This is a genomic window from Streptomyces lydicus, from assembly GCF_000717345.1.
Classification (GTDB): Bacteria; Actinomycetota; Actinomycetes; order Streptomycetales; family Streptomycetaceae; genus Streptomyces; species Streptomyces lydicus.
This window is the reverse complement of the sequence record NZ_JNZA01000012.1, coordinates 224,388-337,699: the sequence shown is the minus strand read 5'-3', so window position 1 is coordinate 337,699 and position 113,312 is coordinate 224,388. Positions and strand designations below refer to the sequence as shown.

The following is a 113,312-nucleotide window of genomic DNA, read 5'->3' as shown; positions in this document are numbered from 1 at the left end:
CTGCCGTGATCGCGGCGAGGACGAGGCCGGCCACGGTCAGGCGACGGACGGCAGCAGGGCGGTGGCGCATCAGGCTGCTCCCAAGGATCGTGGCGACATCGCCGGGAAACGGTGAACCGTCGATAACTCTGCCTGGCCTGACATCTGGAGCCATCAGGGATCACCCTGAGCAGTCTCCCAGACACCCCCGATACGCCTTGCCGCCCGCAGGACACGCCGAGCTGCTTGTTGTCCGCGCGCGCCGCGGGGCGGGAACCGGCAAAGGAGTTCCCGCCCCACGGCGCTGGTTCACATCCAAGCGGCCTTGGCCGCAAGTGCGTTGGCGATCACACCGTGTCCAACTGATCGAGGAACTGCCCCGTCAGACGCAGGCCGGTGCGCAGGGTTTGGGTGTCGTCGGCGAATCCGATGCGCAGGGTGTGCTCGATGTCGAACGCGGCGCCTGGGGTGAACAGAACGCCGGTCTGCCGCAGCACGCGGGTGCAGAACTCGTAGGAGCCGATCGGGGCGTCGTAGCGCAACAGGGCGGTGGTGCCCGAGGCCGGCTTCACGTAGCTGATGTCGTCGCGGCTGTTGACCCACGCGTCGAGGACGGCCAGGTTGGTGCGGGTGATCTGGTGGGAGCGGGCCAGGATGGCGTCTTTGTTCTCCAGTGCGACGCAGGCCAGGAGGTCGTCGACGCGCCCGACGCTGATCGTGGTGTAGTCGCGGTGTGTCGCGACGGCCTGCAGCAGTGCGGTGGGACCGACGATCCAGCCCAGGCGCAGCCCGGCCAGGGAGAACGGCTTGGACATGCTGCCGGTGGAGATGCCGCGCGCATACAGGTCGGCGATCGAGGTGGTGAACCCGTCACCGGCCTGGTCCACACCCCGGTAGACCTCGTCGCACAGCACCCAGGCCCCGACCCGGTCGGCGATCTTGGCTATGCGGGCCAAGCCGGCCTCATCGATGAGTGCGCCGGTGGGGTTGTTCGGGTTGTTGACGGCGACGAGCTTGGTGTCTGAGGTGACCAGGCGGTCGAGCTCGTCCAGATCTGGCAGCCACCCGTTCTCCTCACGCAGCTGCAGGTGGTCGACGCGGGCGCCGAAGCTGGCCGGGATGGAGTAGTGCTGCTGGTAGGTGGGGACCACGGCCACGACGTGGTCCCCCGGATCGACGAGGGTGCAGTGCACGAGTGCGTTCGCACCGATCGCCCCGTGGGTGATCAGGACGTTGTCCGGGCCCTGGGTCGAGTACAGGTCCGCGACCAGAGCGCGCAGGCGGGAGCTGCCCGGGATCGGCCCGTAGGTGAGCGGGGTGGCGTCCAGCTCGGCCAGCACTTCCGCACGCCGGCCGGACAGGTCCAGCAGCTCACCGGTGGTGAGGGACCGGACGCAGGTCTCGGCCAGGTTGAACCGACAGGTCTCCTCGTGTTCGTTCATCCATTGCTCGACTGCGAATTCGTGGATCTTCACCAGGGCAGTCCCTTCGTCTTCTCGTCGTCTCGTGGTCTGGTCTGGTGGTCTGGTGGTCGGGATGGCGGGCGGCCAAGGCGACCCACGTACGCGGCCGTGCCCGGCGCCGCCGCGGGCGGGAACGCGCGGGTGCGGGGACGTCGGTCGGGATGGAGGTGACGAGCACGCCTGCGGCCAGGTGCCGGAGGTCCAGCACGTGGCGAGATCTTGACCGCACAGAGCCCCGCGCCGGGCAGCACCAGCGGGCAGAGGATGACGTCCGACACCCACGCGTTGAGCAATATATTGCCCACTCGGCGACCTGGCAACTCTTTTGTGCACTATATTGCTCACCATGAGCAGTGAGGTCGCCGCAGGCAGCAGTGCCACCCAGCAGTTCGTCACCCGCATCGGCGGGCGTATCCGCGCCCTGCGCAAGCAGCGCGGTTGGAGCGTGCAACAGCTGGCCGAAGCCAGCGAGGTCAGCCGCCGGATGCTCACCCAGATCGAACTGGGTCAGGCCAACCCGAGCCTCGCCACCGTCGACCGTGTCGCACGGGCCCTGAACACCGACTTCGCCGCCCTGGCCCTGCCCGAGGGCGACGCGACGGGCGCGGAGGTGGAGGGGACGGTCGCGTGGCAGGCCCCGGACGGCAGCCAGGCGCTCCTGCTGGGCGCGACACACGAACCGCGGGCCGAGTTGTGGCGCTGGACCCTGGCACCCGGCGGGCGCTACGACGCAGAGCCCGACCGGCCCGGCGCACAGGAGATCCACCACGTCCTCTCCGGGCGCCTCACGTTGGCACTGCAGGCCGGGCCCCAGGTGTTGGTACCGGGCCAGAGTGCTGTCATCGCCAGCGACCAGGAGTACGCCTACCTCAACGAGGATGCCGAACCGGTCGTCTTCGTACGGGTCGTCACCGGCGCCTGACCTGAGGCTCCGCCAACTCATGGAGCGGACGGGCATGCCTGACGCCGACGGATGGCAGTGGGGCAGCACCCGGGGCCACAACTCCCCCGGCAGGTACGACGCCAGGGCTCGATGAGGGCCACGAGCGTCTCGCGGAGCCAGTACCTTTTGAAGGTTCGTCAGGGGCGGGCAGCCAGGGCGCGGCAGGCGACGCGCCGGGCGGCCACGCGGACATGACGAGACTTGGGGGAAGAACCTGACCAGCGTGATCGACCAGATCCACCGGGCGACGTCCGGCGCGTCGGAGGTGCCGCCGACCTGGGCGCGGAGGTGACCGGCCAACTGCCGGACGACAGCCGCCTCGTCAATCTGCTCGGCTTCTGGAACAGCGGCACCCCCCTGACCTCGTTCCTGGACCTTGACATCGGCCGATCCGGCACCAACCGCAAGCTCCATCCCGACCACGACTGACAGGAACGCGAGGAACGAACGAGCGGGGGCAGGCGAAGGACTTGGAGGGGACCGCCACGGCGGATGTCGGTCTCCCGTCCCCGATCACCTGGCCTGAGTGCGGATCACGCCGCGTCGACGGGCCGGGGGCTGTCGTGGTCCGGGAAGAGGGTGGCCGCGACGTGGTGGGTGTCGGCGTATTCGATGACGGAGGTGATCTTGCCGTCGTGGACGGTGAAGATGCCGAGGCAGCGGTTGTCGTAGCGGCTGCCCTGCGTGGTCGTGGCCTTGGAGGTCCATTCCGCGACGACGCGGTCGCCCTCGGCGAGGGTGCTGACCAGAGCTATTTCCAGGCTGCCGGGGACGAAGGCGGGCCCCATGCCGCCGAGGAAGTCGTTGATGATCGCGTCGCGGCCGTGCCACACCTTGGAGACCGGCAGGCTGCCCGGGTAGTGCCAGGCCGCGTCCGTGGCGAAGCTGTCGTGGATGACATCGGCGTCGCCGTCGCGCACGGCCTCCACGTAACGGATGACGACGGACCGGGGGTCGGTGATGCTGCTCATGGTCATGCTCCTTGGGTTGCTCTGCGAAGTTCGCGGTTGGGGAACGGGGTTCAGGACAGGGTGAGGACGGCCTTGCCGCGGATGCGGCGGTCGCGCAGGTCGGTGAGGGTGGTCGCGGTGTCGGCCCAGTCCGTGACGCGGCCGATCTCCGGGTGCAGACGGCCCTCGTCGGTGAGCCGGACCAACGCCGCCAGGTCGTCATCGAGACGGGAATCCGCGTCGAGGTAGTGGAAGTGGCGGATGACGGCCGACTCGGGGCCGCTGAAGAAATCGAAGAAGTCGAGCGTGACCGGCGTGCGGCTGGCCTGGCCGAACCAGATGAGCGTCCCGCGCCGGGCGAGCCGCGCCAGGGCGAGTGGGAGGGCCCGCCCGCCGGTCGACTCCAGTACGACGTCGTAGGGCCCGCGGGCGTCGGCGACGTCGTGGACGATTTCGGCAGCGCCGAGTCCGGCCAGCCGGGCGCCGCGTTCGGCGTCCCGGGTCACGGCGGTGACCTGCGCGCCCGCCGCGGCGGCGAGCTCGGTCACGTAGTGGCCCACCCCGCCGGACGCACCGGTCAGCAGAACCCGCCGGCCCGGCACGGGCCCCGCGGCGCGCAGCAGCCGCAAGGCGGTGAGCCCGGCCAGCGGCAGCGCCGCCCCCTGGACCACCGAGACGGCGTCCGGCAGTGCCGCGAGCGCGTCGGTCGGCACCGCTACGTACTCAGCCCAGCCGCCCGCCATGGGGTGGCCCACGACCCGGGTGATCCCGGACGGTCCGCTTCCGTCGGCGGCCGGCTGCACCACCAGCCCCGCGACATCCTTGCCGGGGCGCTCGCCGGGGCCGGGCTTCTCCAGCTTGAAGGTCTCGCCCCGGTTGACCGAGAACGCCTCGACCTTCACCAGCGCCTCATGGGGGCGCGGGGTCGGCTCCGGGACGTCGGCGAACACCACTGGTTCGGCGGGATCTCCGGTCGGTATCAGAGCCTTCATCGTGGTCTTCCTCCTCGGCGGCCTCCGGGCCGTCCCCTCGGGGCGTGACGCCTGGTGCGGCGTCGATGACCATCTGACCGCGGGGCGGTACGGCTCGGCCAACAACCAAGCCGTCCGGCCGACAACGTGCGGTTGTCGCATAAGGTCAGCGGCATGGATCTTGACCTCGCCCTGGTCCGCGCCTTCCTCACGACCGCCGGGACGCTGCATTTCGGGCGGGCGGCCGAAGAGCTGAACACCAGTCAGCAGGCGCTGTCCAAGCGCATCGCGCGACTGGAGACCCTGCTGGCCGTCCGGCTGTTCGAGCGCGAGGGCGGCATCCGGCTGTCCGAGGCGGGCGAACGGTTCCTGCCGGCCGCGCGTGAGGCGCTGGCGGCGGGTGAGCGCGCGGTCGCGGCGGTGAGCGGTGCCGGTTCGGCCGTACGGATCGACACCTGGGGACACCTCTACGCGCCGATGCGCACCGTCGCCCAGGCCGCGCAGGCGCTCGGGCCGGTGCGGCTGGAGCCCGGCCCGGGACGCGACTGGCCCTCGGTCGCGCAGGCGCTGCTGCGCGGTGACACGGACCTGGGCCTCGGCCGGGTGCACCCCCTGCCCGACGGCCGCGACGCGGGCCTCACCCAGCGGCTGGTGCGGCTGGAGCCCGTCGACGCGCTGGTCGGCCCGTCCCATCCGCTGGCGGGCGCGGACGCGTTGCGCCCGGCCGAGCTGCGCGACAGCACCCTGTGGTGTCCGGCCGAACTGACCCGCCTGGACTTCCTCCGCCGCTTCGCCGACCACTTCGCGCTCACCCGGCGGCAGGACGGCCCCAACCTGGGCCTGGACCACCTCGTGCAACACCTCCGCGACGACGCCGGGTGCTTCACTCTCTTCCCCGCCGACGCCCCGCTCCCCGACCATGCGGGCCTGCGCGCGATCCCGCTCGTCGAGCCGACCCCGCTGTACGCCTGGTCGCTGGCCTGGCGCGAGTCCGCCCGCCACCCGCAACTCGACACGCTGCTGCGCGGCTTCACCGAAACCGGCCGCTCCCGGCGCTGGCTGGACTACGCCCCTCAGCGAGACTGGCTCCCGGACACCGACCACGCCAAGCTCGCTAGTCGCATGCCCTAGGTCCTGGGGTGGGAGACGCGGGTCACATTCGTCCATGTCACAGGGTGATGGGCTACTTCGTCCAAGGGGTGTAGCCAGTGACAACCGCAGAGGAGCACACCATGGACGCGCGACTGAACTACTTCGCCAGTCCCACCGCCGGCAAGGCCTTCAAGTACTTCATGTCTGCGGGCAAGACGCTCAAGGACTCGTCCCTGCCCGCCGCGACGCAGGAGCTGGTGGCGCTTCGCGTGAGTCAGATCAACGGCTGCGCCTCCTGCATCGACATGCACACCAAGGATGCCGCCGCGGCCGGCGAGACCGCAGTGCGGCTGAACCTGGTTGCGGCGTGGCGGGAGGCCACGGTCTTCACCGAGGCCGAGCGTGCCGCGCTGGAGCTGGCTGAGGAGGGGACCAGGGTCGCGGATGCGGCCGGCGGGGTCAGCGACAAGGTGTGGGAGGGCGCCGCCAAGCACTACGACGAGGAGCAGCTCACCGCCCTGGTGATCCTGGTTTCCTTCATGAACACGGTGAACCGGCTGAACATCATCGCCCAGCAGCCGGCCGGCGACTACACGCCCGGGCAGTTCCACTGAACGTCCACTGAACGGCATCAGCCACTGGCTCGGGGTCCGGCTGCGGGCTCCGGGCCCCGGCCTCGGCGGCGCTGATCCGGCCTGCCGGTGGTCCGGATGATCACCAGCAGATGCCCGCGCGGCGCGTACGGCCGGGTGGGAATGCAGACTCCAAGGGGAGGGAATCCGGCGTGAGCAAGGTCGAGGACTTCGAGGAGCTGCGGCCGCTGCTGTTTTCGATCGCCTACCGCATTCTGGGCAGCGTGAGCGAGGCCGAGGACGCGGTGCAGGAGACGTGGCTGCGCTTCGACGGCTCGGCGACCCGGCCCACGTCGACCAGGGCCTTTCTGTCGGCCGCGGTGACACGAATCTCGATCGACGTGCTGCGCTCCGCGCGGGCGCGGCGGGAGGAGTACGTGGGCCCGTGGTTCCCCGAGCCGCTGCTGAGCGATCCGTATCAGGATCCGGCGCGGTCGGTGGAACTGGCCGACTCGGTGTCGATGGCGGCGCTGCTGCTGCTGGAGCGGCTCAGCCCCCTGGAGCGGGCGGTCTTCCTGCTGCGGGAGGTGTTCGGCTTCGGGTTCGACGAGGTCGCCGCGGCGGTGGGGCGTTCGGAGGCGGCATGCCGGCAGCTCCTGGTGCGGGCGCGGCGGCACATGGAGGCCGGGCGGCCGCGGTTCACGGCGGACGGTCAGGAGCGGCAGGTGCTGGCGACGCGGTTCTTCGACGCGCTGAAGGACGGCGATGTGGGCGGGCTGCAGCAGCTGCTGGCCGCCAACGTGGAGTTGGTCGGGGACGGCGGCGGCAAGGCCCCGCAGCTGGCCAAGGCCGTCATGGGTGCGGAGAACGTGGCCCGGCTGCTGGGCACGGTCTTCCCCTGGCTGCTCCGGATCGACGTGACGTTCGAACAGCACGAGGTCAACGGCCAGCCCGGGGCAATCTTCCGCGACCGGGACGGCAAGGTCCTGCACACCCTGGCCCTTGAGGTGCTCGACGGGCAGATCCGGTCCATCCGCACGGTGCTCAATCCCGACAAGCTCGGCCACCTCGGGCCGGTCGCCGACGCCTGGGCCGTCGACCGCGAGGTGAAGCTGGCCCGCCGGCAGAGGAACTGACCCCGGGGGCGCCCCGCCGAGTTGGCCTGCGCCACGTGAACATCGTCACAACTGCCGTGCCACAGGGGTGGGTTGGCCGCTCCGGGCTAGGACTTGCTGCATGACAGGGCCTGGAGTTGACGTGGTCGCCCGCGGGGCGAGTGTGCATGGTCCGAGAGGGCCGGTGTTCGAAGGGGTGGACCTGGACGTGCCGGCCGGCGGGCTGCTGGCCGCCCACGGGCCGGCAGGTTCCGGGCGTACTTCCCTGCTGCTCGCGCTCGCCGGACGGATGCGGCTGTCCGGCGGGGCCGTCCGCGTCGGCGGGCACGTCCTGCCCGCCGAAGGCCGACGGGTGCGCGCGGCGGTCGCCGTCGCCCGGGCGGCGCCCGCGGTCGCTCTCGAAGGGCGACTGCGGGTGAAGGAAGTGATGGCCGAACGCCGTCTCACCGCGGCAGGAGTGACCGAGCGTCGTATCCGCGAGGCATGCGAGGCCGTGGGCACCGCCCCCCGCGGGACGGACCTGGTCGAGGACCTCGATCCGGTCGAGGCACTGCTGCTGGCGACCGCACTGGCACTCGCCGAGCACCCCGGCGCCCTCGTCATCGACGACGTGGACGACGGCCTGCCGCCCGACGCGCTCGACAGCGTGTGGCAGGCACTGGACCGGGTCCGCGACAGCGGCCCCACCGTGCTGGCCGGCTGCGTCCGCACGCCGCCGCCCACCCCCGGCCTCGTCGCGCTGTCACTTCCGCAGCGCAGCCGGGACCGCCTCCCGGCCCGGACGGCCGTTGCCCGAGAGGACGCCGACGCATGAAGGCCGTCAAGCTGGCACTGCTGGAACTCCGGCGCTTCCGCGGCCCGATGCGCCGCCTGGTCCCCTTATTGCTCTGCCTGGTGCCGTTGCTGTACGGCGCCATGTACCTCTGGGCGAACTGGGACCCGTACGGGAAGACCGACCGCATGCCGGTTGCCGTCGTCAACCAGGACCACCTGGCGCATGCGAAGCAGGGCCGCCGGGTGGACGCCGGTGATCAGCTGGTGAAGCAGCTCAAGGCGTCCGGGACCTTCGACTGGCACTTCGTCGGCCAGGACGAGGCGCGCGACGGGCTGGAGCACGGCCGCTACTTCTTCACCATCGACATCCCGTCCGACTTCAGCCGCAAGCTCGCCACCGGCGCCGACACCCGCCCGAAGCAGGCCGGCATCCGGATCCAACTCAACGATGCCAACAACTACATCGCCGGCATCATGACCGAGGTCGTACAGACCAAGCTGCAGGACCAGATCAACTCGGCCACCCACGCCGCCTACGTGCGCAGCGTCTACGGCGAGCTGTCGGACGTACGCGACAAGCTGACCACCGCCTCCGAGGGCGCACACCGGCTGGTGGGGGCCACCCGAGTGGCCCAGCAGGGCACTTCCACGATCGCCTCCGCGACCTCGACCCTGCGCGACGGGGCCACCGGCGTCGCCGCCGGGGCACAGCAGATCGCCCGGGCGACCGGACAGATCGACGACCTCACGGGCCGTCTGGACCAGGCCGCCGCGGATCGGCTGCCCGGGGCCGCCGCCGCCTTGGTGAGCACCGCCCGGCTGACCACCGACGGCCTGGACGCCGTGCACACCGCTACCAGCGCCACCCGCAAGGGCACCTCGCGGGCGGTGGCCGACCTCACCGATCTCGCCGACTCCCACCCCGAACTGCGCAACGACCCGGTCTACCGAAGGACCCTGAGCCACGCCCGCAGCCTGGACTCGACCGCCACCGCCCTCGACGGACGGGCCGCCGCCGCGGAGAACAACGCCCGCCGATCCCTCCACGAAGCCGAACGCCTCCAGGAAGACGTCGGCTCACTCGGACGCGACGTGCTGGCTCTGCACACCCCGCTCCGTCTCGTCGACACCGGATCCCACAGTGCGGCCGACGGCGCGCACGGCCTCGTCGAGGGGCTCGGCACCCTGGAGAGCGGCTCCGGCGCCCTGCATGCCGCCGCCGAGCAGGCCCACAGCGGCGCCGCGGAGGTCTCCCGCACCGTGGACGACGGACTGCACAAGATCCCCCGCACCAGCCCCGACCAGGTCGCGCACGCCGCCGAGGTGCTGGGCACGCCCGTACACATCGACCGGGCCAACCTGCACCCGGCCGGGGTGTACGGACGAGGGCTCGCACCGTTCTTCTTCGGCATCGCCCTGTGGGTGTTCGGCCTCTTCGCCTACCTGCTGCTGCGCCCCCTCAACACCCGTGCCCTGGCCGGCCGGGTCGGCGCCTTCACCACCGCCGTCGCGGGATGGCTGCCGGCCGCACTGCTCGGGGCGGTGGGGGCACTGGTGCTCTACGGCGTCGTCGACCTGGCCCTCGGGCTCGACCCTGTCCACGGCGTCTGGATGCTCGCGCTCCTGGTCACCGGGGCGGCGGCGTTCGTGGCCGTCGACCACTGTCTGCGCACCGTGTTCGGGGTTCCCGGCGACGTCCTGTCGCTGGTCCTGCTCATCCTGCAGCTCACCGCCTCGGGCGGCCTCTATCCGCTGCCCACCGAGCCGGCCTTCTTCCAGGTGCTGAACCCGATGCTCCCGATGACGTACCTCGTCGACGGGCTACGCGTCACCGTCTCGGGCGGGCTCACCGGAAACCTCCTGCGAGATTTCGCCGTCCTTCTCGCCTTCACCGCCGGCTTCCTCGCCGTGACCGCCCTCGCCGTCCGGCGCCAGCGGATGTGGACGGTCGGACGCCTCCATCCCGACGTCTCCCTGTAAGGGCGTAGGTTCTGACAGAGCGGGAGGAGAAGAACAGCGTCGCCATCGCCTCCAACGAGTCGTTCGGCGGGTGGACGAAGACGTTCACCGATCCCCGTCTCTGCGCGGCCATTGTCGACCGCCTGACCTTCAACGGCACGATCATCGAGACCGGCACCGAGTCCTACCGCCTCGCCAGCACCCGGGCTCGGACCGAAGCGTCGGCCATCACGGGCTGACGACTACAGGGGGTCTCTGCCTGAGCCCAGCGGACAGGGGGCTCTCACAGCTTCTGCTCAAGCTGCTGCGTCATCGGCACCAGCCCGGATGCCTCATAGAAAGACCGGGCTGGTGTGTTGAAGCACCATACGTTTGTGATCAGTCGTCGGCAGCCGGCCTCACGGCCGATCTCGCGCACTGCCTCAAGGAGTGCAGTTCCGACCCCACCACGTGAGGCGTCGGGATCCACGGCCAGTTGCTGCAGCATCACGGCCGAATGACTTTGGACCTGCGGACTTCCCTCGCGCTCCACCACTCGGGCCATGGCATACCCGGCGAGCGAACTTCCGGACGAAAGCTCCGCGACCAGGACGTGCGCAGAGGCGTCGTCGAAGGCGTCGTCGAAGAACGCTTCGAGCCGCGTCTGCTGCGGCTCAGCGACGAAGACGTCAGGTCGTTGCTGGGCGTGCAGGCCATGAACGAGGCCGTGGAGTTCTACGAGCCGCGGACCGTCGTCCTTGGCCGCGGCTCTGATCCGGATCATGCTGCACATGGTGCCCGGCAGACCACACGCCACGCTACGCAATTAGACGACGCGCCGATGCCGCCAACGCCGTTATTTCGCATGACCAAAACGTGAGCCAGTTGATCAGCATCGCTGCCCAAACTCATCAACAAACGCTGTCGCTGCAAGTGAGCAGAGCCAGGCGGCGGCCTTGAGATCGCGCAGCCATGCTTCGAGACCCTGACGGAGGATCTTGGTCGCGGCCTGCGAGCGCACTGCGCCATGTCACGCCGTGTCGCCGAGGGCCTCGGTCCACGCCGCGAGAACGTCCAAGTCGTCGGCGGTCAGGCCGACGCGCGGGTTGATCTGGTGCAGCAGCGCCGGCCCCTGATGATGGGCGGCAACCCACGCGCGATCCGCGCGCGTGATCTCGTCATCGACCCAAGCGAACGCCCGCCCGGCCGCCCACGCAACGATCGGCCGCGTCTTCCAATGTCGCCCGGCCAGGACATCGCGCTCCTCCACCTCCGACGGCTCCGGCCAAGGGATCACACGGAGCGGTGGCAGCCCGATCCGGGGCGCGATGCACTCGTTCGCCTCCTCCCCCCCACGTCGTCGCCCAGACCAACTCGTAGCCGAGCGCGGCCAGCCGCCGTCCCACGGCGGGATCGACCCGTGCCAGCAGTGGGTTCGCCTCCACGGGCGCGCCCTCCGGTCCGACGGAGTAACTCGGCCCCGGACCTCCGAAGGGAATCAGCGGCCCGTCGACATCGAGGAAGAGCAATGGCCGAACGGATCGGCCCCCTGCTGAAGCGTCCGTCAGGAGTTCCTCTTCTTCTTCCGCAGAGCACTCGGTTTGTGGACGGCGGTACGGCCGGTCTTGTCGCTCTCCACCTCGTACTGCGGTTCATCCTGCGAGGCGTCGACGGTCCGTCCGGCCGCTCGAACACGATCGGTGATCTCCTTCTTGACCTTCCCCGTCACCTTGTGGCCGTGGCTTTCCCACGACACCTCGTCGCCCTTTCCGAGATTGCGCTTCTTCGACATGGCACTCTCCTTTTCCTGTATGCGGATGCACGCGGGGATCAGATCGGGTCATGTCTTCAGGTTCGTGCGATTCACCGGGGCCCGCAAAAAGGGACCTGCGGACCTCATCGACTCGATGGGATCACGGACTACCCGGGTCGTCGAGCTCGACCACTCGGAAGCGTTCGGCAACGACCAGGGTGCCATCGTCAACTTCGGCGGTGCGACCCAGGAATTCGCTCACGCCCTCGCTCTGGAAGAACTCTTTGTGGGCGGCCCGCCACTGTGCCGCGTCGGAGTAGCCGCGTCCCTCGGCTCGCGCGAAGTCGTCGTCGATCTCCTTCATGGGGACGACCCGTACGTCGACGAGCTCGATCGTGACGGCCGGACGGCCCTCGGAATCAAGCACCGAGAATCGCTGACCGGTCTGCGGTACGGCCTCTCCGGCGTGCTCGAAGATCTCCAGGAGGCCCGTGAGTGCGGTCTTCTCACCAGTCAGGATCGCCGCCACACCACGGTCACGTTCCGGGCCGGGGAAGGCGAGTTCAAGAGCCGGAAGGTCGTCATGTCCCATCGAGCGAGAGTACGAAGCCCAATCGCGTTGATCAAGGGATACCGCCCGGCTGCCCTCCCCCTCCCCGCACCCGCACTCTCACCACACGCCGCACGAACTAGCTCTGCGGGACGTCCTTGACGAACACGAGCCCGTCGAATCCGGCCAGGTGGGCCGGGTCAAGCGGGGCGTAGCCGAACCAGGGGGATACGCGGGGCGCGGGCCGCGTATCGCCGAGGGCGGTGGCCAGTCGGGCGGCGTCGACGACGTAGCGGTCTTCCGGGAGCGCGTACAGGAGTCCTTCGACACTGTCCGGTGCCGGGGTGTCCACTCCCTGGTGCCGGATCGTGCCGAGGGCCGTGGCCAGGAAGGCATACTCCTCGCCCAGGTGGGCGCTCACGAGTGCGCCGGCGCTCCACCACTCCAGCGGCCGGCCGCCCATCCGCATCGTGCTCTTCTCCCGCTGGAGGTGGCCGTTGTGGGCATGGACCAGGGCCGGGCCCCGTTCGGCGACGGCCAGGAGGTTGTCGGCCATCATCCGGTCCCGTACGCCCACCAGCCGCGTCATGCGGCTCGGTGCGGTGTCGGCCATCCACGAGTGGTAACGCAGCAGGCCGGTGGCGGTGCGCCCGTACAGGCGCGCGCGGTTCCAGTCCTCTCGCGAGGTCTCCTTGATGAGGTGCGGCGTCTGCTCGTCGAGCAACGACACCAGGTCGTCGGCGAGCAGCCGCAGCTCGTTGGCCTCGGCCGACTTTCCGACGGACCGGGTCGGATCCATCATCGCGGCGGTGTTGGTCCACCGGTCGTCGTCGCCGAGCAGGCGGTCGAGCGTTTCCGCGGTGCAGGGGAACAGGTCCGCGTCCACCCGGGCCGAGAGGTAGCCATGGAGGGCGGTGAGGGCCTGCCGGGGGCTCGCGGCGCCGGTGATCTCCAGCGGGCTGCCGTCGAAGCCGGCGAAGCGGAGCTGTTCGGGGGCGGGCCGGCCGTCGTTGTAGGCGCGCATCCAGCGTACGAGCTCGCGGTTGGCCGCGGAGCTGCCCCAACCGTGGCTGAATCCGTGCTCCATGACCTCGTCGAGGGTGCCCGTGCCCGAGGTGACGTAGTCGTCGACGACCAGGCCCCTCATGCAGTCGCTCTCGATCGCGATCGTCCGGTAGCCCTCCTGCTCGACGAGCCGCCGGAAGAGGTCGTTACGCAGGTCGAGCAGCGTGTCCTCGCCGTGGGTGGGCTCGCCCAGGGCGAGCAGCCGCGGCCGGGCCGATAGCAGCTTCATGACGGAGGCGGCTTCGACGGCATGGGTGGTTTCCTTGATGTCCGTAGCCATGCCTTCAACGGTATCGTTGAACCCTCGGTTGAAAGTTCTGCGCGATATTGGTGGGCTCATGGGACGAAACCCTCAAAGCGGTGGGCGGCTCAGGCCGGTTGATCTGGCGCGCGAGCACGGTCTGTCCACGCAGGCGATCAGGAATTACGAGGAGGCCGGCATCCTTCCGGCCGCCGGTCGCACCCCCCACGGCTACCGCACCTATACCTCGCTGCATGCGGGGGCCCTGCGCGCGTTCCTCGCCCTGGTGCCCGGCCACGGCCACCGGACGGCGACGTCGATCATGCGGGCGGTGAACGAGGGCGCAGCCGAGGAAGCGTTCCGCCTCATCGACGAGAGCCACGCCCAGCTCCTCGACGACCGCCGGACCCTCCAGGCCGTGGAGAGCGCCCTCCGTGACCTGGAGCCCCGCACGGCGTCCGAGCCCGGTGTGGGGTCCGGGCCGGCGGCGGTGTCCGGGCCCGGCGACATGTTCATCGGGCCGTTGGCCGGGAAGCTCGGACTCCGGCCCGCGACGCTGCGCAAATGGGAGCGCGCCGGTCTGGTCCGGCCGCGTCGCGACCCGCTGACCGGCTATCGCGTCTACGACGAGGCGGACGTACGGGACGCCCGGCTGGCCCACCAACTCAGGCGGGGCGGTTACCTGTTGGAGCAGATCGCCCCGCTGATCGCCCAGGTGCGGGCAGCCGGCGGGCTGGAGCCACTGGAGGCCGCACTGTGCGACTGGCACGGCCGGCTGTCCACCCGGGGCCGGGCGATGCTCACCGGGGCCGCCCAACTGGAGGCGTACCTCCGCGACCGCGGATGAGACGGGCGGTTGCGCGGAGTACAGCGGCATGCCGGAGCCGAAGCCCGGTGCGTGAACTACGAGAAAGCTCATTCCCTCAGGTCGGCCAAGAGGCCGTCGAGGGACTTACCGAGGGCCCCGGAGTTGGCTGCGTCGAACCATGTGGAGCGGACGCGTTCGTTGATCCCGCCGGGGGTTTCGTGGTGGGCCGCCAGCTGAGGCAGGGAGCGAGACTCGTCGCCAAGGGTGCGGCCGACGGCCTGGAAGAGGCTCCGGACATAGCGGTCCGCGTCGTCGGGGGCGATGCCGTGGCCGGTGGCCCACGAGGTGAGCGTGGCGAGGTACGCGTAGTGGGTGGTCAGTGTTGCGGTCAGCGCGGAGAACACGTCGAACTCCGCTTCGTCCGCGACCGGGAGCGCCCCACCCAGGCGGTTGAAGAGGGAGTCCACCACCGGGTGCCGGGGGCACGTCACGGTGACCGAGCGTCGCTCCCGCACAGCCGGCAGCGGGATGGCCCGCACCAACGGGGCGTCGGTGGCGAGCAGCCGGCGCAGGTCGTCGTTGCCGACGCCGGCCATGACGTTGACCACCACCTTGTCGGCGTCGATCCGCAGGCCCGCCAGGGCCTCGGACCGGTCCTGAGCCCGTACGGCAATGATCACCACGTCGGAGCGGTCGACCACCTCTTGGTTGTCGGCGCACACCTGTACGCGGTCGTAGCGCTCGGACAGCTCTGCCGCTGCCCTGGCCCCTCGGGGAGAGAGGAACACCTCTGGTGTCTCCTCGGCCTCCTCGTTCAGCCCCGTCACGATGGCCCGGCCGATCTCGCCCACCCCGATGATCCCAATACGCTGCATTGCGCCCCCTCAATCTGCTGCTGTCGTGAACGGTACGGGCCGAGGCCCCTGTTGGTCTGTGGCCCTGGCTCGCTCCCGCCGGGCAGCCGGGCCATTGGGCTGTCGGATCGGTGACGTCCCTGGTGGACGCGGGGTGCGTGGTACGGGCCCGGGTGAGCCGCTTGATCACTCGGCCCGCGAGCCGGGTCCCGCCGAGGGTGTTTCCTGACCGCCTTCGGGCGCCGCGGGCGGTGGCGTGAGCGGGGCGGTGGTGGCTCGGGGGATCAGATGGGTGGGCAGGACGATGTGGCGTTCCCGGTCGGTGTCCGGGGTCTCGATGAGCGCACGCGCCAGCTCGCCGGCGGCGCGGCCGATCTCCGTGGGTGACTGCGCGATCGTGGACAACCCGACCCAGCGGGCGATGTCATGGTCGTCGAAGCCGAGAACGGAGAGCCGCTCGGGCACGTCGAAGCCGCTCTTGCGCAGCGTCCACAGCACCGCGACGGCGAGCTCGTCCTGCTCGACGAAGATCGCGGTCGGCGGATGCCGCAGGCTGAGCAGCTGGCCGACCGCCTGCACGACGGTGCGGTCCTCGCCCAGGACGGCGCCGACCACCAGCTCGTCGTCCAGCGGGATGCCCGCGTCGGTGAGCGCCTGGCGGTAGCCGGTCAGCCGTTCGTTGGAGCTGAAGGTGAACCCGCTGACGCCGATCGCCCGCAGGAAGGCGATCCGACGGTGTCCGAGGTTGAGGAGATGCCGGGTGCCGCCGCGGCCCCCGGCCACATCGTCGACGTACACGCTCGGCCTGCCCTCGGCGTGCTGGCTGACGTATATGACCGGCATCTGCAGGTCGTCCAGGCGGGCGCTCTCCTCCTCGGTGAGGTCGAAGGAGAACACCAGCAGCGCATCGGCGTTCCGCCGGGCGGGCAGGCGCTCGAAGAAGTCGGCGCGCTCGGCCATGTCGGGCACGTAGTAGACCACCAGCTCCAGGCCCGCCGCGCGCAGCACCAGCCCGAGCCCTTCCAGCGCCGAACCCACGAACCATGACTTGAGTATCGGCACGAGCACGGCCACCACCCCGGTCTTGCCGGTCACCAGGCTGGCCGCCTGCCGGGAGATGGCGAAGTTCAGCTCGCGGGCCGCGCGTTCGACCCGGTCCCGGACCTCGGCCGAGACGGAGGCGTAGCCGCGCAGGGTGCGCGAGACGGTGGAGGCGGAGACGCCGGCGCGTTCGGCGACGTCGGCCATCGTGGGATGCCGTTGAGCTGGTGACATGCACGGAAGGTAGCACGGCGAGCACACGCCTTCGGGGCATTGATGACAGCGCTGTCATGGGCGCGACCGCCCGTCGATACGGCGCCTCATTCCCGCAGGAAAGCTGCACGGTACAGGCGTATGTCCAGTGCATTACCTGGCCGTAACGCATTGACTTCGCTTGGGGCTGCTCTTAGCTTGAAAGCGCTGTCTCAGCAGCGTCACCACTAGCCGCTCGGAGTGATCCTCCAGACTGTTGACCTGCTACTTCATCTACCTGATGCGAAGACAGCGCAATCAGAAGCGCTCTGCACCCCTGCCCATGCCATCCGGCGGCCGCTGCCGGGAAGGGACGAAACTCCCGCATGACGACAGTCAGTTTCGCAAAGGTCACCCGGTGCTATCCGGGAGCCGACCGGCCTGCGGTCGACGCACTGCATCTGGACATCGCCATGGTGTTCCAGAACTACGCGCTCCACCCGCACATGAGCGTCGCCGACAACACGGGGTTCGCCCTCAAGGTCGCCGGAACGCCGAAGGGCGAGATCGGGCGCCGGGTGCAGGAAGCGGCCAGGATCCTCGACCTGGAGCCGTACCTCCAGCGCAGGCCGAAGGCGCTCTCCGGCGGGCTCGAAGAGGTCCGGATGGCCGAAGACGGCGTCCAACTCGGCGGCAGCCACCTCCCGTTGCCCCGCCGTGTGCGCGCCGCCGTTGCGGCCGAGGGCGGCGACCGCGTCGTGCTGGGCTTCCGGCCGGAGGCGCTGGAGACCGTCGCGCCGGACGAGCGGGGCCTCGGCATGACGGTGACGATGGTGGAGGTGCTCGGCTCGGAGGCGTATGCCCACGGAACTCTTCAGGACGACGACGGCCGCGGAGGGGGCGACAGCGTTCTCGCCGGCCCCGGGACCGGGGCCGATGTCGTCGCCCGGGTCGACCCGCGGACTCCGCCCCGGAAGGGCGAACGGATCACCCTGCGCCTCCGGCCGGACAGCGCGTACTTCTTCTCGGCCGCCACCGGCGAGCGGCTCCCCCACGCGTGACCGACCACCGCCCCGGTTCGCACCACCAGGAGAGACAGTGAAGAGCAGAACGATCAGAGCGCTGCAGAGTGGCGGCGCGGCCTTCGTGGGGCTCGCCGCCCTCGCCGCCTGCGGCCCGGCCGGGGCCGCCAAGGCCGGCGGCCGGCCCACGTTCGAGGGGCGCGGGCCGATCACCTACGTCGCCGGCAAGGACGCCTCCGGATCCGTCCAGGAAATGCTCGACCGCTGGAACGAGCGGCACCCCTCGGAGAAGGTCACCTTCGTCCAGTTGCCCACGGACCCCGACGCCCAGCGCCAGCAGATGATCCAGAACGCGCAGACGAAGTCCGATGCCTATACGGTGCTGGCGCTCGACGCCGTGTGGACCTCGGAGTTCGCCGCGCACCGATGGATCGACCGGCTTCCCGAAGACCGGTATCCGTTGTCGCAGATGCTCAAGCCGATCGTCGAGACCGGCAAGTACCGCGGCGGCCTGTACGCCCTGCCGTTCAGTTCCGACGGCGGCATGCTCTACTACCGCACCGACCTGCTCAAGAAGGCCCGTATCGGACAACCGCCGGCCACCTGGGCGGAGATGAAGGCGGACTGCGCCAAGGTGAAGAAGCTGCCCGAGGCGCGGGGGATGTCCTGTTACGCCGGCCAGTTCCAGAAGTACGAGGGCCTGACCGTCAACTTCGCCGAGGCCGTGAACTCCGCGGGCGGAGTCGTCACCGACGCCAAGGGCACACCGCACGTGGAGACCCCGCAGGCGAAGCGGGGCCTGGACTTCCTGGTCAACTCCTTCAAGGACGGCACCATCCCCAAGGACGCCGTCACCTATCAGGAGGAGGACGGCCGCCGCGCCTTCCAGACCGGGAAGCTGATTTTCCTGCGGAACTGGCCCTACGCCTATCCCCTGATGGCCAAGAAGGACGGCTCCAGCAAGGTCGCGGACCGGTTCCGCACCGCGCCGCTGCCCGGTCTGGACGGGCCCGGCGCCTCCAGCCTGGGCGGCCACAACCTGGCGCTGTCGGCCTCGGCGGAGAACAAAGCGACTGCGATCGACTTCATGAAGTTCCTCTCCAGCCAGGAGATCCAGCGCTTCACGCTGTCCCGCGCACCGGGCGCACCGACCTATGAGGCGCTCTACAAGGACCCGAAGCTGATCAAGCAGTATCCGTACCTCCCCACCCTCAAGCAGTCGATCCTGCACGCCGTGCCGCGGCCCCGGGTCTTCCAGTACGGCGATGTCACGGCCGCGATCCAACAGCAGGTCTACGCGGCCATCACCGGCAGCACGAGCAGCGCGCAGGCCCTGAAGGACCTTCAGCAGACCCTTCGGCAGCAGTCTGCGGGAGAGTGAGGAGCACCCCATGGTGACAACGCAGAACCAGGCCGCGCCCCGCGCGCTGGCCCTCCCGGCGAAGCCCCCGCGGCGCCGCCCGCGGGCCACCTCCGGGACCGGCCGACTCGCGGCCCTGCTGGTCTCCCCGACGCTGCTGGTGCTGGTGGTCGTGGTCCTCTACCCGACGCTCGTGGCGCTGAAGGACTCGCTCTACGGCACCCCCGGACTCAACCCGAAGACCGGATTCGTCAACGACACCGACCCGTTCGTCGGGCTGCAGAACTACGGCGCGATCTTCGGTGCGGCCGGTGCCCGCTTCTGGAACGCCTTCTGGAACACCACGTTCCTGACCGTCACCACAGTCGCGCTGGAGACGGTCATCGGCATCGCGATGGCGCTGATCATGCACCGCGCCTTCCAGGGCCGGGCCCTGGTACGGGCCAGCATCCTGGTGCCGTGGGCCATCCCCACGGCGGTGAGCGGCCTGCTCTGGCGCTGGATCTTCAACAGCAACGGCGTGGCCAACGCCCTGACCGGTCAGCACATCCTGTGGACCACCGAGGGATTCCACGCCAAGCTCGCGGTGATCATCGCCGACGTGTGGAAGACCGCCCCCTTCATCGGCCTGCTCGTCCTGGCGGGACTGCAGGTGATCAGCAAAGAGGTCTACGAGGCGGCCAGGATCGACGGAGCGGGCGCGCTGCGCCAGTTCTGGAACATCACCCTGCCGCTGGTGAAGCCCGCGCTGCTGGTGGCTGTCCTGTTCCGCACGCTGGACGCGCTGCGGATGTTCGACCTGCCGTACATCCTCATCGGCGCCAAGAAGACCTCGGTGGAGACGCTGTCCATGCTCGCCCAGGACCAGGCCGCGAACGTGCGGTTCGGGCCCGCCGCGGCCTACGCGGTGATCCTCTTCGTCTATGTCTTCCTGATCGCGCTGGCCTTCGTCCGGCTGCTGGGCGCCGACGTCCTCGGGGACGACGGTCCGGCCCGCACCCGCCGCTGGTGGCTGCCGCGCCGTCGTACGGAGGTGGCGGCATGACGCTCTCCCCGAAGCTGCGCAAGTGGCTGCTGTACGCGGGAGTCGCCGCGGTCGTGGCCTACTGCCTGGCACCGTTCTACTGGATGCTGGTCTCCAGCCTACGGCGGACCTCGGACATCTTCGCCAACTCACCCTTCCCCACTAGGCTTTCGTTCGAGAACTACCTCGCGGTCCTCGACCCGTCCGAGTCCTTCACCCGGGCCCTGCTCAACAGCCTCGTGGTGGCCGGCACCACCACCGTCGTGGCGCTGGTCCTGGCCACCTTCACCGCCTATGCCATGGCACGGCTGGAATTCCGGCTCAAGCGGCTGGTGCTCACCCTGATCATCGCGACCTCCATGTTCCCGGTGGTGTCGCTCGTGGTCCCGCTGCTGAAGATGTTCGTCGACTTCGGCTGGATCAACAGCTACCAGGCCATGATCGTGCCCAGCATGTCCTTCACGCTGCCGCTCGCGGTCTGGAACCTCACCGCGTTCTTCCGGCAGATGCCCGACGAACTGGAGCATGCCGCCATGGTCGACGGCTGCACCCGCGGCCAGGCGTTCCGCAAGATCATCATCCCGCTCGCCGCGCCGGGCATGTTCACCACCGCGATCATCACCTTCATCGCGGCCTGGAACGAATTCCTCATCGCGCTGTCGATGACGAACAAGCCGGAGATGCAGACCGCACCCGTGGCCATCTCCACCTTCTCCGGGGCGAGCCAGTTCGAGACCCCGTTCGGCAGCCAGATGGCGGCGGGCGTACTCGTCACCGTCCCCCTCGTGATCATGGTGCTGCTCTTCCAGCGCCGGATCGTCGCCGGCCTCACCGCCGGCGCCGCGAAGTAGCCCCCACCGCACACCGAAAAGCCGCAGAGCACCGAGGAGCACGCAGCAGCATGCCCAGCAACAGCCCCGCACCGTGGTGGCGCAGCGCCGTCATCTACCAGGTCTACGTCCGCAGCTTCGCCGACGCCAACGGTGACGGAGTCGGTGACATCGCCGGCATCCGCTCCCGGCTCCCCTATCTGAAGTCCCTCGGCATCGACGCCATCTGGATCAATCCCTGGTACAAGTCGCCGATGGCGGACCACGGTTACGACGTGGCGGACTACCGCGAGATCGACCCGCTCTTCGGCACCGTGGCCGACGCCGAGGCGCTGATCGAGGAGGCGCACGAGCACGGCATCCGCGTCATCCCCGACATCGTGCCCAACCACACCTCCGACCAGCACGCCTGGTTCAAGGCGGCGCGGGCTGCCGGGGCCGGCAGCCCGGAGCGGGCGCGCTACCACTTCCGCGACGGGCGCGGGCCCGACGGGGCCGAGCCACCCAACAACTGGCAGTCCGTCTTCGGTGGCCCGGCCTGGACCAGGCTGCCCGACGGCCAGTGGTACCTCCATCTGTTCGCCCCCGAACAGCCGGACCTCAACTGGCAACACCCCGAGGTGCAGGCGGAGTTCGAGGACATCCTGCGGTTCTGGTTCAGCCGTGGCGTCGACGGCTTCCGTATCGATGTGGCGCACGGCCTGGTCAAGGACCCCGCACTGCCCGATCTGCCACCCCGCGGCGGAACGGACGCCCCGGGGGCCGAGGAGCAGGCGGACCACCCGTACTGGAACCGCGACGACGTGCACGCCATATACCGCGCATGGCGCCGGGTGGCCGATGAATTCCCCGGCGACCGCTCGTTCGTCGCCGAAGCCTGGGCCGACACCCCCGACCGGCTCGCCGCCTACGTACGGCCGGAGGGGCTGCACACCGCCTTCAACTTCGACTTCCTGATGACCAGTTGGGACCCGGCCGCGTTGCGCGAGGTCATCGACCGCTCGCTCGGCACGCTCGGCTCCGTCGGCGCCCCCGCGACCTGGGTGCTCTCCAACCACGACGTGGTACGGCACCCCAGCCGCTTCGGCCGCACGGTGGCCAAGAAGTGGGTCGCCAACGAGCCCTACCGGCCCGAGGGCCCGCTTGACCTCGAACTCGGTGTCCGGCGGGCCCGCGCGGCCGCCCTGCTGATGCTCTCCCTCCCCGGCGGCGCCTACGTCTACCAGGGTGAGGAGCTGGGGCTGGCGGAGGTGGAAGACCTGCCCGAGGACGTACTCCAGGACCCCATCTGGGAACGGTCCGGTCACACCGACCCCGGACGCGACGGCTGCCGTGTCCCGATCCCCTGGTCCGGGCACAGCGCGCCGTACGGGTTCAGCCCCGAGGACGCCATCGGCGCGCCCTGGCTGCCGCAGCCCGCGCAGTGGAAGGACCTCAGCGTCGCGGCGCAGACCGGCGACCCGGCCTCCATGCTGGAGCTCTACCGGCGCGCCCTCCACCTGCGCCGGGACCACCCCGCACTCGGCGAGGGCGACCTGACCTGGCTTGACGCCCCCGCCGGTGTGCTCGCCTACCGCCGCGAGCCGGGCTTCGGCTGCGTCGTCAACCTCTCACCGGAGCCGTACGCGCTGCCGGCACACGAGGCGGTGCTGCTGGCGAGCGGCCCGGTCGAGGACGGCCGACTGGCCCCGGACCACGCGGTGTGGCTCGCCATGTAGCGGCCCGACGCACCGCTGCTTGCGCCCGCCCCGCCCCGCTGCGGGGCGGGCGCAAGCAGCGCGCAAGAACGCCGGTCACCGGATTCCCCCGTCCCCGCCAGGGCGGAAGCGGTTCAGGAGAGCCAGTCGGTGTAGCGGGTGGGGGCGAGGCGGGCGTCCGTGTCGGTTAGGACGTCACCCTTGACGGCGGCGAACATGCCCGCGGTGGGGTCGGTGACGACGGTGCGGCCGTCGGACCTGTGGGCCAGGGTGATCCGACCCAGCTCGTCGAGGGTGAAGACCTCGGGGCCGGCGATGTTGCGAATGCCCCCCAGCGGGGCTCCCGCCGCGACTTCCGCCACCGCGGCGGCCACGTCCTTGGACGCGATCGGCTGGATCGGCGTGGCGGGCAACCGGACGGTGTCACTGTCCGCGGTCCACGACAGGACCGCGTCCATGAATTCCATGAACTGCGTCGCCCGGACGATCGAGTAGGGAATCGGGCCTGCCGCGAGGATGTTTTCCTGGAGCGCCTTGGCCCGGTAGTAGTCCAGCTCAGGTACCCGGTCCACGCCGACGATCGACAGAATGACGAAGTGACGGAGACCGCTCTTCTGGCCCGCGGCCAGAAGGTTGTCCATCGACGCCTGGAAGAAGGCCGCTGAGGCTTCGTCGAAGGTCGGGGAGTTCGTCAGGTTGACGAGGACGTCGGCCCCCGCCACCGCCTCGTCCAGCCCTTCACCGCTGATGACGTCGATTCCGGTGGACTTCGAGTGCGGTACCGCCTCGTGCCCGGCGGCATTCAGATCCTTGACGACCTGCGATCCGATCAGACCGGTACCGCCGATGACTGCGATCTTCATGACATGCCTTTCGTCAGGGGATGCGTCGCATATGGCACATGATCCCCATAAGGGCGTTCAGTGGAGGCCAGGGGCGTACATCTGGCTGACGTGTTGCGCAGTTGGCCCGCTCCCCCACGGGCTCGACTGACCTGCCGAAAGGACGGGAATGCAGCCGCTGGCGAATGGGTGAGCCGCGTTGCGGACTGCGCCGGGTGGCGAATCGTCAGCCCACCTCGTTTCGGGTCGCGTTGCAAGGCCAGATCAACGCTGGATATCCCTTCAGAAATCCCGCCATCCAGGGCCTCCTGGAATACGCCATGAGGTTGCGGGCATTCGGTTGGCACATGCGGCCCGGTCAGCACGGGCCGGGTTTTCCCGCCGATACAGTCGGCCGTGATACCGGTCACCCAGGTGCCCGCGGTTTCGATTTCGGCTTTTGAGAGGCGTTCCATCCATGAGCATGTCCATTCGTAACCAGTTCCCCGGTACCGTCACCGCTGTCGCCGTCGGTGAGGCCATGGCTTCGGTGAAGGTGCGCCTGGCCGGTGGGCAGGACATCACCGCCGCGATCACCACCGATGCCGTCAAGGACCTGGGGCTGGCGGCGGGCTCTGCGGTCAAGGCGCTGGTGAAGTCCACCGAGGTCGCGCTCGCTACCGGCCCGGTCGAGGGCATCTCCATCCGCAACCAGATCGCGGGCACCGTCGCCGACGTCACGACGGGTGGCGCCATGGGCTCCGTCAAGGTCACCGTCGAGGGCGGCGAACTGACCGCTGCCATCACCAAGGACGCCGTCGAGGCCCTCGGGCTGGCCTCGGGCACCTCCGTCGTCGCGCTGATCAAGTCGACGGAGGTCTCCCTCGCCGCCGCCTGATCATCCCCACCTCCCGGATGGACAGCCGGCAGCCCGGCGCCGCTGGTCCTGCCGGCCGGATGACCTGAGCCGCGTCGCACCGGCCCCCGCAGCTGTGTCCTACGCCTCGGCGCCGGCAGCTCCCATGCCTCGCAGCGTCCGTTCACCGGGCCGCGTATTGTCATGGCACGCTGCTGCGCCGCTCACGGGATCGCGCGGACGAGGACCAGAGCCCCCTCGTACGTCGGCTGGCTGCGCAGGTGACCGAACTCTTCGTCCCAGGCGCCGGAGTCCAGGTCGTGGCGCAAGGTCGCGTCGAAGTGTTCGCGGACACGGTCGTCGACGAAACTCCAGGCCGAACACGCCTGACGGGCCGCCGGGTCGAGCAGCAACTCGGGGCGGCCGTAGTACGCCTCGTTGAAGCCGTCGGTGCAGTCCAGGGGTATGGGTACGGTCTGGAGGGTGCTGGTGCCGCCCAGGGCGGCGGTCAGCTGCTCGATCGGCGGGTAGCGGCGGGCCTCGGTGTCGAGGACTTCGGGCGCGTAGCGGTGCAGCCAAAAGCCCCGTACCAGGTCGGGATCGCAGGTGAGGACGACGACCGGGCCACGGGTCACGCGCCGCATCTCCCGCAGCCCGGCCTCGACGTCGGACCACTGGTGCACGCTGAACAGCGTCATCGCCCCGTCGAACTCCCCGTCGGCGAAGGGCAGATCCTCGGCGACGGCGTCGATCGCCGGGGCGAGCTGCGTCGGCCGCTGGGCACGCATCGACTCCGAGGGCTCGACCGCCGTCACGGCACGAAGCACACCCTCGTACGATCCGGCGCCGGCACCGACATTGAGTACCGTCCGGGAGTCGCCCAAGGTCTCGGCGATGAACCGCGCGATCCGCGCGTCCGGCCGACGGAAGGAGGAGTACCCGCCGCCGAACGCGCCGTAGTCGACGTCGCCGGCGCTGCCGTCCTGGGTGCGTGTGGTCATGGCCTTACCTCGCCTCGTGAGCAGGATGGGGGAAGAGGAGCCTTATGCGCTGTCGCCGGTGTGCCGGTTGGCGCACATGGATTCCTTGAAATTGCTGGGACCAGAGGCTGGGAACGCATCCTGGCCGTCGCCGGATCGTTCGCAGCCGGTGTCGAGACGGCTTTTCGCCGCCGGTCAGAACTCGCCGCTGCCCGCGCGAGGGTGCAGGTCCGGAAAATGGCTGCGCGAACACGCCGATCCCCCATGGCTGCCCGTGGACTTCACCCTGTTCCCGCTGTCCGGCATCCGACCTGCCTCCCTCGCCCCGGTACGTCTGCCTGCCATCCTGCATCTACCGCTCGAATTGAACAATCACCTGGCAATTGCTTGGTGAATACCCCAAATCAGCTGGCACACGGGCCGTCAGATATTGGAGGTAGTGACAGGCCGGCGCCGGACCTCGGCCGGCGCCCTCTTGTGTGTACGCCTGGGCAAGAACCTCCTTGCACCTGCGGAGGTGGCATTGCGATGATCGACAATCGACCGGGAGCTGCACACGCCGAGGCGCGCGCATCGGCACCCCGCTGAGCCGATCCGAGCAGTGCGCGTCCTCACGGGAGGGAAGAGCTCGTGACAGAACAGACACCGGATGTGCCGGAAACGCGGCGAGTCGAGGGGCTGGTTGCGGCTCAGGAAAAGGCCATCGCACTTTTCGCCGAAGTGGAGACGCGCGGGCTGGTGGCGCCCGGCCGGGGCGAGCGCGAGGTCAGCGACCAGATTCGCGACCTCGCCAACGAGATGTTCGGCACCACCAAGCACTGGCACAAGCGGATCATCCGCTCCGGACCCAACACCCTCCGCCCCTACCAGGACAATCCACCGGACCGGGTCATCGGGTCCGACGATGTCGCCTTCGCCGACTTCGGCCCGATCTTCGAGGAGTACGAGGCGGACTTCGGCCGCACGTACGTCTTCGGCGACGACCCGCACAAGCAGCGCCTGCTCCAGGACCTGCCGCGCCTCTTCGACGCCGGACGCGCCTTCTTCGCCGCGCGTCCGGACATCACCGGCCGGCAGCTGTACGCCGAGGTCGAGCGGCTGGCGACGGCAGCCGGCTGGACCATCGGGACCTGGCACACCGGCCACCTCGTCGGCGAGTTCCCGCACGAGAGGAACGACGGAGCCAAGGCCGAGTCGTACATCACCCCGGAGAACGACACCGTCCTGCGCCGCACGAACCGCGCGGGCCGGACCTGCCACTGGATCCTTGAACTCCATCTGGTCGACCGGGAACGGGGCTTCGGCGGCTTCTACGAACAGCTGCTCGACCTCGCCTGACCCGCTCACCCGTCACCGGCACCCCTCTGGCCTCGCGCTGACACCTACGGTGATCGTTCCTCCGGCAGGCGGGTGCGCCAGGGAGTGGCCGGCCTGCCTCAACGGCCTACCGGGTCACGGGACCGGGCCCGATGCCGGGCCGGGGAGCAGGCTGGGGAGGTCACTCCCACGACTGCTACCAGGGCACGGGCTGGTCCTGGTAGTTGAGGAACTTCAGGCCCGGTTCGCCGCCATGGCGGTCGATCGTGTCCGCCACGCCCGGGATGGACTGGTCGATGGTCAACGGTGCGTCCGGCCCCCCGAGTTCGGTGCGGACATGGCCGGGGCACATGAGCAGCAGCGTGTGCGAGGCGTCGGCGTACCGGGCGGCGTAGCTGCGCATCAGCTGGTTCAGGGCGGACTTGCTGGCGCGGTAGACGTCCTGACCGCCGCGGGTGTTCAAGGCCAGACTGCCTTGGCGCGAGGACATGACGCCGATGGTCCCGGTCGGCGCGACCAGCGAGCGGAAGGACTCGATCACGCGCATCGGGCTGAGCGCATTGGTGACCATGACCTCGACGAACATCTCCGTCGGGACCTCGCCGACGGGAATGTTTCCCCTTGTGACGGCGGCATTGACGAACAGCAGGTCGAGGGTGCGCTCCGCCAGCCGTTCGCGCAGTGCATCGATCTCCTCCGGCTTCGTCATGTCCAGCGACTCGACGGTGACCCGACCGCCGGATGCCTCGGCCAGGTCGTGGAGACCGGTGCGCCGATCGCCCCGGACGGTCCCGATGACGTCCCAGCCCCGGCCTGCGTACTCGGTGGCCAGGCCGAGCCCGAGGGCCCGGGACGCCCCGACGATGAGAGCGGTCCCGGTGCTCATGCCTGGACCGCCGGCTTGAGGACCTGCTCACACCACTCGCGGAAGGTCGTCGGGCTCGCGGTCTGCGGGGTGCGCCGCACCCGCTCGTCGAGCCCTTCGTCCTTGGCGCGCATCATGTCGAGGTAGCCCTGCACGAGCGCGTCCCCGACGCCGCGTCCGGCGAGTGCGGTGCCGAATGCGTCGAGCGTCTGCCGCTCGTAGCGGATCGGGCGGCCGAGCACTTCGGACATGATGCGCGCCAGGTCGTTCGGCGAAAGGTCCTCGGGGCCCAGCACCGGGACCTCGCCCGTCCCCGTCCACGAGCGGTCGAGCAGCAGGCCGGCGGCGGCCGCGGCGATGTCCCGGGTGGCGGCCGTCGGCGCCTTGCGGTCGGCGGCCTCGGTACCGGTGAACACACCGTTGTCGCGGAGCGAAGCCACCTGCCACAGCAGATTGTCGAAGAACGTCGGGTTGGCGAGCGCCCGGTAAGCCACCCCCGTACTCGCGATGAGGTCGTCCATGGCCAGCGACGCCGTCACATGCCCGGCGCGGCCGGCGACGGGGGTGCCGCGGCCGAGTGCGGAGACGCCGACGACGTGTCCGACTCGATGGGTCGTGAACGCCTTCGCGGCGGCGCGGGTGAAGCCGGAGTACATGGCGTCCAGACTCGCTTCGCGGGGGTTTGACGGAACCAGCCAGAAGACGGCGTCCGCGCCGTCGAAGGCCCGGTCGACGACTTCGGCGTCGCCGTGCGAGCCGGTGACGACATCGACGCGGGCGCGGATCCCGTCGGGGAGTCTGCCGGGGTCGCGCACGATGACGCGCAGCTCTTCGTCGCGCGTGCGGGTCCCGTCGAGGAGGATCTGCAGGAGCCGGCCGCCGATCTGGCCGGTGGGAGTGGTAATGACGATCATGCGTCGAGTCTCGGGCCGGCCGTTCGCGGCGTCCAATACCCTTCTCGACCATTGATACCTTCAGGGTATGGATCTCGATCTGCGCAAGCTCCGCTACTTCGCCGCGGTGGCCGAGCACCGGCACTTCGGCCGGGCGGCGGAACAGCTCTACATCGCCCAGCCGGTGCTCAGCCGCCAAGTCAAGTCTCTGGAGCAGGAGTTGGGCTGCACATTGCTCGTGCGGACCACCCGCAGTGTGGAGCTGACCCCCGCCGGTAAACAGCTCTACGTGGAGGCGCAGCAGATCCTCCCGTCGATCGGCGCCGCGGTCCGGCGCGTCCACGACGTCGATCAGGGCGTCCAACGGCTCGCGGTCGCCTTCTCCCCGGGGCTGCCTGTGGCGGAAGCAATCCGGGCGTTCACGTCGCGCCACGCGGACGTCGAGATCGACGTCGTCCCGGCGCGCTGGTGGGAGCAGGACCAGCCGCTACGCGACGGTCGCGCCCAAGTCGGGTACCTGCGCAGGCCGTTCGATGAGTCCGGCTTACGCGTCATTCCCATCGGTCACGACCCCAGGGTTGCCTGCATGCCCGTGGCACACCCCCTGGCGGGTCGACAGGAGCTCACCACCGCAGACCTTGACGCCGAGCGGATGCTCGACGTGCCGAATCGACGGACGTCGTCGCTTGAGGAGAAGTTCGAGCTCGTCGCCTCAGGCCACGGCATCGCGCTCATCCCGCTGAGCGTCGCGCGGTCCTACTCCCGCCCCGACCTCGTCAACATCCCCGTCACAGACGTCCCGGAGCTCGAGACCTGCCTGGCCGTTGCCGCTGACCGTCGCGAGAAGCTACTGCGCGACTTCCTGGAGATCGCCACCGCGACACTGTGGCACGCCTGAGCGGTCAGCGCGCGAGGCGAGGCCCGAACAGCTGAGCGCTTCCGTCGGCGCATCCCGCCAACCGAAGCGCTCAGCCCCAGTTGGTGGAAACTCAGCCTTCAGATATCTCGTCGATGAACGGCATCGGCTTCCCACCGGGATGCCACCGGTCGAGAAAGCCCGCTTGCAGACTCACATCGACCAGTTCGACGCGGGCGCCGATGCTGTCCATGCGGTGATAGGCAAACGGTCGGCCATGGGGGCAGCCGGAGAAGTCCACGGGCAGGCCATCGTTCTCCAGGCGCCGGGAGCCCTGCTCGACATCGCCGGACCAGAAGCCCAAGTGATCGAACCTGGCTCCCGCTGACGCATCCCACGGACTGCCGGCAGGCCCCTCGATCAACTCGATGAACGGCGGGCCACCTCGGGTGAAGGCGATCCGGTAGTCCCACTCGCCGAGCTTGCCTGCCGCAGGCTCACTCCACTCGACCCCGGCCGTCCGCTGGAAGTCCTGCATCGCCCGCTCGATGTCCGGAACCGCGAAGCACACATGGTAGAAGGCAGTCATCCGCTCATGGTCCAACGCGTTGGCCCCGGGCCGCAGCGTCAAAGGACCACCCGTGCGCAGCGGACCGTGTTCCCGTGTTCCCCGCCCTCGGCAGCAGAAGTCCCCGGCTGAACGGGGGAGATCAGCCGGGGACCAACAGTCGTCTGCCCCCACACGCGGCACACAAACAACTTCGCTGGCACTCGGCCCGCCCGGTGAGTTCCGGTGGCACCCCGCGGGATACGCATAGAGGGGTCATGTCGCTCGCTACGGTGAACAGGGCCCCGGCCGAGCCCGGCGGGCCGTGTCCGGGACCGCTGGCGTCATAGGCTCGGCGCGTGGCCCAGACCGAGGAGCGCGCCGAGGGCGCCGGACCGTTCACCACGCGACTCACCCACCGCCTCACCGCGGACGTCACCTCGGTTTGGGAGTCGCGGACCGCACGCAAGCGCGGTGCCCTGACCATCCGGCGGGACGCGACCGAGACCACACGGCACGCCGACGCGCAGGGGCTGCGGCGGCTGCGCATCCTGAACACCGTGGTCGCGACGGCGTTCACGATCGGCGGGGCGCTCTTCGTCCTCGGCGCCGCGGTCTCCCAGTTCGGGTCCGGCAATCCGCTGGAAAGCGCCACGATCTACTTCGTGGGCGGACTGTTCTTCAACACCGGTGCCTACGCCTCGCTGCTGCAGACCGTGAACGCGCCCCGCCGGGGTGGCGACGCCGGCACGCTGGAGACCCGTCGCTGGCGATGGTGGAGCTACGAGCCCCTGCAGATCGACTGGCTGACGACGTTCGTCCTGTTCGTGGGAACCCTGGAGTTCGGCATCAATCTGCTCGACTCGTTCCTCCAGGGCCTGACCGTCCAGCAGACCAACCGGCTCATCTGGGCGCCGGACGTCATCGGCTGCCTGCTGTTCCTGGTCTCCGGGCACCTCGCGCTCGTCGAGGTGAGCCATGGCCCGCTCCGACTGCGGCCGCGTGAGCTGGGCTGGTGGATCGCAGCCGTCAACCAGCTCGGCTCGGCGCTGTTCATGGTCTCGGCCATCGCCGACTTCGCCAATCCCCGCACCGGCACCCAGGTCAACGTCGCCGTCACCAACTGGGGCACTCTCACCGGCGCCGCGTGCTTCGTGGCCGGCGGAGTACTCCAGTACGTCGAGCACCCCGGCCCCTCGGACGGCCCCTAGGCTCCACGTCCGCTCGCCGCCGTGCGGTACTCCCCGTACGGATGCCTTTCTCCCCTTCGTCCGACTTCAAGGGCTTGAGTCCGCTATGTTCGCGACGCCCGGCTGGCGCCCCCGGCATCAGCCAGCCTTCCCAACGACAGGGAGAGAACATGACGTTTCGCGGATCAACCGGCAGGCAGCATGCACGCCTTCGCCTCGGTCTGGCGGCTGCGGCACTGGCCGGCGTCCTGGCCTGTTCCGTGGCCGCCCCGGCGACGGCTGCCGCTCCGGAGAAGATCAACGCCTGCGGCTGGAACAAGGGCTCCAGCGGTGAGCACGCCTTCTACGAGCACTGCGCCACCAACACCAACGTCTGGATCCAGGTGACGCGCTGGGCGCGAGGCAAGTACCACCGCTGCGTCGGGCCGGGCCGTACCGTCCTGGACTACGACGCAACGGGAGCCTGGTACGACAGCAACTATCACGGCGGTCTCTGCTCCCACCCGGGTGACACGGGCCCCTGACCGGACCGCCGGCGTACCCGGGCGTCCGGCGCGCGGGCTTCGGGAGGCACCGATCAACAGGCCCTCGAAGGTGCGCGTACGCACGACCGCCTGAGCCGATGGGCCCCGCTGCTCGTTACCACGGGCAGCGGTGGCCCGACAGCTGTCGTCAGCTGTCGACGATCGATGACCGTGAGGCCGAGGAGCCGGGGACACGGTCACGAGGTGGGCAGGAAGTCTTCGAGTGCCTTGTTGAAGATGTCCGGGCGTTCCATGTTGGGGTAGTGCGCGGTGCCGTCGATCGAGAGGGCTCGGCCGTTGGCGACGGTGCGGGCGAGCCGTTCGGCCATGCCGAGGTGGTCGGGCGAATCGATGGCGCCGTTGAGGGCCAGCACAGGCACGTCGATCCGGGCGATGCGACTCCAGGTGTCGCGGACCGGCAGGAGCAGGTTGGGCTCGTCGGCGGTGTGCTTGGACAGGGTGCCCCGCGTCATCCGGCGGAGGTGGCCGACGACTTGGGGGTCGAGGTCGTCGAGGTGGCGGTGCGGGCCCGCAGCGAAGAGGGTGAACGCCTCGACCGAGGCGTCCAGGTCCCCGGCGGCCATCGCGGAGTGCCACGCGGCCCAGGTTTGAGTGGTCCAGGGGTCGGTGAAGTACGGCTCGCTGGTTCCAGCTCCGCTGACGACCAGGGCGCTGACCAGGTCCGGGTGTTCCAGCGCGGTGTCGACCGCGATGCCGGCCCCCATGGAGACGCCCACCAGGATCGCCGGGCCGGTGCCCAGGTGACGCAGGAGCGCGGCGAGGTCGTCGGTGTGCCGGAAGGGTGCGATGGCGTTGACGGACTGCCCGTGGCCGCGGGCGTCCGGCGCGATGACGCGATATCGCGTCGCTAAGGCAGGGATTTGGTCGTCCCACATCCTGTGGTCCAGGAAGCCGCCGTGCAGCAGGACAAGTGGTTGGCCGGTGCCGGTGTCGAGCCGGAACAGATCGCTCATGACAACCAGGTTGTCATTGGTGGGCGCGAATGACAACCAAGGTGCCATCATGGTCGAGTGAGTAAGACAGAGCGTGCCCTGGCGTCCGACGAGTTGACCGACCGGCTCACCGAGGTGTTCGACCTCGTGGGGCCGCTGTACCGACGCACCCAACGCAAGGTGGAGCACGACGTGGCCGTGGCAGGGCTGTCCGTGGGAGTGCGGGCCGCACTGAGCATGCTCCGCGAACACGGGCCCATGACCGTCCCGCAGATGGCACGGGCTCAGGCCCTCAGCCGTCAGTTCGTACAGCGCATGGTCAACGACGCCATGACGCGGGGGCTGGCCGAGGCCGCACCCAATCCGGCCCACAAGAAGTCTTCCCTCATCCGGCTGACTGCACAGGGACAGACCGCCATCACCACCGTGCTCGACCGCGAACGCGCAGTACTGCGCCAAGTCGGCGATGACCTCACGGACACCGAGGTCGACGGCTGCCTTCGGGTCCTCTCCCGTCTCCTCGACCTCATGGGCGACGTCGACGTCGAATGAGCCAGGCCACCGGAAGGGTCAGGACGCATGCTCCGGTGAGCTGCCTCCTCCCGGCCTCGTCTACGCGTGATAGAGATACCACTCGCTCCAGCCGGAGGAGCCGTAGTACGAGTAATAGACGTGCTGCGTTGCCGTCACGGCGTAGATACGCCGCTGCCCACTGGGCCGGATCTCATATTTCTGCATGCTGACGGCCCGTCCGTTGCTCACCCTGACCGGCCCGTTGCTGGTGGCAGAGATGCGGTAGACGTAGTGGTTCGGCAGGGTCGCGGCGAATACCTCGTCGGTCTTGTGATCGCCGTTCCAATCGGCAGCCAGGGTATTGCTTCCACAGGCGATGGGAAGCGTGTAGCCGAAAGCCGCGACCCGGCAGGCCGAGGGCGACGCGGGTGCGGCGTGGGCGGGCAGGGCCGTCGGGGCGGCCATGCCGATGACGCCTACGGCGACGACCGCCGCTTTACGGAGATTCATCGAATTTCTCCAGCCGATCAACGGGCGGTCGAATTCAGGGGGCCGCGAACGGGTTCCGCACCCACCTTGTCGCCGACATCCTCGACGGCTCCTCGGAGCCGTAGAAAGCGACGCGCGCGTAATCCAGCCGCTCACCGTCCTGGAAGTAGGTGAGGAAGACATCGCGCCAGGCCCAGCACTTCCTGTCGCCGATCGGCACCTGGAAGACCGCCGGGGCGGTCTTGACCTTCGCGGTGCCGTTCGAGAACACATACCCCTGAAGCCGGGCCGTCGCCTTGTTCTTGTCACCCGGGCTCGCGTCGCACAACTGCAGCGTGATCTCATCGAGTCGCTGCACGTTGACCCACTGGCCACTCCAGTCCACGCTGAAGCCGTACGCGTCTCCGGAAGGGAACTGCGTGGCGGCCGTGGCCGGGCCGGTAAGCAATGTGGCGGAAGTGATGAGAGTGGCAGCGGCGACCGCGACGCCTTTGTTCACATACCCTTTGAGTTTCACGGTTCCGGTTCCCCCTTGCCGGATGACAGTGCGTGACAACACTGTCGGTCGGCACGCACGATAGCAGCGGCGATTTCTTCCAGGAAGCCTTTCCGACAACCGGATTCAAGGTTTCCGCTCACCACCGGTTCGGACACGAAAACCCTGCCGAATTGACGGCTGAAGCAGCGAAGCCCCTGGCCCACCCCGTAAGAAATGTGAGTACGCGTACTCATGCGCACGGCTTTCAGCTCGCCGGAGGGTGAAGTCGGGAGGTGTGCGGATGACGGGAACTGTGGCGCGCTGGTGGCACCGGGTTGGCAGGCGGTGTTCCCAGGTGGGCGGACTGCTGCTGGCGTTCGTTCTGATCGGGCTGACGAAGGCGTGCTCGCGCGAGCCCTCGGAGAGGAAGCTGCGGGCGCAAGCCACATCGCCCGGAGCGGAGTCCCGCCGGGCGGCGGAGGAACGGCAGATGCAGGCCCTGATCCAGCGCCTGGCCGCCGTCGAGGGTCTGGAGCACACCCTCACCCGCTTCAACGACTCCTGCGCCAGGCCCTACAACGGCTCGATCTTCGAGCACATGCGGTCCCCGTACGTCCTCACCTGCAGCATGCGGGCCGTTGCCTACTTCGGCGTCCGCGGAGACATGAGCGAGGTGCTGCCCAGGATCCGCGCCGCCGGCATCGCCACTTGGGGGCCGCACGACAACGAGGGCCGCGAGTTGCCGCACGCGGCCGGCACGGTGACCCACGCACTCAGCTACCACCGTGCACGCGGCCGGCACCCGGACGGCAGCCTGATGTCCGCGCCGACGCTCACAGCCCCGGGACTCCGGATCGACTGGGACCGGGCGGACCTGCCGCTCCCACACCGATGAGCGTGACGGCCGCGCGGGCCCGGTACGGCACCGTCCTGAGCTTCAGTCTCAGCAGCTCGCCGGCCTCCTCCGCGAACCGCTACTTCACCGTGGCCCGTAGGAAGTGACCGTCGGCGGCCGCGAGTTGGCGGCACGGGATGGAGGACGTCACGAAGAGGGCGGCCTCCCCATGAGGCGGCGAAGCCGGGCCCCGGCAAAATCAATGGCGCCACTCACCGGGCGTCGGTTACCGTGGCCGCATGTCTACGCCCCGAGTTTCCTAGCTGAGGACCCGCTTCCACGCCAGAAGTGTGTCCTTTTGCTTTCTCGGAGCGTCATCCCATGATTACCGTTAGCGGTGTCGAGCTGCGCGCGGGCGCCCGCCTGCTGCTCTCCGGCATCTCCTTCACCGTCTCCCCCGGCGACCGCATCGGCCTGGTGGGCCGCAACGGCGCGGGCAAGACCACCCTCATGACCGCCCTCGCCGGCCACGCGAAGCCCGCCGTCGGCACCATTACGCACACCGGCGACGTCGGGTTCCTGGCGCAGGACTCCCGCGCCGCCGATCCACATGTCACCGTCACCGACCGGATCCTCTCCGCCCGCGGCCTGGACCGCGCACTGCAGCGGCTGCGGACGGCCGAGGCGGCGATGGCCGACGCCGACGGGCCCGCCGCGCTGGAGCGTGCGCTGAACGCCTACGCCCGCGCCGACGCCGCCTTCCAGGCGGGCGGGGGATACGGCGCCGAGGCCGAAGCGGCCCGGGTGGCCGCCGGGCTGGGGCTGCCCGAGCGCGTACTGGGCGAGCCGGTGGGCGCCCTGTCCGGCGGGCAGCGGCGCCGCGTCGAACTGGCGCGGATCCTGTTCGCCGGCCGGGAGGGCACACTGCTGCTGGACGAGCCGACCAACCACCTGGACGCCGACTCCGTCATCTGGCTGCGCACCTTCCTCCAGAGCCACCGGGGCGGCCTGGTGGTGATCAGCCACGACACGTCACTGCTGGCCGCCGCCGTCAACCGCGTGTTCCACCTGGACGCCGGCCGGGCCACGATCGACGTCCACAACACCGGCTGGAACGCGTACCTGGCGCAGCGGGCGGCGGATGAACGGCGCCGCGCCCGCGAGCGGGCGAGCGCCGAGCGGAAGGCCGCCTCCCTGCACGCTCAGGCGGACAAGATGAAGGCCCGGTCGGCGACGGCCGTGATGGCCAAGAGCATGGCGCGGCGCGCCGACCGGATGCTGGCGGAGCTGGAACCGGCCCGGCGGGCGGAGAAGGTCGCCAAGATCCGGCTGCCCGAGCCCGCTCCGTGCGGGCGGATGCCGCTCGGAGCGATCAGCCTGACCAAGTCCTACGGCGAGCACCAGGTGCTGTCCGGTGTGGATCTGGCCGTGGACCGGGGCACCCGGCTGGTGATCCTCGGCCTCAATGGAGCCGGCAAGACCACGTTGCTGCGCATCCTGGCCGGCGAGGAACAGCCGGATTCCGGCCGCGTGGTGCACGGGCACGGCCTGCGCCTGGGGTACTTCGCCCAGGAGCACGACACCCTGGCCCGGGACCGCTCGGTCCGGCAGAACCTGGCCGGCGCCGCTCCGCAGCTGACCGACGGTGAAGTCCGGCGTGTGCTGGGGGCGTTCCTGTTCTCCGGGGATGACGCCGACAAGCCGGCCGGGGTGCTGTCCGGCGGGGAGAAGACCCGCCTGGCGCTGGCCGGACTGGTCCATTCCGGCGCGAACGTGCTGCTGCTCGACGAGCCGACCAACAACCTCGACCCCGCCTCCCGCGACGAGGTCCTGGCCGCGGTCGGCTCCTACCCGGGAGCCCTCGTGATGGTCACGCACGACGAGGGCGCCATCGACGCCCTGCGCCCCGACCGCGTTCTGCTCCTGCCGGACGCGGACGAGGACCTGTGGAGTGAGGACTACCGCGACCTCGTCGCTCTCGCCTGATCAGTCCCCTCCCCCAGCCGGCGTGGCTTCGCACACCGGCCGGGTGGCGCGGCCTCGCACGAGGCTGCGCCACCCCGGCCACGGCTGTCAGCTGCTCGCCCCCGGCCGAAGGTCCCGCTCCCTCCCGGTCACGAGGCCCCGACCGCAGGGCTGTGGTCGGCTGTGCCGTGCAGGGCCTCGGCCATGGGTGAGGAGCCGCCGGTCACGAAGGCGCGGATCGAGGCCAGATACGCGTCACGGTCGACAAGCCCGTCGCCGTCCGCGTCCAGGGCGTCGAAGGCAGCCTCGGCATGGTCAGCCTGGTTGCCCAGCGCCTGTCGCAAGCAGGTGAACTCCGCTCGGGTCAGCTTCCCGTCGGCGTCCGCGTCGGCGAGGTCGAACAGCGCCCCCAGCGCCAGCCGGCAGACCTCGTCGAAGGCGTCGGCGCCCGCCCATGCCGCGTACTCCTCGAACGTCACCTTGCCGTTGCCCGCCACGTCCATCGACGCGTACACGTGCTGGTGGGTCGCGCGGACGGCAGTGACCAGCGGGTCCCCCGCCTCACGCCCGAGCGCGGCAGCCGCCCGCTCCGGGCGGGCCAGGTACTCCTCCCGGGAGATGACCCCGTCGCCGTCGACGTCCAGCATGGCGAAGATATGCCTCTTGGCTGCGGTGATATCCACTTACGCCCCTTTCGCGGTTCAGGAAGGGGATCATTGCCCACTTCCTCGCCGCAGCAGACGCCCCATCAGGGGGAACCTGCGACACCCCGTGCGGGTTCCGGGAAGCACCGGCCGGGACCGGCCCGTGGCCTTCCGGTACCGCACGGCGGCCGGCGTCATCGCCGCCTTCCGGACCGCATGTGATCATGCCGCTTTGACACCTGGCCGGATCATCCTCCTCAACGGCACCTCCAGTTCAGGGAAGTCGAGCATCGCTCGGGAGCTTCTGGACGTCCTGGAGGACGGCGTCTTCTACCACCTGGCGGTGGACGGCTTCAACGCCATGCGCACCGAGCGAGAGCTCGGGGCGGAGGAGCTCGACGTCGCGCTGCGGCGGACCAGGATGGGCTTCCACCGCTCGATCGCGGCCATGGCCGAGGTGGGCAACGACGTGGTGGTCGAGGAGGGTGACGCGGCCGGCCTCAGCGTCGTTTCAGCAGGGCGGCCCCGGCGAGCGCGGGAAACGCGATCACACCGACCAGGCTGGGTAGGAAAGTTGCTTCGCCGGCACCGGACTGCCATACGGTCGCTACGAGCTGGGCGCCGGCCAGCACCGCCAGCCCGAGGTACAGCCATCCTGCCCAGGCGGGGCCGGCCAGCGGTGCGGGGCGTGTGTGTCGTCGGTCCATGACTCGCGTTTGCCCTGCAACTCCCGTTTCAAGGTGCCGTGTTCAAGGGCTTACGGCGTCGGCCACGAAGGTTTCCACGCTCCCCCGCTGTCCTTGGCGGCTGCGCACCGCGCCCGCCGTGCGACCGAGTTTCGTACCCCGGAAAGGCGTTGCCACACCGCTCCCGTTTCCCTCTTCCTTCCACAGAACCCTGATTAAGGACAATGTCGTCTCGGCTTTTCGAGGTGCGGCCCGGCGCGGTGTATCGCCAGGCAGTGGCGCCTTCCCGGACGATCCGGGGCCGTATGCCCCGGACCGCCAGATCGAGTGCGTGTGCGAACTTTACGGTTCCGTTCGCACTGGCCAGTCGCCTGAAGGCCGGCACGGGACGGGGGTGTGGGGGCGGGGCCGGATATCGATGGGGGCCTGAACCCCGTGAGCTCGATCTTCCGTCTCCTGTGATCGACGGGCCGGCGATGGCTCGTTCGACGGTCCGTGCACCACTCGCTCGACAGCGGATCGGGGGGCGAGCTCGGTCCCGCTCCGCTGCCGGTACGGCAGCACGGTGCCGCCACGGTGAGTTGGTGGCTTCGGCAGTCCCACCGCGCCGCCGGGCGCGGGGGCCGACGGGAGAGGCTTGATCGTTGAGTAGAGGCAAGCGTCCGCAGACCCTGGGGACCCTGCGGACCACGAGGACGCGATTACGATCGCGGCGGTGGATCACCGCCGTGCTCGCCGTCCTGAGCGCGGTGGCGGCCTTGCTGACCGTTCCGTTGACCGCTGCGCCTGCGCACGCGGTGAACCTGGACGGCAGTTCGCCGTTCGCCACGTACAACATGCACGGCTCGGACAACGGTTCGAGGTGGACTTCAGAGATCAACCGGCTGGTCGCGAACAACCCGGTGGTGATGCTGCAGGAGGCCGGCAGCGGGCCACCTCAGCCGGCGGACGACCACCGGACCAGTTACCGGCAGCTGCGGCTCTCACCGAACCGCAGCCCCCAGCCCAGTTCCTACACGCTCTCGACCTGGCCGGGCGGCCCGAGCGGCACCAACCGCTACGTGTACTTCCTGCAGACCGACCCCCGCAGGATCGGCGAAACGAATGAGGACACGTGGGACGGCGGCCAGATGAACCTGGCGACGGTCACCGATACCCAGGCCACCGAGGTCCGCGTCCTGGAGAACAACTACTACGACCCGGACCCGAATGCCCCGAACAACCGCTACCGGGCCCGCCCGTTGCACGGTCTGCGGTTCGGGAACACCTGGTACTGGAACACGCACGCCCGCGGCGAGGACGTGACCGGAGACGACAACAGGCGCGGACTGCTCGACCAGGTGCGCAACTTCATGGCCAGGGGCGACCAGCGCGGCCGGAACTGGGTCCTGGCCGGCGACTACAACGTGAACATCCTCAACCGCAACGACAACGAGGCCCGCCAGTCGCTGCATCTGCGCGCCGGCGAGAGCCTGCTGCGCACGGGTCAGCCGACGTTCATCAACGGCGACCACCCGAGCGAGCTGGACTACGCGGTCACCAGCGGCCTGCCCGGCAGCTTCAACGCGAACCGCGACAACGGTGCCGGATCCGACCATGTGCCCGTGCTCTTCGCGCGGACCCCACCGCCGGTCGCGGCCACCGGCCCGTCACACGTCTACGCCACCAGGCTGGCCGCACCCAACGGCAATCAGCTGCAGGAGACCCCGGACCGCTCGATCGGGATCGGCACCCCCAGCAATGACAGCAGCCAGACCTGGCGCATGTACACCAACGGCGGCGCCCTCACCCACTACCTGCGAAACCCCGGCACGGGAGACTGCATCGCCGCCCCGACGCGTGCCCGGCGGGATACGTCCTCCCAGGCCGTCGTCGGCGACTGTGCTGATCCGCGGGCGCAGTGGACGATCAGCCACCTCGAGGACGACCCCGCGTGGAACAACGACAGTGGCGGGCCGCAGCGCTGGCAGAACGTGGCCTTCCCCGGGATGTGCCTGACCCCGTCCGACAAGCAGGTGACCGTGGCACCGTGCACGGAGGACGCAGCCCAGCGGTGGTGGGAGAACCCCGCCTCGCTGCCCAAGAACTGGCCGACGACCACCGGCAACGTACGCCTGGAATCCGCCTTCCTGGGCGGCCGCATGCTGAACGGATCCTTTCCCGGGACCGCCATCTCCACCCGGCCCACACCGCCCAAGTGGTGGTGGATCTACTGGCTGCGCCAAGAGCGCCTGGACTTCGGCTGGAACATCCAGCGCATCAGCCCGGACGACAACCTGGTGCGCTTCGAGAGCGAGTTCGGCGACAACTACTGCCTGGGTGTCCGCGACGAGCACGCCACCTCGGAGACCGACGCCATGCTGCGGGCGTGTGACGACGCGCGCGGCGTCGACGCGGCCGGCCAGCGCTGGCTAGCCGAGACGTACGCGGACGGCACCGTCCGCTACCGCAACGAAGCCACCCACCTCTGTCTGCTGGCCCCGGACGCCGACCACGGCAGCGTCCGCCTCGCCCCGTGCACCGACATCCTGGCCCAGCGCTGGAGCGTGGTGAACCCCTGAACCCCTGAACCCGTGAAGCCCGAACGACTGGGTTCGCTGTCCAACGCCTCGCTTGGATGACAGCAAACACCCGCCGCTCGCACCGCGGTTGTGAAGTGAATCACGCCGCGGGGCTGTCACGGTTTGCCGGCCCGGGGTGTCTCGATGGGCGGTCGAGGAGAGGAGCCGGGTGTGGTGGTGTCGTGGCGTCGACGGGTCGGTCCGGAGGGCAGCCTGAGTCGCCGACCAGCGAGGAGCCGGCACGGCCGGCCCCGGGGGCGGGCGGTCGGCCATGGCTGAGGACGCTTTCACCGAGCACCGTCCGCTGCTGTTCACCATCGCCTACGAGATGCTGGGCAGCGCCACCGACGCCGAGGACGTGCTGCAGGAAAGCTACTTGCGGTGGCGCGCGGTGGATCAGGCCACGGTCGAGCATCCGCGCGCCTACCTGGTCCGCACGGTGACCCGGCAGGCCCTTAACCACCTGCGGGCGGTCAAGGCACGGCGCGAGGAATACGTCGGCGCGTGGCTGCCCGAGCCCATCCGCACGGCGCCCGAGGTGAGCGACGACGCGATCCTGGCCGAGTCGGTGTCCATGGCCATGCTGCTGGTGCTGGAGACGCTGAACCCGACCGAGCGCGCGGTGTTCGTCCTGCACGACGTCTTCGGCTACACCCACGGCGAGATCGCCGCCTCGATCGGTAAGACCGAGGTCACCGTCCGGCAGATCGCCCACCGCGCACGCCGGCACGTCCACGCCCGGCGCCGCCGCTTCGAGCCGGATTCCGATGGCACCCGCCAGATCGTCCAGCGGTTCCTGCACGCGGCGGCGACCGGCGAACTCCAGGCCCTGATGGACTTGCTGGCCCCCGAGGTCGTCCAGATCTCCGACGGTGGGGGGAAGGTGATCGCCGCCCGTCGCCCGATCACCGGCCGCGCCGACGTCGCCCGGTTCGTGCTCCGCGTGTCCCGCAGCCACGCCGTGCTCAGCCACGTCGAGCACGCCGTCTACAACGGCATGCCCGCAGCGCGGTTCCTCGCCGGCGGCAAGCTCGACTGGCTGCTCGCCTTCGAGATCCACGACGGCCGTATCACCGGCCTCTACGGCGTGCGCAACCCCGACAAGCTGCACGGCGCCGAAGCGCTGTGCCCCCTGGACAGAGGAGAACCCCAGCCGTGGAAACCATGACCGTCGAACGCGTCATCAACGCCCCCATCGACGAGGTGTTCGCCTGGCTCACCACGACCACCAACTACACGCGCTCACCCCTGGTGCTGCGCTGCACCCTGACCCGGCACGGCGAGGGCACGCCCTACGGCGTCGGCGCGGTGCGCAGTCACCTCTGGCTGATGGGCTGGTTCCGCGAACGCATCACGCACTACGACGCGCCCCACGTCACCGAGTACGTCGTGGAGCGCAGCCTGCCGCCTTCCCGGCACGAGCTCGGCCGCATGACGTTCACCGAGGTGGACGGCGGTACCGAGGTCCGGTGGATCACGCGTGCCGAGATGCGCCTGCCGCTGCTCGGTGCCCCGCTCACCCGGCTCCTCGTACGACCGATCCTCACCCACACCTTCCACAACATCCTCGACGCCGCCGACGAGGCACTCACCCGGCACGCCACTCGGCATCAGGCGTGAAACCCGGCGCACGCGCTGCGGCCGGCGGGGCGGGTCACGCGCGGGTGCAGTCGGGGCACAGTCCCCGGTAGGTCACCTCGGCCTCGGAGACGGTGAAGCCGAAGCGTTCGGAGGTGGGCAGGTCGGCCAAGGGGTCGCCCCCGGGGTGGACGTCCCGGATGGTGCCGCAGCCCGAGCACACCAGATGGTGGTGCGGGCGGTGGGCGTTGGGGTCGTAGCGCTTGGCGCGGCCGTCGGTGGCCACCTCGATGACCTCGCCGAGCGAGACGAGCTCGCCGAGGGTGTTGTAGACGGTCGCGCGGGAGATCTCCGGCAGCCGGGTGGTGGCGCGCGCGAGCACCTCGTCCGCGGTGAGGTGGATGTGGTCGCCGTCGAGTACCTCGGCGACCACCCGGCGCTGGGCGGTCATCCGCCAACCACGTCCGCGAAGCCGGTCCAGCAGGTCACTCATGGCCACCCAGCCTAACTGTGCATCGTCCGAGGAATGAATCGGTACGGGTCTGGTTCCTGTATTGACTTGGACTTGGTCCATCGTAGGATCGGTTCCGGCGGCAGCCAAGGGACAGGACAACAGCAGGGAAAAGCCCGTGACGGTTCAGGAAACGGGTCCGCTCACCACCGGCTCCGGTGCCCTGATCGCGGACGACCAGAACAGCGAGCAGGCGGGTCTTGACGGCCCGGCGCTCGTCCAGGACCAGCTCCTGCTGGAGAAGCTTGCCCACTTCCGCCTCGAGTTCAACCGCGAGCGCATCGTCTCCGCGCACGACACCGGCCCCCGGGCGGTTACCGCCTCGACGGCCGGGGATCGCCTGCGGGGTGCACGAGCGGGCAGGCCGACTCCCCCCTTCAGTCGTGTATGTCGGTCGACGTGACGCCCCCCTGACCGCGTCCGACCAGCACGGTTCCTCGATCGACAGCAACGAGGCCGAGGCCGGCTCCGGGGGCCTGGGCCCCGAATGTTCCACCGCCCGCAGTTCCTGAGCACCGTGATCCACCCAGTTCGGAAGGATTCCCATGACTGAGAACCATGATGCGATCGTCACGGACCCGAAGCCCGAGGAGGTAGGCGGCTGCCCGGTCGCGCACGGGCGCGCCCTGCACCCGACCCAGGGTGGTGGAAACCGCCAGTGGTGGCCCGAGCGGCTCAATCTGAAGATCCTTGCCAAGAACCCCGCCGTGGCGAACCCGCTGGGCGAGGAGTTCGACTATGCCGAGGCGTTCAAGAACCTTGACCTTCCGGCGGTGAAGCGGGACATCGGCGAGGTGCTGACGACCTCGCAGGACTGGTGGCCTGCCGACTTCGGTCACTACGGGCCCTTCATCATCCGTATGGCGTGGCACAGCGCGGGCACCTACCGCATCAGCGACGGCCGCGGCGGCGCCGGCGCCGGCCAGCAGCGTTTCGCCCCGCTGAACAGCTGGCCGGACAACGCCAACCTCGACAAGGCCCGCCGCCTGCTGTGGCCGGTCAAGAAGAAGTACGGCCAGAGCCTGTCGTGGGCCGACCTGCTCGTCCTCGCCGGCAACGTCGCGCTGGAGTCGATGGGTTTTGAGACCTTCGGTTTCGCCGGCGGCCGTGAGGACGTCTGGGAGCCGGAGGAGGACGTCTACTGGGGTCCCGAGACCACCTGGCTCGACGACCAGCGCTACACCGGCGACCGGCAGCTGGAGAACCCCCTCGGCGCGGTCCAGATGGGCCTGATCTACGTCAACCCGGAGGGCCCGAACGGCAACCCGGACCCGCTGGCCGCGGCCCGCGACATCCGTGAGACGTTCCGCCGGATGGCGATGAACGACGAGGAGACCGTCGCCCTGATCGCCGGCGGCCACACCTTCGGCAAGACCCACGGCGCGGGCCCCGCGGACCACGTCGGCGACGACCCCGAGGCCGCCGGCCTGGAGCAGCAGGGCCTGGGCTGGAAGAGCACGTACGGCACCGGCAAGGGCGCGGACGCCATCACCTCCGGCCTGGAGGTCACCTGGACCACCACGCCGACCCAGTGGAGCAACAACTTCTTCGAGAACCTGTTCGGTTACGAGTGGGAGCTCACCGAGAGCCCCGCCGGCGCCAAGCAGTGGAAGCCGAAGGACGGCGCCGGCGAGGGCACGGTGCCCGCCGCGCACGACGCCGCCAAGAAGATCGCGCCGAACATGCTCACGACGGACCTGTCGCTGCGTTTCGACCCGGTCTACGAGCAGATCTCCCGCCGCTTCTACGAGAACCCCGACCAGTTCGCGGACGCCTTCGCCCGCGCCTGGTACAAGCTGACCCACCGCGACATGGGCCCGAAGTCGCTCTACCTCGGCCCGGAGGTCCCGGACGAGACGCTGCTGTGGCAGGACCCGCTGCCGGAGCGCGAGGGCGAGCTGGTCGACGACGCGGACATCGCGGCCCTCAAGGCCAAGCTGCTCGACTCGGGCCTGACCGTTTCCCAGTTGGTCAGCACCGCGTGGGCGTCCGCGTCCACCTTCCGCGGCAGCGACAAGCGCGGTGGCGCCAACGGCGCCCGCATCCGCCTGGAGCCGCAGCGCGGCTGGGAGGCCAACGACCCCGACCAGCTGGCCCAGGTGCTGCGCACCCTTGAGGGCATTCAGCAGGAGTTCAACGCCTCCTCCGGTGCGAAGAAGGTCTCCCTGGCCGACCTCATCGTCCTCGGCGGCGTCGCAGCCGTGGAGAAGGCCGCGAAGGAGGCCGGCTTCGAGGTGGCGGTGCCCTTCACCCCGGGCCGGGTCGACGCGACCGAGGAGCACACCGAGGCCGAGTCCTTCGAGGCGCTGGAGCCGACCGCGGACGGCTTCCGCAACTACCTCGGCAAGGGCAACCGCCTGCCGGCCGAGTTCCTGCTGCTCGACCGGGCGAACCTGCTGACCCTGAGCGCCCCCGAAATGACCGTCCTCGTCGGTGGTCTGCGCGTGCTGGGTGCCAACCACCAGCAGTCGCAGCTCGGTGCCCTCACCGAGACGCCCGGCTCGCTGACGAACGACTTCTTCGTCAACCTGCTCGACCTGGGCACGACGTGGCAGGCGACCTCCGAGGACCAGACCACGTTCGAGGGCCGCGACGCGACCACCGGCGAGGTCAAGTGGACCGGCACCCGCGCCGACCTCGTCTTCGGCTCGAACTCCGAGCTGCGCGCGCTCGCGGAGGTCTACGCGAGCGATGACGCGAAGGAGAAGTTCGTGAAGGACTTCGTCGCGGCATGGGACAAGGTGATGAACCTGGACCGGTTCGACCTCGTCTGACTCGACCGACCGGGTCGGACTCGTCCGATCATGACGTCCAGGTTGGCCGGCCCGCGCCGGCCGACCTGGACGTTCTCGGCTTTCGAGGACCCGGTCCCCGGAGGCGGCATCGGCAGCCCGGGCCCGTGCGCGGTGCGTCGGAGGGGACCTCATAGGGTGGTGAGCACACTCGAACCGGCGGCGGAACAGCCGCAGCGCACCAGGGGGATCCGTATGTCCGCGTACTCGCCACCGCCGCAGGGGCCCACGCCCCATGGCCCCGCGCCCTATGGCCAGCCCGGGCAGCCCGGCCCGACGCCGTACGGACCGCCTGCCGGCCAGGGCGGCCCGGTCCCCTACGGCTCGCCCCCCGGTGGCGCGCTCCCTTACGGCCAGCAGCCGGCATACGGCCAGCCGCCGTTCCAGCAGCAGCCCGGCGTACCGATGTTCACGCCGACGGGCCCGGCACGGCGGCCGTGGCTGCGGCCTGTCATCGCGCTCGGGGCCGTGATCGTCGTCGGGTCCGGGTTCTGGGTGCTGAACACCGTGCTCGACGACGGCAAGCCCCCGACGAAGGTCGCCCGCGATGCCCGTGTGGGCGACTGCCTGGAGAACCGCGGTACCCACGCGAACCCGGACCTCTACACCATCGCGTGCGGCGACGCCAAGGCCGACTACAAGGTCATGATCGACGCGACGCTTCGCCACAAGTGTCCGGCGGAATTCGACGAGTACACCGAGCGCGGCGGCACCAGCGGGGAGACCACGCTGTGTTTGACCGCGGTGCGTCACTGACGCCGACGGGGACCTCGGTGTGCCCCGGCTGGGGCTCCGGTTGGGGTCTGCGGGGGTGAAGGCCCGAGCTTCATCCCCGCTGCCCCCGCAAGGGCGACGGCATTCCGAGACGGCTTCCCACCTCGCCGTCTCGGAAGATGCTCAGTCGAGGCAGAATTCGTTGCCCTCGATGTCCTGCATCACGATGCACGAATCGTGATCGTCAGCCAGTAGCTGCAGGCGTACCGCGCCGAGCGCGACCAGTCGTGTGCATTCGGCCTCGAGCGTGGCCAGGCGCTCGTTGCCCACGAGCCCGGTGCCGACCCGCACGTCAAGATGCACCCGATTCTTGACGACCTTGCCTTCGGGAACGCGCTGGAAGAACAGTCGCGGGCCCACACCTGAGGGATCACTGCATGCGAACCATGAACCCCGATCCTCAGGCGGCCGCGAGCGATCGAAATCGTCCCAAGTAGCAAAACCCTTCGGCGGCGATACGACGTACCCCAACACCTCGCACCAAAAACGAGCGACGCGCTCAGGTTCTGCGCAGTCGAAGGTGACTTGGAACTGCTTGATCGATGACATCGGCGCACCATAGCAAGGCGGGGCTCTGTCGCTCATCTCCCTTTAGGGAATTGCCTGTTGACGGGGTTTGATCCTCGCGAGCCCCTGCTGTGTCCCCACCACCCCCATGCCAAAGATCAGTTACGGGACAGCCCTCAGGCGAAGTCGACCGCCGGCTCGGTGGCGTAACGGCTCATCGTCCGGATGCTCGCCTCTGGGGTCAGCGCCTGGCCACTGGCGAACATCTCCTGCAGGTCCCGGAAGTACTGCACGTACAGATCCGGCGTGAAAATGCTCAGCATGACGGCCGGCTGGTCGGTCATGTTGGCGAAGGTGTGCGGGGCTCCGGGCGGGACCATCACGAACGTGCCCGCGGTCGCGTCGTGGTCGTTGTCGCCCACCGTGAACCGCACGGTGCCGGAGATGATGTAGAAGCCCTCGTCGTGCTGGGCGTGGCGGTGCTGGGGTGGTCCGGGCGTGTGCGGCGCGAGGACGGACTCGGCGAGGCCGAGGCGGTGCCCGGTGTTGCTGCCGTCTTCCAGGACACGCATGCGCGTGCTGCCCAGGAGGATCGTCTCGCCGTCGCCCGGACCTACCACCGATACGGCGGGGTCGGCCATCGGCTCACTGGTCTTCGGTTCGTCAGTCATGCGCCCATTCCACTGCCGGGGCAACGCGACAGTCCAAGACCCGTTCCGTGAAGTCGATACCGTACGGGTATCGTCGCGCCATGGAGCTACGCACGCTGCGCTACTTCGTCGCGGTCGCCGAGGAACTCCACTTCGGCCGGGCCGCCGCCCGGCTGCACATGAGCCAGCCGCCACTGAGCCGGGCGATCAAGCAGCTGGAGACCGAGGTCGGCGCCACGCTGTTCGACCGATCGTCCGCCGGGGTCACGCTCACTCCGGTGGGGGCGGTGCTGCTCGACGAGGCGCGCTCCCTGCTCGACCAGGCCGACCGGGTACGCCTCCGCGTGGCCGCGGCGGCCGGCTCCGCGACGCTCACCGTCGGCATCCTGGGCGACAGCACCGACCCGGGCGCCTCCCGAATGGCCCGCGCCTACCACCGGCGGCACCCGCGCGTCGAGGTCCGCATCCGCGAGGCCGACCTGACCGATCCCACCTGCGGGCTGCACGCCGGATTGGTCGACGTCGCGCTGACCCGCGGCCCCCTTGACGAGACCGGCCTGACCGTGCGCGTGCTGCGCGCCGACCCGGTGGGCGCACTGCTGCGCGCCGACGATCCGCTGGCTCGCCACAGCAGCTTGAAGCTGGCCGACCTGGCGGATCGCCGCTGGTTCCGCTTTCCGGAGGGCACCGACCCCGTCTGGCAGTCGTACTGGAACGGCGGGGAACCTCGCGAGGGCCCGGTGGTGCGCGCCGTCCAGGAATGTCGGCAAGCCGTTCTCTGGAACGGCACGGTCGGCATGACCCTCCTGAACCACGAGCCGGCAGCGGGGCTCACCGTGGTGCCACTGATCGACATGCCGCCGAGCCGCGTGGTTGCGGCATGGAACGAGGGCGACACGAATCCACTGATCCGCTCGTTCGTCCAGACCGCGATCGCCGCGTACCACGACTGAGATCCTCACCGCCGGCACCGGACGCGACCAGGGTCAACCAGCCGCATCCGCTCCCCTGGTGCGGCCGCTCCCCGGCCGTCCGGCCGTGCGCGCGGAGCCGGGCCCGGCCCGGTCAGCTTCTGGCCACGGGGGTCGGGCCCGGCATCCGCCGTCGGCGGTCAGGGGTACGAGACCACCGTCGAGGGCACGGTGGAGGTGCCCGAGGTGGGGGCGCCGGTGTTGTTGATCACGTGCTCGTACTGGCCCTTCCCGCCGAGGGAGACCACGAGCAGATCGTGGAACTTCACGCCGGGCCTGTTCGGGGCCTCGAAACCATGGTCCTGCCGGATGGTGGGGTCGACGTTGTAGTAGCAGTAGCTGCCCAGGCCCCACCCCTCGTGGGTGGTCACCGTGTCAGCGACCTTGTAGGCGGCGAACCCCTTGGTGCTGCCGTTCTGCACAGCGGCCTGATTGGGCGCGTCGTACGCCTTCTCGTTCTGGAAGAAGATCGTCCGGCCCCGTTCGCCGCGCCACTCCACGTCGTACTTGTTGAAGTGCTCGACGAACAGGCCCGTCGCCAGGACGTCGGCGCCGTTGACGCGGACTCCGTAGTCAGCCCGGTTGGTCTCCCAGCCCACGCCGTCCCCGTGGTCGGCGCGCCAGACCCAGGTGTGGTCCACGATGGTGTGATTGCTGTTGATCACCATGCTGGTGGTGGCCCGGCCCGGTCCTGCGCCACCGATCCGCAGGAAGACGTCCTGCACCGTCGTGGGGTTGGCGGCATGGTTCGCGGACGCTCCCGCGGGGCCGACCTCCAGCAGTGTGGCGGAGTTGACCGGGCCGGCGTCGATGAGGAAGCCGGCCAGGCGCACCCCGTCGACGTCGGCGACCTTCAGGGCCGTCACACCGTTGTCCGGCACGAGCGTGGCGTATCCGAGGCCGAGTACGACGGTGCCCGGGCGCTGCACGGCGATCGGTCGGTCGAGGTGGTAAATGCCGGGGGTGAGGAGCAAGTTGAGGCCCTGGGCGAGGGCGGCGTTGAGGGTGGCGGCGTCGCTGCCGGGCTTGGCCACGTAGAACTGGCTCAGGGGGACGGACTCGCCCCGGGGTGTGCCGTTTCCCCAGGTGGTGCCGCGGGCGTTGACCCGTAGCTCGGGCAGGAACACCCGGTAGTCGGCGCCCTGTAGGTGGAGGAAGGGCTTCTCGCGCGAGACGGGGGTGGTGTCCAACGTGGTGTAGGGCGGGTTGGGGAACGTCTGCCCGGGTGCTCCCGTGACTCCGGAGAACACCATGTTCCACACGGCGTTGTTCCAGCCGCCCACCGAGCTGTCCCGGGTGTACCACTGCTGCTGGGAGTACGGTCCCACCGTGCCGTCGATACGGCTGTCGGCGATATATCCGCCGCTCGCCCAGCCGTAGCCGTCGGGTGCGAGGTTCAGTCCGCCCTTGACGTGCATCCGCCGGAACGGTGCCGCCTGGGCCACGGCCCACCTGTTGGTGCCGTTGACGGGGTTGAGCGCGAGGTTCTCCGCCGAGCGCCAGAAGTTCTGCGTCGCATTGCCGTTGAACCAGCCGGCGTCGACGGTCACATCGCCGTTGAAGGTCGTGTCGTCGGGCGACAGGCCCAGGCCGGCGATCGAGGTGTAGAAGCCGAGCTGGGCATTCAGTCCGTTGTAGGTACCCGGCTTGAACAGCAGCGCGTACCTGCCGGGGCCGAACTGCGCCGACTCCTGCTGCTTGAAGATCTCGTCGAGCTTGCCCTGGATGTTGGGCGTGCCGGGGTCGAAGACCAGCACGTTCGGTCCGAGGTCGCCGCCACCGGGCAGCGCGTCGGCGGCGGAGGGCCCGTGTGCGGCGGGTGCCGCGGCGGCCCGGGAGGAGAGGACGGGCAGGCCGGCGGCGGGCACCGCGGCTGCCAGCGCGGCCAGGACTCTGCGGCGCGACGGGCGTGAGGGGCGCGACGTACGGTCAGCCGCGCCCTCTGTGGGGGGTGGGGTGGTGGGCATGGCAACTCTCCCGATTCGGATTCAGGAAATGAACGATTGACGTTCATGGGAGCGCTCTCTTGCCCGATGCATGTTCACCACGTGCCAACGGCGCGTCAAGAGTTTCGTCCGGAATCCCGGGAACCTGATACCTCGGCAGCTTCATCAGGCTTGCTGTTTAGGGGAATTGATGGCTCTTTAGGTAGGTGTGCAGCTGCCACGGCAAGGCGGTCTTGCTTTCAGAAGATGTCGAGTAACCGGAGAGTGGGCCGCCGGCGTTGGACCGCCGGCGGCCGGCTACACCTCGGCGACGAGGAATTGTTCGGCCCTGGGCGGGCGCAGGCCGTCGTGACGGTCGGCGAAGTACCGAGCGGCCAGCTCGTCAGGGGAGACGTGCACCGCCTTCGTGAACCCCGCCTCCAGGGCTGCTTGCCGCATCTCCTCAGGCGAGTAAAGGCTGATGAACGGGGTGCCCGAGGCGGCGGCGTTGCGCATCGAGAACTCCTGGACCTGTCGCTGGTCCGGTTCGTACATGTCGAGCGGCAGCAGGAACGTCGTGGCGAACACGGAGCCCGGTGCGAGCGCGGCGACCTGGCGCAGCGTCGCGGTGTTGGCTTCGGGGGTGAGGTACATGCTGACGCCGGTCGACGCGACGACCGTCGGCTTCCGCGGATCGAACCCGGCGTCGGTCAGCCGCTCCCACCACGAGTCGCCGGCTTCGAAGTCGACGGGCACCAGGGTCAGCCAGGACGGGATGCCGTAGCCGAGTTCGCCCAGGCGCTGCCGTTTCCACGCCTGCGTGTCCGGTTGGTCGACCTCGAAAACGGTGAGGCGGGAGCCGACTTCGGGACGCCGCTGGGCGAAGGTGTCCAGGCCCGCGCCGAGGATGACGTACTGCGCCGCGCCGGCGTCGACGCGTTCGGCGACGAGGTCCTCGACGAAGCGGGCCCGGGCGACGATGGACGCGCGGACGCCACCGATGCCCGGCATGGTCATGTCGCCGCGCTCCCGCCAGTTCGTCCCGGGGTCGGCGAGCTTCAGCCCGACCTCGTCGTGGAGCACATGGGGCGGGGCGTCGGCCGCGATGTGCAGGGCGCGCCAAAGGGCGACGCGCACGGCGGTGTGGTCGGGCTCGTGCCGGCCGGAGGGGCGCTGCCCGTCCGCCGCAGCGGGGGCGGATTCGTGCCGGTCGGAGAGGCGCCGTCCGTCAGCCATGGTGCTGCCCTTCCGGGCCGTCGCTGCCGCCGGGGAGGGGGGCTTCGAGAGCGACGATCCGCCCGTCGGGGTCGCGGACCAGGGCCTGGCGGACGCCCCAGTGCGTCGCCGTGAACGGCTGGGCGAACTCCGGTGCGCGTTCGGGTGCGAAGCCCTCGGCGTCGGCCACCTTGAGCACGGGGCAGGTGGCGAGCTCGCGGTCGTGCTGCTCGACGATGAACACGTAGGGCCCTCCGGCCGGATGGGCCCAGTGCCCGGAGCCGTGGTCGGTCTCCAGCACGTTCTCGAAGCCGAGCGACTTCCAGAACGCGGCGGTCGCACCGTAGTTGCGGGTCTCGACGAGGAACCCCTCGATGCCGTCAGTTGTCATGCGTGCTCTCCTTCCCTGCGGTTGCGACACGCTGGAGGTACTCGGTCAGGGCTGTCTCGACTATCGCGGAGAGTGACCGTTCAGTATCGACAGCGTGATGCTTGACCTCGCGAATGAGGTCGACGGGCAGGTAGACGTTGAACTGCTTTACCTGTCTCTCGGCGGCCATAATTAGAATGCTAGCATCCTAAGCGCGAGGGTGTGAGATCGACGTCACACGAAACGGCTTTGCAGGCCCGCTCGGACGAGAACGGCGGCCCGGAATGGCTGGTCGGGGTCGTCCACCCGCTCAGCAGTGGCGCGACGCCACCCTGGACACCGGCAAAACCCACCAGCCATCCCCAGGTCACCCGCCACGCCACCGCGAACCCTGGTGGGTCACCGATAGCCCTGGCGGGTCACCGCGTGACCCACCAGACGCGCCCTAGAAGGCGGAGTTGGCGAACCAACGCGAGAGCAGGTCCTGGTCCCCGTCGAGCTCGACGGCCTCGGCGATGTGGTGCCGACGGCCGTAGAGGAGCAAGAGCAGGTCGGCCGCGGTGGCCTGGACGGTCGCGTCCGCGGTGGCGCCCGCTGCGGGGCCGGCCGGGTCGAGCCCGAAGCCGTCAGGGCGCAGGGTGACGAGCCAGTCGGCGTCCCCGTCGGTGGTGCGGAAGCGGATGGTCTCGCCGGTCCCGCGCAGGTGGGCCACCTTGGGCGCAAAGAAGGCGGCGGAGGGCAGGTTGACGAGGAACTCGTCGATTCCGTCGACCGCGAGCGCGCGGTCGATCACGGGCGGGAGCCCGAGGGCCAGCTCGGCGTCGACCCGGTGCACCAAGGTCTCGAAGAGCATCCGGCGCGCCCAGAAGCGGGCGTGCTGGTCGGCGCCCCAGGCCCACATCGGCAGGTTCGGGTCGGTGGCCGCGAACGCCTCGGCGGCCACGGCAGCGCTCTCCTCCAGCCAGCGGGGGTACGCGTCCGTGCTCGCCGGAAGCTGAAGTTCCACCTCGCGGGTCCGCGGGGGACTTTGGATCCGGGTGTGCAGCAGCACCGAGAACCAGCGCTGCACGCTTCCGGCGTGCTTGACCAGCTCGGCCAGCGTCCAGCCGGGGCAGGTCGGCACGGGTGTCGCCAGGTCGACCCCGTCGAGAACAGCGGTGAACTTCCTGGTCTCGGCCGCCACGGCTGCATGGTGGTCGACGGGTTGCCGGGTGGTCATGGTGTCGTTCCTTCGGGCGAGTTGGCCAGTGGGCGGGCAGACCTCGGCGCACACGACCTCGACTGTCGGCCGACTTGGCGCACCGGCGGTGATCGGGAGAGAGGTGGTCAGCCCCGCCCCCCACGAAGATCAATTCCCGCTTGATTAATGACTTACATCATTGACGTGCTTAAGTAATGCGGCGAAGGTAGACCTGAATGGTTCAGGTAGTCAAATATTCTCGCCCGGTCCGGTACGCCGCGAGGCAGCACCCTCAGCGGCGCCCTACGCCCGGCTGCCTGCGCACCGGCCGCACCTGGTCCCTGACTCCGGGCGTGTGTCCGGGGTCACAGAGCGGCTCGCAGAGCGGACGGAATGCCGTGACCGCGGGGAGGGTTGGCACCTGACGCATTCGATGTACGTACACATACCGACTGGTACCTCCGAGGAGCACCCCCGTGACCGTCACCGCGTCTTCCGCCTCCCGCGCGGCCGAAATCCTGTCCCGGCCCGTCACCCTGAACGGCCTGACCGTCCCGAACCGCATCGCGATGGCGCCGATGACGCGCATGTTCTCCCCCGGTGGCGTCCCCGGTGAGGACGTCCAGTCGTATTACGCCCGTCGCGCCGCCGCGGGCGTGGGCCTGATCGTCACCGAGGGGACCTACGTCGGCCATGAATCGGCCGGCCAGAGTGACCGTGTGCCGCGGTTCCACGGGGAGGAGCAGCTGGCGGGCTGGGCGAAGGTCGCCGAGGCCGTGCACGCGGCCGGCGGCACGATCGTCCCGCAGCTGTGGCACATCGGCATGGTCCGCAAGCAGGGCGAACCGCCCTTCGCCGACGCCCCCGCCGTCGGCCCCTCCGGCATACGCGTGGACGGCACCGAGGGCGCCGGCAAGGCAATGACCCAGCGCGACCTGGACGACGTCATCGGCGCCTTCGCCGACGCCGCCGCGGCCGCCGAGCGCATCGGTTTCGACGGGGTCGAGCTGCACGGCGCCCACGGCTACCTGCTCGACCAGTTCCTGTGGGCGACCACGAACCGCCGGACCGACGCCTACGGCGGCGACGCCGTGGCCCGTGCGAAGTTCGCGGCCGAGATCGTCGCCGCGGTCCGCGCGACCGTTTCGCCCGACTTCCCGGTGATCTTCCGCTACTCGCAGTGGAAGCAGGAGGCGTACGAGGCGCGGCTCGCCGAGACCCCGGAGGAGCTGGAGGCGATCCTGTCCCCGCTCGCCGCGGCCGGCGTCGACGCCTTCCACGCCTCCACCCGCCGCTACTGGGTCCCGGAGTTCGAGGGCTCGGACCTGAACCTGGCGGGCTGGACCAAGAAGCTCACCGGTAAGCCGGTCATCAGCGTCGGCTCGGTCGGCCTCGACGGCGACTTCCTCCGCGCCTTCGCGGGCGAGGGCGCTGCGGTCGGCAGCCTCGACAACCTGCTCGACCGCCTGGAGCGCGACGAGTTCGACCTGGTCGCCGTCGGGCGCGCGCTGCTGCAGGACCCCGAGTGGGCGGCGAAGGTCCTCGGCAACCGGATCGAGGAGCTCCAGCCGTACGACGCGGCGGCGCTGAAGACCCTGAGCTGAGTTCTGCCCGCCGGTCCCGCTGACACGCCCCGGCCGCCCCGCGCGCAGTGCGTGCGGGGCGGCCGGGGCGTGTCCGGGAAAGTGGATCTGCGCTTTCCGGTCGGCCGGAGTGCCGTCGGTGGCGCCGGTCAGTCGACCGGTTCGTGCGGCACCGGCTGGTCGCTGCGCACTCCGGAGGCTTTGGGGCGGCCGGTCCGGCCCGTGCCCGCCTGATCGGTGTCGGGGACGGTCTCGTCGGGGCCGTCGTCCTCGTGCTCCGACAGCTGGGGGCTCCACGGGTCAGGAACCGGGCTGGCGGCATCGGCCTGCTGGTTGGGGAGGTCGTGGGGAACCGGGGTGGAGTCGTCGCTGGTCGTGTCACGACGGGACATCTGTGAAACCGCTCCTCGTTACGTGTGGCCGGTGATGGGGTGTGTCGGTTGCGGGTACGTCGGTTGTCGCTTCGGGTGTGCTGGCCCGCTACCCGTGATCAGGAGCGCCATGCTCATCGCCGCATGAACGACGTATGAGGGAACAGCCGAAGCTCGGCGCCGCCGCCACGGGCAGCAGATGCACGCACAGCGGCCCAGGACCCAGCCAGCCACCCGCCGGCCCACGGGCAACCAACTCACCCTCGCTCACACGCTTTTCAGCAGGTGGGAGCTGACGCTGGACACCTGGGTCCCCTCAACGCCTGCCACTCGGGCAGCCGACGTGACCGCTATACGTGGCGCGTCGCCGATGCGCTGAGAGGGCTTGTCCGTCCTGAAGGGAGCTTGTCCGTCCTGAGAAGACGAGAAAGGCAAGGAGGACTACCCACTCCTTGCCACTCTCAACTTATAGCGCACTGGGGGGCTTGCGGCAAGGCCCCGGCCCTGGGGCACAATCGCGGACCCAGACCAGAACCTGCAGAAACGGGAGATTCACGAAGTGCGTGTGCTGTTGTCGGTTTATGGGTCGTGCGGTGCCGCCGAGCCGGTGGTGGAAGACGCACTGCCGGTGCGGGCGCTCGGCACCGAGATGCGGGTGTGCGCACCGTCGTCCGTCGCGGCGGCGACCTCGGATCGGAGCTGAATTCATGAATCCCCTGACCACCAGCGCGTTCGACCTCTCCCACCACCTCTCCCTCAAGGCCGACCCGGCGCTCATCGCCGGCGACGAACAGCACTTCGCCGCCATCGCGGAGAGCCTCGAGCAGACGATCGCCGAGGTGTCCGACCGTCTCGATGCCGAACGCAAGGCGCCCGGCGGCGTGGGCCGGCAGGCGATGGACCGCGACGTGGAGATACGCCGGCTGGCCGCTCGCCTGCGTGCGCTGCGCCGCTTCGGACTGGACCTGTGCCTCGGACACATGGTCAGCGCGGAGCACCCCGAGCCCGTCTACGTCGGACGACTTGGCCTCACGGACAGCACCGGGCGCCGGCTGCTGCTCGACTGGCGCTCCCCCGCTGCCGAGCCGTTCTTCGGAGCCACCCACGCCAACCCCATGGGTCTGACAAGCCGCCGCAGGTACCGCTGGTCCCGCGGCCGGATCAGCGACTACTGGGACGAGGTGTTCACCTCTGACGGGTTCGTCGGGCACGCCGCGCTCGACGACCAGTCCGCCTTCATCGCCAGCCTGGGCACCAGCCGGTCGCCCCGGATGCGGGACGTGCTCGGCACCATCCAGGCCGACCAGGACGCCGTTATCCGCGCGGGGTCCCGCGGCGCTCTCGTCGTCGACGGCGGTCCGGGTACGGGCAAGACCGTCGTCGCGCTGCACCGCTCCGCGTACCTCCTCTACTCCGACCCTCGCCTCGGTCACCGCCGGGGCGGCGTACTGTTCGTCGGTCCGCACCAGCCCTACCTGGCCTACGTCGCCGACGTCCTGCCCAGCCTCGGAGAGGAGGGGGTGCAGACCTGCACCGTGCAGGACCTCGTCACCGAGGGAGCCGGTGCAGCGATCGAGGCGGATCCGGCCGTGGCCCTGCTGAAGTCGTCCGCGAACATGGTGCAGGCGATCGAGTCGGCCGTCAGGTTCTACGAGGAGCCGCCTGCCGAAGGCATGACGGTCACGACGGACTGGGCGGACATCTGGCTGAGCGCCGACGACTGGGCCGAAGCGTTCGACGCGGCGGGACCAGGTACGCCGCACAACGAAGCGCGCGACCAGATCTGGGAGGAGCTGGTCACGATCCTTTTGGACAAGCTCGACGGTGACGTCCCGCCCGACCAGTTCCGGAAGTCGCTGCGGTACGACGAGGAGCTGGTCACCACGCTCAACCGCGCGTGGCCGCTGCTCGAAGCGGCCGACCTCGTCGGGGACCTGTGGGAGGTACCCGCCTACCTACGGATGTGCGCTCCCTGGCTCAGCCCCGATGAGGTCCGGAAGCTGCGGCGCAAGGGCCCCCAGGTCTGGACGGTGTCCGACCTGCCGCTCCTGGATGCGGCACGGCAGCGGCTCGGCGACCCGGAGGCGGTACGGCGAAAGCGCCGGCACGACGCCGCTGTCGCCGCCGAACGCGCCCGCATGGCCGACGTCATCGACAACGTGCTCGCGGCCGACGACGACGGCGAAGGCGCGGTGACGATGCTGCGCGGACAGGACCTGCAGGACAGCCTGATCGACGAGACCGCGCTGCCCGGCGCCGACCCGGACCGGCTCGCCGGCCCGTTCGCGCACATCGTCGTGGACGAGGCTCAAGAACTGACCGACGCGGAGTGGCACATGCTGCTGCGCCGCTGCCCGTCGCGGAGCTTCACCATTGTCGGGGACCGCGCTCAGGCCAGGCACGGGTTCACGGAGTCGTGGCAGGAACGGCTGGAGCGGATCGGGCTCGACCGGATCAACGTGGCGTCCTTGAGCATCAACTACCGGACGCCGGAAGAGGTCATGACGGAGGCCGAGCCGGTCATCCGGGCCGTGCTCCCGGACGCCAATGTGCCGACCTCCATCCGCAGCAGCGGCGTCCCCGTCGTCCACGGAGCTGTTGCGGATCTGGACTCGCTCCTCGACACCTGGCTCGTTGCGCATGCCGACGGGACCGCCTGCGTGATCGGCGATCCCACGTTCCGGGCGACGTCCCGCGTGCGGTCGCTGACCCCCGAGCTGTCGAAGGGGCTCGAATTCGACCTGGTCGTCCTCATCGACCCGGAGGGGTTCGGCGAGGGTATCGAGGGCGCGGTCGACCGCTATGTCGCGATGACCCGGGCGACCCGGCAACTGGTCATCCTCACCACCTCCTGACGTCGGCCACATCGGCCACGACAACGCGATGGGGCGTCTACCGACGCGCCAAGGCGAAGTGCCGAGCCCACTGCGGCGTCCCGAGGGCGACGTCGCAGTGGGCGGGGCGTACGGAGAGCAGGTGGTTGCGTGCCAAGCAGGCGCGTGCCTCCGAGTCCAGGCACCTGTGCGTGCACCTGCACGTGCCCGACCGGCGTTGACCGACGGACCGGACCGATCAGCCGAGGACGAGCGGGAGTTTCTCGGCCAGCTCACCCAGTTCGGCCTTCTCCGCTGCGGCCGGGGCACGCCGTCCGGTGCCGATCAGCAGCGCGTCCTTGTCGGAGAACGACGGGGGAAACGCCGCACCGGCGATCTTCTCCAGCAGCTCGCGTGACCGGGCGAGCCCCTCGGCGGGCGGTTCCGCCGCGTCCGGGAGGTGCGCGATCAGGTCGAGGTGGTGCAGCGTCCATTCCAGGACGTACGCGGAAAGGTAGTCGCCCGTCGTGAGCACCTCGTCGCGGGTGCGTACGCGGGTTGCGGGGTCGGCGAGTTGGGCGGCGCGGCCGGCGGCGGAGCCGATGTCGTCGAGGTGGAACTTGAGCAGCCACGGCTCCTCGTACGCGGCGGCCAGGCGGACGGTCAGCGCGTCGAGCGGGTCCTCGCCGGTGGGCGGCGTGGCGGCGATCTCCCAGTAGGTCACCGCGTCCCGGGTCGGTTCCGTTTCGGCAGGGGTGACGAGCGTGATCAGGACGTCCTGAGCGTCGATGATCAGGTGGCACGCCAGGTCCCGCACGAGCCAGCCGGTGCAGCCGGACGGCCGCGCGAAGTCCTCGTCCGGCAGTTCGGCAACCGCGGTGCGCAACGCCGCCCACGAACGTGCAAAGAGATCCACGGCCGCAAGCTAGCAGCGCCCGGTGCCCGTCGCGACTGTTTTCGCCCGCCCTCGAAGCCGGCACTCCGGCACGTGTTTCGGCGATCAGGCTCGGGAAAGGGGCCGCAGCCCGAACAGCGGGAGACCGGTGCCGTTGCTGAACGCACGGCTGCGGCGCACGGTGAGAACTGCCACCGCGCCCAGGATCACAAGGGACTGGAACCTGCCGAGGACCGGCACCACGTCGACGGGGAGGACCAGCACCTCGACGGTGCTGAGCACGGCATCGAGCAATTGCGCACCGCCCCACAGCACTGTCAGTCCCCTCAGTGCGGACCGGAAGTCCGGGCGGTCACGCCAGGCACGCTCGGCCTCCTCCTGCTGGGCCGGCCCGCGCAGCCGTTGCCCGAAGTGGAAAGGGAACGGCCGGGACGCACACAACGAGCTCAGAATCCACAGCCCCAGGACCGCGGGGATGCCCGCGTCCTTCAGCAGCAGCACCCGGGGGCTACCGCTCACCAGTGACGTGACCGGCGACGCCGCGAGCAGGACGACCACCAGAAGGTCGAAAAGGTCGACGCGACGGCGTACCACCGCGGTGCCCAGCGCGTGGGCCGCCGGTAGGGCACTGCTCAGCAGCAACGCCCGCCACGGGACCATGCCCTGGGCCCGCAGCACGTAGTACAGGACGAGCGGCAGCAGGATGTTGACAGTCAGCGGTACGAGCAGCGCACGCCACCGCTGTGGGCCGTGCGCGTCCACGGTATCGGCGGTATCCACGAAGCCTCCAGCGGTCCGGCAGCCGGACGCTGCGGCGACCTGCTTCGACGCTAGGAGCCGGGCGGGTGGACCCGCATCGGCCTCCGGGCCGGTCCCGTCACACCACTCTCCACCCCGCCTGCACCACCGGGTGGAGAGCGGCACGGGCGTCACGAGCCGGGGGCGGCACAGGGCTGACTGAGATGGCCAACGTGCAGACGGCGCGCGGATACTGGCGTGATGTTCTCGGACGACGACGCCGCGGCGCTCTATGACGTGCTGAACCCGTGGGACCCAGCGGTCTGGCCCGGCGATGGGTTCTACGAGCAGGTGGTGATGGCGTCGGATGCGGTGCTGGACATCGGCTGCGGAACCGGCGCGATGCTGCATCGGGCACGCGAGCGGGGGCATCTCGGCCGGCTTGTGGGCCTGGACCCGGATCGTGCCGCTCTCCGCCGAGCGCGGCGCCGGGCTGATGTCGAGTGGGTCGAGGGGACCGCGGCGACCGCACAGTGGAACGCTGAATTCGACGTGGCGACGATGACCAGTCATGCCTTTCAGTGCCTCGTCACCGACGCCGAATTGCGCGCCTCACTTCGGGCGATCCGTGCGGCAGTGCGTCCAGGTGGACGGTTCGCTTTCGAGACACGCCACCCGCAGGCGAGGGCCTGGGAGGATTGGAACCCCTCGAACGTCACGGAGGTCACCGACGCCCGCGGTCGCCCCCTGCGCATCTGGCATGAGGTTGTGGGCATTCACGGCGATGTGGTCACTTTCCAAGGGACGACGGCGGATCCGGACGGGACTCCGCTGCGGGTTGACCGCACGAGCTTGCGCTTCCTCGACGAGGCAACGCTCGACGGCTTCCTCACCGAGGCGGGCTTCGAGGTCGAGGCCCGGTACGGCGATTGGACGCGGGGTCCCGTCACCGGTAGGAGCCGGGAGATCATCACGATTGCCGGTCGTCGGTAGTTCGCGTCGATCTGCCCGGCACGGCGCCCTGCCCCCAAGGACCGAAGTAGCGGTGGATGAACGACGTGGCTCCGGGGACCCGGCGCAAGGCGTAGCGGCGGTAGGTCGTCCTCACCCACGTGACGACCAAACCGTGTGGTCCTTCCCGGGCCAGTCCTGCGCACGCCACCACTGGCCCGTCGAAGAGGCTCGGGTTGGCTTGAACTGCCTCGCCCCAAGCCCGGTCCATGGCCAGCCGCTCTTCGGACGGCACCGGCGGGGCCGCCGCTTCCACGAGCCGGAGTCGCTGAACTTCGAGGAGGCTGACGCCGGAGGCTCGCGGCGGTGGGTCGGTCATTCGCTCATGGTGGCAGGGCCGGGGCGTCGGGTGGTGGGTGCCGGGTGGCGTTTCGGGCGGTGGGGAGCGGTAACACGCTTGTCATGTCCAGAAACGTTCGTAACGGCAGAAGCGAAGCAGCGAAGGTCATCGTCGTCATCGCGGATCTCACCGCGGTAATCCTCGGCCTCTGGATCCTGTTCTCCCTCCTCGACGCGAACCGCGCCAACGACCTGGTCAGCTGGGTGCGCGCCGCCGCGGGTTGGCTGGCCGGCTGGTCGCACGATCTCTTCACCATGAACCCCGCATGGGTGCGGACCGTGCTGAATTACGGGCTGCCCGCGGTGATCTACGTGCTCATCGGGCACTTCCTCGCCGCCCGGATCAGCCGGGTCTGATGGGTCTGACGGCCCGCGCCGGGGGCCGGTCGCGGCCCTGGCGGCGGCGCATTTCAGCCAGAGGTGTTGAACGTGATGTCTCCTGAGCGAGGCGGGACGGCGTCGAGTGCGGAGATCGTCGTCTCATCGAGCGTGATCGCTCCGGCGTAGGCGTTCGCCGTCAGGTGGTCCGGGTCGGCCGTGCCAGGGATGAGCAGCAGGTTCGGGGCATGGTGGAGCAGCCAGGCCAGGCCGACCTGTGCGGGAGTGGCCGCCAAGTCGTGGGCGGCGGCGATCACAGCGGGCTCGTCCGGCGCAGCCGATTTCGGCCCTGAACCGTGCACGTCGGCGGGCCCGCGTGGTGCTGATTCGCGCCTGCCCTCCGGGCGTGGCGCGGGCGGTGGTGGCGCGGCCAGCCGTCACGATGGGCGGTGGCCTGGGCGGCGGGCGTGCGGCCGGGCGCGTGCGGACCGTCGCAATGGCGGACGCGGCGTCTCGCGAGGTGGTCCCCGAGCCTCGGTACCGCCTCGCCCCTGCAATGTGGACGGGAGGAACGTCCGTTGGCACCCGTGCTCGCGGCGCTGTTCGGTCTGCTGACGGCCATCGGGAACGCCACCGGGACCGTACTGCAGCGGATCGCTGCCCGGCGGGTACCGGCAGGTGATGCCTTCAGTCCACGACTCGTACGGCACCTGCTGCGCAGTCCCGCGTGGCTCGGCGGGATCGCTGTGATCGTGGTGGCCGCGGTGTGCCAGGCGCTGGCCCTGGTCCTGGGCTCCCTGGCGCTGGTGCAGCCGATCCTGGTCACGGAGCTTCCTTTCACCCTGCTGATCGCTTCCGCGCTGTCCCGGCGCCGGCTTCCCACCGTCGGCTGGGTCGCGACCGCCCTGATCGCCTGCGGCCTCGGGGTCGGCCTGGCTGCGGCCGCGCCCACCGAGGGCCACAACCAAGTGACCCTCACCGACTGGGCCCTCGCCCTGGCCGCGACCGGCGGGGCGATGGCGGCCTGTGTTCTCTCCGCTCTGACGCGTGGGCGGGGAATGGCGCGCGCGGCACTGTTCGGTACCGCTTCGGCGATCGGTTACGCGTTGACCGCGGCGCTGATGAAGACCGCGGCGGGCACGCTCGCCCAGCGGGGCGTGGGCGCGTTCCTGGCCGACTGGCACACCTACGCCTGCGTGGCCGCGGGCGCCTGGTCGCTGTTTCTGCTGGCCAATGCGATGGAGTCCGGCCCATTGGTGGCCTCACAGCCGTCGCTCACGCTGGGCGAGGCGCTCGTCAGTCTGGCCCTGGGCATTCTGCTCTACGGGGACCAGGTGCGCACCGGGTGGTGGCTCGTGCCCGCCGGCGTGGGTGCCGTACTCGTCACATGGGGGGTGTTCCTCCTGCCGCGAGCCGAGGTGGAAAGCCAAGCGTCGGCGGGTCCCTGACCAGGGCGGACGGACCGTCGAACGAGCGGGTGTGTGAGTAGGTGGGCGTGTGGGCGGAGCGAGTGGTGGGGGCGCTCGTGGTCGGCGGAGGCCCGAAGGTGCCGGCGTCCCTCGTCACGGTGCACATACGGGGTCGACATCGCCCCCGCGTCTCCGGTTACCGCTCCCCCGCTCCCGTGAGTGCGGCCGAGGTGGCGCGGGCGAACGCGTCAGGGTTGTCCAGCATGATGTTGTGGCCGCAATCGGGTATCGGCACCACGTTCACGCCCGCGGCGGCGAGGGCCTCGGCACCGGGGAGCGGGCCGTCGGCCTCGGGCAGCAGATAGGTGCGGGGAATGGGCAGGCGCAGCAGGAGTTCGCGCAGGGTGGGCGTGGTGCCGCGGACGAGGTGAACCGCACTGCGGTGCAGCGCCGTACGGCCGGCCAGCCGCATCGTGGACCACCAGTGGGGGCCGACCCGGTCTCGTACGTCCTGCCAGCCGCCCGCCAGGAACTCCTGCTCCGGCCAGGCTGCGATGCCGCTGCTGCCGCCGGCTCCGCGGCGGGGCTCGATCGGATCGAGGTTGGCATCGACCAGGACGAGACGCGAGACCAGATGGGGGTGGCGGGCGGCCAGCACGAGGGCCACCGAGCCGCCCATGCTGTGCGCGACCAGTTCGGCGTCGGCAACACCCGCGGCGGTCAGGGCCGTCGCGAGGGCGTCCGCATGCGACTCCAGGGTGTAGTCGAAGTCCGTCGGCCGGTCGCTGTGGCCGTGCCCGAGGAGGTCGATCAGCAGCGAACGACGGCCCGTCAGCAGCGGGTGCACGGCGACCTCCGCGAAGTACGCGGGCGAGGTGGCTCCCAGGCCGTGCACGTAGACGCGGGCCGGCTCCTGCCCCGGCAGCTCCACCCATCGCATCCGGTCATCTGCACGTGTCACTACGGCACTTCGCACTGCCTGCTCCCCGATCCCGTTGTCGTCGTCCCTGTTCCGTCTTCCGTCCTGTCTCGTCCCGTCCTGGTGCCCTGTCGCCTGCCCCTCCCCCGTCGGTGGTCGGTGGTCCGCATACGTATCCGTGACGCCGCCCTCGCGGGTGTGGTGCGGGGGCTTGTCGGTGCTCCCGCACCAGGTGGGACGGTCAGATTCCGAAGGGTGCCGCGTAGTGGACGGTGCCCGGCGGCAGCGGGTGGGTCTCGTCCAGGGTCAGCGCCATCAGGGCTTCGTCCGGGACGTCGATGGTCACGCCGATGCCGTGGGTCGAGCCGCGGGTGAAGCCGAAGCGCGGGTAGTACGCCGGATGCCCGAGGACGACGACGTAGTGCTCGCCCCTCTCCTCGGCCGCGGCGAGCACGGCCCGGATGGCGGCCGAGCCGGCGCCGCTGCCCTGGTACTCCGGCCGTACGGCGACGGGCGCCAGGCACAGGGCCGGGGTGTCGTCGAGGTGACAGCGGGTCAGGAGGGCGTGGCCGAGGGGCCTGTCGTGAGTGTCGGTGACGACGATCGACAGGCCGTCGATCCAGGCGGGGTCGGCGCGCAGGGCGTCGACGAGGTCGGCCTCCAGCGGCGTCTCGAATGCGGCGAGGTGGATGTCGCGGACGGCGGGGATGTCGGCGCGGGTCTCGGCGCGGGTGAACCAGTCGTTGCATGAGGGCATGACGGGACGGATCCGTTTTCTGTGAGGTGCGTACGCGTACGGGCGTCGCCTCGCGAGCGGTCGTTGCGCTCCCGGCGAGGCGGGGGGAGTTAGACCGTCACCCGGAACGCCAGGGCGGCGGTCCGGGCGCTGCTCGGCGCAGTGGCCTTGAGCGCGGTCATCAGCCCCACCTCCCTTTCTTCCTCGTCATCGACATGGATCAGCGGATCGAACGCTCACCCGAGCCGGCACAAGCTAGCACGCACGCAGGCCAGGATTCTGCTGGTTTTCCGGCCGGCCCGGGCCCCGGTCACGGAAAGATGTCGGCAGGCGCTGTCGATCGGGCCGCTTACATCCACGGGCGTCCTTGCCGATGGCGGGCGGCACCACGTTCCACTTCACCGACGAGCCCCTCGGGACGGTGCTGCGGCGGGCCTTCGACGCGGCGGACGGCAAGGACGTACGCCTCGGTGGCGGGCCGGCGACCATCCAGCAGTACGTGCGCGCCGGGCTGGTCGACGAACTGCACCTGGCCATCGTCCCGCTGCTGGTCGGCAGGGGTGAGCGCCTGCTCGATCACGTGGCAGAGGGCATCGAGGGCTACCGGGTCGCGGAGATGGTCAGTTCCCCGGCCGCCACCCATGCCCGTCTGGTCCGCCGCTGACAGTGCCGCCGCGGCGAAGGCGTGCACGGTCGTGGCCTCTCCTCACGGGCCTGTGCCGGCGGTCCGGAACCGCGCCGGCCGGGCGCGCGTGATCACGGAGTATGGTCCGGAAAATCGCAGTGGGTCGCACGGTCGCCCATCTTGGAGCGGTGTGGTACGTCGGCTGCGCGCTGACCGCGCTCCAGTTCCAGGCCGTGGTGCTCGGGCTCCTCTCGGGCACAGCGGCGCTCGCCACCGTCCTCGTCGTCGGACCGCCCCTCGCGGTGAGCCTCTTCGCCGGCCTCGGGACCTCCGCCCGCGCCTTCGTGCCGCTCACCCGCCGGGCGCGCGGACTGTGGGGATGGGCGGTCACCGTGTACGCGGCGGGCACGGCCGGCCCCCTCTGCATCATCCTCGTGAGTCCGCGCGACCGCGGCTTGAGCAGCGGCCTTCTGCTGTACCCGTGCGGCGGCGTCTGCGCCGCGCTCGCCGCCGCCTTCTTCCTTCCGGGGGCGCGGACCCGGCTGACCACACTCGGCGTCACGGTCGTGCTCGCGGCCGTGGGCTGCTACGTCTCCTGGAGTGCCGCCCAGCCGCCCACCCTCCAGGAATGGCTCAGCGCCAACGGTGTGGACCGCGCCCTGCTACGCGTCGGTGATCCGCCCGCCGGCTACACGCTGCGGGTCGGCGGAGCGAGCGAGGACGGGTTCGGCGCCGGCTACGAACGGCCTGGTTCGCCGGAGCTGCACCTCTCCGTGGAGCGCGAGGGCCACGACACCCGGCGTACCGACGCGCGCGGTTGCCCCGTCCCGTTCGGCGAGAGGATTCACTGCGCGGACGACGGCGCGGGCCGCCAACTCGTCTCGTACGAAGGCGACTACGCCCGGCAGGAACTGCGCCTGCGCCGCGCCGGACTGGTCCACACCGTGACCCTGCGGGGCAGCGGGGCCGGGCTGCCCGCGGCCCGGCACATCCTGTCGACGCTCCGGCCCGCGACGGACGCGGAGCTCGCCGCCCTCGTCAGCCTGCCGATGCGGCAGTGACCCCGCCGGTAAGCCTTTGGGCTCGCCGGGTGTTCTCCGGAACGGCGGCCGGCGGGGGTCGCCCCAGCGCTTCCCGCTAGGTCAGGGCCGGTGCCAGGAGGGCAGCGGTTTCGGCGATCACGGCGTCGTCCGCCTCGGCGTCGGGCTCGGGCCGGGTGGACAGCACGGCCATCACGATCGGTCCTTGGCCGGGGGGCCAGGCGATGCCCACGTCGTTCGTGGTCCCGTAGCGACCGGTACCGGTCTTGTCGCCGACGGTCCAGCCCTCGGGGAGGCCGGCCCGCAGCCGCTTGCCGCCGGTGGTGTTGGCCAGCAGCCACCCGGTCAGTCGGGTGCGGTCCGCCCTGTCCAGGGCGTTCCCGAGGGCGAGCCGCGCGTAGGTCTTGCCGATCGCGCGGGGCGTGGTCGTGTCCGTGACGCGCCACGGTTCCGCCGAGTTCAGCTCCGGCTCGCAGCGGTCGAGCCGGGTCACGGTATCGCCGAGGGACCGGCAGAAGCGCGTGACGGCCGCCGGGCCGCCGAGCTCCGCCAGCAGGAGATTCATCGCGGTGTTGTCGCTGTACGACACGGCCGCGCCGCACAGGTCCGCGACGGTCATTCCGTGGGCGAGGTTCTGCGGGAGACCGGTGACGGGCGCGGCTCCGGCCCGGTCGATGTCCTGCTGCGTGTAGTGAATGACCTTGGAGAGGAACGTGCCGTCGTGGTCGAGGTCCCGCAGGACGGCCCCGATGGCCATCGTCTTGGAGGTGGAACACAGGGGGAAGCGCTCGTTCGCCTGGTGGAGCACCGTCCGGCCGGTCACCGTGTTCCATCCGAAGACCCCGAGACGAGTGCCGTGCCGCCGCTCCAGGTCGCGCAGCTTCCGCACCGCCTGATCGCCCGGCGCGGACGCGTGCGCGGCCGTCGGCACCGCGACTGCGGTCAGTGCCGCCCCGAGTCCCCCGGCGAGCACCACCCGGCGCGACGCGTCCCTGCTCGACCTCACGACCTCGTCCTTGCTCGACGTCACGCTCTTCTGCCTTCCTGTGGTGCCGTGGTGCTGCCGTACTCGTACTGCCGTACTGCCCGTGTACGACGTCGCAGGAAGCACCCTGGTTGCGCGTGCCGCGGGGTCAGCTCGTGCGGCGGCGGCCGGCCGTCCGTCACGCGGGTTCCGGGCCGCCGCGGATGTTGTATGATCATGATGCAACTTCGGTGAACGCCTCGCGGCTCCCCCGGAGTCACGCGTCTGTGGTCCAAGGAAAGACGTCCGCCAGCCGGCGGGAAATGCAGGTGCAAGACCTGCCGGGCGCTCCACACAAGGGCCCCTGCCTCTCCCGAGGCAGGGGCCCTTCGTCGTGCGTGCCCACCAGCTGGTGCTCGGTCAGCCCGCGTTCCGGGTGCCGTCGGCGCAGTGGACGTCCCGCTGCGGACGCTTGCCGGTGGTGAGGAACGTGGTGACCGTACGGTCGCTGCACGCGTTGCCGTTGTCCAGATAGACGCCGTGCCCGCCGTGGCCGACCGTGACGAGGCGGGCCCGGTCGCCGAGGGCCTGCCGCATCTTCAGGGCGCCGGCGTACGGCGTGGAGGGGTCACGGAGGTTCTGCACCATCAGGATGGTGGACGGTCCGTCGGCGGTGATCCGGGTGGGCTTGTCGGCGGGGGCGTCCTTCCAGAAGGTGCAGGCCGCGACGTTCGCCGGCATTCCGGCCGTGAGCGGGTGGCGGGCCCGGTCGAGGGCGACCGCGCGGCGGTACGGCGGGATCGCGGTCGGCCAGCGCGCGTCGTTGCAGATCGTCGCTATGGTGGCCGCCGCGTCGGCCTGCGGCAGCGGCCGGGCGAGGGCCGCGGGAAGGGCGGGGTGGCCGTCCGGTTGCCGGGCCGCCTGGATGAGTTGCGCGAGCTGCGGGAACGAACTGTCGTCGTAGAGGGCCATCTGAAGGGCCTGGCGCAGCCGGTTGCCGGTCAGCGGGAAGCCAGGGGTGGTGGATTCCTTGGGCTTCTGGTCCAGTTCGGCCGCCAGCCGGAGGAACAACGGCCGTACGTCCTCGGGGTGTTCGGCCAGCCGCTGCCCCTTGGCCCGCGACGGGTCCGCGGCCCAGGCCGCGAAGTCGGGGAACCGGTCGTCCGCGCCCCTCGCCATGTTCGCCAGCCAGCCCCTTTCGACGCGCTCCGGGTCGGGGTCGCCACTGCTGTCCAGCACCCAGCGGTCCGTGCGCGCGGGGTACTTCTGGGCGTAAACGGCGCCCACATAGGTACCGTACGAGACGCCCCAGGCCGACAGCCGGTCCTCGCCCAACGCCTGCCGGAGGCGGTCGATGTCGCGCACCTCGTTCGCCGTCGACATGCTCCTGAGCACGGGGCCGCCGTGGCGGTCGCACGCCTCGGCGATCCGGCGGGACCGGGTGACGTTCTCCGTGATGGCGCCGTCCGCGTCCGGCCAGGAGCGCATCCCCACCAGGTCCCGGTCGTCCGCGCGGAGACGGCAGTTCGCCGTCGTGCTGCCGCCGACGCCCCGCGGGTCGAAGCTGACGAGGTCGTACGCCCCCGCCATCTGTCCGCGCAGCGCGGTGCCTTTCTGCTGGAGCTCGCCCAGTCCTGATCCGCCCGGTCCGCCGGGGATCAGCAGGAGCGTGCCCCGTCGTGCCGCGGGCCGGTCGCTGCGCACGCGGGAGACGGCGAGGGTGAGTTGCCGGCCGTGCGGGGCGCGGTAGTCGAGCGGTACGGACAGCTCGGCGCACTCCTGTCCGGCGGGACCTCCCGGCTTCTCGCAGGAGCGCCAGTTGAGACCGGAGGACGGTGTGGCAGCCGTGGCTGCGGCGGGAATCGTCGGTATGGCCAGCGAGCCGGCCAGGACCGTTGCGGAGAGGGCGAGCACCCAGGCCCGGCGGGGAGAAGTCGTCATGGTTGAAGGATTGTTGAGCGGGTGGCCCGGTGCCCATCCGGCAGGCACGAGGGTCGAGGTGGTGCTGTCCCCCGGGTCGCCCGCGTCACTGTCCGAGTCGGCACAGTGCGTCGTCGTTGAGACGCAACGACGCGGCACAGCAACCGACTCACAGCGGCTTCAAACCGCCTTCGCGTCGCGATTCCACCCTGAAAGAGTGAAAACCTCGCCAATTCCCTCACTATGTGGCCGTATCTGCCGATGGGAGGTACGTACAGGAAGCGGCAGTGAGCCGCTTGGATCGATCGGGAGTTTGTTATGTCACGAATCACGCGGGTGACCGCTATGGCCGCCATCGCGGCAAGCACTGCCCTGGCCGGCAGTTCAACCGCGGTCGCAGACGCCGGTGCAGCCGGCGGAACGGCCGGTTCGCCGGGAGTGGTGTCGGGCAATGTGATTCAGATCCCGGTCCACATTCCGCTCAACGTGTGCGGCAACACCGTGAACATCGTGGGCCTGCTGAACCCGGCCTTCGGTAACACCTGCATCAACGGCCACATCGAGCGCCGGGTGATCGTCCGTCACAGCGTGGTCAAGCACGTCCACGTCAAGCACCGCCACGTCAAGGTCGTCAAGATCGTCAAGAAGAAGCACCACCACAAGAAGAAGCACCACAAGCCGGCCGGTGGCGTGCACACCGGCGGCGGCGGCATGGCGTAACACGGGACCTGCCCCGGGGGGCGCCGGCGACCAAGGCGCCTCCCGGTACAGCTACTGAACACCCGCACCACCAAGGCCCGGGGCCGGGCCGTTCGAACCAACAGCCCTTCCACCTTCACCGGAGGAGGCGGCCCGGCCCCGGGCTTTCGCACGGGCTCGCTTCGCGTATCCGGTCGTGCCGGGCGCGAACCGGCCGGCCAGTGGCGGGCGTTCACGCATTCATGTGATGCACGTCACACGGTCCGGTGTCATACAAGGACGGCTCCCCGCACGTGTGAAGGGTGCAAGGCAAGCGACAGCTGCAAGGCAGCCGACAACACGGGGAGCTGAGAAAGATGCGCAACCGAATCGCAGCCGGTCTTCTGGCGGCCGCGGCGCTCGTGGGGACCGTGGGCCTGGGAGCCACCCAGGCATCCGCCGCCCCCGCCCGGGCACCGCACCAGGTCGCCGACCAGGACAACGCCGCCGACGCACCTCCCGGTTGGGTACTGCGTGGCAAGTACTGGACCCACGGCGGCTGCGTGGAAGCGGGGCAGGACGGGGTCCAGCGGCACCACTGGGAGGAATTCCAGTGCGCCAACGGCTCCCTTCAGTGGGTCCTGTGGACCAACCGCTGATCCGCACACGCGATCCGGGCCCCGAAACCGGATCGTTCAACGGGGAATGACCACGGGCGGGCCCGGAGCAGCAGCTCCGGGCCCGTCCCGTTTCCCCGGCGGCCGAGTCCTAGTGCAGACGCATGCCGTTGCTGCCGATGATCACGTCGTAAGTGCCCGCCAGGCCGCCTTCACCGACGTAGCAGCGGTACCCGCTGGGCTTGTCCACGGGGACGAGACGTACGGTCGGAACCTCGTCGCAGCGCAGGGAGTCGCGCGTCTTCCCGCCGTAGACGCCGTACTCCTTCCACGCCCGGGCCTGCACGCCTTCCCGGGTGATCACGCCGCCCTTGGTCGGTGTGGCGGTGTACTGCACCATGAACGAGCCGCCCTTCGTCTCCACGCGGAAGGGCACCTGGACGCCCAGGTACGACACCGTGCACGTGAAGGTCTGCGGCTGGTCACTGACCTTGCCGGTGTCGCAGGTGCTGCTCGTCGGCCGGTCAATCATGCCGCCCATCGCCAGCACCCGTCGCTCCAGGTTGTACTTGATCTGGTCCAGCGCCGGGGCGTTGGCGCTGGGCTCGTGACGCGGCAGCGCATTCTTCTGCACCGCGGCCTTCGGGCTGGGCACCGGCGTGCCCTTGGTCAGCGGCGGGTCGTCCTGCCCGCAGGCGCTGGCCGCGAAGACCACCAGCGCCACCGTTGCTGCCGTACGTATCCAGTTCTTGGGACTCACTGTCGTCTCCCCGTTATCGCCACTGACGGAACGGTTGATCATAGGTTCCGCCCGAGGAGGGGACGGGACCGGGCGGTGCCCGGCAGGGTGGCGAACCTGGGAGGCTACCCACCGGGGCTGCCGGCTGATCCGCCGCGCCGGCGCGCGGGGCAGTGCCGGGTCGCCGACACCGCACGAGCAAAGGGGACTTGTGCCCGTGGCACGGTCCACGAGTGTCGGGCCAGGGCCCTGTGCGCCCCCTCCAGGAGCCTCGGAACACCACGAACACGCTGTTCACCACCCGCGCTTCCGGACGGCGGCGGTGCGATTCCGGTCGCCAGTACGGGCGCTCACGCCTTCCCGTGAAGGCGGGCATATGCGGGCGTGGTGCCGTCGGAAATCAGCAAATCCTTCTCCGTGACCGGGCGCGCTCGCGCCCATGACGGAAGGACACGGCTATGCGACGCACCATCGCCGGCATCTGCGCCGCCCTCGGGGCCCTGGGAATCGGCGGGGCCGCTCCGGCCTCGGCCGCCCCGGTTCCCGTGACCGCGCTCCACTGCGATGGCGACACCTTCACGTGCACGGCCAGCCTCCGCTTCGGCGACAACAACTGGAAGGCCGGCTGGAGCGCGAACGTCTACCACCAGGCGGTCCGGTCCGCGTACCGCGCTCCCGTGCCGGCGACGAGCCTGTCCTGTGACGGCGACACCGGACAGTGTGTGGCCGGCCTGCAGTTCGGCGACGGGAGGTGGCGGGCCAGCTGGCCCGCCAACGTCTTCCACCAGGCGCTCCGGTCCGCCGACGGGGCGCGGCTCGCGGCTCCCGTACCGGCGAACAGCCTGAACTGCGACGGCGACACCGGCCGGTGTTCGGTCAACCTGCAGTACGGCGACGGCAACTGGAAGGCCGGCTGGCCGGTCACCGTCTACCACCAGGGCTGAGCCCGGCCCGGCCGGCGGCCGGGCGTCAGCGGGCCGGTTCGCGCCGGGGGGGGAGCCGTCCGGCGCGGACCGGCCACGCGGGGCGGCCGTCCCCAGGCGCGACGCGACCGCTTCCCGGTGCCCCGAAATACGGCCGAATACCTCCATACTGGGCGCATTCATCGTTCCGGTCCGATCCGGTCTGATGCGGTCCGGTCCGGTTCGTACCCCGTCGGACCGGCGCGGACGGTCCGCCCGAGGGAGAGGACGCTGGGTGAGCGTGCAACGGGTGGGCCTGGTCGTCCACGAGGGGCGGGCCACCGCCGTGACGGCTGCCGAGGTCGTTCGGAGGTGGTGCAGGCGTCAGGGCGTCGGCTGCTGCGCCATCGACGTGTGGAGCCAGGAGGAGCAGCGCCGGGACGCACGGGAGGAGGTCGAGGCCGCCGGCGACCCCGACCTGATCGTCACCCTCGGCGGCGACGGCACCTTCCTCCGCGGGGCGCGCCTGGCCGCGCAGAACGACGCGCTGGTCCTCGGGGTGGACCTGGGGACCCTCGGCTTCCTGACCGAGGTCCCGGCCGACGACGTCGAAAGGGCGCTGGACACCGTCCACCGCGGGCAGGTGGGGGTGGAGAGCCGCATGATGCTGACGATGCGGGCGTCCCGGCCGCTGGAGCTCCCTGAGGGGATGGAGGCCCTGCTGCGCTACGGGCGGGGGCCGGCACTCCCCCCTCCCCTGGTGCGCCCCGAGTGCGCCGTCGCCCAGGACTGGGGGGTGGCGCTGAATGTGACGGCACTCAACGACATCACCGTGGAGAAGCTGGCGCGCGACCGGCAGGTCTCCCTCGGGGTCTACCTCGGGGGCCGGCTGCTCGCCTCGTACTCCGCCGACGCCGTGCTGGTCGCCACGCCCACCGGGTCCACCGCCTACAGCTTCGCCGCCGGCGGCCCGGTCATCTCGCCGGCGGCCGACGCCCTCGTCTTCACGCCCGTCGCCCCGCACATGACCTTCAACCGCTCGGTGGTGGTCGCCCCCGACGAGGCGGTCGCCCTGCGCGTCCTGGAGCGCTCCGGCCGCGCCGCGGTGAGCGTGGACGGCCAGCTGCGCGGCGTCCTGGATCCGGGTGACTGGATCGGCGTCTACGCGGCGCCGCAGCGGCTGCGCGTCGCGCGGCTCACGCCGACCGACTTCTACGGCAGGCTGCGGGAGCGGATGCGGCTGACCGACGCCCCCGCCGCGGCCGACGCCGCCGTCACGCCGCTGTGGCCGCACACGACCCGGGCCCCCGACGATCTCGCGCATCTGCGCCTGCCGCCGCTGGTCGTCGACGCCGACTGATCCCCGCCGTCTCCGCCACCCGCACCGACCGTCCGCACCGGCGCCGGCCGGCCTTTCCGGTGCCTGCCGCCCTCACCGGTGCCGTCCGTCCTGTACGGGCACCGGGCGGTCGTCGTGGAGGGCGCTGAACAGCTGCGCCGCCCGCGCCCGGTCCCAGAGCACCGCGCTGCCCTTGGAGGTGGGCACTCCGATGCCGGCCACCGGGACGTTGAGCTGCTTGCCGTGCCCGGCGGTGACCCCGCGGACCGCCTCGAACAGCCGGCTGAGATCCAGCAGACCGGTGTCCCGGTCGACCACGAGTGTCTCCAGTCCGGCGTCGAGCACGGAGTACAGCGCGATCGGGTCGAGCAGCGTGCCCGGTGTGCCCGCCCGGTGGGCGAGGGCGGAGAGGAACTTCTGCTGGTTGCGGGTACGCCCCAGGTCGCCCGCCTTCTCCTGGTGGCGCTGACGGACGAAGGCGAGCGCCGCGGTGCCGTCGAGGGTCTGACAGCCCTTCTTGAGGTCGGCGCCCGACTTCTCGTCCTTCAGATCCCGCTCCAGGCACATCGGGACGCCGCCGACCGCGTCGACGAGATTCACGAAGCCGGCGAAGCCGACCTCCACGTAGTGGTCGATGGTCAGGCCGGTGTTGTGTTCGATGGTGTTCACCAGCATCTTCGGACCGCCGAGCGCGAACGCGGCGTTCAGTTTGTTCTTCTCCGGGGCGTGGCGCTTCCCGGTCATGGGGCTGGTGTGCGCCGGGACGGTCAGCCACGAGTCCCGCGGCAGGCTCACCATCGTGGTGCCGCCCGCGCCGGTGTGCAGCAGGATCATCGAGTCCGTACGGCGGCCACCGGCCGATCCGGTGTGCAGTTCGTGCTTCTCCCGGTCGGTCAGCCCGGCCCTGCTGTCGGAGCCGACGAGGAGGTAGTTGGTGCCCTTGCCGCTCCGGTGGCGCTCCTCCGGCGTGCCACCGAGGTCGACCGTGCTGTTGAGCTTGCCGTCGGCCCAGGCGAAGGCCCCGGCGGGGATGCCCAGGAGCAGGACGAGCAGCGTCACGGCGAGCCGCCGCAGCGGCCGTTTCCGCCGCGAACGGTGGCTCCGGGGGCCCGTGGCACGACCGGCGGAAGCCTCGCCCGCGCCGGGTCCGGTCGCCTCGTGGCCGGCCGGCAGTCCCGGTCCCGGCGCACCGGCCCGCGGGCCGCGCGGGTCGTTCATTGCTTCACTCTCCTCGGTCCTTTCGATCTGCCCGGTCACTTCGACGCCAGGCCGGTCGGCTGCGGGGCGGGCTCCCGGAGCAGATGCTGGTTGGCGGTGCCGGAGCGGTGCATGCGGTGCCATTTCAGTCGGGTGCCGAGCAGGGCGGTGACCACGGACTGGATGACCACGAGGTACAGCAGCTGCCGGTAGACGAACAGCTGGAGGGGCAGGGCCCACAGGTCGCGCAGTCTCTCGTGGTCCAGCCGCAGTGCGTACGCCGCGGTGACCAACTGGACGGCGAGGAAGGCCAGCCAGACCCCGACGGCCTGCCCGGTGTCGCCGAAGCACACGCCGTACAGGGCGAAGACGTCGACGACCGGCGCGAACAGCGGCAGGACGATCTGGAACAGCGCGAGGTAGGTCAGCCCGCGGCGGCCGAAGCGGCCGGCCGGTCCGACCTCGAAGACGGCGTGGCGGTGCTTCCACATCGACTGGAGCGTGCCGTAGCACCAGCGGTAGCGCTGTCGCCACAACTGGCTGAAGGTACTGGGGACTTCGGTCCAGGCGACGGCCCGCTCCTCGTAGACGACGCGCCGGCCCACCCGCCACAGCGCCATGGTGAGGTCGGTGTCCTCGGCGAGGGTGTCGTCGCTGATGCCGCCGATGGCCGTCAGCGCGTCCCGGCGGAAGGCGCCGATGGCTCCGGGCACCGTCGGCATGCATTCGAGCACCTCGAACATCCGGCGGTCCAGGTTGAAGCCGAGGACGTACTCCAGGTGCTGCCATTTGCCCAGCAGGCGGCTCCGGTTGCCCACCTTGGTGTTCCCGCTGACCGCGCCGATGGTCGGGTCGGCGAGGGGCTGGATGAGCCGGTGGAGGGCGTCCGGCTCGAAGACCGTGTCGGCGTCGATCATGACGATGATGTCGCAACGCGCGTAGCTCAAACCCGTGCCGAGGGCCCCGGGCTTTCCGGAGTTGGGCTGTTGCACCACGGTCACCCGTGGATCGCCGACCCCGCGGGCGATCTCCGCGGTCCGGTCCGTCGAGCCGTCGTCGATGACGATGATCTGCAGGTCGCGGTGGGTGGAGGCGAGCAGTGAGCGCAAGGTGGCCTCGACGCCCGCCTCTTCGTTGTGCGCCGGGACCAGCACCGTGACCGGGTCGTTCACCTCGCGGAGCCAGGGCGCCCCGGACCGGTGCCTGCGCTGGCGCCGCACATGCACGCGGGCGAGGCCGGCGAGGAGTACGAGCCGGAGGATGCCGAGGCCGCCCGCGATGCCCAGCGCCCAGGTCATCGAGCGCGCGAAGCGGTGCCCGAGGGATTGCGTCCAGATCAGGGCGTTGCCCTGGAGGCGCTGGAGCAGGGACGCCGGCGTGGTGAGCGAGGGTCGCCCGAGGCCGCTCGTGACGGTGGTGAAGCGGCCCACCTCGGGATCGTCGAGCAGCTTCGTCGCCTCCTGGTAGCCCAGGGCGCTGTGGCTGTACTGCCGTACGACGCCCAGCGGGGGCTTGCGGGAGCGGGCGGTGGCGGCGACGAGGAGGTAGCCGTCGTCGGAGGCGCGTCGTGCGGCCGACCATTCGGCCCCGCACATCGTGTCGGCGGTGGTGGTGTGCGGCAGGCGCAGCAGCCGGGTGTTGACGGATGCCGCGCCGGCCAGGGCGGTCTGGGTGAGGGAGAGTTCCAGCTGGGAGCGGACCGGTGAGGCGCTGCCCAGGTCCCCTCCGGTGTAGGTGTACGAGCCGATCTCGTGGCCCTCGTCGTGGATCCGGCGGACCAGGTCCGGGTGACGCGCCGCCTGGGTTCCGTAGAGGAAGAAGGTGGCGTGTGCGTGGTGCGCGCGCAGCAGGTCGAGGAGGCGCGGGGTCCATACGGGGTCGGGTCCCCCGTCGAAGGTCAGCGCGGCGGTCCGGTGCGGCATCTGCACGGTTTCGGCGCCGTCACCGGTGACACGGAGCACCGGGGCCCCGTTGTCCGCCGACCGGGGTATGGGGCTGGTGCAGGCCCGGCGCGTGCGGGCGCCGTCGACCTCGTGGGTGGTCCAGCCTTCGAAGAGGAGCGAGACGGCGACTATGGGGAGGATCAGCAGCAGCAGTAACCAGTGCCAGCGTGGGGGGTGACGCAGTGCGTGCCGCCCCTGTTCCGACAACGCCACAGTGGGCCCTTTCTGTCGAGGATTCGTGCCACGTGCGCGGCGTCGTCCGCCCGCGCCCGTACGGCATGGCGTCGAGCGCGGGCGGACAAACGCCGCGGGCGGTACCGGGGAGCTATCGCGCCCGGCGGGCGGAGTTCACCGGTCCGTCAGCGGATCTCACGGGGCGGGGGCGTCGGCGGGGCCGGCGTCGGCAGAGGCTCTGCGGGTGGGGGCGCTGTGGCCGGGGTCGGTATCGGCGGGGCCGGGGGCCCGGGAGGAGTGCCGGCCTGCGGGCACGGCCGAGCCGGCGGCGCCGGACGGCTCCTCGGACGGCCCGGGTCGGCGGGGGTCGTCCGGGCCTGCGGGTGCGTGGTGCCCGGCGGGGTCCGGGAGTGGGTCGGCCTGTCCCGGCGCCGGTTGGGGGCCCGGTTGCAGGAGGCCGCCGAACACGACGACGAGGAGGACGAGATATCCGGTGCACATGCACCCTACGGTCAACGCCGCGCGTCCCAGGAAGCGTCGACGCCTGCCTGAAGTGTCGACAAATACGGGACTATTGCGCGTCTTACCGGGGCGAATGCTGTGGGGGGAAGCGGTTCGCATGGGGGGTGAGTGTAACCAGATGCCCGGGAAGGAGAACAGAAAGATCGGGCAGCTTCCTGCCATTAACGTCCCGGACCGACTGCGGAAACAATGAGCCGCGTAACCAGGGCCGCTCTCCTACCCCTTCCGTGCGCTCTCACGCGCCAACGTGCGTATTTACGCCTGCCGATGGGCCACTTCGGGCCGGACCACCGCTCCGCGAGCCCTTCGGTGCCTTCATCCACCAATGCCTACTGTGAAGTAACTCACGCCGCCGGGCGATAGCGTGAGGCAATTGCACTGCTCAATAGGGGCCGTTTTCCGGACGCGGGTGGAGCGGGGGCGAGGGGCGATCGCGCGCTACCGGGGACGAGGACGGCACCGAGGCCGAAGCTCCGCGGCCGGCGCGCGGCGCGGTCCACGATCCGGGGGTGCGAACGCCCGCCCTTGAACCGGTGACGCCGGACTCGGTGCTCACTCCGCCACTTCCGGCCTCAGGGTTTTCCGGCGTCAGAAAAGGCGCGTCGGGCGCATGGTGAGGGATACAGGCCCGGGACGACGCGGTCGTGGATAACGATGTCGTGCGGCAGCTGTGGTCCCCGTGCGGCGCTGGAGGCGGAGCGAGGAGACTGGCGCGCCGCACCTGCCCGGGGCGGCTCCCAGCGGGACATCCGGTGCGGTGCGGCGCGGCGCGGCCGTGGTGGCACAGCGCCGCACCGGTGGAGGGTGCGTCAAAAAAGTGGCGTGCCGAGTGCGGCCGAAACCCGGGCGCAGCGCTCCGTTCGCCCCACAGAGTCAATTTCGCGCCGAGACCACCCGGAGAGCGCATTTCCGCGTTCCCGAGCGGCGCTCCCGAGTGGTGCTTCAGTGCGCGACGGCCGACTGTGAGGCATATCGCTTCTGCGATACAGAAGGCCGACGCTGTGTCGCCTTCGCAGTAGTTGAAAGGAACATCTGCCGTGCGCACTGCCCGTACGCTCTTTGCCTCCGCGGTCATGACCGCGCTTCTCGCGGTCGCCGCCCCCACGGCGTCCGCCTCGCCCGTGGCCGAGCTCCGCGCCACCGACGTCAGCTCCTCGTCGATCGGCCACGACCGCGACAGTTACGGGAGAGGTGACGGTGACGGCCACGGGTGGTCGCGCCACCGCGAGTGCAGGCACCACCGTCACTGCCACCACCGCTTCTACGGGTGCAGGCACCACCACCGCAGGCATGACTACCGTCCGATCGGCGGCGTGCACACCGGCGGTGGCGCGCTGATGCGCTAGGGCGGGTCCGATCCCGGACAGCGGCCCGGCCTCCGTGCCGCTGCCCGGGATCGTCGCTCGTCGGCTGACGGCTCGGCCTTCGGGCCGACTGCGGCGAATGGGTGCGGCAACACGACTGTTGCCGCACCCATTCGGTGTGTCCGGGCCCCGGCGTCCCCGCGCCGGTGGCGTGTCGTACGTCCCAGGCGCGCCGCACCGCTCCGGGCATCCCAGCAGCTCAGGGCCTACGACGTCCCACCCGGTCCCTTCCTGGGCGACGGCGTGTTTCAAGCGGCGGCCGAGGCGACATGCTCGGTGCGGCGAGGGCGGCAGACGGTGCCACCCGGTCCGGCGAGGTGCCGTCGGGCCGGGAAGCGCAGCCGCCCGAGCCGCCCCGCACCGCCGTCACCGCTGTCCTCACGAAGGGAACCCGATGATCTCGCCACGTCTGCCCGCCCGGACCGGCCTCGCGGCCGCCGCTCTGACCGCGCTCGCGGTGGTCGCGCCGCTCGTCACCGCTGACCCCGCGGCCGCCAGCGGTACGAAGCTGACGCATGCTCAAGCCGCCGGCAAGCTGCGCGCGGCCGGCATCAGCTGGACGTCCAGCGGCCACTGCTCGGACCGGAACAACAGGCACTGCACCTCCTTCAGCCGCATCAATTCCGGGACGGTCAGCGGGATCATCACCTTCAAGCGGGCCAGCCACTGCGCGGTGACCATCACCGGCGGCACCGAGACCGGTCACGCGCCCGGCCGGTACAGCCACTGGAACGGCTACAAGGTCGACATCAGTCCGACCGGCTGCATCACGAACTACATCAAGCACGCCTTCCGGTACGTCGGCCGGCGCGGCGACGGCGCGCCCATGTACAAGTCCTCCACGGGCAATATTTACGCCCGGGAGAGCAGTCACTGGGACATCACCTACCTGTGACGTCAGAACGAGTGGGGTGAAACCCCGTGGGGCGACATCCGGTGAGGTGCGTCCGCCCGAAGTACGTCCGCCCGAGGTACGTCCAAGTGCGTTGCGCGGAAAGGGACATCGCGCTCCACGGACCACTCCCCCGCCGCCCGGCAATGCGGAAATGCAGACCCGGCCCGTAGGCGGAACAGCGGCCAACGATCAAGCCAACGGTCAATGATCCGGAATTCCGGGCACGAGCGAGAACGGAAAAGCCGAGGGGTCCGGCCGGTTTTTCCCGGCCGGACCCATCGGCTTGTTCGGTGTTCGTCAGGTCGTGCGATAACCGGTCAGTGACCGCCCTCGTCCACGACCGCGACCTCCTCGATGTTCTGCTCGATCGCCGCGGCGCCGACGGCGCTGGCGCGGGCCCAGTAGTAGATGCCCACGGAGAACGCCGCGATGAGGGCCATGTCCCACCACAGCGGGATGTGGTTCTGGCCGCCGAAGCCGCCCTGCCAGGCGATGAGGCCCATGCCGATCAGGTAGACCGGCAGCCACCGGGCGGCCTTCCAGTCCAGCCGGGGGGCGTTGGGCAGCTGCTTCTTCGTGGCGTACCAGGCGTAGCTGCCGAGCAGCACGTATCCGATCACGATGGCCCAGCCGAGCCGCTGGAGGGTCTCCCAGCCGGCCCAGTAGATGATCAGGCTCGCGACGACGAAGGACAGCGGCGAGATGATGTTGCCGCCGGGGAGGCGGTAGGGGCGGTCGTGGTTCGGCAGGCGGTCGCGGAAGACGCCGAACGCCAGCGGGGCACCGGCGTACATCAGGACGCTGGCCGAGGTGATGAAGGAGACCAGCTCCTGCCAGCTCGGGAACGGCAGGAAGCAGATGACGCCGGTCACGAACGAGATGATCAGGCCGAACCACGGCACGCCGCGGCCGTCCGTCTTCTCGAAGAGCCGGGGGGCGTAGCCGTTCTTGCTCAGGCCGTAGGAGATGCGCGAGGTCGAGGTCGTGTAGATCAGGCCGGTGCCGCCGGGGGACACGATCGCGTCGGCGTACAGCACCCAGCCCAGCCAGCCCAGGCCGATGACGGTGGCCAGGCCGGCCCAGGGGCCGCTGATGCCCGCGTAGTTGAGCTTGGCCCAGCCGTGCGCGAAGGAGGCCAGCGGCAGTGCGCCGATGTAGACGACCTGGAGGAGGGTGTAGATGACCGCGCCGATCACGACGGAGCCGATGGTGGCGCGGGGCAGGTCACGCTTGGGGTTGCGGCTCTCCCCCGCGAGCTGGATGGCCTGCTCGAAGCCGAGCAGCGCGAAGATGATGCCGCTGGTGCTGATGGCGCTGAGGACGCCCTTGGCGCCGAACGGCGCGAAGCCGTGCGAGGTGAAGTTGTGCGGGTGGAAGTTGGTGGCCGCGATGACGAAGATCGCCCCGAGGGGTACGGCGATCTTCCACCAGGTGGCCGCGCTGTTGGTGTGCGCCAGCACCTTCACGCCGAGGAAGTTCACCGCGACGAAGATCGCCATCAGGACGACGGCGACGATGAAGCCGCTGGTCGTGAGGGTGCCGTTGGTGTTCAGGAGTCCCTGGGCCCAGGACCAGTGGCCGGCGTAGCCGATCATGGCCTCGACCTCGATCGGAGCCACGGTCGCGGCCTGGAGCCAGGAGAACCAGCCGAAGGACATGCCGGCCAGGCCGCCGAAGGCGTAGTGCGGGTAGCGCGCGGTGCCGCCGGCCACCGGGAAGAGACCGCCGAGTTCGGCGTGCACGAGGGCCAGGAGGACGATCGCGACGGCGCCGATGCTCCAGGAGATGATCGCGGCCGGTCCGGCCACGACCACGGCCTTCTGCGCTCCGTAGAGCCAACCCGATCCGATGATGGAGCCGACGGAGGCCCACATCAGTCCGATGAGTCCTACGTCCCTGCGGAGTGAGCCTGGTGTGGGTGCCTTCAACGGCGCGATCTGGTCAACGCTTGCCATAGCTGGCCTTTCAAGGGACTGGCCGAAAAGTTGCCTCAGAGTAGGGAGCATTCGGAGCCCTGCACAGTGGCGTTGACTGAATAGTTATATTCCGCGGAATTCCTTACCTAATTCAGGGCTGGCCATTGTGGACATTTGGCGGGACGTGACACTCGAAGGGTCCAGAGGCCGGATCAGGTGGCAGGCGGTGACGGTTCAACTACCCGGCCGCACCTTATCAACAGAAATTCAACTTGATGAAGATTTGAGCTTTCGGAGTCATTCCCTATTGACCGAGGGGTGCGAAGTCGCCCCGGCGGCAGCGCCGTGACAGCACGAGCGCCGATCGGGCCGGACCCACTGTCAACCACCGGTTGACACTCCCCCGACTGTCAACCTACGGTTGTCACATGACGAAGCCAGCAGGCACCACCGTGCCCATCCGCCTCGACGACCTGATCGAGGCCATCAAGAAGGTCCACACCGACGCCCTCGACCAACTCACCGACGCGGTGCTCGCCGCCGACCACCTGGGAGACGTCGCCGACCACCTGATCGGTCACTTCGTTGACCAGGCGCGCCGCTCCGGCGCCAGTTGGACGGACATCGGCAAGAGCATGGGCGTCACCCGCCAGGCCGCGCAGAAGCGGTTCGTACCCAAGGCGTCCGGCGAATCCGATCTCGATCCGAGCCAGGGCTTCAGCCGGTACACGCCGCGCGCGAGGAACGTCGTGGTAACCGCGCAGAACGAAGCCCGAGCGGCGGAGAACAGCGAGATCGGGACCGCACACCTCGTCCTCGGCCTGCTGGCCGAGCCCGAGGGCCTCGCGGCGAAGGCGATCCGCGCGCAGGACGTCACCCTCGACGCCCTCCGCGAGGCGGCCACCGCGACGCTGCCCGCACCGGCGGAGGAGATGCCCGCCCTCGTCCCGTTCGACGCGGATGCCAAGAAGGCTCTGGAGCTCACGTTCCGCGAAGCCCTGCGCCTGGGGCACAACTACATCGGGACCGAGCACATCCTGCTGGCCCTGCTGGAGCACGAGAACGGCACGGGCCTGCTCACCGGCGCCGGCATCGACAAGGCCACCGTGGAGGCCCATGTCGCGGCTTCCCTGGAGCAGATCCGCACGGAGCAGCAGGGCTAGGCAGTGTCCGACGGGCCGGGTGACCGGGGCGCGCCCTGATCACCCGGCCCGTGGGAAACGGTGGTCATGCACGAGCCGGAGGCGCGCCAGCCGCGTGATCAGCCGGACAGGCCGTCGGCCTTGTCGAGTTGGTCAGCCAGGTCGGTCAGGTCGTCGGCGTACAGGTCGAACCGGTCCGCGGAGGTGGGCGGGTCGCCGACGGGGCGGGATACGTAGGCGGTGCGCAGGCCGAGGCCCTGTGCCGCGCGCAGGTCCCAGGCGTGGGCGGCGACCATCAGCAGCCGCTCCGGCGGTCGTCCGGAGACCGTGACGGCCAGCCGGTAGACCGCCGGGTCCGGCTTGTAGGTCCGGGCGTCTTCGGCGGACAGGGCCTGGTGCCAGCGCAGTCCGGCGTGGGCGTTGAGGCCGAGCAGCGCCGTCCGGCTCGCGTTGGAGAGCCCGATCAGCGGGAACCGTTCGGCGAGCCGGGCGAGCCCGGCCACGGTGTCGGGCCACGGCGGGAGCCGGCGGCCCGCCAGGGCCATCGCCGCAACGGCGGCCGGGTCGTCGACCCCGGCCGCGTCGGCGACGAGCCGAGCCGCTTCCCGGTCGAGGGCGTCGCTGGCGAGGTACGGCCGGGCGCCGTCGAGGACGCGCCGCTGCTCGCCTTCGATGTGCTGCTGCCACAGGGACAGCAACCGCTCGATCCCGGGAGCGTCGAGCGACGGGGCGAGTGCGCGCATCCCGGCGCGGATACCGGTGGGTTCGTCGACGAGCGTGCCGAGTACATCGAACACGACGGCATCGATCTCTGACTCTGACATGGGAGGGGTCTCCTGGACGAGGCAGTCGGTGGGGGCGGCAGTCACCACTCCTCGCCCAGGGCGCCGGGACGGCTTCGCACCGACGCCGCACATGTAAGGGCTAAAGTGGCCGTTAACCGAACCTAGCGGGAGGGCGGTAACGGGTGCAAGTGGCGTTGGATGATTACGTCTGGGCGGCGGGGGTCGCGACCGAGCTGGTCAACACCACCGCCGAAGTCTGGCGTGGCGACGACCAGCTGCCCGACCTGGCCGCCCTCGTCGCGTTCACCGATCTGCACGGCGGCCTGTGCGGAAACGACGACGTTGCCGGCGCGCTGTCCGCACTCGCCCGCCGCGGCCGCACAGCCGACCTTCAGGCGGTCCACGCACTGCGGAGGACCGTGCGCGACCTGATCGACCACCCCGACCGCGACCACCTCGTCGCCGGCGCCACCACGCTCACCTCGCCCGCCCGGGGCGCCACCCTGATTCCCGATCCCGCACACGGGAACCGCACACGCTGGGCCGCCCCGCTCCGCGACGGAGCAACCGTCGCCGACGCCCTCTCGTTGATCTGCGGCATCGGCATCCTCGGGGCCGTACACACCCTCGGCGAGCAGCGGTTCCGCCCGTGCGGTGCTCCCGCCTGCAAGGGAGTGTTCATCGACACCACCCGGCCCGGACGCCGCCGCTACTGCATGCCCGGCCTGTGCGGCAACCGCATCAACGTCGCCAACCACCGCGCCCGTCAAGCCGCACCGCACGGCGGGCGCAGCGCCCGGTAGGCCCCCTGAGCGAGCGACCGGCGCTCACGTCGGGTCGCCCCCACCTCACCGACCCCGGCGCCTCACCTGCAGAAGAGGCAGCCGTCCGCAGCACAAATCCCTTCGCTCGGGCGCGCTCGTGCGGCGTCGCGCCCCAATCGATGTCCTCCAGGTCGAAGCCGACCGCCCCACGCCCCATGACGCTCTGGTCCTGCAAGGTCAGGAGCGCGGCAAAGCGGTAGTCCCACGGGTCCTCGGCGAGGTCGGAGACCGCCAGCGTCAGTACGTCGACGAAGACCTCGGTGCCACTGTTGCTGAGGTCGAGGCGCTGGTCCCCGCCCTTGAACACATTGCCCACCACGCCACTGTACGAGCCTGCCGATGGCGTCCCCCGGCCGGTGGGGACGGCGGGCCCACCCGCGCCAACTGGCCGCGCCGATGGGCGTCTTCGACGCAGGAGACGCACCCGGCCCCGCCATCCGACGCAACTACCCCCGGTGCCGTCACGCGACGGCCCCCACCGGGGCGCTGTCACGCGACGGCCCCCACCGCGGTGCCGCCGCATGACGGGTCCACACCAAATAGACTGCGTCCCGGCCGGTTGTCGGCCGTTCCTGCCCGTCGTGCACCACGTGTACGGACATCACCCGCGGGTCCGCACCCGCAAAGGACAGCCCACCCGTGAAGAAGAGCGCAATAGCCGGCATCTGCAGCCTCTGCCTGCTCGCGGCCGCGGTCGCCTACGAGAGCAGCGCCGCCGCCAACGATCCCCTGACCCTCGCCGAATACGAGCAGATCAAGGCCGGCAGCAGCCAGCAGACCCTGTTCCGGTTCGCCAGCACGTGCCAGCAGGAGGACGAGTCCGAACCCGGGGACGGCTACCCCGCCACCTGGACCTGCTACGGCGCCGACGGCACCAGCAGCGCGGTGTTCTTCTACTCGAAGGGCGTGCTCTTCAGCAAGTCGCAGACGGGGCTCGTCTAGCCGGCCCGCCTGCCGGAGCCCAGGGCGCACGTCAGTCGACGGCGTCCATGAACCGCAGCATCCGTTCATTGACCTGTTCGGCGTGGTCGATCTGCGGGCCGTGGCCCGTGCTGGAAACGATCTCGGCGCGGGCGCCGGCCACCAGGCGGGGCACGCGCTCCAGCTGTCGCCGCGGGTGCACCAGCAGGCTCCGGGCGCCGAGCACCAGATACATGGGCGTGCGGATGGTCCGCAGTTCGTCGTCGGTCAGCGGGAGCGGGACCGGACGGCGGATGCGGTACGCACGGACGCCCAGCATCACCATCGAGCGCAGTTCCGGCACGATCAGGACCGGCTGTTCCAGCCAGGCCGCCAGGCGTCGCCGCATGGCCTTCGGCGCGGCGGTCGCCAGGGCGCTGAGGAAGATCCAGGCGAAGAACCGGGCCCCCACCCTCTCCAGGCCGCCGGGGTCGAGCAGGGTGACCGAGGCCAGCCTGCCGGGTGCGCGGTGCGCCTGGTTGAGGGTGAGCCAGCCGCCGTAGGAGGACCCGATGAGGTGGACCCGGTCCAGGCCGAGGCCGGCGAGCGTCTCGTCCAGCCATGCGGCGGCGTCTTCGGGCCGGTGGATGGGGGCGTGCTGCACGCTGCGCCCCGGGTCGCCGAGGGTGTCGATCGCGTAGACGGGGCGCTCCGCGCTGAGCGCGGCGACGTTCGGGTACCACTGGGCCGCGTTGCCGCCTGCGCCGTGCATCAGCACCACCGGCGTGCGGGACGCCGCGGCGGGGTCCGCGGGGACGTACCGGTAGACGTGCGTGGTCCCGAAGCCGGTTTCCACATCCGTCTCCGTGTACGCGGCCCCGGCCAGGTCAAAGACCGCCTGGCAGGCGGCGAAGTAGCGGTCGCGCAGGGCCTCGTTCACATAGCGGCCGACGTCGGCCGGGGTGCGGTCACGGGTCAAGGACTGGGGCACGGCGAACCACCTCCGGGAAGTTCCGTTTTCGTGATACGACCGTACCATCATGGTGGTACGGCTGTACCATCAAGGGGTCCTGGAGGGCCCGTACGGCCCGGCAGGAGAGAGTGGACGCAGGCAAGAAGGGCGAGGGAGCACGACCGATGCCGAAGCGCGTGGACCACGAGGAACGGCGCACCCAGATCGCCGAGGCACTCGTCCGGGTCGCCGGGCGGCGCGGACTGCACGCCGTCGGAATGCGTGAGGTGGCCGCGGAGGCGGGGGTATCCCTCCGGCTGGTGCAGTACTACTTCGAGACCAAGGAGAAGCTGCTCCTGTACGGGCTCCAGCAGTTGGCCGGCCAGCTCGGCGCCCGCGTCGCGGAACGACTGCGGGCCGCCGGCGATAATCCCGGGCCACGCGCCACGATCGAGGCCCTCCTGAGGGAGTCACTGCCGACCGACGAGGAGAGCCGGACCTTCCACCTCGTCTACACCTCGTACGCGGTACTTTCCGTGACGGACGAGGCGCTCGCCGCCCAGCCCTTCACCGACGACCCCGACGCCGCCGAGGACGCCGTGACCCGCCTGCTCCAGGAGGCGCAGGACGCGCGACTCACCGCACCCGATATGGACGCGCGAGGGGAAGCGGCCGGCCTGCTGGCAATGTCCGCGGGACTCGGGACCAGCATCCTGGTCGGGCAGCGCACCCCGGATTCCGCCCTCGCGGTACTGCGCCTCCACCTGGACCGACTCTTCCCCGAGGGCGGAGCGGGCCCGTCGATCGACTGAACTCGCTGACAATCAGGGATAACTGACGCATCGTCATATTCCACCGCCATAAGCCATCCTTGAAGAAACGCAAAGTGGCGTTATGAGGGGAAAACAGGTCGTGTACGCGACGGCCGGGAATGTCGAAGTGCGGCAACCGGCCACCTCGGAATTCCTGCTTCCGCTAATTCCCCCAGTGGTGATGCCGACATGACGGCGCGTAGTCGTACGTCCATACGGGATCGGCAATTCAGTGCGGCGAGCAATTCAGGCCGGACACCGACAAACGGCCTGTTGCGGGCAGCTGGTGACAACCGGACGATCGGTGCGTTCCCGCATGCCGGTCGGCCGTGCGCCGGCCGGTCGGCATGCCTGTTTGCAGGGAGGGTCCCATGAACGATCGGATGAGCCTCGGCCCGGACGCGGCACGGCAGCTCGCGACCACGACCAAGACCAGCCCGCAGATGCGCGGCATCACCCCGCGCTATCTGCTGCGTGCCCTGCCATGGGTGGACGTGGAGGCCGGTGTGTTCCGCGTCAACCGGCGTCGCACCTACGTCCTCGGCGACGACCGCATCAGCACCCACACGGACGGCGGCTCACCGCGCATCATCCCGGGCGACCTGCGGGAACTGCCCTATCTCCGGGAGGCCGACGACGACCTGCTGGCCGAACTGGCCGGCATGTTCACCGAAGTGGCGTTCGAGGCCGGGGAGATGCTGGCCCAGGACGGTGACGCCCACGACCGGCTCTGGGTGATCGCCCAGGGCCGCGCCGAGAAGCGGATCAACGGCCGCTACGGCGAGGACGCCGTGCTCGAAGTCATCGGCGACGGCCAGTTCTTCGACCTCGACGCCTGGACCCGCTCCGAGGAGATGCCGTACCGCGTCCGGGCCCTCACCCCCGGCGTGGCGCTGTGCCTGGAACGCAGCGCGCTCGCCGGGCTGTGCGACCGGGACCCGGCGCTGCGCGGGGCGATGGACGCGTATCTCGCCGCGGACGGGGTCCTGCCGGGCGCCGAGGTGCCGGTCGACCTCAGTTCCGGGCACGTCGGTGAACCCGACCTCCCGGGGACGTTCGTCGACTACGAGGACACCCCTCGCGAGTACCACATGACGCTCGCCCAGACCGTGCTGCGCGTGCACACCAGGGTCTCCGACCTCTACAACGGGCCCATCGACCAGATCCGGGCCCAGTCCAACCTCACCGCCCACGCCCTGCGCGAGCGGCAGGAAGCCTCGCTGCTCAACCACCCGGAATTCGGGCTCTTCCACAACGTGGCGCCCGGGCAGCGGGTGCAGGCGCGCACCGGCTCGCCGACCCCCGACGACCTGGACGAGCTGCTCACCCGGGTCTGGAAGCAGCCGGGCTTCTTCCTCGCGCACCCCAGGGCGATCGCCGCGTTCGCCCGGGAATGTACCCGCCGGGGTGTGCCCCCGGTCATCGACACCCGGTTCGGCAGCCCCCTGCTGACCTGGCGCGGCGTACCGCTGCTGCCCTCCGACAAGGTGCGGTTCTCCGGCGGTGCCGGCATCGGCACTACCGAGATCCTGCTGATGCGGGTCGGCGAGGCGGAGCAGGGCGTGGTGGGGCTGCGTCCCGCGAAGATCGACGACGAGGTGGAACCCGGCCTGTCGATGCGGAACATGGGCGTCGACCGGAAGGGCATCACGTCGTACCTGATGACGGCGTACTTCAACGCCGCGGTGCTGGTCGAGGACGCGCTCGCCGTGCTCCAGAACGTCGAGGTCGCCAACTACCATGACTACAGCTGAGGTGACGAGGGGGATGGGCGGCCCGGCCACGGGTCCGGTCCCGCAGCAGCCCCCGGTTCAGGGTGTGCCGGCGGTGCCGGGTGTGCCGCAGCACCCGTCCCCGTACCCGTCCCCGTACCCACAGTCCACCGATCACACGGACCCTGCCGTAACCAGCGGCCCTGCCGTACCCGCCGGCACCGCCGTACCCACCAGCTCCGCCGGGCTCACCGCACCGGCCGGAACCGCGGACCCCGCCGGGCTCGTCGGCGGGGCCGAGGGCCTCAGCGGCCCGGCGCCCGCGCTGCCGGGCCAACCCGCCGCCTTCTCACCGGAGTTGGCACGCCGGGACGTTCCCATCCTGCACCGGCTGGTGAACGGTCACCCGCTGGTCTGGCTGGACAACGGGGCCACCACGCAGAAGCCGCGCCAGGTGATCGAGGCGCTGGCCGGCTTCTACGGGTCCGCCAACTCCAACATCCACCGCGGTGCGCACACGATGGCCCGGGAGGCCACCGAGGCGTTCGAGGCGGGCCGGGCGGCGGTGGCCCGGTTCCTCGGCGCGGCCTCGCCCGACGACATCGTCTTCGTACGGGGCACCACCGAGGGGATCAATCTCGTCGCCCAGAGCTGGGGACGGGCCAACCTCGGTCCCGGGGACGACATCCTGGTTCCGGTGCTGGAGCACCACTCCAACATCGTGCCGTGGCAAATGGTCGCCAAGGAGACCCGGGCCCGGGTGGTCCCCGTACCGCTGCGACCGGACGGACGGATCGACCTCGACGCGTACGCCGATCTGCTCTCCATGCGCACCCAACTCGTCGCGCTCAGCCATGCGTCGAATGTACTCGGCACCGTCCCGCCGGTGCGCGAGATGACTGCGCTGGCGCATCGCTACGGCGCGAAGGTGCTGGTGGACGGGGCGCAGGCGGTCGCGCACTTCCCCGTCGACGTGCAGGACCTCGATGCCGACTTCTATGTGTTCTCCGGTCACAAGCTGTTCGCCCCGACCGGCATCGGCGCCCTGTACGCCAAACCGGACGTCCTGCGGGAGATGGCTCCGTGGCAGGGCGGCGGCAACATGATCGAGTCCGTCGCCTTCACCGGTACCACCTACGCCCCCGTCCCCCACCTCCTGGAAGCCGGTACCGGGCACATCTCCGGCGTGGTCGGTCTGCTGGCCGCGCTGAACTGGCTGACCTCCTTCGACCGGGACGCCGTCACCGCGTACGAGACCGCGCTGATGGCGCATGCCCAGCAGGCCCTGGCCACGGTGCCGGGACTCGAACTGCTGGGTTCCGCGCCCGAGCGCATCGGCGTCCTCACCTTCACCCTCGCCGGTCACGATCCGGCCGGCATCGCCGAGTGGCTGGACCGGGACGGCATCGCCGTGCGCGCCGGTCACCACTGCGCCCAGCCGGCGCTGGCCCACTACGGGCTCGCCAGCGCGGCGCGTGCCTCGCTGGCGCTCTACAACACGCCCGAGGAGGTGGACAAGCTGGTGGCTTCGCTGCAGCAGTTGCAGCAGGCCGGCTGACCGTGCCCGTCCCTGGTGTCCGCCGTCGCCGACCGGTTTCCGGCCGACGACGGCGGTGCCGTGCCGTACGGGGCGTCAGACGGCGGGCCAGGAATGGCAGGTGAGGGGGTCCGCCGCCAGCCAGGCGGCGATGGCCTGGGCGATGGGCTGGTCGGTGTCGAGCTGGATGAACCCGAACTGGCCGCCCTGGTTGCATTCGAGGAACCACCAGGTCCCGTCCCGGTCCTCGGCGAAGTCGAAGGCACCGTAGGCGAGCTGAGTGCTGGTCATGTAGGCCGCCACCGACCGCCGTACGCGGTCGGGCACCTCGGCCGGCTTCCACGAGCTGTTCTCCGTGAAGCGGCTGTCCACCTCGTCCGGGTCGGCTTCCTTGCGGGCCGCGAAGAGATGACCGTCGACGCAGGTCAGCCGGATGTCGGCCTGCTTGCTGACGTGCTGCTGGAGCAGGGTCGGGCCGGCCGCCACCGCACTGAAGTCCGCGTCCGGGCTGATGCGGGTGGTGGGCAGCACCATCGGGGGGTCACCGGGGTGCTTCCCGGACACCGACTTCACCACCAGGTCGCGGTGGGTGGCGGCGAACTGCCGGGCGACGGAGGGGAATGTGGTGATCAGCGTGGCGGGCACGGTGAACCCGGACCGCTGGGCGATGTGCAGCTGCCAGGGCTTGTAGCGGGCCTGCGCGGCAGCGGCGGGGTGGTTCATCCAGCGTGCCCGGGTGGAGGTGAGCATGCCGTACAGCGCCTGCTCGGCCTCCGCAGTGAGCCAGGTGGAGCGTTCCTCCGCGCGGGTCCCCGGTGTGCCGGGCCGGCGGACCCACACCGAGCGCAGGCTGCCGAGGCTCACCACGCGTTCGCCCGTCTTGAGGTAGCCGTGGAAGCCGTCGCCTGTGTAGTCCGCGGAGAGGGCGATGCTCCCGGGCAGGTCGGCGGGGTCGAGGCGGACGAGCGGGACACCGAGGTCGTGCAGGGTCGAGACGACCATGTCCGCTGTCAAGTCCTCCTCGCAGGTAAGGACAAGGACGGTCATCGACGTTCAGTCGTCGAAGTGGGTCTTGGAGCCGGCGGTGGAGGCGGTGGTGCCGGTCGCCAGCAGGACCGCCCGGCTGCTGGTGGCCGGGCGCCCGTCGGGCAGAACGTTGAGTTGCCGCGTGGCGTCGTAGGTGTACGGAGTGGCGGCCGACGACTTCACCGCCGGACGGGCGTAGCTCAACGCAAACGGTCGCATACCTTCTCCTTCAAAAACCCCGTGTTCCGCCCCCCATGACTCGGTCAGGGACGGGTAGTTCGCCGGACGACTCTGCACAGATGACGCAACTCTTCGGTCAATAGTTGCCATCTTTGCTCGTTTCCGGCGATCCACTTGACGGAACTTCCATCAGAACGTAATTACCGGACCGACGTATACCGCCTGCCCGTGATAGCCGCGTTACGCGGCGTATTCCTCTCCTGATGAGGCGTGAAGGGGCGCTCGGACAGCTCGCCGGCGCCTTCCGTGGACGGAGTACACGCGGGCGCACTTATCGCTACACTCTCGCTCTGCTATATGAACACTACGCAGAGCGAGCGCCGGTGTGGGTAGGGCTGCGGGTGGTTTCGGGGGGTAGCACGCATGGTTCCACAGGTTGAATTCGCGCCGGCATGCGGCATCGACGACGATGACCGGGGATACCTCATCGACGCCCTTTGCGATGTTGCCGTACTGGACGGCGAGGTCGCCCCGGCGGACGACGGAACCGCACCGAAGGGCTACTGGCCTGCCGGTGTGCACACCGTCACGGTCTTGCGGCGACTCGCCGGCGGGCGCAGCGGCTCCGAAGTCCTGGAGATCGAGGTTGGCGTGAAAAAGGCGGCCGGTTTCCTCCAGGTCGCAAAGCTCATGAGCCATGCCGAGGCCGTACAGGAGTGGGACGCATTCACCGCCTTGGCGAGAAAGCACGACGACACGCTTTACGTACCCATCGTCGCGGTGAGTCGATCGGTGATCGACAAACAGTACGCGGTGGACTTCAAACGGCACGTGGTCGTCTACGCCCATGTACGGGACCGTGACCAGAACACCGAGGGAACCGTCCGGTCGCTGGAAGACGTGGTTGTCGAGGCCATTGCGAATCAAGAGGCCACAGCGCAGGGTGTGGCGGCGCTTTCCTCGATGATGAGCACGCTCCGGAACAAGCTCTACCGCAACGCCGCCTCCGCCTCCGAGCAGCTCCTGCGGCAGGAAAACTGGAGCCTCGGCCCCAATGTGGTGCTGAAGGCCGATGAGATCGACGCCGCTGGGCTCGGCCCGGTGCGGCTCGTCGACGGCAACCCGGGTGCCCAGGACCTCCGCAGGCCCGCGGTGACCTCCATCGAGCTCCTTCAGGCGTCCACCTCGCCGCCCGGCGCCGGGCGGAGCCTGTCCAAGGGCGACACCGTCCGCCTGATGCTGGACAAGGCCGAGGTGGCGGGCCCGGTGGTGTCCGGAGAGTTCAACTCCCTGCGGGTGCACGTCGAACTGACCGGTGGCGCCGCCGACCGCAAGGACGTCGCCGCACTGATCGGCAGGCGTCCGCTCGACGTGTACGGGACGGTGCAGTCCACCCGTGCCCAGCGCTGGTCGGACCTCTTCGCCGCCCACCTGTGCACGAAGGGGGACTTCGCCGAGTCCGAAGGGCTGCTGCAGTACGACGGGATGACCGTGGGGCACCCCGTGAAGGCGCTGCGCAGTGTCCTGTCCTCGTCCGCCGAGGCGCGCACGCGGGCGTCCGTGCACGGCGACCTCAATCCGCGGAACATCATGTTCTGCGAGAAGAACCCCTACCTGATCGACTTCGCGTCCTTCGAGCCGGACGGGGATCTGCTCGCCGACCTCGCCTGGATGGAGGTGTGCATCCTCCGTGACTGCGTGGCCCCGGCCCTTTCCTGGTCCGATCTGGTGCGCCTGCAGCGGTACTTGGCGCTGCTCACCGTCGTCACCCCGCTGTGGGGAGCCGACGCGGTGGTGCCCGCCGCGGCCTTCCTCGTGAACTCGATCGCCGGGGAGGCGCCCGTACTGAGCCGCTGTCTGGCGCTGCTGTGGGCGCTGCGGCTGGGCATCTGGAAGACCGTGCCGGCCGAGGACCAGGAGAACTGGCCCCGGCACTACTTCCAGCACCTGACCCTGGCGGCCTGCCGTACGTTCAAGTGGGCGACCGACGAGCAGTCCGAGCACCAGGTCGGCGCGTCCACCGCGGTGTCCGGAGTGGCCGCGGAGTGCCTCGTCCCCGGCTACCGCCACTTCTTCGACCAGTGGACCGTCAACCAGGCGCGGACCGCCCGCGAGATGCTGCTGGGGAACCCCGACGAGCTCAGCTGGCCGTCCGCCGACCTGCTGACGGCGGCGCTGGTGTCCGCCGGCGTCGAAAGGCCGCGGCAGGCCGGCTCGCCGGTGCGGCGGGCGACCGAGCGGCTGTTCAGCGGTCCGCTGGCGCCGGCCGTCGAGGAACTGCAACGCCACTGCCGGGACAAGGAGTTCGACAGCTCCCAGCACTACCGCGACTTCACCTACATCCCCCTGGAGGGCCGGGTGCTCGCGGCCGGCGAGCCCTACGTCCAGCAGGGCGAGGGCGCCTCCGCGGCGCCCAAGAGCTGCTTACGCCTGCTGGCGCAGCACGATGTCGCGGTGCTGGTCGCCGACTCGGGATCGGGCAAGAGCGTGGTGGTCCGCGAGCTGAAGATGCGCATCATGAACGCGTTCTCCAAGAACGCCGACCCCGACGCCGCCGCCGGTACCCCGTGTTGCCTCCCGCTGTCCGTCAGCGCCGTGCAGCTGAGCATCGCGCTGCACGCCGCCGTCGATCTGACGCCCGCCACGGTCCTGCGCGGTCTGATCCAGCTTCCGCAGGAGGTGTCACAGAGCCGGCTGGAGCGCCTGCTGGAGATCGGGGCCATCCATCTGACCGTGGACGACCTGCACAAGGTCGAGCTGCGGCACCGCAGGAATGTCACCGCATGGCTCAAGGAGCTGCACGTCACGCATCCGCAGGTGCGCCTCGTGGTGTGCCAGCGCGGCGGCGACTACCAGCCCGAGGTCTTCGGGTGGCCGGCGGTCGTGCTGCACAAGGTGCGGGAACAGCCCGCGCGTGCCTTCATCGCCGATGAGCTGCGCAAGAAGCACCCGGCCAACTGGCAGGCGGAGTTCGCCCGGCTGGAGGAGCTCCTCTTCAAGGACCCGGCCGCGAAGGCGCTGCGCGAACTCGCCGGCCGCCCGCTGTTCCTGAAGATGCTGGTGCGGCACTTCGTGGACGCCGGTGAGGTGCCCTCCAACCCGGGGGTCCTGGTCCACAAGTACCTGGAACGCATGCTGAAGTCGGGTGACCACGCGATCCCGGTGGCCCAGCAGAAGCAGATGCTCAACAAGCTGGTGAGCAAGCTCGGGGACTCCGGGTCGCTGAGCCGCGAGGAGGCCGTCGAGGTCATCCAGGACCCGGCCCGGCACGACGCCGAACAGGACCTGGACACGCTGTTGTCGACGACCGCCGTACAGCAGGACGCCTCCCGGATCACCTTCTGCAACCGTCTGGTGCAGGCGCTGTGCGCGGCGTCCGTCCTGCTGGAGGACGCCCAGGACCATGTGCCGGCGGTGACCGAACGCATCCGAAGATTCGGGTGGCGCGACGCGGCCCTGTTCCTCGTCGCCGATCCGCACGCGGACGCGGAGACCGTGGCCGCCGTGCTGCGCACCGCGGTGGAGGCGAACCCCTGGTACGGGGCGATGCTGCTGCAGGCGGCACCGGAGGACGCGGTGCCCGAGGTGCGGCAGGCGTTCCTGGAGGCCCAGCAGGCGGTGCTGCGTTCGGAGGCGAGCGGCCGGCCGGCGTGGCGGCGGTCGGCCTACGCGCTGGCCCGGTACGGCGCCCGGTCCGCCATGGACGTCCTGGAGCAGGTCACGCTCGACGAGCAGAGCGATCCGCAGGCGGTGAAGGCGGCGCTGGACGGCCTGGTGATGATGCACCGGTGGTTCGTCCCGGACGCGACCGCCGTCCTGCAGGAGGTGCTGTCCCGGCTGCTCGATCCGCCGCCGGACGTGACCGTCGGCGACTCCGTCGTCGTACGGGCACTGCGCAGCATTCAGGCCACCGGGCTGACGAGCCTCGCGGGCCATGCGTGGTCGCGGCTGGAGCAGCCCGGTGTGTCCTGGGAGGTGACCTCTCAGGCATGGGAGACGCTCGCCCAGCTCGACGTGCTGCCCAACCGGGCGCTGCGCGCCGGGTACGCCCAGGCGTGTGCCCGGCAGTTGTCCGAGATCGACCGCGAGCTGGGGAGCACCGCGGCGACCTCCGAGGCGGAGCGGCTCAACGAGGAACGGCTGTTCCTGCTGAAGCGGCTGGCCACCGAGGGGGACATCGAGACGCTGCTGGCGTACCGCTTCCGGGCCGGTCTCGCCGAGTGCCCGGACTGGCGGGAGATGCTCGACCGGGCCGCCAGGACGGTACAGGCGGGCTCGCCGCAGAACGTGCTGGCCGGCGCGCTGCTCGACCAGGAGATGTTCGGGGCGGGCCCCGAGGGCTGGAAGGAGCTGCTGACTCAGCCCAACGAGCACCTGGCGGTGATCGGGGCGCACCGGCTGCTGGCGGACGGCCGGGTTCTGGGGGCGCCGCTGCTGGAGGAGGTCGGTGCCCGGGCGTCGGCGAAGCGGCTGTCGATCGTGGCGGCGTTCGTCCACTGCCTGTCGCCCGATGACCAGGTGGTGCTGGAGCGGCTGCTGGAGCCCGTACTGGCCACGCTCACCCCGGAGTTCGTCGATCCGGTGGCCTGTCTGGTGTCCGCGGCCGGGACCCTCGACCACGACCTGGGGCTGCGGCTGGCGCTGCGGGTGCAGGAGGCACTGATCGAGCACGGGCTGGAGCAGCAGGCGGTGCACTGGCCGTGGTGCACGACCTGGCGCCGGATGCTGCCGCTGCGCGCGGAGACGGCGCTGTTCGTCGATGAGCAGGGCATCGACTCCCCCACGCTGACCGGGCTGCTGGGCAGCGTCGACGTGCTGCTCGACGCGCCGTTCGTCCAGCCGATGGTGATCGCCCCGACGGTGCGGCAGCAGTTGTTGTCCCTGCAGCCGAAGAGTCCGGAGGGCATAGCCGCCCACCAGTTCGTCATGCTGGCGGCCAGCGCGGGGCTCTACGAAGCGCTGCCGTTCGTCCATGAGGTCGCCACCAACCAGCACAACATCGGCGCCGTCATCACCCACTCCCACGGCCGGCACGGCCTGGTGCCGGTGGCCCTGGCGGCGCACGCCACCACCGCCATCGGCTACCTCGGCCGGCTGGCGCTGCTGGAGGACCTGATGCTGGAGGCCGATACGGCGGAGCAGGCGCTGCACCGGATGGCGCACGAGACCGATGCGCTGCATCCCAGTGTGGAGCGGGCCCGCCTGGTGGGCCTGGGTTACTGGGGCCACTGGCAGGACCTGTTGACGGCGCTGTCCCCCGAGGACCCGGTGCTGGCGGCGGCCGCCCGCAACATCGTCACGCACTGGCTGCCGGGGCCCCGGGACCGGATGGGTGAAGCCTGTTTCCACAGCATCGCGCGGTGGACCGGGAACGAGCTGCAGACCGGGAAGCTTCCGGCATCGACGCAGGCGGTGCTGACGCACATCCGCGACAGCACGGAAAAGAGACTGGGGCGCTATGTGCGGTGAACGGAGCACCCGCCGGCCGTGGGCCGGGGGCGGGACGGGACGGTGCGGACGCGCCTCAGGGCAGGCCCATCTCCCGTTTGGCCGCGGCCACCACCAGCCGGCGGCACCGGGCCGCGGCGAGCAGTGCCTCCTGCCGGGCGGCACCGGGGAGGGCCTCCTGGGCGGTGCGCTGGGCGCGCAGCAGATCCTCTCCGACGCGCAGCACCTCCTCGGAGGCGAGCAGCCGGAGCCGGGTCAGCTGGCGGCGCATCTCGGCGTAGCACGCCTGGGCGCCGTCGCCGTCGAGGGGCCGCCGTGCGGGGGCGTCGCGGACGACGTCGGAGTGCGCCCAGCTCGCTTCGAGGAACGCCACGAAGGCGTCGGTGAGCGACTCGCGTGCCCACTTGCGGTGCTCGCGGCGGCCGCCGACCACCGTCGTCACGACCAAAGTGGCCAGGCTCGTCGCCGCCGCCACCCATGCTGCCCACGCACTCGCGTCCCCCATGGCCCCATTGTCTCCACCCGGGAGTGGTGCCGGGGGCGCAATCAGCTGGAAGCGACGGCTGTCAAGCTCGCAAACTCATCTCATTTTCTCCTTGGCCTGGCGGTGTCCGCTGGTGGACAGTCATGGCAGGGGAGTCAGGCAGCCGGCGCCGATGCCGGCTTGTTCGACCGTTCCTTGGGGGGGCATGGCCATGGCGTCAGCTGAATCAGTCCGGCCGGACGGCTTCGGAAGAGGAAGCGGGGACGCCGCACCGGTGTCGTTGCAGCGGGCGATGGTGGAGGTGCTGGCCGGCTCACCGCGTCTTGCCTCGCATTCGGGGCGCCGGGCCCTGGTCCGGATGCTGGCCCAGTTGCTGGACGATCCGCTGAGCGAGCCCGACGCGCAGGCCCGTTCCCTCGACCAGTTCTCCCAGCTGGTGGCGGAGTGCACCGCCCTGGCCGAGGGCGCCGACGCGCTGGCGGATGCCGTCGGGACGCTGACCGGCGATCTGCGGACCACGCGGGAGCTGCGGCTGCTGTGCGACCGCTGGTCGGCGCGGACGTGGCTCGCCGAGTCCGAACTGCTCGCGCTGGAAGGTCTGTTGAGCCAGGTGCCCTCCGACGACGTGCAGGTCATCGCGCAGGCGTCCCTGCAGCCGCTGGCCTCGCCGCTGCCGGTGCACTGCACCCATGCGTGGAGCATCCTGCTCCATCTGCTGCGGCGCAATGCGCTGCCCAACGGGCTGCCGCCGTTCATGGCGTTCCTGGAGTACCTGGCGGCCGCGGTCGACGACGGCATCGGGGAGCAGATCCGCAGTTGGACGTTCCGGCACGCGCAGGCGTCCGGGCTGCTGCCGTCGCTGCGGGATTGCCGGAAGCGGGCGACGTCGATCCAGTTGCCGGACGCCACCGACCGCCGGGTGATGTTCGTGCTGATGCCGGACGGCCTGTCGAGCGACTACTACGTCCTGCGCGTGTGGCACGACGAGGGCGGCGCCTACGACGGTCCCCCGTTGCGGGACGACGACACCCGGGTGCGGGAGACGGAGATCGCCCGGGCCGTCACCAGCCGGCTGCGGCATGCCCTGGTGGACGGTCAGCGTACGGACCTCACCGTCGAGTTCTGGCTGCCGCTGGCGCTGGTCAACGAGCCGGTGTGGGAGTGGTGCCGGCCGGCGGGGGAACAGGAGGCCGCGTGGGACTGCCGGGTGCTGGTGCGCAGTCTCGACCGGCTGCAGTCGCCCGATTCCCATTCGTCGTGGCGTGAACGCTGGATGCAGCTGATGCGCGAGGACGTGCCGGCGCCACCGTGCGCGGGTCGCCGCGAGGGCGCGGCCCGGCGGTCGGGCGAACCACTGGTCCTCAACTCGCCTCCCGATGTGGAGGACGGCCGCAGGGAGCTGATGGACGCCATCCACGCCGGGGCCCCGGCCATCCTGTGGCACCGCCAGAACTGCTCGCAGTCGTTCCACGAATCGGTGCAGAACCTCATTCACCGCGGCCCGCTGAAGGACCTGCCCAGCAGGATCGGGGAAATCCATCTGTCGCCCGGGCCGTTGGGCGACGAGGCGGAGCTGCTGCGCGAGGTCACCCTGATGTGGGACGACCCGGACCGTCAGCTGCCGGTCCTCAGGCCGCTCGTCGCCCCGGATGAGGTCGCCGCACCGTGAGCACCCTGGAGGCCGCGACCTGGCTCATCACCGCCGCCCCGGCCACACCGGTCACCCCGTCCCAGGTCCTCGGGCTGGAACACCTCGCCACCGAACGGACGGTGTTCGCGCCGGCGCCGGACGGCTGGCCCTCGCCTCTCCCGCTGCCCGCCGCCGAAGCCTCGGTAAGCGCCCTGCACGCGCTCGGCCAACTGCCGCCGGAACGGCGGGACTTCCGCAAGCCGACGGCGGACGCGTACGCCATACCGTCGGCGCCGGGCCCGGTCTGTCCGCCGGCCGCCGACTCCCCGGTACGCGAGCTGGTGCTGGTGGTCGACACCGGCCTGTCGATGTTCGCCTGGGCCCCGACCGTCAACGCGTTCGCGGCCTCGGCCTGCGAACTGCCGCTGTTCAACGATGTCCACCTCGTCGAGCTGCGCAGTCAGTCCTCGACCTCCCCCGCGGACCTCTTCGACCGCAGGAGGTTGGACGAGCTCGGGCTCGGCCGGCCCGCGTCGCCACACCGCCAGAAGACCGTCTTCGTCCTCACCGATGCCGTCGGCGCTGCCTGGAAACGCGGGCTGATCTGGCGTGATCTGCGCGCCTGGGCCCAGCACCACACGGTGGCGATGCTGCATGTGCTCCCTCACCACGACTGGGAGCTGTCCGGCGTCCACACCCGGCCCCATCAGCTGCGCGCGCTGGCCCCGGGGTGTCCCAACGGGGCCCTGGAGGTGGCGCCGCCGGGGACCGCGCCCTCGGCCGCGCGGAGCAGCCTCCCGGAGCGGGACGGGCACCGGCTGCTGATTCCGGTGCTGGAGATCCGCAAGCGGTGGCTGGACCAGTGGGTGCGGCTGATGACGTCCAGGCTGTGGGTGCACCAGCAGGCACTGGAGATCCCGCCGGCCTCGGCGGCGACGGGGCTGGTGCCGTCCCCCGGGGCCGCGCCGGACGCCGAGCTGACGCCGGAGCAGCGGATCGGCGAGTTCCGCACCGCGGCGTCCGACAACGCTTTCACCCTCGCCGTCCTGCTGGCCGCCGCGCCGCTCAACCGCCACATCATGCAGCTCATCGCCGCCGAACTCCTGCCCGCCGCGAGCCCCGGCGATCTGGCGGCCGTCCTCACCAGCGGATTGCTGATCACCGCGGAGAACGCGGCGGAGCACAGCGATCCGTACGACCAGGTGGTGTTCGACTTCACGCCCGGGGTGCGCCAGAAGCTCCTGTCGCTGGGGGAATCCGTGAAGACCCGGCGCGTCGTGGCGCTCCTGGACCAGTATCTGGGCCCGCACGTCCCGGCCGTCCGCGGTATCAGCCAGCGGGTCAAGAATCCCGCCGCGGCTCCGCTTCCCGAGATCACCCGGGAGGCGCCGCCCTACCTCCGCGTCGAGTGCGCCGTGCTGACGGCGCTCTCCGGGGCCTCCACACCGCACCGTGAGGCGGCGGAAGTGCTGCGCACGCGGATCGAGGCGTATGTGGCGTCGACGCGGTAGGCCGCGCTGAGCAGGTGAGACGGCCCCCGGGGTGGGGCGGCCCTGCCCGGGAAGTGGGGGACGCGCGGGTACGCTGTGACCTTGATTTCGCGTTTGCGTAGTTTGTCCGTACTGGTGCCGTGTGCGTCCACGCTTCCTCGCCGACCGTCCGCCCGGAGTGCTCCGTTGAGGTCTTGTCCCCGCTCCCTGCCCCACACCGGACCGACGGCGCCCCGCCGCTCCGCGGCCCGCCGCGCGGGTGCCCGTTCCCGCGCCCGTCTCGAGTGCGCCGTCCGCACGGGGGAATCCCGATGAGCAGCCCGGCGGCCCGCGGCAGGATGCTGGCCGACCTCATCGCCGCCAGCCATGTGATCACCTTGGAGCAGGTCGCCGACGTGGTCGCCAAACACGCGGCCCGGGTCGGCTGGCTGGACGTCTCGCTCTACCTGGCCGACGTCCAGCAGGACATCCTGTGCCTGCTCACGGGCACCTCGGGGCAGAACGGCAGCCGGGACGAGCGGCCGGACGTACTGCGGGTGGAGGGCACCCTCGCCGGGCGGTCGTTCCAGACCGGGGGCATCGTCGAGGGCGGCGCGTCCGATTCCGGGCAGTGGTGGGTGCCGTTGCTGAACGGGACCGAGCGGCTGGGGGTGCTGCGCGCGTCCGCCGCGCCCGGCCTGACCCTGGACGGCCACGCGGCGCAGGACCTGCGCAATCTGGCAGGACTGGTCGCGCTGATGGTGATCAGCAAGCGCACGGTGAGCGACACCTACGCCCGTCTGGTGCGACGCCGCAGAATGAACGTGGCCGCCGAGATGGAGTGGCGCGTCATGCCACCGCGGACCTTCGCCACCGACCGGGTGCTGATCAGCGCGGCGATGGAACCCGCCTACGAAGTCAGTGGCGATGTCTTCGACTACGCCATCGCCGACGAGACCGTCCACCTGTCGCTGTTCGACGCCATGGGCCACGACACGGCCGCCGGGCTGACCGCGAACCTCGCGGTCGCCGCCAGCCGGAACCACCGCCGGGAGGGCGCCGGGCTGGTGCAGATCGCCGAGGCGGTGGACCGGGTCCTGCTGGAGCAGTTCGACGCCCATCGCTTCACCACCGGTCTGCTCGCCGAGCTGGACGCGGCGACCGGACTGCTCACCTGGACCACGCTGGGACATCCGCCGCCGGTCGTCATCCGCAAGGGACGCACCGCCCTGAACCTGAGCGGCTCGCCCGCACCCCCGATGGGGACCGGTCTGGGGGTGGCCCCGACGCTCTGCCAGGACCAGCTCGAACCCGGGGACCGTCTGCTGCTGTACACCGACGGCATCACCGAGGCCCGCAATCGCGAGGGCCGCGAGTTCGGCCTGGAGGGCTTCACCCACTTCCTCATCCAGCACCACGCCGACGGGCTGCCGGTGCCCGAGACGCTGCGCCGCCTGATGCGGCATCACCTCGCCTACCACGGCGGGCAGCTCGGCGATGACGCCACCGTACTGCTGCTGGAATGGAGCGGTCCCACCCCGTACCGTCCGGCCCGCATGGAGGCGCTGGCCGGTCTGCCCGAGCACACCACCTCCCCCGAGGCGCTCCCCCGGCCATGGACGGAGCCGGGCCGGTAGGGCGGAGGGCCGGGGGCGGCCGGGCCGTTCGCGCCGGACGGTGGTGCGCATGACGCGTGGATGCGCCCGCGGCTCCGGCGAGGGACACGTATGATCACGCGTCAAAACGAACAACTGTCGCAGTCACCCCGTACCCGGAGCATTCTCCGCGGTACCCGACCAAGGTGGCTGCGCAGGGGGGAAGGAACACGCGATGAACACCACCCGTCTCCGGCAGCGCCTCGCCGGGACCGCGGCCGCGGCCGTCCTGATCGGCGCCGGGGCACTGGCCACGGCACCGTCCGCGGCCGCCAAGGCCAATCTCCTCACCATCAACAAGGTGTCCCTGCACGCGTCGGGCCTCCAGGCGAGCGTGAAGTACTCCTGCGACACCGGGATGCACCACCAGCTGGTGGCCAACGCCACCTCGGTCGAGTCCGACCACGAGGAGTCGATCGCCGCCGGCACCATCAAGAGCGCCAAGCTCACCTGTGACTACGCCGACCACACGGCGCTGGTGAAGCTCCGTACGGCCACCGGTTCGCACTTCGCCAAGGGCGACACGGTGAAGCTCACCGTCTTCTACTTCGACGACGAGGGCTTCAGCTACGCGCACCGGACGGCCGTCGTCGTTCTGTAGGGGCACAACCCCACCGCGCGGCCACGGACAGCAGCCGCCTGCCACCGGAAACGGCGGCGGGCGGCTGTCGCGTTGCACCCGGTCGCCCTGATCCCCGTACGGCGGCCCGGGGCCCTCGCGCGCGACGGGCCGCCCTCCCGCATGCGGTCTACCCGCACCACTGCGACCGGCGGCTTTTGCTGGTGTGTCCGGCGGCAGATGCCGGGTTTCGGCCGCGGCCCGTGATCAAGTGAGGCCCCGCCCCGACTGCGGTGGTCGCGCACGGGCCGCCCGACCGGCGGGACGAGAGGATTCCGGATGCGCGGTCGCGACGAGGGCACACCACGCCGTGCGGGTTGCCACGGCGGCGGCGACGCGCGCCCGGCCGGGCTCCCGCCGGCCGCCGTCGACGCGGATGTGCCGTCCGCCGTCGGCCGGGTGCTCGGTGTGCTGCTCGACGAGCAGGTCGGCCGGGCGGGCGGGATCGACGCGACCTTCGCGCGGGACGTGGCCGGCCGGGTGCGGAGCTTCACGCTGGAAGGCGGCAAACGCACCCGCTCGCAGTTCCTGTGGTGGGGCCTGCGGGCCTGCGGGGACGGCCCCGGCGCGGGGGCCGTCGGAACGGTGCTGCGGGTGGCCGCCGCGGTCGAACTGCTGCAGACCTGTGCGCTCGTGCACGACGACGCGATGGACCGGTCGCCCGTGCGCAGGGGCAGGCCGTCGGTGCACGTCGAGTTCGCCGAGCGGTTCACGGCGCCGGGCCGCGAGGCGCGGGCCGCCCGGTTCGGTGCGGCCGCCGCCGTGCTCACCGGCGATCTCGCCCTGGCCTGGGCCGACGACACACTCGCCGCCGCCGGGCTCGACGGCCGGTGCGGCGCCCGCGTGCGGGAGATCTGGCAGGCGATGCGGGGCGAGATGGTGGCCGGCCAGTACCTCGATCTGTACGGGCAGATCAGTGGCTCCCGCTCGGCGGCGCTGGCGACGCGGATCTCGTACCTCAAGAGCGCGCGGTACTCGGTCGAACGGCCGCTGGCTCTCGGTGCGGCCCTTGCCGACGCGGAGGAGGCGACCGCGCAAGCGCTGTGCGCGGCGGGCCGCTGCGCCGGTGTGGCCTTCCAGTTCCAGGACGATCTGCTGGGCGTCTTCGGGGACCCGGAACGGACCGGCAAACCGACCGGTGACGACATCCGCGAGGGCAAGCTCACCACTCTGCTCACGGTCGCCCGGGCCCGGGCCGCGCGGCGCCACGACCGGGCGGCGCTCGCGGTGCTGGACCGCTGCGTCGGCGACCGGGGGCTGGACGACGCGGGTCTGGAGCGGGTGCGTGCCGTGTTCGTGGCCACCGGAGCCCGCGACGAGGTGGCCGCGCGGATCCGGCGCCTGGTCACGCGCAGCTTCCGCCATCTGGACTCGGTCCCCCTGGACGCCTTCGCCGCCGCGCGGCTGCGGCGGCTGATCGCCGCGGTCGCCGGCGTCGGCGAGGACCCCGACGGGCCGGGCCCGGCCGACGGAGCCGACGGCGAAAGCGACTGCCCTTCCCTTGCTGCCTGCGCCCGAGGAGGCCGAGACCGTTGAAAGCCCTCGAAGGCCGCACCGACCACGTCGTGGTGGTCGGTGCCGGACTCTCCGGACTGTCCGCCGCGCTGCATCTGCTCGGCGCGGGCCGACGGGTGACGGTCGTCGAGCGTGCCGAGCGGCCCGGCGGCCGGGCCGGCCGGACCGACCGCCTCGGCTACCGCATCGACACCGGCCCGACCGTGCTGACCATGCCCGACCTGATCGACGAGGCGTTCGCCGCGGTCGGCGAGCGCCGCACGGACCGGCTGGAACTGCAGGCGCTGCACCCGGCGTACCGCGCCCGGTTCGCCGACGGCAGCGAGCTGGACGTGCACACCGACGCCGCGGCCATGGAGGCCGAGGTGGAACGGTTCGCGGGCCCCGCGGCCGCCCCCGCCTACCGCCGGCTCCGGCGCTGGCTCACGCAGGTGTACGCGGCGCAGCGCCGCCGCTTCATCGACACCAACTTCGACTCGCCGCTGCAGCTGCTGCACCCGGACCTGGTGCGGCTGGCCGCGCTCGGCGGGTTCGGCCGGCTCGACGCCCGCATCGCCCGCTTCCTGCCCGATGAGCGGCTGCGCAGGGTGTTCTCCTTCCAGGCGCTGTACGCCGGGGTGCCGCCCGCGCGGGCGCTCGCCGCGTACGCCGTCATCGCGTACATGGACACGGTCGCCGGGGTGTACTTCCCGCGCGGCGGCATGCACGCCCTGCCGCAGGCGATGGCCGACGCGGCCGCCGGCGCCGGCGCGGCATTCCGCTACGGCCACGCCGTCACCCGGCTGGAGCGCAGCGGCGGACGGATCACGGCGGTGGTCACCGAGCACGAGCGGCTCGCGTGTGACGCGGTGGTGCTCACGCCCGATCTGCCGGTGGTCTACGGCCTGCTCGGCCGGCGGCCCCGCCGCCCGCTCCGGCTGCGCCACGCGCCGTCCGCGGTGATCCTGCACGCGGGCGGCGAGCGGACCTGGCCGGGTACGGCACACCACACGCTGTCCTTCGGCGCGGCGTGGGAGCGGACCTTCGACGAACTCACCCGTACCGGGCGGCTGATGAGCGACCCCTCGCTGCTGCTCACCCGTCCCACCATGTCCGACCCCGGCCTCGCCCCGCCGGGCCGGCATCTGCACTATGTGCTGGCGCCCTGCCCCAACACCGAGACCGGGCCCGGCGCCGAGGCGTGGCGCGCGCTCGGCCCCCGGTACCGCGACGACCTGCTCGGGGTGCTGGAGCGGCGGGGCTTCACCGGCATCGCCGCGGCCGACGACGAGTTGGGCCTGATCACCCCGGCCGACTGGACGGACCGGGGCCTGGCCGCCGGGACGCCGTTCTCCGCGGCGCACACCTTCGCGCAGACGGGCCCGTTCCGCCCGCGGAACCTGGTGCGGGGCACCGAGAACGCCGTGCTGGCGGGGTGCGGCACCACTCCCGGGGTGGGCATCCCTACGGTGTTGCTGTCCGGCAAGCTCGCCGCGGCCCGGGTGACCGGGCTCCGCTCCCCACGTTCCGGCGCGGGCGCGCCCCGCCCGGCGGAGGAAGCGGTCCCGGCATGACCGCCCGTGAACTCGACGCGGCGGGCATCACCGATCCCCGGCTGCGGGCCGCGTACGCCCACTGCCGCCGGCTCAACGCCCGGCACGGCAAGACGTACTTCCTCGCCACCCGGCTGCTGCCCGCCGACCGGCGGCCGGCCGTGCACGCCCTCTACGGCTTCGCCCGCTGGGCCGACGACCTCGTCGACGACCTCGGTACCGACGCCGGCCCCGCGGAGCGGGCGTGGGCGCTCGACTCCCTCCAGCGGTGTCTCGACGAGGGCCTGCGCGGCGGCGCGAGCCCGGAACCGGTGGTGCGGGCGGTGGCGCACACCGCGTCCGTCCACGGCATCGACCACGGGCACTTCGCCGACTTCATGGCGTCCATGCGGATGGACCTGGTGGTGACGGACTATCCGACGTACGCGGACCTGCAGCGCTACATGCACGGTTCGGCGGCGGTGATCGGACTGCAGATACTGCCCGTGCTGGGCACCCGCGTCCCGCAGGAGGAGGCCGCGCCGCACGCCGCCGCGCTCGGCGTCGCCTTCCAGCTGACCAACTTCCTGCGCGACGTCGGCGAGGACCTCGACCGGGGCCGGGTCTATCTGCCGGCCGATCTGCTGGCGGCGCACGGCGTCGACCGCGAACTGCTGCGCTGGAGCCGGGACACCGGTCGCCGGGACCCCCGTATCCCCGCGGCCCTGGCGGAGGCCGCCGCCCTCACCCGCGGCGTCTACCGGGCCGCCGAACCGGGACTGGCGATGCTCGAACCGGTGTCGCGCCCGTGCATGCGCACCGCGTTCGTGCTCTACGGCGCCATCCTCGACGCGGTGCGCGACCAGGGGTACGCCGTGCTGCACCGTCGCGCGGTGGTCTCCCGCAGGCGCCGTGCGGCCACCGCGCTGGGCGGGCTGGCCCGCGCCGTCGCGGCCCGCCGGACCGCCCGTCCCCCCGTCGCGGCACACGGCCGGACGCTCTGCCCGGCGCGGAAGGAGAGCCCATGACCCCGGAGGCCCGACGCCGCTCCCGCCTCCCGCTGCGGCTGCGCCGCCGGCCCGTACCGTGGGAGCGGCAGCGCCCCACCTGGCGCGAGGCCCGGCCCGCGGTCATCGACGGCGCGCTGAAGCGGGCGCTCGCCCGCCCCGCCGGCAACTGGTTCGTCCTCGGCGCGGCGCGCGGCATCGGGGCGCGGAGCGCGTTCGGCCGGACGGTGGCCGGCGTCGAGGTGGTCGCCTGGCGCGCCGCTGACGGGCGGCTGGTGGCGGGGCCCGGGGCCTGCCCGCATCTGGGTGCGCCGCTGGCCCGGGGCGCCGTGCACTGCGGCACGCTCCGCTGCCGCTGGCACGGACTCGCCCTGGACGGCGCTCCGTTCGCCGGGTGGGAGCCGTTTCCGGCGTACGACGACGGGGTGCTGGCCTGGGTGCGGCTCGACGGCGTCGGTGGCGAAACTCCGCTGCCGCGGCCGGTGGTGCCGTCGCGGCCCGCGCTGTCGGACGCGGTCACCGCCGTGCACACGGCCGTCGGGGGGTGCGAGCCGGAGGACGTGGTGGCCAACCGGCTCGATCCCTGGCACGGTGCGTGGTTCCACCCGTACTCGTTCGTCGACCTGCGGGTGGTCGGGGCGCCGCCCGAGTCCGGTGCGGAGGGGCCCGACGCGTTCGTCGTCGACGTCTCCTTCAAGGTCGCCGGGCGGGCCGTGGTGCCGGTGACAGCGCACTTCACCGCGCCCGGGCCGCGCACGGTGGTGATGCGCATCGCGGACGGCGAAGGGCGGGGCTCGGTGGTCGAGACCCATGCCACTCCGCTGGGCCCGGACGACCGCGGGAGGCCGCGCACCGCGGTGATCGAGGCGGTCGTGGCCACCTCCGATCGCCGCGGGTTCGCGCTCGCCCGGGCGGCGGCGCCGCTGCTGCGTCCGCTGGTGCGCGCGGCGTCGGGGCGGCTGTGGCGGGACGATCTGGCGTACGCCGAGCGGCGCCGGCAGCTGCGCAGCAGTGGTCGTCAGCCGGGCTGACGGACGCGCGGTTCGCCGGGCGGCTGGCGGCCGCGCACCGGGTCAGCTGTCGGCGAGCCGGGCGGCCCAGCGCAGTGCCGCCACCCGCCCCCGGTCGGGCACCGTCCACAGCGTCTGGCCGCGGACGCCCCACCGGGCCAGCAGCACGTTGGCGGCCAGGAAGCCGGTCGTCGCGGCACGTTCCATCAGCGCGACGGGCAACGGCGTACGCACCACGTCGCCGGCGACCACCACCCGCGGGTCGGGGGTGCGCACGGTGGGCCGGTCGGCGTAGCCGCCCACCGTGAACAGCGGGCAGTCCGCCCGCCACTCGTGGTGCTGGTCGACGATCGGCACGTCGCGGGTCTCCGGGTAGACGGCGTGCAACTGGGCCGTCAGGCGGCGCTGTTCGAGGGCGCGGTCGGCGCCGGGGGCGACGGCGTAGGCGTGCAGTTCGAGGACCGAGCCGCCGGTGCGGGCGGACCAGCGGGCGGCCTCGCCCTCCCAGCGTTCCAGCACGCTGACGTTGTCCAGCGAGCCGAAGCCGCTGGTGCCGAGGAAGCCGGGCCGGTCGGCGGACACCCGTCGCGCCAGCCAGAGCCGGGACACCAGGAAGGGCGGCGCGGTCCGCAGCCGGTCGATGCGGGCCCGCCAGGCGGCGTCCCCCAGGGCGTCGGACGCGGCGACGAGCCGGCGCAGACCGCCGGGGTCCAGCGCGAGCACCACCGCGTCGTGGCGCCGGTCCTCGCGGTCCGTGGTGACGCGCACGCCGCCGTTCGCGGCCGGCTCGACGCGGGCCACCGGGGTGCCCGTCCGCAGCCGGACGCCATGGCCCTCCAGGTAGGCGGCGAGGGGGTTCCACAGCGCCTCGGGAAACGGCTCGCCGGGCACGTCGAACAGCAGCCCTTCGCTGGAGCCGAGGAAATAGATGTGGAACATCAACACCATTTCGGCGGCGGACAGTTCGCGCGGGTCGGCGAAGAAGCTCCGGGAGAAGACCTCGAACGCCAGGTGCCGCGCGGCCCGGGGGAAGCGGATGCGGGAGAGCAGGTCCCAGGCGCTGACCCGGTCCAGCCGCCGGTAGATACCGGGCACCCGTACGTCGAGCAGCGGCAGGGCGGCGCGGGGCCGCATCTCCACCAGGTCCCGCCAGGTGAAGGTGGGGCTTTGCGCCATGAAGCCCAGGGCGCTCCAGGGCGGGGTGCGCGGCACCCGGGCGAAGCTGTCGCGGGTGCCCGAGCGGTGCTGAAGGGGGTAGTCCGGGAGCCGGTGCAGTCGCCGGAGTCCCGGGTCGGTCCGGCGCAGCAGCCCCCGCAGGTTGTAGTACTGGGGGAAGAAGGCGTGGAACCCGCGGCTCATAGTCGCCGTCGAGCCGTCGGCGAGCCGCACCGGCCAGCCCGCGAGCCGGCCGCCGAGGGCTGCTTCCCGCTCGTACAGGGTCACCCGTACGCCCCGCTCGGCCAGGGCGGTGGCCGCGCTGAGCCCGGCGATGCCGCCGCCGACGACCGCGACGCACGGCCGGTCGTGGCCGGTGATCCGGGCGCGTCCCGGGGCGGCCGGGACCAGCCGGGCCCGGCGGTCGCGGCCGCGCGGGGCGTTCCGGGCGGGCTGTTCCTGACGGGGTGTCATGGTGTCTCCTGGCGGACGTCCGGTGCGGCGGCGAGGACGGTGTGGGTGATGCCGGTCTGCCACCCGGGCAGCGGCAGTGCCCGCACCTGGCGAAAGCCGGTGCGCCGCAGGCGGGCGGTGAATTCGGGGACGGTGTCGAAGGCGAGGACGCTGCGCCACAGGTGCCGGTAGAGGCCGCCGTCGCCCGCGAGGCGCCCGGCCGGCAGCACGATGCCCCGGCAGACCGCGGTCCATACGGCGCGGTGCGCGGCGCTGCCGGACAGCGTGTACTCGTGGACGGCCAGCCGCCCGCCCGGTTCCAGTGCCGTGCGGACCGCCGCGAGGACCGCGTCCGGGTCGGTGACGTTGCGGAAGAGGTAGGCGGCGAAGACGGCGTCGAAGCCGCCGTCGACCCCGGCGCCGGCCAGCTCCTCGGCGGGTGCGTGCACGAAGGAGACGCCGGGCGGCCAGGGTTTGGCCGCCGCGCGTTCCAGCATCCCCGCCGACGCGTCGACGGCGACGATCTCGGCGTGCGGTGCGGTCGCGAGCAGCGCCGCCGTCGACGCCCCGGTGCCGCACCCCAGGTCCAGCAGCCGCAGTCCGCGGCCCCCGCCGGGCAGCCGCAGCCGGCGGGCGGAGCGCCGGAGGTCGGCGCGGTAGCCGGGGTTGACCGCGGTCAGCAGGTCGTAGCGGCGTGCGGCGTGGTCGAAGGCGGCGGACAGCTCACCGTCGTGCAGCAGTGTCATGGAGTCCCTTCTCGGGGGGCCGCGGCGCGCGTCCGGTCACCACGGGTCGGACCTGCGCGGCAGCAGGGGGAGTTCGGCGACGGTTCGGAGCATGGGCAGCACGGGGGTGCGCAGGCCGATGGTGAGGTCCTCCCACAGCCCGGTCCGGCCGTCGAGGAAGCGCAGCAGCCGCTCGGTGGGCACCGCGCCGAACAGCGTGCTGAAGAACGCGGCGCCGTCCACCCGGCCGCTGTCCAGCGCCCGCAGCAGCACGGCGTCCAGCGCCCGGACCCACCGGGTGTGCGGGGGCGGCGGCACCGGTGAGCCGTGCCGCCGCAGTCCGGCGGCGATCGCGGCGGTCTGGCGCTGCACACTGGCGAAGGTGTAGCCGGTCGACGGGCGGGTGGCGCCGCCCGCGGTACCGATGCGGAACACCGAGCGCCCCACGCGGCGGGGAAAGCGGCCGTCGGTCATCGGGATGGCGCCCTGCTCGACGGCCGTGATGTGGAAGTCGCCCAATTTCCTCACGTGCGTGGTGTAGTGGCGCAGCGCCCGCTCGTAGGCGGCGGTCTCCAGGGGGCGGCGGGAGAACTCGGTGTACTCCACCAGGGCCGCGCGGGGATCGAGCGGCAGGACGTATCCGAAGGCCAGGCCGTGCGCCGGCTGCGGGACCCGGAAGTCCATCAGGTCCGCGACCGCGGGGTCGAACACCGGTCGCCGGGTGCGGACGAACCAGCCCCTGAAGTGCTGCCGGAGGGTGGTGCGCGCGGGCGGGAGCCGGGGGCCGGGGCGGGAGTCGAAGGCCCAGCGGGCCCGGAGTGTGACCGGCCGCCCCGCCGCGTCGTGCGCCCGTACCTCGGCGCCGTCGGGAACGTCGCGTACCGAGTCCACCGTCGCCTCGATCCGTACGACGGAGGGGTGGGCGGACAGCCGGGCGCCGACGACGGACGCGAAGGCGTCCGACCGCAGCATCTTGTAGCGGAGCGGTGCGGGCCGTCCCAGCGTCTCCTCGCCGGCCGGTCCGTAGACCCGCAGGTCGTCCCACGCGGCGGTCAGCGCGTCGTCGAACTCGCCGCCGGGAGGCTCCCAGTAGCACCAGGTGCGCTCCGGCGGGGTGTGCGGGCCGCGCGGGGCGTCGACGAGCACGATGCCGAGCCGGTGTGCCCCGGCGGCCGGCGCGCACAGCCGGTAGGCGAGGGACAGCCCGGCCGCCCCTGCGCCGACGATGACCGCATCCGCGTCCCGCACACCCGCCCCTTCCGCGCCGTTTAATCCCAGTTGATGCCCGTTGACGCCTGTTGATCCTTCCGTAGCCGGGGGCCGGGAGGGCGGCTGCGACGCGCGGGAATCCTGCCGGCGCGGACGCTCCGGGCCCGGGACGGTGCCCGGCGTGCCGTCGGCCGGGCCGGCGGTTTGCGGCACCGTCCGCAGAGCAGGAGACCGGGCGATGACACGGGCCGAGAGGGGAGAGCATGGCAGGCGACCGGGCGGCGGGAGCGGGCGAGCGTTATCTGCCGATCGCCGACCACGGGCTGATCGGGGACCTGCGGACGGCCGCCCTGGTGGGGACCGACGGACGGATCAACTGGTTCTGCGCCCCGCGCTTCGACTCGCCCAGCGTCTTCGGCGCGCTGCTCGACGCCGAGGACGGCGGCTACTGGCACCTCAGTCCGGTGAGTGCCGTCGCCAGGCGGCAGCAGTACTACTTCCCCGACACCAACATCCTGATCACGCGGATGCTGACCGAGAGCGGCATCGTCGAGATCCAGGACTTCATGCCGGTACTGGCGGAGGGCGACCGGAATCATCGGCAGCGGCTGGTCCGCCGGGTGGTGAGCGTACGGGGCAGCACCCGCCTGCGGACCGTCGTCGCGCCGCGGATGAACTACGGCCGGGACGCCCACCGGGTCGAGCACCAGCCGCACGGGGTGCGCTTCACGGGCGAGGCGATGACGCTGTCGCTCCAGGCCGGCACGACGCTGCAGATCAGCGGCCGGGACGCGGTCGGGACGTTCGACCTCGCCGAGGGCCGGTCGGTGCTGTTCGTACTGGAATCCGCGGAGACGGTCGGCGGGGAGCCCGCGGTGGACCTGCTGGACGCGCCGGCGGCGGAGGAACTGTTCCGGTCCACCGCTCAGTTCTGGCGGCAGTGGCTGAGCCAGTCCACCTATAAGGGGCGCTGGCGCGAGATGGTGCACCGGTCCGCGCTGACCCTCAAACTGCTCACCCATGAGCCCAGCGGGGCGATCGTGGCGGCACCGACGCTGGGCCTTCCCGAGCAGCTCGGCGGCGAACGCAACTGGGACTACCGCTATGTCTGGATACGCGACGCCGCCTTCTCGCTGCACGCCTTGCTCCGTCTCGGCTTCACTCAGGAGGCCGGGGCCTTCATTGGCTGGCTGACCCGGTGTCTGCGCGGAGCCCGGGACGGGGCGGGCGGACCGCTGCGGGTGCTGTACTCCATCGACGGCGATGCCGACCTTCCGGAACACGTGCTGGACCACTGGGAGGGCTATCAGGGCTCGTATCCGGTGCGGGTGGGGAACGGCGCGGCCGAACAGCTCCAGCTGGACATCTACGGGGAACTCATCGATTCGGTCTATCTCTTCGACAAATACGGGCCGGGCATATCGCACGACAGCTGGACGGATCTGTGCGCGATCCTGGAATGGCTGCTGGAGCACTGGGACGGGCCCGACGCGGGTATCTGGGAGACCCGCGCGGGAGCGCAATGCCACACCTATTCACGGCTGATGTGCTGGGTAGCCGTCGAGCGCATGATCCGGATGGCGCGGCGGCGCGGACTGCCGGGGGACCTCGTGCGCTGGATGTCCGTACGCGACCGGATCTACCACCAGATCATGGAACAGGGCTGGAACGAACAGGACCGGACGTTCACCCAACGCCTCAGCGACGAGCCGGGACAGCCACCGGAAAGCATTCTGGACGCCTCGGTCCTCATGATGCCGATGGTGAAATTCCTCTCCCCCGAAGACCCGCGCTTCCGTGCCACCGTAAAGGCCATAGGGGAAAACCTCGTCACGGACAGCCTCGTCCACCGCTATGACCCCAAGCAGTCGCCGGACGGCTTGGACGGCACCGAGGGAACGTTCTCCCTGTGTTCTTTCTGGTGGGTGGAGGCGCTGGCCCGAACCGGCCGCGCGGAGGAAGCGCGGCTGGCCCTGGAGAAGATGTTCACGTACGCCAACCACCTCGGTCTGTACGCGGAGCAGATAGGCATGACGGGCGAGCACCTGGGGAATTTCCCACAGGCGCTCACCCATCTCGCCCTCATCAGCGCCGCCACGAACCTGGACGCCCTCATGGGGTGAGCCGGCGCTCCCCCGCAAGGCCCCCACCAGGAATGACGGCCGGAATACCGGGCAGGCGGACCGGTGACGAACCGTACGGGACCGAAAGGAAAGCGAACCATGGCTGAGTTCCTCACCGACATCGAAACCATTCGGAAGCGGGCGCGCCAGGAGATCGACAAGGGCCCGATCACGGATGCATACGGTGCGGATCTGGAGCGCGTTCTGCAGGTGCTCAATGAGGCGCTGGCCACGGAAATCGTGTGCACCCTGCGATACAAGCGCCATTACTACACGGCGTCCGGCCTCTATTCCGAGCCGGTCGCCGCGGAGTTCCTGGAACACGCCGCGGAGGAGCAGCAGCACGCCGACAAGCTGGCGCAGCGCATCGTCCAGCTCGGCGGAGAACCCGACTTCGATCCGGACACCCTGACGAAGCGTTCACACGCGCAGTACGACGCCAGCGCCGATCTGATCGACATGATCAAGGAGGACCTGGTGGCGGAGCGGATCGCCATCGCCTCCTACACCGAGATCGCGAAGTGGCTGGGCGACGGCGACCCGACCACCCGTCGCGTCTTCGAGGACCTCCTCGCGCAGGAGGAGGAGCACGCGGACGACATGCGGGGACTGCTGGAGCGGCTCCCGCACGACACGAAGAGCTAGGGACACCGATGAACGGCCCGGGAGGCGGGGCCGGCCTGTGGGGGGCCGGCCCCGCCTCCCGGGCCGTGTACGGCGCGCGGTCCGCGGTCCCGATGCGCGGTGAGCGGGCCGGTCAGCGTTCGGTGAGCATGCCGGCG

At 70.7% G+C, this 113,312-nt stretch carries 106 protein-coding genes and 7 pseudogenes (2 of these 113 cut by a window edge); 61 read left to right on the top strand and 52 right to left on the bottom strand.

What is annotated here, in order from left to right:
- Positions 1–34: the start of a serine hydrolase domain-containing protein gene (locus OO62_RS14085; protein ID WP_248782288.1), read on the bottom strand. The gene continues 1,103 nt to the left of window position 1, outside the view; only the first 34 of its 1,137 coding nucleotides appear in the window; the start codon lies at positions 32–34; its stop codon lies beyond the left edge, outside the window.
- A 292-nt stretch (positions 35–326) separates the two neighbouring features.
- Complete coding sequence (locus OO62_RS14080) at positions 327–1,454, bottom strand: aminotransferase (RefSeq protein WP_033267669.1); 1,128 nt, start codon at positions 1,452–1,454, stop codon at positions 327–329.
- 334 nt (positions 1,455–1,788) lie between these two features.
- On the opposite strand from OO62_RS14080, the gene OO62_RS14075 reads away from it, so the two are divergent.
- Positions 1,789–2,364, top strand: coding sequence for a helix-turn-helix domain-containing protein (locus OO62_RS14075; RefSeq protein WP_051733146.1), 576 nt, complete (start codon positions 1,789–1,791; stop codon positions 2,362–2,364).
- Positions 2,365–2,673: 309 nt separating this feature from the next.
- Complete coding sequence (locus OO62_RS37875) at positions 2,674–2,814, top strand: hypothetical protein (RefSeq protein ID WP_248782287.1); 141 nt, start codon at positions 2,674–2,676, stop codon at positions 2,812–2,814.
- Between the two features lie 104 nt (positions 2,815–2,918).
- On the opposite strand, the gene OO62_RS14070 is transcribed toward OO62_RS37875, so the two are convergent.
- Together OO62_RS14070 and OO62_RS14065 are read right to left on the bottom strand one after the other, a co-directional pair.
- On the bottom strand, positions 2,919–3,356 hold the full coding sequence (locus OO62_RS14070) for a nuclear transport factor 2 family protein (protein ID WP_033267668.1): 438 nt from the start codon (positions 3,354–3,356) through the stop codon (positions 2,919–2,921).
- A gap of 50 nt (positions 3,357–3,406) precedes the next feature.
- Positions 3,407–4,327 (bottom strand): zinc-binding dehydrogenase, encoded by a 921-nt coding sequence (locus OO62_RS14065; RefSeq protein ID WP_033267667.1) that lies wholly within the window; start codon positions 4,325–4,327, stop codon positions 3,407–3,409.
- 153 nt (positions 4,328–4,480) lie between these two features.
- Here OO62_RS14065 and OO62_RS14060 point away from each other — a divergent pair, with 153 nt between their 5' ends.
- The 6 genes and pseudogenes from OO62_RS14060 to OO62_RS37870 form a co-directional block, all read left to right on the top strand.
- Entirely contained in the window at positions 4,481–5,437 is a 957-nt protein-coding gene (locus OO62_RS14060) for a LysR family transcriptional regulator (protein ID WP_033267666.1), read from the top strand.
- Positions 5,438–5,538: 101 nt separating this feature from the next.
- Entirely contained in the window at positions 5,539–6,012 is a 474-nt protein-coding gene (locus tag OO62_RS14055) for a carboxymuconolactone decarboxylase family protein (protein ID WP_033267665.1), read from the top strand.
- A 170-nt stretch (positions 6,013–6,182) separates the two neighbouring features.
- Positions 6,183–7,106 carry an RNA polymerase sigma-70 factor gene (locus OO62_RS14050; protein ID WP_033267664.1) on the top strand — a complete coding sequence of 308 codons (924 nt, stop codon included), beginning with the start codon at positions 6,183–6,185 and terminating at the stop codon, positions 7,104–7,106.
- 163 nt (positions 7,107–7,269) lie between these two features.
- A complete protein-coding gene (locus tag OO62_RS14045; RefSeq protein ID WP_051733143.1) occupies positions 7,270–7,899 on the top strand; it encodes an ATP-binding cassette domain-containing protein in 630 nt (209 codons plus the stop codon).
- A complete protein-coding gene (locus OO62_RS14040; RefSeq protein ID WP_033267662.1) occupies positions 7,896–9,839 on the top strand; it encodes a YhgE/Pip family protein in 1,944 nt (647 codons plus the stop codon). Before OO62_RS14045 ends, OO62_RS14040 begins: the two co-directional genes overlap by 4 nt.
- A gap of 8 nt (positions 9,840–9,847) precedes the next feature.
- A pseudogene (locus tag OO62_RS37870) lies at positions 9,848–10,057 on the top strand (ATP-binding protein); the annotation flags it as partial.
- Positions 10,058–10,101: 44 nt separating this feature from the next.
- Here the strand turns inward: OO62_RS37870 and OO62_RS14035 are convergent.
- From OO62_RS14035 to OO62_RS14015, 5 genes and pseudogenes are all read right to left on the bottom strand, one after another.
- Positions 10,102–10,581: a GNAT family N-acetyltransferase gene (locus OO62_RS14035; RefSeq protein WP_033267661.1), complete on the bottom strand. Its 480-nt coding sequence runs from the start codon at positions 10,579–10,581 to the stop codon at positions 10,102–10,104.
- A gap of 246 nt (positions 10,582–10,827) precedes the next feature.
- Positions 10,828–11,365 (bottom strand): annotated as a pseudogene (locus tag OO62_RS36460) (HAD domain-containing protein).
- Positions 11,362–11,589, bottom strand: coding sequence for a hypervirulence associated TUDOR domain-containing protein (locus OO62_RS14025; protein WP_033267660.1), 228 nt, complete (start codon positions 11,587–11,589; stop codon positions 11,362–11,364). Before OO62_RS14025 ends, OO62_RS36460 begins: the two are co-directional and overlap by 4 nt.
- A gap of 121 nt (positions 11,590–11,710) precedes the next feature.
- On the bottom strand, positions 11,711–12,142 hold the full coding sequence (locus tag OO62_RS14020) for an ASCH domain-containing protein (RefSeq protein WP_033267659.1): 432 nt from the start codon (positions 12,140–12,142) through the stop codon (positions 11,711–11,713).
- Between the two features lie 97 nt (positions 12,143–12,239).
- Complete coding sequence (locus OO62_RS14015) at positions 12,240–13,445, bottom strand: erythromycin esterase family protein (RefSeq protein WP_033267658.1); 1,206 nt, start codon at positions 13,443–13,445, stop codon at positions 12,240–12,242.
- A 58-nt stretch (positions 13,446–13,503) separates the two neighbouring features.
- Here OO62_RS14015 and OO62_RS14010 point away from each other — a divergent pair, with 58 nt between their 5' ends.
- The gene (locus tag OO62_RS14010) at positions 13,504–14,253 is read left to right on the top strand and encodes a TioE family transcriptional regulator (protein WP_033267657.1); all 750 of its coding nucleotides are present in this window, start codon (positions 13,504–13,506) and stop codon (positions 14,251–14,253) included.
- A 68-nt stretch (positions 14,254–14,321) separates the two neighbouring features.
- On the opposite strand, the gene OO62_RS14005 is transcribed toward OO62_RS14010, so the two are convergent.
- Entirely contained in the window at positions 14,322–15,089 is a 768-nt protein-coding gene (locus OO62_RS14005) for an NAD(P)-binding domain-containing protein (RefSeq protein WP_033267656.1), read from the bottom strand.
- Between the two features lie 165 nt (positions 15,090–15,254).
- On the bottom strand, positions 15,255–16,343 hold the full coding sequence (locus OO62_RS14000) for a LacI family DNA-binding transcriptional regulator (protein ID WP_318533639.1): 1,089 nt from the start codon (positions 16,341–16,343) through the stop codon (positions 15,255–15,257).
- 344 nt (positions 16,344–16,687) lie between these two features.
- Here OO62_RS14000 and OO62_RS41715 point away from each other — a divergent pair.
- From OO62_RS41715 to OO62_RS13975, 5 genes and pseudogenes are all read left to right on the top strand, one after another.
- Positions 16,688–16,951, top strand: a pseudogene (locus tag OO62_RS41715) (sugar ABC transporter ATP-binding protein); the annotation flags it as partial.
- A 448-nt stretch (positions 16,952–17,399) separates the two neighbouring features.
- Complete coding sequence (locus OO62_RS13990) at positions 17,400–18,704, top strand: ABC transporter substrate-binding protein (protein WP_033267654.1); 1,305 nt, start codon at positions 17,400–17,402, stop codon at positions 18,702–18,704.
- A gap of 10 nt (positions 18,705–18,714) precedes the next feature.
- The gene (locus OO62_RS13985) at positions 18,715–19,728 is read left to right on the top strand and encodes a carbohydrate ABC transporter permease (protein ID WP_051733140.1); all 1,014 of its coding nucleotides are present in this window, start codon (positions 18,715–18,717) and stop codon (positions 19,726–19,728) included.
- A complete protein-coding gene (locus OO62_RS13980; RefSeq protein WP_033267653.1) occupies positions 19,725–20,558 on the top strand; it encodes a carbohydrate ABC transporter permease in 834 nt (277 codons plus the stop codon). Before OO62_RS13985 ends, OO62_RS13980 begins: the two co-directional genes overlap by 4 nt.
- A 50-nt stretch (positions 20,559–20,608) precedes the next feature.
- Positions 20,609–22,255 (top strand): glycoside hydrolase family 13 protein, encoded by a 1,647-nt coding sequence (locus OO62_RS13975; RefSeq protein ID WP_033267652.1) that lies wholly within the window; start codon positions 20,609–20,611, stop codon positions 22,253–22,255.
- A gap of 113 nt (positions 22,256–22,368) precedes the next feature.
- On the opposite strand, the gene OO62_RS13970 is transcribed toward OO62_RS13975, so the two are convergent.
- Positions 22,369–23,097 carry an SDR family oxidoreductase gene (locus OO62_RS13970; RefSeq protein ID WP_033267651.1) on the bottom strand — a complete coding sequence of 243 codons (729 nt, stop codon included), beginning with the start codon at positions 23,095–23,097 and terminating at the stop codon, positions 22,369–22,371.
- Between the two features lie 436 nt (positions 23,098–23,533).
- Between OO62_RS13970 and OO62_RS13965 the strand changes: the two genes are divergently transcribed.
- Complete coding sequence (locus OO62_RS13965; protein WP_033267650.1) at positions 23,534–23,953, top strand: TOBE domain-containing protein; 420 nt, start codon at positions 23,534–23,536, stop codon at positions 23,951–23,953.
- Between the two features lie 182 nt (positions 23,954–24,135).
- On the opposite strand, the gene OO62_RS13960 is transcribed toward OO62_RS13965, so the two are convergent.
- A complete protein-coding gene (locus tag OO62_RS13960) occupies positions 24,136–24,912 on the bottom strand; it encodes a class I SAM-dependent methyltransferase (RefSeq protein ID WP_033267649.1) in 777 nt (258 codons plus the stop codon).
- A 16-nt stretch (positions 24,913–24,928) separates the two neighbouring features.
- Here OO62_RS13960 and OO62_RS39580 point away from each other — a divergent pair, with 16 nt between their 5' ends.
- A complete protein-coding gene (locus OO62_RS39580; protein ID WP_157850144.1) occupies positions 24,929–25,285 on the top strand; it encodes a hypothetical protein in 357 nt (118 codons plus the stop codon).
- Between the two features lie 236 nt (positions 25,286–25,521).
- Positions 25,522–26,229: a M24 family metallopeptidase gene (locus tag OO62_RS13955; protein WP_248782286.1), complete on the top strand. Its 708-nt coding sequence runs from the start codon at positions 25,522–25,524 to the stop codon at positions 26,227–26,229.
- Between the two features lie 175 nt (positions 26,230–26,404).
- Here the strand turns inward: OO62_RS13955 and OO62_RS13950 are convergent, their stop codons facing one another.
- Positions 26,405–27,094: an SDR family oxidoreductase gene (locus tag OO62_RS13950; RefSeq protein ID WP_033267647.1), complete on the bottom strand. Its 690-nt coding sequence runs from the start codon at positions 27,092–27,094 to the stop codon at positions 26,405–26,407.
- A complete protein-coding gene (locus OO62_RS13945; protein WP_033267646.1) occupies positions 27,091–27,987 on the bottom strand; it encodes an NAD(P)H-binding protein in 897 nt (298 codons plus the stop codon). Before OO62_RS13945 ends, OO62_RS13950 begins: the two co-directional genes overlap by 4 nt.
- A 67-nt stretch (positions 27,988–28,054) precedes the next feature.
- Between OO62_RS13945 and OO62_RS13940 the strand changes: the two genes are divergently transcribed.
- Complete coding sequence (locus OO62_RS13940; RefSeq protein ID WP_033267645.1) at positions 28,055–28,864, top strand: LysR family transcriptional regulator; 810 nt, start codon at positions 28,055–28,057, stop codon at positions 28,862–28,864.
- A gap of 91 nt (positions 28,865–28,955) precedes the next feature.
- On the opposite strand, the gene OO62_RS13935 is transcribed toward OO62_RS13940, so the two are convergent.
- A complete protein-coding gene (locus OO62_RS13935) occupies positions 28,956–29,411 on the bottom strand; it encodes a VOC family protein (protein ID WP_033267644.1) in 456 nt (151 codons plus the stop codon).
- Between the two features lie 317 nt (positions 29,412–29,728).
- On the opposite strand from OO62_RS13935, the gene OO62_RS13930 reads away from it, so the two are divergent.
- Together OO62_RS13930 and OO62_RS13925 are read left to right on the top strand one after the other, a co-directional pair.
- A complete protein-coding gene (locus tag OO62_RS13930; protein WP_033267643.1) occupies positions 29,729–30,580 on the top strand; it encodes a hypothetical protein in 852 nt (283 codons plus the stop codon).
- 149 nt (positions 30,581–30,729) lie between these two features.
- On the top strand, positions 30,730–31,083 hold the full coding sequence (locus OO62_RS13925) for a DUF6355 family natural product biosynthesis protein (protein WP_033267642.1): 354 nt from the start codon (positions 30,730–30,732) through the stop codon (positions 31,081–31,083).
- 197 nt (positions 31,084–31,280) lie between these two features.
- On the opposite strand, the gene OO62_RS13920 is transcribed toward OO62_RS13925, so the two are convergent.
- Entirely contained in the window at positions 31,281–32,057 is a 777-nt protein-coding gene (locus OO62_RS13920) for an alpha/beta fold hydrolase (RefSeq protein WP_078617160.1), read from the bottom strand.
- A gap of 57 nt (positions 32,058–32,114) precedes the next feature.
- Between OO62_RS13920 and OO62_RS13915 the strand changes: the two genes are divergently transcribed.
- Entirely contained in the window at positions 32,115–32,588 is a 474-nt protein-coding gene (locus OO62_RS13915; RefSeq protein ID WP_033267640.1) for a MarR family winged helix-turn-helix transcriptional regulator, read from the top strand.
- Between the two features lie 60 nt (positions 32,589–32,648).
- Here OO62_RS13915 and OO62_RS13910 read toward each other — a convergent pair whose 3' ends face one another.
- Complete coding sequence (locus OO62_RS13910) at positions 32,649–33,059, bottom strand: hypothetical protein (RefSeq protein WP_033267639.1); 411 nt, start codon at positions 33,057–33,059, stop codon at positions 32,649–32,651.
- Between the two features lie 34 nt (positions 33,060–33,093).
- Positions 33,094–33,555 (bottom strand): hypothetical protein, encoded by a 462-nt coding sequence (locus tag OO62_RS13905; protein WP_157850143.1) that lies wholly within the window; start codon positions 33,553–33,555, stop codon positions 33,094–33,096.
- 262 nt (positions 33,556–33,817) lie between these two features.
- On the opposite strand from OO62_RS13905, the gene OO62_RS36455 reads away from it, so the two are divergent.
- Both OO62_RS36455 and OO62_RS13895 read left to right on the top strand, forming a co-directional pair.
- Positions 33,818–34,411 carry a hypothetical protein gene (locus tag OO62_RS36455; protein ID WP_248782285.1) on the top strand — a complete coding sequence of 198 codons (594 nt, stop codon included), beginning with the start codon at positions 33,818–33,820 and terminating at the stop codon, positions 34,409–34,411.
- A gap of 321 nt (positions 34,412–34,732) precedes the next feature.
- Positions 34,733–36,337, top strand: a complete 1,605-nt coding sequence (locus OO62_RS13895) for an ABC-F family ATP-binding cassette domain-containing protein (RefSeq protein WP_211267952.1) — start codon at positions 34,733–34,735, stop codon at positions 36,335–36,337.
- Positions 36,338–36,465: 128 nt separating this feature from the next.
- Here OO62_RS13895 and OO62_RS13890 read toward each other — a convergent pair whose 3' ends face one another.
- A complete protein-coding gene (locus OO62_RS13890) occupies positions 36,466–36,999 on the bottom strand; it encodes an EF-hand domain-containing protein (protein WP_033267637.1) in 534 nt (177 codons plus the stop codon).
- 193 nt (positions 37,000–37,192) lie between these two features.
- Between OO62_RS13890 and OO62_RS37865 the strand changes: the two are divergent.
- A pseudogene (locus tag OO62_RS37865) lies at positions 37,193–37,441 on the top strand (phosphotransferase-like protein); the annotation flags it as partial.
- 19 nt (positions 37,442–37,460) lie between these two features.
- On the opposite strand, the gene OO62_RS39950 reads toward OO62_RS37865, so the two are convergent.
- Positions 37,461–37,667, bottom strand: a complete 207-nt coding sequence (locus OO62_RS39950; RefSeq protein WP_169748608.1) for a hypothetical protein — start codon at positions 37,665–37,667, stop codon at positions 37,461–37,463.
- 707 nt (positions 37,668–38,374) lie between these two features.
- Between OO62_RS39950 and OO62_RS13885 the strand changes: the two genes are divergently transcribed.
- The 3 genes from OO62_RS13885 to OO62_RS13875 all read left to right on the top strand — a co-directional run bounded on the left by OO62_RS13885 (position 38,375) and on the right by OO62_RS13875 (position 41,827).
- Positions 38,375–40,207 (top strand): ricin-type beta-trefoil lectin domain protein, encoded by a 1,833-nt coding sequence (locus OO62_RS13885; RefSeq protein ID WP_248782284.1) that lies wholly within the window; start codon positions 38,375–38,377, stop codon positions 40,205–40,207.
- 271 nt (positions 40,208–40,478) lie between these two features.
- Positions 40,479–41,375 carry an RNA polymerase sigma-70 factor gene (locus tag OO62_RS13880; protein WP_033267636.1) on the top strand — a complete coding sequence of 299 codons (897 nt, stop codon included), beginning with the start codon at positions 40,479–40,481 and terminating at the stop codon, positions 41,373–41,375.
- The gene (locus OO62_RS13875) at positions 41,363–41,827 is read left to right on the top strand and encodes an SRPBCC family protein (protein WP_033267635.1); all 465 of its coding nucleotides are present in this window, start codon (positions 41,363–41,365) and stop codon (positions 41,825–41,827) included. Before OO62_RS13880 ends, OO62_RS13875 begins: the two co-directional genes overlap by 13 nt.
- 34 nt (positions 41,828–41,861) lie before the next feature.
- Here OO62_RS13875 and OO62_RS13870 read toward each other — a convergent pair whose 3' ends face one another.
- Positions 41,862–42,278, bottom strand: coding sequence for a Fur family transcriptional regulator (locus tag OO62_RS13870; protein ID WP_033267634.1), 417 nt, complete (start codon positions 42,276–42,278; stop codon positions 41,862–41,864).
- Between the two features lie 136 nt (positions 42,279–42,414).
- On the opposite strand from OO62_RS13870, the gene OO62_RS41320 reads away from it, so the two are divergent.
- The 3 genes from OO62_RS41320 (at position 42,415) to OO62_RS39575 (ending at position 45,844) form a co-directional block, all read left to right on the top strand.
- Positions 42,415–42,699, top strand: coding sequence for a catalase (locus OO62_RS41320; protein WP_033267633.1), 285 nt, complete (start codon positions 42,415–42,417; stop codon positions 42,697–42,699).
- A gap of 142 nt (positions 42,700–42,841) precedes the next feature.
- Positions 42,842–45,070 (top strand): catalase/peroxidase HPI, encoded by a 2,229-nt coding sequence (gene katG, locus OO62_RS13860; RefSeq protein WP_033267632.1) that lies wholly within the window; start codon positions 42,842–42,844, stop codon positions 45,068–45,070.
- A gap of 159 nt (positions 45,071–45,229) precedes the next feature.
- Positions 45,230–45,844, top strand: a complete 615-nt coding sequence (locus tag OO62_RS39575) for an LppU/SCO3897 family protein (protein WP_143686333.1) — start codon at positions 45,230–45,232, stop codon at positions 45,842–45,844.
- Between the two features lie 141 nt (positions 45,845–45,985).
- Here the strand turns inward: OO62_RS39575 and OO62_RS13850 are convergent, their stop codons facing one another.
- A complete protein-coding gene (locus tag OO62_RS13850) occupies positions 45,986–46,411 on the bottom strand; it encodes a VOC family protein (protein WP_033267630.1) in 426 nt (141 codons plus the stop codon).
- A gap of 134 nt (positions 46,412–46,545) precedes the next feature.
- On the bottom strand, positions 46,546–47,040 hold the full coding sequence (locus tag OO62_RS13845; RefSeq protein WP_033267629.1) for a cupin domain-containing protein: 495 nt from the start codon (positions 47,038–47,040) through the stop codon (positions 46,546–46,548).
- An 80-nt stretch (positions 47,041–47,120) separates the two neighbouring features.
- Here OO62_RS13845 and OO62_RS13840 point away from each other — a divergent pair, with 80 nt between their 5' ends.
- Complete coding sequence (locus OO62_RS13840) at positions 47,121–47,972, top strand: LysR family transcriptional regulator (RefSeq protein ID WP_033267628.1); 852 nt, start codon at positions 47,121–47,123, stop codon at positions 47,970–47,972.
- Between the two features lie 158 nt (positions 47,973–48,130).
- Here the strand turns inward: OO62_RS13840 and OO62_RS13835 are convergent, their stop codons facing one another.
- The 5 genes from OO62_RS13835 to OO62_RS13815 all read right to left on the bottom strand — a co-directional run bounded on the left by OO62_RS13835 (position 48,131) and on the right by OO62_RS13815 (position 52,719).
- Positions 48,131–49,957, bottom strand: coding sequence for a hypothetical protein (locus OO62_RS13835; RefSeq protein WP_033267627.1), 1,827 nt, complete (start codon positions 49,955–49,957; stop codon positions 48,131–48,133).
- 276 nt (positions 49,958–50,233) lie between these two features.
- A complete protein-coding gene (locus tag OO62_RS13830; RefSeq protein ID WP_078617159.1) occupies positions 50,234–51,151 on the bottom strand; it encodes a class I SAM-dependent methyltransferase in 918 nt (305 codons plus the stop codon).
- Complete coding sequence (locus OO62_RS13825; RefSeq protein ID WP_051733135.1) at positions 51,144–51,521, bottom strand: VOC family protein; 378 nt, start codon at positions 51,519–51,521, stop codon at positions 51,144–51,146. The genes OO62_RS13830 and OO62_RS13825 overlap by 8 nt, the downstream gene beginning before the upstream one ends.
- Complete coding sequence (locus OO62_RS13820; RefSeq protein WP_033267626.1) at positions 51,511–51,690, bottom strand: ribbon-helix-helix domain-containing protein; 180 nt, start codon at positions 51,688–51,690, stop codon at positions 51,511–51,513. Before OO62_RS13820 ends, OO62_RS13825 begins: the two co-directional genes overlap by 11 nt.
- A gap of 255 nt (positions 51,691–51,945) precedes the next feature.
- Complete coding sequence (locus OO62_RS13815) at positions 51,946–52,719, bottom strand: maleylpyruvate isomerase family mycothiol-dependent enzyme (RefSeq protein ID WP_033267625.1); 774 nt, start codon at positions 52,717–52,719, stop codon at positions 51,946–51,948.
- A gap of 437 nt (positions 52,720–53,156) precedes the next feature.
- Here OO62_RS13815 and OO62_RS13810 point away from each other — a divergent pair, with 437 nt between their 5' ends.
- Positions 53,157–54,284 carry an NADH:flavin oxidoreductase gene (locus OO62_RS13810; protein WP_033267624.1) on the top strand — a complete coding sequence of 376 codons (1,128 nt, stop codon included), beginning with the start codon at positions 53,157–53,159 and terminating at the stop codon, positions 54,282–54,284.
- 128 nt (positions 54,285–54,412) lie between these two features.
- On the opposite strand, the gene OO62_RS13805 is transcribed toward OO62_RS13810, so the two are convergent.
- A complete protein-coding gene (locus tag OO62_RS13805) occupies positions 54,413–54,655 on the bottom strand; it encodes a hypothetical protein (RefSeq protein WP_033267623.1) in 243 nt (80 codons plus the stop codon).
- Between the two features lie 686 nt (positions 54,656–55,341).
- Between OO62_RS13805 and helR the strand changes: the two genes are divergently transcribed.
- Complete coding sequence (helR, locus tag OO62_RS13800) at positions 55,342–57,489, top strand: RNA polymerase recycling motor ATPase HelR (RefSeq protein WP_033267622.1); 2,148 nt, start codon at positions 55,342–55,344, stop codon at positions 57,487–57,489.
- A 217-nt stretch (positions 57,490–57,706) separates the two neighbouring features.
- Here the strand turns inward: helR and OO62_RS13795 are convergent, their stop codons facing one another.
- Together OO62_RS13795 and OO62_RS13790 are read right to left on the bottom strand one after the other, a co-directional pair.
- Positions 57,707–58,363: a maleylpyruvate isomerase N-terminal domain-containing protein gene (locus tag OO62_RS13795; protein WP_033267621.1), complete on the bottom strand. Its 657-nt coding sequence runs from the start codon at positions 58,361–58,363 to the stop codon at positions 57,707–57,709.
- Positions 58,364–58,447: 84 nt separating this feature from the next.
- On the bottom strand, positions 58,448–59,122 hold the full coding sequence (locus OO62_RS13790) for a VC0807 family protein (protein ID WP_248782283.1): 675 nt from the start codon (positions 59,120–59,122) through the stop codon (positions 58,448–58,450).
- Between the two features lie 219 nt (positions 59,123–59,341).
- Between OO62_RS13790 and OO62_RS13785 the strand changes: the two genes are divergently transcribed.
- Complete coding sequence (locus tag OO62_RS13785) at positions 59,342–60,073, top strand: class I SAM-dependent methyltransferase (protein WP_033267740.1); 732 nt, start codon at positions 59,342–59,344, stop codon at positions 60,071–60,073.
- A gap of 420 nt (positions 60,074–60,493) precedes the next feature.
- Complete coding sequence (locus OO62_RS13780) at positions 60,494–60,787, top strand: hypothetical protein (protein ID WP_033267620.1); 294 nt, start codon at positions 60,494–60,496, stop codon at positions 60,785–60,787.
- A 53-nt stretch (positions 60,788–60,840) separates the two neighbouring features.
- Here OO62_RS13780 and OO62_RS13775 read toward each other — a convergent pair.
- A pseudogene (locus tag OO62_RS13775) lies at positions 60,841–61,077 on the bottom strand (aldo/keto reductase); the annotation flags it as partial.
- Between the two features lie 258 nt (positions 61,078–61,335).
- Between OO62_RS13775 and OO62_RS13770 the strand changes: the two are divergent.
- Positions 61,336–62,196 carry a DMT family transporter gene (locus tag OO62_RS13770; protein ID WP_248782291.1) on the top strand — a complete coding sequence of 287 codons (861 nt, stop codon included), beginning with the start codon at positions 61,336–61,338 and terminating at the stop codon, positions 62,194–62,196.
- A gap of 157 nt (positions 62,197–62,353) precedes the next feature.
- Here the strand turns inward: OO62_RS13770 and OO62_RS13765 are convergent, their stop codons facing one another.
- Positions 62,354–63,133, bottom strand: coding sequence for an alpha/beta fold hydrolase (locus tag OO62_RS13765; RefSeq protein ID WP_033267617.1), 780 nt, complete (start codon positions 63,131–63,133; stop codon positions 62,354–62,356).
- A gap of 184 nt (positions 63,134–63,317) precedes the next feature.
- Entirely contained in the window at positions 63,318–63,833 is a 516-nt protein-coding gene (locus OO62_RS13760) for a GNAT family N-acetyltransferase (protein WP_033267616.1), read from the bottom strand.
- Positions 63,834–64,185: 352 nt separating this feature from the next.
- On the opposite strand from OO62_RS13760, the gene OO62_RS13755 reads away from it, so the two are divergent.
- Both OO62_RS13755 and OO62_RS13750 read left to right on the top strand, forming a co-directional pair.
- Complete coding sequence (locus OO62_RS13755; protein WP_078617158.1) at positions 64,186–64,476, top strand: dihydrofolate reductase family protein; 291 nt, start codon at positions 64,186–64,188, stop codon at positions 64,474–64,476.
- Between the two features lie 119 nt (positions 64,477–64,595).
- Complete coding sequence (locus tag OO62_RS13750; RefSeq protein WP_157850142.1) at positions 64,596–65,498, top strand: hypothetical protein; 903 nt, start codon at positions 64,596–64,598, stop codon at positions 65,496–65,498.
- A gap of 76 nt (positions 65,499–65,574) precedes the next feature.
- Here OO62_RS13750 and bla read toward each other — a convergent pair whose 3' ends face one another.
- Positions 65,575–66,507, bottom strand: a complete 933-nt coding sequence (gene bla / locus OO62_RS13745; RefSeq protein ID WP_248782282.1) for a class A beta-lactamase — start codon at positions 66,505–66,507, stop codon at positions 65,575–65,577.
- Between the two features lie 354 nt (positions 66,508–66,861).
- On the bottom strand, positions 66,862–68,382 hold the full coding sequence (locus tag OO62_RS13740) for an alpha/beta hydrolase (RefSeq protein ID WP_051733132.1): 1,521 nt from the start codon (positions 68,380–68,382) through the stop codon (positions 66,862–66,864).
- A gap of 297 nt (positions 68,383–68,679) precedes the next feature.
- Here OO62_RS13740 and OO62_RS41315 point away from each other — a divergent pair.
- Both OO62_RS41315 and OO62_RS13730 read left to right on the top strand, forming a co-directional pair.
- Positions 68,680–68,913: pseudogene (locus OO62_RS41315) on the top strand (chaplin); the annotation flags it as partial.
- A gap of 503 nt (positions 68,914–69,416) precedes the next feature.
- Entirely contained in the window at positions 69,417–69,698 is a 282-nt protein-coding gene (locus OO62_RS13730; RefSeq protein WP_033267613.1) for a hypothetical protein, read from the top strand.
- A 109-nt stretch (positions 69,699–69,807) separates the two neighbouring features.
- Here OO62_RS13730 and OO62_RS13725 read toward each other — a convergent pair whose 3' ends face one another.
- Complete coding sequence (locus OO62_RS13725) at positions 69,808–70,416, bottom strand: hypothetical protein (RefSeq protein ID WP_157850141.1); 609 nt, start codon at positions 70,414–70,416, stop codon at positions 69,808–69,810.
- A 437-nt stretch (positions 70,417–70,853) separates the two neighbouring features.
- Here OO62_RS13725 and OO62_RS13720 point away from each other — a divergent pair, with 437 nt between their 5' ends.
- On the top strand, positions 70,854–71,339 hold the full coding sequence (locus tag OO62_RS13720; protein WP_033267611.1) for a hypothetical protein: 486 nt from the start codon (positions 70,854–70,856) through the stop codon (positions 71,337–71,339).
- Positions 71,340–71,592: 253 nt separating this feature from the next.
- Positions 71,593–72,657 carry an NAD(+)/NADH kinase gene (locus OO62_RS13715; protein ID WP_033267610.1) on the top strand — a complete coding sequence of 355 codons (1,065 nt, stop codon included), beginning with the start codon at positions 71,593–71,595 and terminating at the stop codon, positions 72,655–72,657.
- Positions 72,658–72,729: 72 nt separating this feature from the next.
- Here the strand turns inward: OO62_RS13715 and OO62_RS13710 are convergent, their stop codons facing one another.
- The 3 genes from OO62_RS13710 to OO62_RS13700 form a co-directional block, all read right to left on the bottom strand.
- On the bottom strand, positions 72,730–73,854 hold the full coding sequence (locus OO62_RS13710; RefSeq protein ID WP_077194450.1) for an LCP family protein: 1,125 nt from the start codon (positions 73,852–73,854) through the stop codon (positions 72,730–72,732).
- Between the two features lie 35 nt (positions 73,855–73,889).
- On the bottom strand, positions 73,890–75,989 hold the full coding sequence (locus tag OO62_RS13705; RefSeq protein ID WP_033267609.1) for a bifunctional polysaccharide deacetylase/glycosyltransferase family 2 protein: 2,100 nt from the start codon (positions 75,987–75,989) through the stop codon (positions 73,890–73,892).
- Positions 75,990–76,145: 156 nt separating this feature from the next.
- On the bottom strand, positions 76,146–76,451 hold the full coding sequence (locus tag OO62_RS13700) for a hypothetical protein (RefSeq protein WP_033267608.1): 306 nt from the start codon (positions 76,449–76,451) through the stop codon (positions 76,146–76,148).
- A 1,058-nt stretch (positions 76,452–77,509) separates the two neighbouring features.
- On the opposite strand from OO62_RS13700, the gene OO62_RS13695 reads away from it, so the two are divergent.
- Together OO62_RS13695 and OO62_RS13690 are read left to right on the top strand one after the other, a co-directional pair.
- Positions 77,510–77,818, top strand: a complete 309-nt coding sequence (locus OO62_RS13695) for a hypothetical protein (RefSeq protein ID WP_033267607.1) — start codon at positions 77,510–77,512, stop codon at positions 77,816–77,818.
- 412 nt (positions 77,819–78,230) lie between these two features.
- Complete coding sequence (locus tag OO62_RS13690; protein WP_051733127.1) at positions 78,231–78,731, top strand: hypothetical protein; 501 nt, start codon at positions 78,231–78,233, stop codon at positions 78,729–78,731.
- Positions 78,732–79,048: 317 nt separating this feature from the next.
- Here OO62_RS13690 and OO62_RS13685 read toward each other — a convergent pair whose 3' ends face one another.
- Positions 79,049–80,686 carry an APC family permease gene (locus OO62_RS13685; protein ID WP_033267606.1) on the bottom strand — a complete coding sequence of 546 codons (1,638 nt, stop codon included), beginning with the start codon at positions 80,684–80,686 and terminating at the stop codon, positions 79,049–79,051.
- 389 nt (positions 80,687–81,075) lie between these two features.
- Here OO62_RS13685 and OO62_RS13680 point away from each other — a divergent pair, with 389 nt between their 5' ends.
- The gene (locus tag OO62_RS13680) at positions 81,076–81,810 is read left to right on the top strand and encodes a Clp protease N-terminal domain-containing protein (protein ID WP_033267605.1); all 735 of its coding nucleotides are present in this window, start codon (positions 81,076–81,078) and stop codon (positions 81,808–81,810) included.
- 98 nt (positions 81,811–81,908) lie between these two features.
- Here OO62_RS13680 and OO62_RS13675 read toward each other — a convergent pair whose 3' ends face one another.
- Positions 81,909–82,613, bottom strand: a complete 705-nt coding sequence (locus tag OO62_RS13675) for a haloacid dehalogenase type II (RefSeq protein ID WP_033267604.1) — start codon at positions 82,611–82,613, stop codon at positions 81,909–81,911.
- A gap of 149 nt (positions 82,614–82,762) precedes the next feature.
- On the opposite strand from OO62_RS13675, the gene OO62_RS40575 reads away from it, so the two are divergent.
- On the top strand, positions 82,763–83,377 hold the full coding sequence (locus tag OO62_RS40575) for a CGNR zinc finger domain-containing protein (protein WP_033267603.1): 615 nt from the start codon (positions 82,763–82,765) through the stop codon (positions 83,375–83,377).
- Here OO62_RS40575 and OO62_RS40570 read toward each other — a convergent pair.
- The gene (locus tag OO62_RS40570; RefSeq protein ID WP_241691878.1) at positions 83,316–83,714 is read right to left on the bottom strand and encodes a hypothetical protein; all 399 of its coding nucleotides are present in this window, start codon (positions 83,712–83,714) and stop codon (positions 83,316–83,318) included. The two genes, OO62_RS40575 and OO62_RS40570, sit on opposite strands and share 62 nt — an antisense overlap.
- Before the next feature lie 323 nt (positions 83,715–84,037).
- On the opposite strand from OO62_RS40570, the gene OO62_RS13660 reads away from it, so the two are divergent.
- Positions 84,038–84,340, top strand: a complete 303-nt coding sequence (locus OO62_RS13660; protein WP_033267601.1) for a hypothetical protein — start codon at positions 84,038–84,040, stop codon at positions 84,338–84,340.
- 31 nt (positions 84,341–84,371) lie between these two features.
- Here OO62_RS13660 and OO62_RS13655 read toward each other — a convergent pair whose 3' ends face one another.
- The gene (locus OO62_RS13655) at positions 84,372–85,289 is read right to left on the bottom strand and encodes an alpha/beta fold hydrolase (RefSeq protein ID WP_033267600.1); all 918 of its coding nucleotides are present in this window, start codon (positions 85,287–85,289) and stop codon (positions 84,372–84,374) included.
- Between the two features lie 146 nt (positions 85,290–85,435).
- On the opposite strand from OO62_RS13655, the gene OO62_RS13650 reads away from it, so the two are divergent.
- The 3 genes from OO62_RS13650 (at position 85,436) to OO62_RS13640 (ending at position 89,332) form a co-directional block, all read left to right on the top strand.
- The gene (locus tag OO62_RS13650) at positions 85,436–86,062 is read left to right on the top strand and encodes a TetR/AcrR family transcriptional regulator (RefSeq protein ID WP_033267599.1); all 627 of its coding nucleotides are present in this window, start codon (positions 85,436–85,438) and stop codon (positions 86,060–86,062) included.
- Between the two features lie 371 nt (positions 86,063–86,433).
- Positions 86,434–87,816: a family 2B encapsulin nanocompartment shell protein gene (locus OO62_RS13645; protein WP_051733125.1), complete on the top strand. Its 1,383-nt coding sequence runs from the start codon at positions 86,434–86,436 to the stop codon at positions 87,814–87,816.
- Entirely contained in the window at positions 87,803–89,332 is a 1,530-nt protein-coding gene (locus OO62_RS13640) for a SufS family cysteine desulfurase (protein ID WP_398742074.1), read from the top strand. The genes OO62_RS13645 and OO62_RS13640 overlap by 14 nt, the downstream gene beginning before the upstream one ends.
- Positions 89,333–89,407: 75 nt before the next feature.
- On the opposite strand, the gene tgmB is transcribed toward OO62_RS13640, so the two are convergent.
- Both tgmB and tgmA read right to left on the bottom strand, forming a co-directional pair.
- Positions 89,408–90,358: an ATP-grasp ribosomal peptide maturase gene (gene tgmB / locus OO62_RS13635; RefSeq protein WP_033267598.1), complete on the bottom strand. Its 951-nt coding sequence runs from the start codon at positions 90,356–90,358 to the stop codon at positions 89,408–89,410.
- 6 nt (positions 90,359–90,364) lie between these two features.
- A complete protein-coding gene (tgmA, locus tag OO62_RS13630; protein ID WP_033267597.1) occupies positions 90,365–90,556 on the bottom strand; it encodes a putative ATP-grasp-modified RiPP in 192 nt (63 codons plus the stop codon).
- A 384-nt stretch (positions 90,557–90,940) separates the two neighbouring features.
- On the opposite strand from tgmA, the gene OO62_RS13625 reads away from it, so the two are divergent.
- The gene (locus OO62_RS13625) at positions 90,941–95,986 is read left to right on the top strand and encodes a hypothetical protein (protein WP_033267596.1); all 5,046 of its coding nucleotides are present in this window, start codon (positions 90,941–90,943) and stop codon (positions 95,984–95,986) included.
- Positions 95,987–96,041: 55 nt separating this feature from the next.
- Here OO62_RS13625 and OO62_RS13620 read toward each other — a convergent pair whose 3' ends face one another.
- Positions 96,042–96,470: a hypothetical protein gene (locus OO62_RS13620; RefSeq protein WP_143686335.1), complete on the bottom strand. Its 429-nt coding sequence runs from the start codon at positions 96,468–96,470 to the stop codon at positions 96,042–96,044.
- Positions 96,471–96,723: 253 nt separating this feature from the next.
- Here OO62_RS13620 and OO62_RS13615 point away from each other — a divergent pair, with 253 nt between their 5' ends.
- The 8 genes from OO62_RS13615 (at position 96,724) to OO62_RS13580 (ending at position 106,886) form a co-directional block, all read left to right on the top strand.
- Positions 96,724–98,118: a VMAP-C domain-containing protein gene (locus OO62_RS13615; RefSeq protein WP_099870403.1), complete on the top strand. Its 1,395-nt coding sequence runs from the start codon at positions 96,724–96,726 to the stop codon at positions 98,116–98,118.
- The gene (locus OO62_RS13610) at positions 98,115–99,590 is read left to right on the top strand and encodes an SAV_2336 N-terminal domain-related protein (RefSeq protein ID WP_033267593.1); all 1,476 of its coding nucleotides are present in this window, start codon (positions 98,115–98,117) and stop codon (positions 99,588–99,590) included. The genes OO62_RS13615 and OO62_RS13610 overlap by 4 nt, the downstream gene beginning before the upstream one ends.
- Before the next feature lie 290 nt (positions 99,591–99,880).
- Positions 99,881–101,185, top strand: coding sequence for a PP2C family protein-serine/threonine phosphatase (locus OO62_RS13605; RefSeq protein WP_051733120.1), 1,305 nt, complete (start codon positions 99,881–99,883; stop codon positions 101,183–101,185).
- A gap of 193 nt (positions 101,186–101,378) precedes the next feature.
- Complete coding sequence (locus tag OO62_RS13600) at positions 101,379–101,804, top strand: hypothetical protein (protein WP_033267592.1); 426 nt, start codon at positions 101,379–101,381, stop codon at positions 101,802–101,804.
- A gap of 297 nt (positions 101,805–102,101) precedes the next feature.
- Positions 102,102–103,358 carry a polyprenyl synthetase family protein gene (locus OO62_RS13595; RefSeq protein WP_051733119.1) on the top strand — a complete coding sequence of 419 codons (1,257 nt, stop codon included), beginning with the start codon at positions 102,102–102,104 and terminating at the stop codon, positions 103,356–103,358.
- Positions 103,355–104,890, top strand: a complete 1,536-nt coding sequence (gene crtI, locus OO62_RS13590; protein ID WP_033267591.1) for a phytoene desaturase family protein — start codon at positions 103,355–103,357, stop codon at positions 104,888–104,890. The genes OO62_RS13595 and crtI overlap by 4 nt, the downstream gene beginning before the upstream one ends.
- Positions 104,887–105,876 (top strand): phytoene/squalene synthase family protein, encoded by a 990-nt coding sequence (locus tag OO62_RS13585; protein WP_033267590.1) that lies wholly within the window; start codon positions 104,887–104,889, stop codon positions 105,874–105,876. Before crtI ends, OO62_RS13585 begins: the two co-directional genes overlap by 4 nt.
- Entirely contained in the window at positions 105,873–106,886 is a 1,014-nt protein-coding gene (locus OO62_RS13580; RefSeq protein WP_033267589.1) for a Rieske (2Fe-2S) protein, read from the top strand. Before OO62_RS13585 ends, OO62_RS13580 begins: the two co-directional genes overlap by 4 nt.
- A gap of 42 nt (positions 106,887–106,928) precedes the next feature.
- On the opposite strand, the gene OO62_RS13575 is transcribed toward OO62_RS13580, so the two are convergent.
- Genes OO62_RS13575 through OO62_RS13565 form a run of 3 tightly spaced genes read right to left on the bottom strand, consistent with a single transcriptional unit; the run spans position 106,929 to position 110,446 of the window.
- Positions 106,929–108,494 carry an FAD-dependent oxidoreductase gene (locus OO62_RS13575; protein ID WP_033267588.1) on the bottom strand — a complete coding sequence of 522 codons (1,566 nt, stop codon included), beginning with the start codon at positions 108,492–108,494 and terminating at the stop codon, positions 106,929–106,931.
- Positions 108,491–109,219: a class I SAM-dependent methyltransferase gene (locus tag OO62_RS13570; RefSeq protein ID WP_033267587.1), complete on the bottom strand. Its 729-nt coding sequence runs from the start codon at positions 109,217–109,219 to the stop codon at positions 108,491–108,493. The genes OO62_RS13575 and OO62_RS13570 overlap by 4 nt, the downstream gene beginning before the upstream one ends.
- Positions 109,220–109,255: 36 nt before the next feature.
- A complete protein-coding gene (locus tag OO62_RS13565; RefSeq protein WP_033267586.1) occupies positions 109,256–110,446 on the bottom strand; it encodes a lycopene cyclase family protein in 1,191 nt (396 codons plus the stop codon).
- Positions 110,447–110,670: 224 nt separating this feature from the next.
- Between OO62_RS13565 and OO62_RS13560 the strand changes: the two genes are divergently transcribed.
- Positions 110,671–112,530: a glycoside hydrolase family 15 protein gene (locus OO62_RS13560; protein WP_033267585.1), complete on the top strand. Its 1,860-nt coding sequence runs from the start codon at positions 110,671–110,673 to the stop codon at positions 112,528–112,530.
- A gap of 99 nt (positions 112,531–112,629) precedes the next feature.
- The gene (locus OO62_RS13555) at positions 112,630–113,175 is read left to right on the top strand and encodes a ferritin-like domain-containing protein (protein ID WP_033267584.1); all 546 of its coding nucleotides are present in this window, start codon (positions 112,630–112,632) and stop codon (positions 113,173–113,175) included.
- Positions 113,176–113,287: 112 nt separating this feature from the next.
- On the opposite strand, the pseudogene OO62_RS36450 reads toward OO62_RS13555, so the two are convergent.
- Positions 113,288–113,312, bottom strand: a pseudogene (locus tag OO62_RS36450) (sigma-70 family RNA polymerase sigma factor); it runs 607 nt beyond the window's last position.

Bases quoted from the DNA above. Each gene is read 5' to 3' on its own strand.
- OO62_RS13690 (WP_051733127.1), top strand. From the start codon at position 78,231: ATGATCTCGCCACGTCTGCCCGCCCGGACCGGCCTCGCGGCCGCCGCT.
- OO62_RS14015 (WP_033267658.1), bottom strand. From the start codon at position 13,445: ATGGCTACGGACATCAAGGAAACCACCCATGCCGTCGAAGCCGCCTCC.
- OO62_RS14020 (WP_033267659.1), bottom strand. From the start codon at position 12,142: ATGGGACATGACGACCTTCCGGCTCTTGAACTCGCCTTCCCCGGCCCG.
- OO62_RS13720 (WP_033267611.1), top strand. From the start codon at position 70,854: ATGCGACGCACCATCGCCGGCATCTGCGCCGCCCTCGGGGCCCTGGGA.
- OO62_RS13575 (WP_033267588.1), bottom strand. From the start codon at position 108,494: ATGACACCCCGTCAGGAACAGCCCGCCCGGAACGCCCCGCGCGGCCGC.
- OO62_RS13645 (WP_051733125.1), top strand. From the start codon at position 86,434: ATGAACGATCGGATGAGCCTCGGCCCGGACGCGGCACGGCAGCTCGCG.
- OO62_RS13945 (WP_033267646.1), bottom strand. From the start codon at position 27,987: ATGATCGTCATTACCACTCCCACCGGCCAGATCGGCGGCCGGCTCCTG.
- OO62_RS13845 (WP_033267629.1), bottom strand. From the start codon at position 47,040: ATGACTGACGAACCGAAGACCAGTGAGCCGATGGCCGACCCCGCCGTA.
- OO62_RS14055 (WP_033267665.1), top strand. From the start codon at position 5,539: ATGGACGCGCGACTGAACTACTTCGCCAGTCCCACCGCCGGCAAGGCC.
- OO62_RS13730 (WP_033267613.1), top strand. From the start codon at position 69,417: ATGCGCAACCGAATCGCAGCCGGTCTTCTGGCGGCCGCGGCGCTCGTG.
- OO62_RS13685 (WP_033267606.1), bottom strand. From the start codon at position 80,686: ATGGCAAGCGTTGACCAGATCGCGCCGTTGAAGGCACCCACACCAGGC.
- OO62_RS13895 (WP_211267952.1), top strand. From the start codon at position 34,733: ATGATTACCGTTAGCGGTGTCGAGCTGCGCGCGGGCGCCCGCCTGCTG.
- OO62_RS14035 (WP_033267661.1), bottom strand. From the start codon at position 10,581: ATGATCCGGATCAGAGCCGCGGCCAAGGACGACGGTCCGCGGCTCGTA.
- OO62_RS13815 (WP_033267625.1), bottom strand. From the start codon at position 52,719: ATGACCACCCGGCAACCCGTCGACCACCATGCAGCCGTGGCGGCCGAG.
- OO62_RS13585 (WP_033267590.1), top strand. From the start codon at position 104,887: ATGACCGCCCGTGAACTCGACGCGGCGGGCATCACCGATCCCCGGCTG.
- OO62_RS13570 (WP_033267587.1), bottom strand. From the start codon at position 109,219: ATGACACTGCTGCACGACGGTGAGCTGTCCGCCGCCTTCGACCACGCC.
- OO62_RS13675 (WP_033267604.1), bottom strand. From the start codon at position 82,613: ATGTCAGAGTCAGAGATCGATGCCGTCGTGTTCGATGTACTCGGCACG.
- OO62_RS39950 (WP_169748608.1), bottom strand. From the start codon at position 37,667: ATGGACCGACGACACACACGCCCCGCACCGCTGGCCGGCCCCGCCTGG.
- OO62_RS13710 (WP_077194450.1), bottom strand. From the start codon at position 73,854: ATGAACGACCCGCGCGGCCCGCGGGCCGGTGCGCCGGGACCGGGACTG.
- OO62_RS13975 (WP_033267652.1), top strand. From the start codon at position 20,609: ATGCCCAGCAACAGCCCCGCACCGTGGTGGCGCAGCGCCGTCATCTAC.
- OO62_RS13740 (WP_051733132.1), bottom strand. From the start codon at position 68,382: ATGACGACTTCTCCCCGCCGGGCCTGGGTGCTCGCCCTCTCCGCAACG.
- OO62_RS13780 (WP_033267620.1), top strand. From the start codon at position 60,494: ATGTCCAGAAACGTTCGTAACGGCAGAAGCGAAGCAGCGAAGGTCATC.
- OO62_RS13820 (WP_033267626.1), bottom strand. From the start codon at position 51,690: ATGGCCGCCGAGAGACAGGTAAAGCAGTTCAACGTCTACCTGCCCGTC.
- OO62_RS13625 (WP_033267596.1), top strand. From the start codon at position 90,941: ATGGTTCCACAGGTTGAATTCGCGCCGGCATGCGGCATCGACGACGAT.
- OO62_RS13985 (WP_051733140.1), top strand. From the start codon at position 18,715: ATGGTGACAACGCAGAACCAGGCCGCGCCCCGCGCGCTGGCCCTCCCG.
- OO62_RS13620 (WP_143686335.1), bottom strand. From the start codon at position 96,470: ATGGGGGACGCGAGTGCGTGGGCAGCATGGGTGGCGGCGGCGACGAGC.
- OO62_RS13850 (WP_033267630.1), bottom strand. From the start codon at position 46,411: ATGTCATCGATCAAGCAGTTCCAAGTCACCTTCGACTGCGCAGAACCT.
- OO62_RS14060 (WP_033267666.1), top strand. From the start codon at position 4,481: ATGGATCTTGACCTCGCCCTGGTCCGCGCCTTCCTCACGACCGCCGGG.
- OO62_RS14070 (WP_033267668.1), bottom strand. From the start codon at position 3,356: ATGAGCAGCATCACCGACCCCCGGTCCGTCGTCATCCGTTACGTGGAG.
- OO62_RS13920 (WP_078617160.1), bottom strand. From the start codon at position 32,057: ATGAGCGATCTGTTCCGGCTCGACACCGGCACCGGCCAACCACTTGTC.
- OO62_RS14005 (WP_033267656.1), bottom strand. From the start codon at position 15,089: ATGCAGCGTATTGGGATCATCGGGGTGGGCGAGATCGGCCGGGCCATC.
- OO62_RS13870 (WP_033267634.1), bottom strand. From the start codon at position 42,278: ATGAGTGACCTGCTGGACCGGCTTCGCGGACGTGGTTGGCGGATGACC.
- OO62_RS14040 (WP_033267662.1), top strand. From the start codon at position 7,896: ATGAAGGCCGTCAAGCTGGCACTGCTGGAACTCCGGCGCTTCCGCGGC.
- OO62_RS13555 (WP_033267584.1), top strand. From the start codon at position 112,630: ATGGCTGAGTTCCTCACCGACATCGAAACCATTCGGAAGCGGGCGCGC.
- OO62_RS13825 (WP_051733135.1), bottom strand. From the start codon at position 51,521: ATGACAACTGACGGCATCGAGGGGTTCCTCGTCGAGACCCGCAACTAC.
- tgmA (WP_033267597.1), bottom strand. From the start codon at position 90,556: ATGCGACCGTTTGCGTTGAGCTACGCCCGTCCGGCGGTGAAGTCGTCG.
- OO62_RS13950 (WP_033267647.1), bottom strand. From the start codon at position 27,094: ATGAGCACCGGGACCGCTCTCATCGTCGGGGCGTCCCGGGCCCTCGGG.
- OO62_RS13965 (WP_033267650.1), top strand. From the start codon at position 23,534: ATGAGCATGTCCATTCGTAACCAGTTCCCCGGTACCGTCACCGCTGTC.
- OO62_RS13640 (WP_398742074.1), top strand. From the start codon at position 87,803: ATGACTACAGCTGAGGTGACGAGGGGGATGGGCGGCCCGGCCACGGGT.
- OO62_RS13785 (WP_033267740.1), top strand. From the start codon at position 59,342: ATGTTCTCGGACGACGACGCCGCGGCGCTCTATGACGTGCTGAACCCG.
- OO62_RS13980 (WP_033267653.1), top strand. From the start codon at position 19,725: ATGACGCTCTCCCCGAAGCTGCGCAAGTGGCTGCTGTACGCGGGAGTC.
- OO62_RS13700 (WP_033267608.1), bottom strand. From the start codon at position 76,451: ATGTGCACCGGATATCTCGTCCTCCTCGTCGTCGTGTTCGGCGGCCTC.
- OO62_RS13830 (WP_078617159.1), bottom strand. From the start codon at position 51,151: ATGGCTGACGGACGGCGCCTCTCCGACCGGCACGAATCCGCCCCCGCT.
- OO62_RS36455 (WP_248782285.1), top strand. From the start codon at position 33,818: ATGACGGGAACTGTGGCGCGCTGGTGGCACCGGGTTGGCAGGCGGTGT.
- OO62_RS13840 (WP_033267628.1), top strand. From the start codon at position 47,121: ATGGAGCTACGCACGCTGCGCTACTTCGTCGCGGTCGCCGAGGAACTC.
- OO62_RS13680 (WP_033267605.1), top strand. From the start codon at position 81,076: ATGACGAAGCCAGCAGGCACCACCGTGCCCATCCGCCTCGACGACCTG.
- OO62_RS13650 (WP_033267599.1), top strand. From the start codon at position 85,436: ATGCCGAAGCGCGTGGACCACGAGGAACGGCGCACCCAGATCGCCGAG.
- tgmB (WP_033267598.1), bottom strand. From the start codon at position 90,358: ATGACCGTCCTTGTCCTTACCTGCGAGGAGGACTTGACAGCGGACATG.
- OO62_RS14010 (WP_033267657.1), top strand. From the start codon at position 13,504: ATGGGACGAAACCCTCAAAGCGGTGGGCGGCTCAGGCCGGTTGATCTG.
- OO62_RS13940 (WP_033267645.1), top strand. From the start codon at position 28,055: ATGGATCTCGATCTGCGCAAGCTCCGCTACTTCGCCGCGGTGGCCGAG.
- OO62_RS13835 (WP_033267627.1), bottom strand. From the start codon at position 49,957: ATGCCCACCACCCCACCCCCCACAGAGGGCGCGGCTGACCGTACGTCG.
- OO62_RS13935 (WP_033267644.1), bottom strand. From the start codon at position 29,411: ATGACTGCCTTCTACCATGTGTGCTTCGCGGTTCCGGACATCGAGCGG.
- OO62_RS13605 (WP_051733120.1), top strand. From the start codon at position 99,881: ATGAGCAGCCCGGCGGCCCGCGGCAGGATGCTGGCCGACCTCATCGCC.
- OO62_RS13805 (WP_033267623.1), bottom strand. From the start codon at position 54,655: ATGTCCCGTCGTGACACGACCAGCGACGACTCCACCCCGGTTCCCCAC.
- OO62_RS13880 (WP_033267636.1), top strand. From the start codon at position 40,479: ATGGCTGAGGACGCTTTCACCGAGCACCGTCCGCTGCTGTTCACCATC.
- OO62_RS13580 (WP_033267589.1), top strand. From the start codon at position 105,873: ATGACCCCGGAGGCCCGACGCCGCTCCCGCCTCCCGCTGCGGCTGCGC.
- OO62_RS13595 (WP_051733119.1), top strand. From the start codon at position 102,102: ATGCGCGGTCGCGACGAGGGCACACCACGCCGTGCGGGTTGCCACGGC.
- katG (WP_033267632.1), top strand. From the start codon at position 42,842: ATGACTGAGAACCATGATGCGATCGTCACGGACCCGAAGCCCGAGGAG.
- OO62_RS13925 (WP_033267642.1), top strand. From the start codon at position 30,730: ATGACGTTTCGCGGATCAACCGGCAGGCAGCATGCACGCCTTCGCCTC.
- OO62_RS14025 (WP_033267660.1), bottom strand. From the start codon at position 11,589: ATGTCGAAGAAGCGCAATCTCGGAAAGGGCGACGAGGTGTCGTGGGAA.
- helR (WP_033267622.1), top strand. From the start codon at position 55,342: ATGAATCCCCTGACCACCAGCGCGTTCGACCTCTCCCACCACCTCTCC.
- OO62_RS13755 (WP_078617158.1), top strand. From the start codon at position 64,186: ATGGCGGGCGGCACCACGTTCCACTTCACCGACGAGCCCCTCGGGACG.
- OO62_RS13970 (WP_033267651.1), bottom strand. From the start codon at position 23,097: ATGAAGATCGCAGTCATCGGCGGTACCGGTCTGATCGGATCGCAGGTC.
- OO62_RS13910 (WP_033267639.1), bottom strand. From the start codon at position 33,059: ATGAATCTCCGTAAAGCGGCGGTCGTCGCCGTAGGCGTCATCGGCATG.
- OO62_RS13960 (WP_033267649.1), bottom strand. From the start codon at position 24,912: ATGACCACACGCACCCAGGACGGCAGCGCCGGCGACGTCGACTACGGC.
- OO62_RS13560 (WP_033267585.1), top strand. From the start codon at position 110,671: ATGGCAGGCGACCGGGCGGCGGGAGCGGGCGAGCGTTATCTGCCGATC.
- OO62_RS14065 (WP_033267667.1), bottom strand. From the start codon at position 4,327: ATGAAGGCTCTGATACCGACCGGAGATCCCGCCGAACCAGTGGTGTTC.
- OO62_RS14075 (WP_051733146.1), top strand. From the start codon at position 1,789: ATGAGCAGTGAGGTCGCCGCAGGCAGCAGTGCCACCCAGCAGTTCGTC.
- OO62_RS13600 (WP_033267592.1), top strand. From the start codon at position 101,379: ATGAACACCACCCGTCTCCGGCAGCGCCTCGCCGGGACCGCGGCCGCG.
- OO62_RS13760 (WP_033267616.1), bottom strand. From the start codon at position 63,833: ATGCCCTCATGCAACGACTGGTTCACCCGCGCCGAGACCCGCGCCGAC.
- OO62_RS14000 (WP_318533639.1), bottom strand. From the start codon at position 16,343: ATGTCACCAGCTCAACGGCATCCCACGATGGCCGACGTCGCCGAACGC.